The sequence below is a fragment of the Pseudomonas sp. S60 genome (genome assembly GCF_016647865.1).
Lineage (GTDB): Bacteria > Pseudomonadota > Gammaproteobacteria > Pseudomonadales > Pseudomonadaceae > Aquipseudomonas > Aquipseudomonas parafulva.
This window is the reverse complement of the sequence record NZ_JACVVH010000024.1, coordinates 1-89,525: the sequence shown is the minus strand read 5'-3', so window position 1 is coordinate 89,525 and position 89,525 is coordinate 1. Positions and strand designations below refer to the sequence as shown.

Below are 89,525 nucleotides of genomic sequence, written 5' to 3'. Positions count from 1 at the left end.
TGGCCACCACAGCCAAGCGGGTTGCGCTCACGCGCAACGCGCCATGCCTGGCGCACAACAAAAGCCCCCACAAGCACTGCTTGCGGGGGCTTTCGCCTACACCAGCCGGTAGTGCCCTCAGCTAACCAGGAAACCACCATCGACAGCCAGGAGTTGCCCGGTAACATAACGCGACGCCGGACTGGCGAAGAACAACGCGGCGTTGGCGATATCCTCCATCTCGCCCATCCCGCCCAGCGGCACGCGGCCCGGGCCGAGGATGGGACCTTTCAACTCGATCGCCGCCGAGGCCGCACGTGCCCCCGGCGTCGGGATGCCGCCCGGCAGCACGGCATTCACCCGCACACCCTCGGGACCGAACTCCAGGGCCGCCGTGCGGGTCAGGCTGTTCACCGCGGCCTTGGTGGCGTTGTAGGTGACGTTGTGATGCACCACCGCCTGCAGGGACGATACCGACGAGATGTTCACGATGGCCCCGCCACCGGCAGCCTTCATATGGGCAATCGCCTCGCGCATGCACAGGAAGGTGCCGCGCAGGTTCACCGCCTGCAACTTGTCCCAGAAGGCCACATCCACTTCCAGGAACGGCCGTTTCGGAAAGATCGCCGCGTTGTTGACCAGCACATCGACCCGGCCGAAGGTGGCGAGGGTGGCATCGAACAACACGCTGACATCCGCTTCGCTGGACACATCGACCTTGATCGCCAGCGCCTGGCCACCGCCCGCCTTGATCGAGGCGGCCACCGCCTGGGCGGCTTCGATATCCAGGTCAGCGATCACCACGCTTGCTCCTGCAGTTGCATAGGTTTCGGCAATGCAGCGGCCAATGCCTGCCGCAGCCCCGGTCACGACCGCGACCTTGTCATCCAGACGGAAGACATCCAGCGTGCTCATACTCGGTTCCTCTTGTAGAAATGCTATGGGTCAGCGAGGCAAGCGCCGGCATACTCAGGGTTCGTCGATCCAGCGGCATAGGCCCGTGGCCAGCTCCGGGGTCGTCAGTTCCACGAAGTAGCCGAGGGCCTGCAGGGTATCCAGGTGAAGGATGCTCGAAGGAGCATCCGGCGCGGCGTCGAGCAGGGGGTGAAAGCACACCTCGCTGCCCGCCGGACGCTGGTTCATGTCATCGGTGATGTAGCCCAGGTGGAAGATGCCTTCGCCGCGCTGCTCGAGCCATTCCCGGGCGGTGCTGTCGCCGGTGCCCGGCGCGACCATCTCCAGGTACAGGTCGCCCCAGCGCGCGAACGCGTTGGCGTTGGCGACGTGCACCGTGCGACCGCGGTACCAGGCGTGGTAATCGGTATCCAGGCGCTTGAAGGGCCCCAGGCCGAGCATGTCGCGGTAATGCTGCATGCCGGCCTCGATGTCGCGCACCACCACGCCGATCTGGTAAAGCCGCCCTTGCACGCCCATGTCAGGCTTGCGCTTGGCGGGTGCCGGTCCGGGATGGCGCTTCACCCCTTGCCACTTCGTCGCCATCCTGCGGATAGCGCCCCATCAGCAGGTAAGCGAAGGCTGCGGTGACGAACAGGCCTGCAGCCACCGCGAGGGCGCCATCATAGTTACCGGCATGGTCGAACGCCTGGCCGATCAGCGAGCCGCAGACGGCCACGCTTGTGGCGATGAAGAACACGCTCAGCCCGTAGATCGAGGCGTAGGAGCGCATGCCGAAATAGCGGGCGATCATGAAGGCGACGATGTCGATCTCGGCGCCCTGCCCCAGGCCCAGGAGGATCAGGGCAAGGATGGCCAGGCCCGGGCTGATCTCGCCTTGCATCAGCACCAGGCATCCCAGCGCCGGCCCGAGGGTGAAGATGCAGGCCACCAGCGGCGCCCAGAAACGATCGACGAGAAAACCGCTGACCAGGGCGCCGGCCAGCGCCGACAGGCCGACCAGACCGATGGCGGCCGCCGCGTCGACTGCCGTCAGGCCCTTGCCCACCAGCAACGGCTGGAGCTGGCTGAGCAAGGCGACGATGGGCGCATAGTGCAGGGCCGAGGCCACGCAGATCAGCAGCACTTTCCAGTTGCGCAGCAACGCGAACAGCGACGGCCGGGCAGCGGCATCGCCGGGCTGGCGGGAGACGGGCTGCAGGCTCTCGCCCCGCAGCCAGATCCACGCGCTGGGCAGCGCCAGCAGCACGATCAGCACCGCCAGGGCAACATAGCCCATGCGCCAGCCGTAGCCGCTGATGATGGCGAAGACCACCGACGGCAGGATCGCCCCCGACAACGCCAGGCCCGAGCGCGTGAGTGCCAGGGCAAGACCGCGGGACTGCTTGAAGGCGCCGCTGACCACCCGGGTGAAGCTCAGCCCGGTGGTGGTGACGCCAACGACACTGAGGAAGGCATACAGCAGGTAGTACAGGGGCAGCGAGCCTTGCAGCAGAGCCAGCAGGCAATAGGCAAGCGCGGTCAGGCACAATCCGCCCAGAAGGACCGGGCGGACCCCGCGCTGGTCGATCAGGCGGCCCAGCGCCGGCGAGACCAAGGCCGCGAGCAGGCTGGCGTTCTGGGCCAGGGCGATGTCCCCGCGGCTCCAGCCGAAGGCCTCCTGCATGGGCGCGACGAACAGGCTGGAGAGTGAAGGCCAGACCGAAAAGGACACGGCGGTGCCGATCAATGCCGCGGTGCCGATCCGCCAGTGCTGCCGGATCTCGCTCATTCGCGAGCGGTGTTCGCCGTGCTCGTTAGCCTGTGTCATGGTCATTTCCTTCCTGTTCCCAAGTGCAGCCGCGGCCACGCGTGGCGTTCACCGACGGCTTGTTATTGTTATCAACGCACCCGCAAGGCAGCGCATATTAATGAACGACGTTCACGAAGATAAACATCCGACATAGCCATTGTCAACGCGGACGCAGGCGAAAGCCCGCCGCGATCCAGGCAGCGCAAGGCAGGAACAAGAGTCGACAGGGTGAGATGGTGTGACGCCGTGCGCTCGATAGCCTCGCGCGCCAAGCCGGTCAGGGCGGGGAAAGCGTCATGTCAGACGGCGCAGGTCAGCGTGTTGCCGGCGTACTCGCGCTCGATGGCTTCCAGGTAGGCGGTCAGGGCACGGGGTGCCTCTTCGGTGAAGACGCCCCAGGAGCTCTGGTCGTCGCCAGGCACTTCCCAGAGCAGGAAGCCCATCGGCAAGCGATACAGGGCCTGGGCCGATTGCCGGAGCTGGGCTTTGCTCGCCTGGGGCATGCGCAAGGTCAGGACCTTCTCGTACAGCGCCAGCAAACCCAGGTTCACCACCGAACCGTTGCGGGTATTGAACCGGGCTTCATTCCAGAGGATGCGGACCTCGGGGTTCTGCTGCACATACTCGATGTTCAGCGAATGCAGTTCGAGCATGACCGTGCGCGGCGGCCACTCGATCCACTGGCTGTCCGGTACCGACTCGAGCTTCTCGAGGATCTTCCCGCCGCCTTCGACATGGCGCACCACCAGCGCGTCGATGACCGCCTGCTTGTCAGCGAAGAAATGGTAGAGCGAGCCGATCGAAGTCTTCGCCTCCTGCGCCAGGCCGTGCATGGTGAAATTGGTGCTGGAGTTTTTCACCAGCAACCGGGCACAGGCATCAAGGATGATCGACACGCGCAACTCGCCGCGGCTCTGGGCCGGCGTGCGCTTGCGCGTTCTCGAATTGGGCATGCTCATTGGTTCACTGCTGGCCTTGGCGGCTGATCGACGCGTGCTTATAGCATTCCCGGCGGATTCAACTCAAATCCTGCACACCGGCGGCCTGGCGCCCGGGCACCAGGTCCACGGGCGGCATCCGCTCACAACGCCAGTGCCTGGCGCACCGCCTGGGCGATCGGCAACAGCGGATCCTCCTCGACAGAAGTGGGGTTGAACAGGCGGTTATGGCAGATGGCGACCGCCAGGTTCAGGTCCGGATCGGCCCAGCCGATGGAGTTGCCCTGGCCAGGATGGCAGATCGCCCTGGGGTTGCCGACGCAACTGACCGGCGGGTGCGCGCCGCCGAACCAGAAGCCGCCCTGGGTGATGGGAATGGGGAAGCCGAACATGACCGGGTCGGGCTCCTCGCTGTTGGCCCGCGGCTGGCCCAGCATGGCGACTCGCTCGGCGCTCAGCAGGCGCACGCCGTCCAGCTCGCCGCCGTTGGCCAGGAAGGCCCAGAAGCGCGCCTCGGAGCGCGCATTGAAGATGCCCCCTACCCCGGCGACCTCGGCCCGGCGCACATCGGCCCGCTCGAACACCTCCGGCACCAGCGCCACCTGCTCGGGCATCGAGGCCAGGAACAGCGGCGGCAGGTACTCTGGGGCAACCGCGACCATGGCATTGACCTGGCGCGCGATACGGGACTCCACCGCGTCGGGGATGCCGATCCACAGGTCGTCGATGCCCAGGGGTACGGCGATCTCCTCGCGGACGAAGCGCCCCAGCGAACGCTGTCGGGGGTCTGCACGGCGGACCAGTTCGCCGACGATCCAGCCAAAGGTCATGGACAGGTACAGGGTCTGGCTGCCGGGCTCGGCCAACGGCTCGAGGTTGGCGATGGCCTGGGTCATCCACGTCCAGTCGCACAGGCGCTCGGGGGTGACATCGGCCGGCATCTGCGGCACGCCGGCACGGTGGGTCAGGACATGGCGCACCGTGGTCGCCGCCTTGCCGTTGGCAGCGTACTCGGGCCAGTAGCGGCTCACCGGCGCGTCGTAGTCGATATACCCGCGCTCGGCCAGGACATGCAGGGCCGTGGCCGCCACCGCCTTGGTCACCGAATAGACGTTGAACAGGGTATCGCCGTCGACCGGGCGACCGCTGGCCGGATCGGCGCTGCCGCTCCAGGCATCGACCACCAGCTTGCCGTCCAGGTAGGCGGCCACCTGGACGCCGACTTCGCCGCCGGCGCCGGTGGCTTCGTCCAGGGCCTTCTGCACGATGACCTGGACGCGGGGATCTAGATTCGTTTGCATGCTGCGCACGCTCCTTGAATGGGTCAGTGACTCATGGCGATGGTGGCCAGGCCTTCGAGCGCCAGGCCGTGGCCCAGTTCGTCGAGCAACCGGCGCTTGATGGGCTGGGTGAACAGGGTGCGGGTGTAGCGCGCGGTCAGCGCCGGTTGCCGGGCGATGCCTTGCGCCAGTTCCCAGGCCCGCGGCAGCAACTGCCCGGCCGGCAGGACCTCGGCGACCACGCCCAGGGCCTGCGCCTCGCTAGCCGACAGACGCTGTCCGGTCAGCAGGAAGTAGCGCCCACGATTGGGGCCCAGCAGCATCGGCCAGACCACCTGCACGCCATCGCCCGGCACCACGCCGTGGATGAAGTGGGCCATGTCGGCCAGTTCGGCATGCTCGCTGGCCAGGACGATGTCCGAGAGCACCGGGATTTCCGCGTGGATCCAGGCCGGGCCGTTGATCGCACCGATCACCGGCACTTCGATGTCGAGCAGCTTGTGCAGCAGGTCCTTGCCTTCGCGCAGCAGGCGATGCCAGCCCTGGGCCATGGGCTCCCGGGGGATTTCCCCGGGGTTCATGGCGGCGCAGAAGGCGTCGCCCTTGCCGGTGATGATCAGCACCCGGACCGCCGGATCCCGGGCGATTTCGCCAAAGCACTCGCCGAGCTGGGTATGGATGCTGCCGTCGAGGGCGCCCCATTGCAGCGATCCACCGTCCGAATGCAAGCTCATCTGCAGGATGCCCTCGCGCAGGAGCAGCTCGATATTGGCGAAACGCCGGGCATAGTTGTCGAAGTGGCTCATCGGGCATCCTCCAGGATCAGTTCTGCGGCGCGCCAGGCCATGGCCATCATCGGCCCGTTGGTGTTGCCGGAAATCATCGTCGGGATCACCGACAGGTCCATCACCCGCAAGCCCTGTACGCCCCTGACCCGCAGTCGCGGATCGAGCACCGCGTCGTCCGCCGCGCCCATGGCACAGGTGCCACAGGCGTGGTAGCCGGACTGGCCGCGCCGGCGAAACTCGTCGAGGATTTCGTCGTCGGTCTGGACCTGGGTTCCGGGGTGGGTCTCTTCCATGACCAGGTGGCTCATGGGCGCGCTGTGGATCACCTTGCGCATGAAGCGAAACGCACCAATCGACACCTCGCGGTCGTAGTCGTCGGCCAGGTAGTTGGCGACGATGCGCGCCGGTTGCGCCGGGTCCGCCGACTGCAGGCTGACGCTGCCCAGGCTGCGCGGGCGCAGCGGGTAGGTGAAGAGCTGCAGGCCGGGGAAGGACTCGAAGCGATAGGTCGGCGAGGAAAAGTCCATCGAGTACGGCGCCATCATCAACTGGGCATCCGGGCGCGCCAGCTCGGGCCGGGTCTTGAAGAAGCCGCCGACCTGGTAGGAGCCCAGGGCCATGACGCCGCGGCGGCTGAGCAGGTACTGCACGACGTTCTTCAGCAGCCGCGGACCGGCGAACTCGCGGTTCTGGCTGTCACGCCAATGGCGCAGGCGCACCTGCAGGAAATACAGCAGGTGCTCGCGCATGTTGCGCCCGACATTGGGGCTATGGCTCACGACCGCGATGCCCAGCCTGGCCAGCTCGTCGCGATCGCCGATCCCGGAAAGCTGCAGCAGACGCGGCGACTCCAGCGCCCCGGCACTGAGGATGACCTCGCGAGCGGCGCGGTAGGCCACCGGCTCGCCGTTGCCCCGCAGCGCCTCGACACCGATCGCCCGCGTCCCGTCGAATAGCAGGCGCTGGACCCGGGTTTCGGTCAGTACTTCGAGGTTGCGCCGCTTGCGGGCCGGCTTGAGAAAGGCCTGGGCCGCGCTTTGCCGGACCCCACCAGAGATGGTGTAGGTCAGGTAGGCGATGCCTTCGTGGTCGAGCTCGTTGATATCTTCCTTGCGCGACAGACCGAGGCTCTCGCAGGCCTTGATCACCGCCTCGCCGATAGCGTTGCGCTGGGCATACGGCGCCACCTTCAGCGGACCGTCCGCACCGCGCAGCGCGCTGCCGCCCAGGGCGTGGTTCTCGATGCTGCGAAAGGCCCTGGCCATGGTGTTCCAGCCCCAGCCAGTCGCGCCATGGGCTTCCCACTCGTCGTAGTCCTCGGGGTGGCCACGCATGTAGACCATGCCGTTGACCGCGCTGGAGCCGCCGAGGAGTTTGCCCCGGGCCCAGATTTCCTGGGTGCGGCCGCTGTCCGGATCCACGCTGACCGGCAGGTGCCAGGCATGCCGGGGGTCGGCCAGCAGCTTGCCGAAGCCCTTGGGCATGTGCACCAGCGGGCTGCGGTCTTCCGGGCCGGCCTCGATCAGCAGGACACGGTGCTGGCCGTTTCGCGAAAGCCGGTCGGCCAGCACGCAGCCTGCCGAACCTGCTCCGACGATGATGTAGTCGAATTCCTTCATTGCTTGATGACTCGCTGATCCGCCCGCCACCACGCAGCGGCGGGCAGGAAAATCCAAGGGAGGGGCGTCAACCGAACTTCACGTGGATCGAATGCGGCACGCGCATCATCGTCCCGCGGATTTGCGCAGCCGGTTTGTCCGGGTCCAGGCGCAGGTTGGGCAGCCTGTCGAGGATGGCCGTCAGCGCCCGGGTCATCTCCACCCGCGCCAGGTGCTGGCCGATGCACACGTGGGGGCCGAAGGCAAAGGCGAAATGCCGGTGCTGCGGCTTGCGGAAGATGTCGAAACGGTCGGGATCGGCGAACTTGCGCTCGTCGCGGTTGGCCGAACCGGCGACCACGTCGATGAACGCGCCCTGCGGGATCTCGACGCCGCCCAGGGTGGTGGCCTTGCTGGTGAACCGCGACTGCATCAGCACCGGGCCATCCCAGCGCACCGCTTCCTCGATGGCCTGGGGGATCAGCGAGCGATCCCGGCGGATGGCCTCCAGTTGCTCGGGGTGGCGCAGCAGCGCGGTGAGCAGGACGCTGGTCGCGCGGTACGTGGTGTCCCCCGCCGCGTTGACCAATTGCCGCAGGAACGAGATCAGGACTTCCTCGGGCAGTTGCTCACCGTCCACCTCGGCCAGGGCCAGGGCGCTGATCAGGTCGTCGCCGGGATTCGCCCGGCGCTCGGCCACCAGGCGCTTGAAATAGCTGCCCAGCTTGCGCGATGCCTCGGTGCCGTGCTCGATGTCCACGGCCACCACCGTCTGCGCGATGGCCAGCTTGTGGAAGGTGCCGACGTCCTCCGGCGGCAAGGCCAGCTGGCGATAGATGATGTGGAAGGGATAATGCAGGGTGAACTCCTGCACCAGGTCGGCGCTGCCTCGCCCCTCGAACCTGGCAATCAGGTCATGGACCACCGGGTCGACCAGTTCGTCGCCCCACGCCGCCACGGTCTGGGGCAGGAAGGCTTTCTGGAAGATGCGCCGGTAACGCGGGTGCTCGGGCGCATCCATGGTGGAGATACTGCGGCCGAAGCTGATACCCAGGTTGTAGGAATAGGCATGGTTGGTGAAGGTCTGGGGATCCCCCAGCACCTGGGCCACTTCGTCGTAGCCGAAGACGGAAAAGTGCGGCGCCTTGTCCGGGTGGGTGATATCCGGGAAGAGTCCCATCATCACGCGGTATTCGCCCGGCACCACGGAGGCCGAATGCCTCAGCTGGGCGATGGCCGGGTAAGGGTCAAGATGGTCGCCGAATACCAGCGCATCTTCCATGAACGGGTTGAAGGAAGGATCGTCGAAATCCTCGATAGACTGCACAGCATTCATTGTTGTTATTCTCCGACTGCGGCCAAGGGTCGAATGCACTACCTTGCGAGCGCATTCATTTATTCGAACGGCATTCAATCTAAATCAGCCACTTTGGCTTGACAAGACTGCCGCCATCACTCCCTCCTCCCGCCCCATACCACTGCCCTCCACTTCGCCGCGATGAGCAATTGACAGCGCGCCGATCATGCGTTCAGTATCCGCAACGACGTTCCAATAAATACAAAGCTGCCCGGTGCAGCACCGTCCTACAGGTGTCGAATGATCGAATCCACCTCGCTCACGGCCATCATCGTCGGCGCGGGTCACGCTGCCGGTGAACTGGCGACCAGCCTTCGCGACCAGGGCTGGCAAGGCCGTATCGTCCTCATTGGCGAAGAACCCCATCTGCCCTACCACCGTCCGCCCTTGTCCAAGGCCTACCTGTGCGGCGCCGTCACGGCGCAAAGCCTGCTGATCAAGCCGCGCGCCACCTATGACAAGGCCAATGTCGAGATCATCAGCGGCGTGCGGGTCACCCGCATCGACCGGGACGCTTCCCTTGTCCATCTGGCCGATGGCCGTACCGCGCACTACGACCGGCTGATCCTGGCCACCGGCGGGCGACCGCGGCCGCTGCCGATCCCGCGGATCGAGCAGGCCGAGGCCTCGGGCAACTTCCATTACCTGCGCACCCTGGCGGACGTGGACCGGATCCGCCAGCAGTTCGAACCGGGCCTGCGCCTGGTGATCGTCGGCGGCGGCTACATCGGTCTGGAAGTCGCGGCCGTGGCGATCGAGCGCGGCCTGAAGGTCACCGTGCTCGAAGCGCTGCCCCGCGTCCTGGCCCGGGTCACTGCCCCTGAACTGTCAGCCTTTTATGAGGCCCGGCATCGCCAGGCCGGCGTGGTCATCCGCACCGACACCCAGGTCCGCGATGTGCAGCTGGACCCGTCGGGGGATGCCGTCTGCGCGGTACAGTGCGCAGATGGCAGTTCGGTCGCCGCCGACCTGGTGGTGGTTGGCATCGGCCTGCTGCCCAACGTCGAACTGGCGGCGGAGGCAGGCCTGGAGGTCGACAACGGCATCCTGGTCGACGAATTCGGTCAGACCAGCGACCCGCGCATCCATGCCGCAGGCGACTGCACCAACCATCCCAACCCCTTGCTCGGCCGGCGCCTGCGACTGGAATCGGTGCCCAATGCCCTGGAGCAGGCCCGCTGCGTGGCAGCCACGCTGTGCGGCAAACCCAAGGCCCATGCCAGCATCCCCTGGTTCTGGTCCGACCAGTACGCGCTCAAGCTGAAAATGGTCGGCCTGTCCCAGGGCTACGACCAGCTGGTGATCCGCGGCACGCCGCAGGACGACTCGTTCTGCGCCTTCTACCTGAAGGAGGGCGTCATCCTCGCCGCCGACACCGTCAACCGGCCGCCGGAATTCATGCTGGCCAAGCGCTTTATCGCCGAGCGGATCAAGGTCGATGCCGCGCGCCTGGCAGACGACACCCGTCCCCTCAAGGACCTGCTGCCGGTCACCTGACCCCTTTTCCCTTTTTCCAGGAATCCAAGCATGCCAACCCTCATCTTCGTGCAACACGACGGCAGCGAGCAGCAGGTGCAAGCGGACGTCGGCCAGTCCGTCATGCAGGTCGCGGTCAATCATCAGGTGCCGGGCATCCTCGGCGACTGCGGCGGCAGTTGCAGTTGCGCCACCTGCCACGGCTACGTCGACCCGGACTGGGCGCAGCACATGCCGGCCGCGGAGTCCTACGAGAACGACATGCTCACCTGCGCGATGGACGTCACCGACGCCAGTCGCCTGACCTGCCAGATCATCGTCACCCCGGAGCTGGATGGCCTGGTGGTCAGGCTCCCGGCCTCGCAGACCTGAGCCCGGATCCAGCCGATTACCCACGACAACAATAAAAAGCAGGAGGCAAGACCGATGAATGCAGTGGACTTCAAGGACCGCGTCGCCATCGTGACCGGCGCCGGTGGCGGGCTGGGTCGCACCTACGCGCTGGAACTGGCCAGCCGCGGCGCGGCCGTGGTGGTCAACGACCTGGGTGGCAGCTTCGACGGCCAGGGCAGCTCGCAGCGCATGGCCGACCAGGTCGTCGAGGAGATCCGTAGCACGGGCGGCCGGGCCGCAGCCAACTACGACTCCGTGGCCACCCGCGCCGGCGGCCAGGCCATCGTGCAAACCGCCCTCGACCACTTCGGTCGGGTCGACGTGGTGATCAACAATGCCGGCCACCTGCGCAACGCCCTGTTCGAAGACATCGACGACGCGATTCTCGACTCGATCATCGATGTCCACCTCAAGGGTGCCATCTACGTGACCCAGGCGGCCTACAAGGTCATGAAGCAGCAAGGCTATGGCCGGGTGGTCTTCGCCTCGTCGGCGGCCGGCGCATTCGGCAACCCGCAGCAGGCCGCCTACGCGGCGGCCAAAGCCGGGCTGCTCGGGGTGATGAACGTGCTGTCCCTGGAGGGACGCGAGCACGGCGTGCTGTGCAACGCCCTGCTGCCCACGGCCAACAGCCGGATGGCGGCGGCCATGGACCCACGGCAGCTGGAAGCCTTCGGCGCGCAATACGCGGCCTTCGGCGAACAGCTTGGCAACGCCTACCTGCCGGAGTTCGTGACACCGCTGGTGGTCTATCTGGCCAGCGAGGCGTGCAGCAGCACCCACGGCATCTACTCGGCCTCGGTCGGCCATTACGCCCGCGCCTTCCTCGCGGTCAACCAGGGCTGGACCGGGCCACGCCAGGCTCCTGCCTCGGCGGATGAACTGGCGCGCCACTTCCAGCAGATCCACGAAGTCGGCGACTACAGCATCCCCGAGTCGCTATCCGACGAGTTCGCCATCATCCAGCGCAACCTCGGCAAACAGCACTGAAACCCCTGGTGCAGTGCCAGCGGCACTGCACCAGGATTTTTCAACCCGCCATCGCCAGCAGGTTCTGTGCCCTGAGCAGGACCGGCAGGTCGACCATGGCGCCATCCACCGACACCGCCGCGCCCGCCGAACGCTCGCAGGCCGCCACCACTCGGGCGGCCCACTCCAGTTCCTCGCGGGTCGGGCTGAACGCGGCATTGACCACCGCGACCTGGCGCGGATGAATGCACAGCTTGCCGGCAAACCCCAGGGCCCGGCTGCGCCGTGACTCGGCGGCGATCACGGCTTCGTCATCCAGGGCCACCGAAACGCCGTCCACCGGGGCCTGCAGGCCCGCCACCCGGGACGCCAGGACGATCCGCGAACGGGCATGCAGCAGGGCTTCGTCGCTGCCATCGCAACCGAGGTCCACCTGGAAATCGATGGAGCCGAAGGCCAGGCGCTCCACCCCGGGCCCTCGCGCGACCGTCATCACCTCCCACAGGCCCAGCGCGCTTTCGATCAGCGGGATGACCGGTGCGTCGGTCACCTCGGCCAGTTCGCCCAGGGGGCCGACGGATTCGGCCTTGGGCAGCATCACCCCACGCAGCGGCAAGCCGTGCAGCAGCGCCAGGTCGTCGATGAAGTCCTGGCTGCCGGCGCCATTGATACGCAGCATGACCTGCGCGCCGTCATCGACCGCCCGGCGCACGTTGTCCCTGGCCTGGGCCTTGTTCGGCGCCGCCACGGCGTCCTCCAGGTCCAGGATCACCACATCGGCGCCGGCCGCCAGGGCCTTGCCGAAACGCTCCGGGCGATCGCCCGGCACGAACAGATAAGATCGCATCGTTACCTCGATTTCATGACAGCCAGAAACACACGATCAACCAGAGCATCACCCAGCCCAGGTTGCCCCACCAAGCGCTCAGCCGGTCCATCTCAGGCCAGCTCCGCACGGGCGTCCATGCACAGGAAGCCTTCGCCGTCCTGCACCCAAAGGCGGACGCCGCGGCCATCCGCCTCGGGCTCGGCACAGACCTGGAACGCCGTGGTGTCGAAGACCGGGCGCACTGCGCGAAACGAAAAGCCTGCAACCCGCGCCCGCGGGCATTCGTCGCGCAGCAGGTTCATCAGCAAGGTGGCCAGCAGCGGCCCATGCACCACCAGGCCGGGGTAGCCTTCCTCCTGCTGGGCGTAGGGGCGGTCGTAATGGATCCGGTGGCCGTTGAAGGTCAGCGCCGAGTAGCGGAACAGCAGCACCGGATCGGGCTGCACGGTGCGCGACCAGCGGGCCGTCGCGGGGGCGGCCTGGGGCGCTGGCTGCGGGTCACCGGGTCGTGGCGGATCGCGGTAGACGATGTCCTGTTCCTCGGTGATCCGCACCGCCCCGGACTGGATCAGCTCATGCCGCAGCTTGACGAACACCAGCTCACCGCTGCGGCCACTCTTGAGGGACACATCGAGGATGGTGGACAGGCGCTCGACCTCCACGCCCACTCGCAGATCGCCATGGAACTGCAGCCGCCCGCCCGCCCACATCCGCCGTGGCAAGCTCACCGGCGGCAGGAAGCCGCCGCGCTGCGGATGTCCATCGGTGTCGATCAACGATTGCCGGGCGGCGGGCAGGAAGTACAGCCAATGCCACAGCGGTGGAACCGTCACTCCGGCCGGGTAGCCGCCGTCCTCGCGGTCCAGGGTCGCGGCCAGGGCATCGAGGGGCGCCGGGGCCAGGAAATCGCGCTGTTGTTCCTGGCGTCCGGTCCAGGTCTTGAGGTACTGCTCGTCGATGCTCACGTGGGCCATTCCTTGTTGTTGTCAGATTCGACGGCCGGGGACGAATTGCCGGCCAGGAAGCGGTCTCGCCCCTGGACGATAGACTCGCCGGCCATCAGGGCGTCATAGAACTGCCGGGCGATGGCCAGCCCGCTGTCGAAGTCGGGGGCTCGCACGCCCGCTTCGATCGCCGCGAATGCGGTACGGGCCACGGCACAGTGCGGGCGCAGGTGCAGCCACAGTTCGGCATGGATCAGCGCTTGCTGCGGGTCAGCATCAGGCCAGGGGCGATGGCGGACCAGGCGGTGCGCGAGGGCGTCGGCGTCCAGGGGCCGCTCGATCAGCCTGGTGGCCAGCCGCAACGCCGCCTCCAGTCCGCCGCCGCTCTCCACCACGGCATCGAACAGCGGGCCGTCGGCCCATTGCGCGGCAGTGCCGGGCGTGCCCTCCACCATTATGCGCAATGCCGGCAGGATGCCGATCAGGCGAGGCAGGCGTTGCGTGGCCGACAGCGGCAAGGTGCCCAGGCCGACCTCGGGCAGGCCGAGGCGGGTATCGCTTTCCGCGATGCGGTAATGGCAGGCCAGCAGGGTTTCCAGGCCGCCACCCAGGGCGAAGCCGTGGGCCACGGCAATCACCGGTTTGCCCAGGTTCTCGATGGCTACATGGATATGGCTCGACAGGCCGGGTTCGGCGGCGGCATCGGGGGTGCCGAATTCGCGGATATCGCCGCCGGCGCTGAAGCCCCGTCCTGCCCCCGCCAGCACTACTGCGGCCACGGACTCATCGGCGCGGGCACGCTGCAGTGCCTCCAGCAGGCCGCGACGCAATGCCAAAGAGAACGCGTTCACCGGCGGCGCCATCATGTGCAGGACGGCAATGCGTTTTCCTGCGTGGCAACAGTAGTCGACCCTGTGCTCGTTCATCCGCGCGGCGATCCCCATCAAGCAATTGAACGTGGTGGAAATTCATATTTATGAATGGCGTTCAATTTATTGCAATTTGGGGGTGGATGGCAAGGGGGATGCCTGGGGTTTTGCAGCGCCCTCAAGATCGAGCGCGCTGCAAGGCTCAAGGCAAACACCTCGCAGCCGCACCGCAATCCCCCCGACCTACAACAACCCACTCTCCTCAGCCGACCGCATCCCCCCATCCAGCCCCCGCTCGCGCAGCACCTCGATCGCCACGCCCAAAGCACTGGACACCGCCGGGAAGCCGACATAAGGCAACGTCTGGATAATGATCTCCTGGATTTCCTCGACGCTCAGCCCATTGTTCAACCCGAACCGCAGGTGATTGCGCAACTCGTCCGGCTGCCGCGACGCGATCAGCGCGCCGATCACCACCGCGCTGCGGTGCTTGAGCTCGAGCCCCGGTCGCGACCAGACCGCACCGAAGGCAAACTCCACCGCCATTTTCCCCACATCGGCAGCGAAGCCCCCGGACCCCGCGTTCACTTCCATGGCCTTGGCGAATTCCGGCCCCATCATGCGCACCATGTGCGCGTAACCGGCGTCCCAATAGCTGTTGTCGCTCATCGTCGAATACTCCGTCTGCAGTGAAAGATCAGGTCAGGGATTTCAGGGAATCGTTGGAGAACGCCTCGAAGGGCTCGCCAAGCCGGGCCTTGCGCGCCCAGCCCGGGTCGTGCAGCAGGGAGCGGCCGACGCCCACCAGGTCAAACTCGCCACGGGCGAAGCGCGCCGTCAGCCGGTCGAGGTTGTCGCTGGCACTGGAGCCACCCTGCTTGTTGCTGTCGTACATGCCGTTGCTCAAGCCCACGCCGCCCACCGTCATGGCCAGCCGGCCGGTGATCTTGCGGGCCCAGCCCGCCAGGTTGAGCTGGGCGTCGGCACCACCCTGGTCGGGGAATTCGGCACGGTCGAAGTAGCGGACGCTGGCGTCGAAGACATCGACCCCGGCCTCGGCGATCGGCAGCAGGATCTCCTCCAGCTCGGCCGGGTTGAGCGCCAGCTTGGCGCGGAAGTCTTGCTGTTTCCATTGCGAGAAGCGGAACAGGATCGGCAGGTCCGGCCCGACGGCCAGGCGAATCGCCCGCACCAGTTCCGCCGCGAAACGGCTGCGTTCGCGGCGCCCGCCGCCCCAGGCATCAGTACGGCGGTTGGTCACCTCCCACAGGAAGGTGTCGATCAGGTAGCCGTGGGCACCGTGGATCGCCAGGCCATCGAAGCCGCAATGCTGCGCATGTACGGCGCTGCGCACGTAGCCGTCGATGACGTCCTGCAGGTCGCTTTCGCTCATCGGCGCGGTGACGGGCAGTTGCTGCGCCACGTATTCCGCCGACGAGGAGGTCAGGCCGCCAGCCGGCCCCCAGATGCCTGAAGGCCGCACGGAGGGCGACTCGGGGTGCGGGCCGGTGCCGGCGGCGCGCATCACGCCCTGGTGCCAGAGCTGTGGAAAGATCAGGCCACCTGCGGCGTGCACCTGCTCGACCACCCTGCGCCAGCCGGCCAGGGCGCTTTCGCCATAGAGGTGCGGCAGGTCGCTTTCGCCGATGCCCGCCTCGCCCAGCGCGGCAGGGTGGTCGACGCCGATCCCTTCGGTGATGACCAACCCGGTCTCACCCTCGGCCCGGCGCCGGTAGTAGCCAGCGACATCGGCGCCGGGCACCCCGCCCGGGCAGAAGTTGCGCGTCATGGGGGCCATGACGATGCGGTTTTTCAACAGGGCGGAGCCGATGCGCAACGGCTCGAACAAGGGGGCAAGCATGGCATTCATGTCGAAGGTTCCTGGGCCACACAGGGTTGCCGTGTGACCTGGCTGCTGGAGTCCCGCGCGGTGCGGGACCAGAATCCGTGCCAGCTCGGGAAGCTCGCTGGCAGGCGTGGCTGGTAACGCGCGCTGGTGTATTTGCCCGGCCAGTTCTGCCAGGCAGGCACGCCCGGGCGCTGCAACCAGTCGGTCGAATACCAGTGGCGCTCGTCGCGGCGGGCGAAATACCACTGGCCGTTGCGACGTTCGTACTGATCGAAGTAACAGATGGCCATCACCACCCAGTGCTCGCCGTCCTCATGTTCGGCACGGCAGTAGACGGTGCCGGTAGCGTGGTCGGCATCCTGGAAATCCAGCGTCTGGCCGCAGACCTGGTGCACGCTGCGGTAGAAGGCCTGGAGGATCGCTTCGGAGGCATAGAACGCCTGCAACGCCTCGCGCCCCCGGCCCCAGCGACCACAATCGACATCCTCGACGAACAGGCCGCCCAGTGCTTCCAGGTCCCGCGCATCCACCGCCAGGGCGTAGCGTGCCGGCAATTGGCCAATGGCCAGCTGGGCTTCGACGCGTTCCAGGCGGGCAAGCAGTGCTTCGTCGCTCATCGCGATCCCTCCCCGGCGGCGGCGCGCCCGCGCATCTCGTCGGCGTAATAGGGTTGGTGGGACAGCAGCCCGCCATCGACATTGATCACCTGCCCGGTGATGAACGCCGCCTCGTCGCTGGCCAGGAACAGCACCGCATGGGCGATGTCCTCGGCCGTGCCCAGGCGCGGCGTCAGGTGATGGGCGAGCATCATCTCGCCCGCGGGGCCGGCGAAGTTGTCGCGGGTGGCCGGGGTGACGATCAGCCCGGGGGCGATGGCGTTGCAGCGAATGCCCTGCTTGCCATGCTGCGCGGCGATGTAGCGGGTCAGGTTCTCGATGCCGGCCTTGGACACCCCGTAGGCGCTGTAGCCCAGCGCCCCGGCTTGCGCGGCCCCGGAACTGGTGTTGATGATGACGCCGCCGCCACGGGGCAGCATGGCCTCGACAGCGTATTTGCTCGCCAGCAGGGTGCCGCGCAGATTGATGCGCAGGGTGTCGTCCCATACCTGCGTGTCCATCGCCTGCACGGCGGCATCATGGTGAGTGGAAAGGTGCGTGGCGGCGGCGTTGTTGAACAGCACATCGAGCCCGCCAAAACGCTGCAGCGTCTGCTCGATCATGCCGGCGATGGAGGCCTCGTCCCCCAGGTCGACCCGTACCGCCGCGACCTGGCCGCCGGTGTCGGCCAGGTGCGACGCCTGCCGCTGCGCAGCGTCCAGGTCGATATCGGCGAGCACCACCCGGGCGCCCTCCCGGGCCAGCCGCGTGGCGCTGGCCAGGCCGATTCCGGAGGCCGCGCCGGTGACGATGACCACTTTGTCCTGCAAGCGATTCATGCTGTTCTCCTCCTACACGGCGGTATACAGGCCGCCATCGACCTGGATGATTTGCCCGGTGACATAGCCCATGCCCGGCCCGCACAAGCCGGCCACGGCACGCCCGACGTCGTCCCGTTCATGACCGATGCGCCCCAGCGGGAACTTGCCGAGGTAGTCCTGGTACAGCGCCGGGTTGCTGGCGAAGAACGCCTCGGCGGCCGACGTCAATGCCGCGGGAGAGATGGCATTGACGGTGATCCCGAACGGCCCCCACTCCCGCGCCAGCGCCTTGGTCAGGCCGCGAATCGCGCCCTTGATGGCGGCATAGGCCGGGTTCAGCGCCGCGCCATGCAGGCCGAACGCCGAACACAGGAACACCGCGCGTGCCGCGTCGCTGCCGCGCAGGGCCTCGAAGGCCGCCAGCGCGCAGTGATGGGCGCCCGCCAGGTCCACCGCGACCTGGTCGTCCCAGTCCTGGTCGTCGAAAGCCTCCAGTTGCTTGGGGTGCCCCGAGGCGCCGTGGGTGGCGTTGTGGACCAGGATGTCGAGGCCGCCGAAGCGCTCCAGCGCCGCGCCGACCGCAGCCTGCACCGAGGCCAGCACGGTCACGTCGACCTCCAGGGCCAGAGCCTCGCCGCCTTCGGCGCGGATCAGGGCGGCGGTTTCCTCGCCCGTCACGCCTCGGCGTGCCGCGATCACGACCTTGGCGCCCATTTCCGCCAGGGCCAGGGCGATACCCCGGCCCAGCCCGCCGCCTGCGCCGGTCACCAGCGCGACGCGCCCTTCCAGCGTTCGAATCTGTGCACTCTGCGTCATGGGACCATCCAGAAACCACCGTCGACAGGAAGGGAAGCCCCGGTGAAGGCATGGGCTCCGATGAGCAGGGCAAGGCTTTCGGCCACGCCCCAGGACAGGTCGGGCGTGCGCCCGAGGGCCGGTGCGGGATCGCCCATCTCCGGGCTGCGGGCCAACGCCTGGGCGTCCAGCTCGCTGGCGAAGACCCGGGCGTCGAGCCCCAGCCAGTTGAGCTGGATGCCCTGCCCGCCCCACTGCCGGGCGGCGGATTTCATCAATCCGCGCTGCCCTTCGCCGAGGGCGGAAAGGGCCGTCAGGCCACCCGCGCCTGTCAGCGCCAGGTTGGGGCCAACCAGCACGATCCGCGCGGCGCGGCCGGCCAGGGTGCGCCAGGCGGCTTGCAGGCACTGGCGCGTGGTGCGCAAGGGCACCAGACAGGCGTCCCGCCATTGCTCTGGGGAAAACCCTGTCAGCGGACGCGGCTCACGGCTCAGGGCACTGCCCACCGCGATGACCAGCGCATCCAGCCCGCCCAGCTCGGCCTCGGCGCGGGTGAAGGCCGCTTCGAGCGGCGCGAGCGCGGCGCAGTCCTCGGCCGCGAACACCTCCCGGCAGTCGGCCCCGAGTCCGCGCACTCCATCACCCAGCCCGGCCAGCGCCGGGCATCCCGGCGTGACCAGCAACACCCGGTGCCCCGCCAGCGGGCGTGCACCGCAATCCCTATCCTTCATTCGCTTGTCCTCTTGTTGTTATTGGCAGTCGTATCAGTCGATGGTGATCACCAGCTTGCCGAAGTGACGGGCGCTGCCCAGCGCCTGGAAGGCCGCATGCAGCTCGTCGAAACGGAATACCCGCTCGATGACCGGCCGCAGGCGATGGGCCGCGATGGCCGCGCACATCTGCTCGAACTGTTCGCGGCTGCCGACCCGGATGCTGTGCAGGGTCAAGCCGCGATAGAAGAAGGCCTCGCTGAGCTTGGGGCCGCCACTGAGCAGGCCGACGAGGCTCAGACGCCCACCGACGCGGGTGGCCTGCACCGAGCGCTCGACCGTGTCGCCGCCGCCGACCTCGACCGTCAGATCGACGCCCTCGCCACCGGTCATCTGCCGCACCAGCGCATGCCATTCCGGGTGCACGCGGTAGTCGATCGTGGCGTCAGCGCCCAGGACACGCAGGCGCTCCAGGCGCTGGGCGCTGGAAGACAGGGCGATCACCCGGGCACCGGCCAGCTTCGCCAGTTGCACGGCGAACACCGATACCCCGCCGCCGCCCTGGGTCAGCACGCTCTGGCCAGGCAACAGGCCGCGTCCGGCGTTGAGCGCCGCCCAGGCGGTGAGCGCGGCGCACGGCAGCGTGGCGGCTTCTTCGTAGGACAGGTGCTCGGGCACCCGCACCACCTCCTCCTGGCTGACGCAGGCGTATTCGCAGAGCGTGCCGTCGACCGAGCCGCCCCGGCCCAGCACGTCCCGGCCCTCCGGCATGCCACCGCTGATCCAGTGCGGATGGAAGGTCAGCATCACTCGCTCGCCGACGGTGGTCCGGGTCACGCCGCTGCCCACCGCGATCACCTCGCCGGCACCATCGGAACACGGGATCAGCGACGACTTGCACAGCGAGCGGTACTGTCCACCGGCGATGAGCAGGTCGCGGAAATTCAACGAGGCTGCGCGCAGGCGCACCAACACCTGGCCCGGTGCGGGTGGACAAGGGGTCGGTACATCACGCAGGACGAGGCCATCGACATCGCCGTAGCGATCGATCACATAAGCTTTCATCGAAGTGCTCCGGCGATCAGGGGCGACGTGCGCGCAGTGGCCGTTGGTAGGAGATGTCCTCGCGGTCGCGGCTGCTCTGGGCATTGCCCATCTGCACCGCGCGGAACGCCGCCGGCAGGTCCGGCGCGCCCAGCTCGTTGACCGATTCGGTGACGCACACCCGCTCGGCGATGGCCCAGCGCCCGGCGCGCTTCTCGAAGCGGTCGATGTAGCGGCCCACCGCCAGGGTGTCGGGCTTGCTGCGGTTTTCGCCGAAGAACAGCCAGTAGGTTTCGCTGTGTGCCTGGTCGCCGTCCAGCTCGACGCTGTGGTTGAAGATCATGTGATGGTGGGACAGCTGGTGCTGGCGATGGTAGCCCAGCGCCCAGTCGATGAAGCTGTCGCGGTCGCCGAGGAAGCTGCCATGGTCGTCGATGGCGTCCTCGTGGTAGACGCTGCGCAGCAGCTCGGTGTCGAAGCGGTCCACGGCGCGGCAGTAGCGCGTCAGGCAGTCGAGGATGTCCTGGCGGTCGAGCAAGGACTGGATGCGCTCCTGCGAAACATTGTTTTTGTTGTCGTTCATGCAAGGCTCCCTGCAATGGCCCGCACCGCCAGGCGATGCGGGCGCGTGGTCAATGGCGGGCGACGAAGCGCGCCAGATGGAAGTCGGTATCGCCGAACTGCTTTTCCAACAGGGTCATCAGGCGAAAGTAATGCCCTACCGGGTACTCCTCGGTGAGGCCGATGCCGCCGTGCAACTGCACCCCTTGCGCGCAGACGAAGCGCCCGGCCTTGCTCGCCGCCGCCTTGGCCGCGGACACCGCCTGGCGGCGTTCGGCGGCAGGCTTGTCGAGGTAGGCCATGCCCCGGTAGAGGATCGAACGGGCGTGCTGCGCCTCGATGAACATCTCCGCCATCCGGTGCTGCAGCGCCTGGAACTTGCCGATGGGCTGGCCGAACTGGTTGCGGGTCTTGATGTACTCGGCGGTCATGTCGATGACCCCGTGCATCACCCCAAGCATCTGCGCCACCACGGCCAGGGCGGCACGGTCGTTCGCCTCGTCGAGCACGGCCTGGCTCTTGCCCGGGCTGAGCAGCAGCGCCGAGTCGTCCAGCTCGACCTTGGCAAAGCGCACGTCGGCGGCCCGCGAGCCATCCACCAGCGGGTATTCGTTGAGCGTCACCCCGGGGGCCGTGCGGTCGACCACGAACACCGCCGGCTCGCTGGCGTCGTCCAGGCGCGCGGTCACCAGCAGCTTGTCGGCCGAGGGTGCGTTGAACACCAGGGTCTTGCTGCCCGTGAGCTGGTAGCCCTGGCCGGTCTTGTGGGCGATGGTGTCGTCGCAGCAGCCGGTGGCGAAGCGCGAACCACTTTCGCTGTCGGCAAGCGCCAGCAGCAGGCGGCCCTCGATCAGCGCCGGCAGCAGGTCGTTGCGGTGGTAGTCGCTGCCGCTGCGGTCGATGATCCGCGCGCACAGCACCGCGCTGCTGACGAAGGGTTCCAGGACCATGCCACGGCCGAACGATTCGAGCACTACCGACGCCTCGACGAACGAGCAGTCCAGGCCGCCGACATCCTCCGGCAGGGTCAGGGCCAGCCAGCCCAGCTCGGCGAACTGCTGCCAGTGCGCGCGGCTGAAGCCTTCGCCGCTGCCGGCCTGGTGCCGGCGCGCCTCGAAGCCGTAGTCGTCGCGGATATAGCGCTCGACGCCATCACGCAGCATCACCTGCTCTTCGGAAAGATTGAAATCCATGTGACCGCCCCTCAGAGTCCGAACGCCAGTTTGGCAATGATGTTTTTCTGCACTTCCCGGGCGCCGCCGTAGATCGTCGCGGCGCGCTGGAAGAAGTACATGTTGCTGCGCCCGGGCACGTAGGCCGGCCACAGGTCGTCCCATTCGCTGGACACGTGCTCGTGGCCGAGGCGCCCTGGCCCATGGTCGAAGAAGCGCAGCGCCCGCGGTCCGAGGGCATCGACCTGCAGCTCGGTGACGCGCTGCTGCAGCTCCGAGCCGCGGACCTTGAGGGTCGAGACGACCGCATCGAGGTTGTCGCGGAAGCTTTCCTGGGCGAGGACACGCAGCACCGACCATTCGAGGGCGAGGATGTCGGTCTCGATCTCGCCGACGCGCCGGGCGAAGGCCGGGGTTTCCAGGAGCGGCACGCCATCGACGGTCTCGTGGCGGGCAATCGCCTTGGCCTTCTCCAGTTCACGCTTGTTGAAGTAAATGAACGCGCTGGAAGTGCGCTCCTTCTCCAGCAGGTACTTGGCGTAGGTCCAGCCCATGCCGGGTTCGCCCACCAGGTTTTCCTTGGGTACCCGGACGTTTTCCAGGAACACTTCGGCCAGGCCGTCGCCGCCGTCGATGGAGACGATCGGACGCACGGTGATGCCCGGGGTCTTCATGTCGATGAGCAGGAAGGAAATGCCGCGCTGCGGCTTGACGGTCGCGTCGGTGCGCACCAGGAAGAAGCCCCAGTCGGCGATCTTCGCGTCACTGGTCCAGATCTTCTGCCCGTTGACGATGTAGTGGGTCCCCGCCTCGTCGAGTTCGGCGCGGGTCTTGAGGCTGGCCAGGTCGGACCCGGAGTTGGGCTCGGAGAAGCCCTGGCACCAGAACACGTCGCCGGCCAGCAACGGCGGCAGGAAGGTTTCCTGCTGCCACTGGTTGCCGAAGGCGATCACCACCGGCGCCATCATGTGGGTGCCTTGCCAGCCGTAGTCCAGGCCGTCGGCGTTGACCAGCTCTTCCAGGAAGATGTGCTTGCGGATCGCCGACCAGCCGGTCCCGCCGAACTCCTGGGGCCAGTGCGGTGCGCCCCAGCCACGCGCATGCAGGGTCTTCTGCCAGGTACGCAACACATCTCGGGGCACCGGGTGGGCGCCCTCGAAGCCGTAGTGGGCAACCTCGCGGCTGACGCTTTCCTGGAAGAACTGCCGGACTTCCTGGCGGAACGCCTCGTCTTCAGGACTGAACTCAAAATGCATGGTGGTAGCTCCTCATCTCGCCTCGAGGGGACCGCTGCACGAGCGGCCCCCGATCATTGACTTCAAAACCCGGATTCAAGCGACCCGTTCGCGCTCGCGCAGCGCCACCTTGTTGATCTTGCCGGTGGCCATGCGTGGCAGCTCACCGACGAACTCGATCACCTTCGGGCACTTGTAGCTGGCCAGCACCGACTTGCAGTGGACGATCAGGTCGGCCTCGCCCAGGCTGGTGCCGGGCACCAGCACCACCACCGCCTTGACCGACTCGCCCCATTTCGGATCGGCGATGCCGATGACCGCCGATTCCTTCACCTGCGGGTGCAGTTCCAGGGCGACCTCCACTTCGCGGCTGTAGATGTTCTCGCCGCCGGAAATGATCATGTCCTTCTTGCGATCGACCAGGTACAGGTAGCCCTCGGCGTCGCGATAGCCCATGTCGCCGGTGTGGTACCAGCCGTCGCGCAGGGCCTCCATGGTGGCCACCGAATTGTTCCAGTAGCCGCTGAGCTGGGTTTCGGACCGCAGGACCACCTCACCCGGCGCCCCCTCGGGGCACTCGTTGCCGTGGTCGTCGAGCACCCGCAGCTCGATGCCCGGGCACGGCACGCCGACCGACTCCAGGCGGTGGACCTGCTGCGGGCTGCCGAACGGATTGACCTCGTGCCGCGGCAGCACGCAGGCGTTGCTTTCGGTCATGCCGTACTGCACCGAGAAGATCGGGCCCAGCACGTCGAAGGCGCGCCTGAGCAGCGGCGCGGGAATCGGCGCCGCCGCCGTCACCACGTGCGCAAGGCTGTCCAGGCAGTAATCGCTGATATCGGGAACATCCAGCACCGCCTGGAGCATGGCGGCGACCATGAAGGTGAAGGTGACCTTCTCGTCCTGCACGGCCTGCAGGGTGGTGCGCGGATCGAAGCCCTGGTGGATGACGGTCGAGCCGCCGACCCAGGCCGCCGAGTTGACGAAGCCGATGCCACCGATGTGGAACGCCGGGGTGGTTTGCAGCACCCGCGTGGCCCCGCTGAAGTCACTCATCAGGGCGCAACTGTCGGCGGTGCGGCACATGGCGCGATGGGTACGTACCACGCCCTTGGGCTGGCCGGTGGTGCCGCTGGTGTACATCAGGTAGGCAAAGTCATCGGGCTGCGCGCGCATCGGCGGGCCGGACGGATCGCCGTCGGCCATGGCCTGCTCGAAGGGCACGGCCCAGTCCGGCGCCGGGCCGATGCACAGGTAGTGCTCGATGGTCGGCAACTCGGCGCGCAATTGCGCCACCACCGCGGTGTATTGCGCCTCGAACACCAAGGTCTTGGGCGCGGCGTCCTGCAGGATGTACAGCACTTCCCGCGGCGCCAGGCGGAAGTTCACCGTGGCGGCGATGAAGCCGGCCCACTCGCAGGCGCGGTAGGTCTCGTAGTACTCGACGCAGTTCATCGCCAGGATCGCGACCCGGTCCTGGCGACGCAGGCCCTGCTGGTAGAAGCTTGCCGCCAGCCGGCGCGCACGCTCGGCCAGCTCGGCGTTGCTCACCCGCCGGCTGACGGAGGTGAAGGCATTGCCCGCAGGGAAAAAACGAGCATTGCGCTCGATCATTTCACCGAGTGTATTCATTGCTGTTCCGTTACAGGTGTCGGTGTTGGGAAGGTCGGGTCCTGCTCCAGGGGGGCGACCTCGGCCAGCAACTGCGCCAGCCGGGCGGTGAAGCGCGCCGCGTCGGCACCGTTGATGACCCGGTGGTCGTAGCTCAGCGACAGCGGCAGCACCTGGCGCCACTCGACCTGGTCGTCGGTGCCCCGGCGCGGCTTCTCCTGGCTGCGGGTCACCCCGAGGATGGCCACTTCCGGCGCGTTGACGATGGGCGTGAAGCCGGTGCCGCCGAAGGCGCCCAGGGAGCTGATGGTGAAGCAGCCACCGGACATCTCGGCCATGCCCAGGCCTTTGTCACGAGCTTTCTCACTGATGGCCTGAAGCTCTGCCGCCAGTTGCGCAACGCTCTTGCGATCGCAATCGCGAATCACCGGGACCAGCAGGCCGAAGCGGGTGTCGACCGCCACGCCGATATGGAAGTACTTCTTCAGCACCAGTTGCTTGCCACTGCCGTCGAGCGAGGCGTTGAACTGGGGAAACGCCTTCAGCGCCTCCACCACCGCCTTGATCAGGTAGGGCAGCAGGGTCAGCTTGACCGGCTCGCCCGCCGCGTTGCGCGCCTTGCGCTGCTGCTCGAGCGCGGTGATATCGGCGTCATCGTGATGGGTGACATGGGGGATCATCAGCCAGTTGCGCGACATGTACCGCGCGGTGAGCGTCTGCACCCGCGACAGCGGACGCGCCTCCACTTCGCCGAACTCGCTGAAGTCCACCTGCGGCCAGGCTGGCAGGTCACTGCCGAAGGCCGCCGGTGCGTCGCGGCCGGTACTCGCTGAAACATCGGCGCTCATGGTCGTTCCTCTGTGGCGAAGGCTTAGATGATCTCGGCCAGCAAGGCGCCGACCTCGTAGGTTTCGCCCGCCGGGGCGACGATTTTCAGCGTGCCGCTGGCCGGGGCCTCGATCTCCTGGACCGACTTGTCGCTTTCCAGGGCGTAGAGCACCTCCCCTTCCTTGACCGTTGCGCCATCGGCCACCAGCCATTCGGCCAGGGTGCCTTCATTCATCGAGAAGCCCAGCTTGGGCAGCAGTACTTGAGTGCTCATCAGGTGTTCCTTGAACGGTGTTAACGGTTAAGGGTGGCGCGCACGGCGCTTTCGATCTGCTCGACACCCGGGACATGGGCGTCTTCCAGCGGCTTGGAGAACGGCACCGGCGCGTAGTTGGCACCGACCCGCTGCACCGGCGCCTTGAGCTGGCCATACAGGGATTCGTAGATCAGCGAGGCGATCTCGGCGCCGACGCCGAAAGGCTTCACCGCTTCGTGGACGATCACCGCGCGGCCGGTCCTGCCCACGGAGGCGAGGATGCAGTCGGTGTCCAGCGGCGAAATGGTGCGCAGGTCGATGAGTTCCACCGAGATGCCTTCCGCCGCCAGCTTCTCCGCCACCGCCGCGCATTCCTGCATGCGCCGGCTGTAGCTGATCAGGGTCACGTCGCTGCCCTCGCGGACCACCTTGGCCTTGCCCAGGGGGATCTTCACCCCGCGCTCCGGTGGCGCGCCCGGGTTCCAGTAGGTCGGCATGTTCTCGATGAACAGCACCGGGTCATCGTCCTCGATGGCCGACAGCATCAGGCCGTAGGCATCGGCTGGCGTGGACGGCGCCACCACCTTGATCCCGGCGGTGTGGGCGAACCAGGCCTCGAGGTAGTCGGCGTGCTGGCCGCCGGTGCCGAAACCGGCGCCGGTCATGGTGCGGATCACCATCGGCACGTGGGTCTGGCCGCCGGACATGAAGCGCAGCTTGGCGGCGTGGTTGATGATCATGTCCATCGCCACGGTGGTGAAGTTCATCAGCATGATCTCGGCGACCGGGCGCATGCCGACGATGGCGGCGCCGATCGCCGCGCCGATGATCGCCTGCTCGGAGATCGGCGTGGAACGCACCCGCGAGTCGCCGTAGGTATAGGACAGCCCGCGGGTCACCCCGACGATGCCGCCCTCTTCCTTGTCGCCGACGTCCTCGCCGAGGACGATGACGTTCGGGTCGGCGGCCATGGCGTCGTCGAGCGCCAGGTTGATCGCCTGGATGGTGTTGAACTTGGCTGGCTGGTTCATGCGGTCACCTCGTCCTTGAAGATGTCGCGCTTGAGCTCGGCGAGATCCGGATAGGGGCTGTTCAATGTGAATTCCACGGCTTCGTCGATCTCGCCGGCGATCAGGGCTTCCATGTCGGCCAGCTCGGTCTCGCTGGCATGCCCGGTGGCGATCAGCCAGGATCGGAACAGCGGCACCGGGTCCTTGGCCATCCAGGCGTCCTTCTCGCCCTTGTCCATGTAGGCGTCGGCATCGCCGAACACGTGGCCATGGAAGCGGAAGGTCTTGGCCTCGATCAGGGTCGGTCCCTGGCCGGCGCGGGCACGTTCGACGGCCTCGCGGGCGGCGTGGTACATGGCCACCGGGTCGTTGCCGTCGACGGTGACGCCGGGCATGGAATAGGCCACGGCGCGCTGGGCGATATTGGCCACCGAGGTGCCGTAGGCGTACTTGGTGTGCTCGGCGTAGCCATTGTTCTGGCAGACGAAGATCACCGGCAGCTTCCATACCGAAGCCATGTTCAGGGCCTCGTGGAAGGCCCCGATGTTGCTTGCGCCGTCACCGAAATAGGCCACGGCGACGCGCTTCTCGCCGCGAATCTGCGCGGCCAGGGCCAGGCCGTTGGCGATCGGCATGGAACTGCCGACGATGCCGGTGGTGACCATGACGCCGGTGGCCGGGTGGGTCACGTGCATCGGTCCACCCTTGCCCTTGCACGTGCCGGTCACCCGGCCACCGAACTCGGCCCAAAGGTCCTTGAGCGGGATACCCTTGGCAATCATGTCGTGCACCCCTCGATAGATGGTGCAGATGTAGTCTTCAGCGGTCAGGCAGGCCGACACGGCCGAAGGGATCACCTCCTGGCCACGGGGCGAGTAGTACGGCATGACCAGCTTCCCGGACTTGAGTACCGCGCGGAAACGCTCGTCGTTCTGCTTGATCCGGGTCATGCGCTGGTAGATGCCTACCAGGACGTCGCGGTCTGGAATTGCGGCTGTCATCGTGTTGTTCTCTCCGTCTGAACCAAAACGCCGGGCTGGCGTGCCCTACCAGATGTTGTCGTGCCCGGCCGAATGCTGGGCGGCGATGTAAGCGAAGATGAAGGACGCGGCGATGCTGGTGCCGGCGCCCGGGTAGCAGCGGCCGGTCACCCCCGCCGTGGCATTGCCGGTGGCATAGAGGCCGGCAATGCAGCTGCCGTCCTCGCGCAGGACCCGGGCGTACTGGTCGGTCACCAGGCCGCCAGCGGTCCCGACATCGCCGGGGTACATGCGCACGGCGTAGAACGGGCCCTGCTCGATGCTGCCCAGGTTCGGGTTGGGGGTGACCGACGGATCGCCATGGCAGCGGTCGAAGGCCCGCGAGCCGCGGCCAAAATCGGCGTCGACGCCCTTGGCGCAGAAGCCGTTGAAGCGCTGCACCGTGTCGAGCAGGCCGGCCGTGTCGATGGCGCATTTGCGCGCCAGCGCCTCCAGCGAATCCGCCTTGACCATGTAGCCGCTGTCGAGCCACTGCTTCGGCACCTGGCCGGGCATGGCCGTGCCCCAGGGGTAGAACTTGCGCTGCCGGCTGTCCATCACCACCCAGCTCGGCACGGCCTTGCCGGTTTCGGCCTGGCGCTTGTACATGCGCTGGCCGATTTCCATGTAGGAGCCGGCTTCGTCGCAGAATCGCCGGCCGTCCTGGTCGACCATGATCGAGTACGGCAGCGACAGGTCCAGGTGGTGCATGAACGGCAGCGGCTCGCCCTTGGCGGTGCGCGCACCCTCGGGCAGGCTTTCGTCGGGGCCCAGGGAGGTGACCACCCACCAGGCTTCGTCCATGCAGTCCACCGCGGCGCCCAGTTGCATGGCGGCCTCGATGACTTCGCCGGTATCACCAGGGTTGGCGTTGGTCCACTGCGCCGAGGACGGCTGCGGCTGAAAGCGCTTGCGCATGTCGGCGTTGCGCGAAAAACCGCCGGTGTTGATCAGCACGCCGTCCTTGGCCTGGACACGGACCTGGCGCCCTTCGCGCAGGGCGACCACGCCGGTCACCCGGCCATTTTCGACGATCAGCTCCTGGACCGGTGTCGAGGTCCAGATCGGCAAGCCTTCACGCAGGGCGATCTGCAGCATGCGGCCCTGGATCGCTGCGCCACCGCCGAGGATTTCCTTGCCGGTGAGTTTCTGCCGGACCATGCGCAGGCCCAGTTGCAGCGCCTTGAGCTTGCCGGCCCAGGTGCGCTTCATCAGGAACAGCGTAGGAAACTCGTTGGAGTTGGCCGGGATCGCCGCGCCCTGGTAGCGCGACAGGCGCCCTGCCCAGTCGCCCAGTTCGCGGATATCGAACAGCTTGGCCACCAGCGAGCGACCCCGTGGCTGGCCACCGGGACGGTCATCGTAGTAGTCGGCCCAGCCGTCGGCGTACTCGAAGGCCATGCCCGCGCGCTCGAGGAAATCCACCATCAGCGGGCCGGTGCGCAGAAAGGCCTCGCGCCGTTCCGGGCTGGTGGACGGCCCTTCGTAGGTCACGGTGCTGGCCAGGTACTGCTGTGCTTTCTCATAGGAGTCGGCGACGCCATGGCGTTTCATCACCGGGTTGTTCGGCACCCACCAGACCCCGCCGGAATAGCCGGTGGAGCCGCCGACCTTGTCGAGCTTCTCGATGATCAGGGCGCGCTTGCCCAGCTCCTTGGCCTTGAGTGCCGCACACATGGAGCCCCCGCCGCTGCCGACGATGAGCAGGTCGACGCTTTCGTCCCATTGGCTCATCACTTGGACTCCGCGGCGAAGAGGTACTCGCTCAGCTCACGATGGAAGTTGGAGATCGCCGACTCCTGCAGCGGGCTGGTCCTGGAACCGGTGAAGCCACGGGACTTCATGCCCTGCTGGACCTGGCCCATGTTGTTGAAGTCCTGGCTGAGGATCAGGCCGAAGTTCTCCACGGTGTTGTTTTTCCAGTCATCCACGCCGTGGTAGAACTCGCGCTTGAGCTTGGGCTCCTGGCCCGGGGCGTAGCGCTTGAGCGACCAGATGTCGTAGATGCACGAGTCCGGGTTGTCGCCGTCGGGACGGGCGCGGTAGAACAGCGCGCCATCCGGATACAGCAGGAACACCAGGTTCGGGAACACGTGCCAGTCGGTGCCGGCACGGCCCATCTGCTCCGGCGAGATGTTCGGCCAGCCAGCGCCTTCGGCGATGGCCGCCTCGGCCTGGAACTGCATGGCCTTGCCCAGCACCAGCATCTGGTCCTGGGTCGGCTCGACCTCGGTCAGCAGACGCTTGGTGGCTTCGTGGTCGCGGTCGGTGAAGATGGCTTTGAGCTGGTCTTCCATGAGCTGGTAGAACTTCACCAGGCCAGGACGGATGTCTTCGGGAATCGGCTTGCCGGTGCGCGGCGATGGCGTGCCCGGCAGGCGGGTGGCGGTCGAGTAGTCGAACATGCCGTGCTTGCCGAAGGCGAAGCTGCGGGTGACGTCGTCGCCCTGGGTATCGAGGATCTGCGGGTGGGTGGCAGCGACGTGGTAGCCCTCGTTGAAGGCCTCCAGCGCAACCTTCCAGTTGCATGGCAGGCGCACCGACTTGTACCAGCGGTAGCGCATCTTCTCGAATTCGTAGCAGTCGGTGATTTCCGGCACCGGATCCAGGTACTTGGCCAGCGGCTCGGCAGCGGGGTCCATGTTGATGAAGACGAAGCCGCCCCAGGTGTCGACCAGCACTTCCTTGAGCGCCAGCTCTTCGTGGGTCATGTTCGGGCAGCCGGCCCAATCATCTTCGTCGAGGATGCGCAGCAGGCTGCCATCAAGGTTCCATTGCCAGCCGTGGTAATTGCAGTGGAACTTGGTGGCGTGGCCGCAACCGCTGGTGAGGCGCCGTCCGCGGTGCTGGCAGACGTTGTAGTAGGCCTTGATCCGGTCACCGGTCAGGCGGGTGACGATGATCGACTCGTCGATCACGTCGAAGGTCACGTAGTCACCGACGTTGGGGATCTCTTCGAGACGGCAGGCGACTTGCCACACCTTCGGCCACATCCGCTCCTTTTCGAGTTGCACATAGTCCTTTGAGATGTAACCGTCGCGGGGGACGAAATCCGGCCGTACCGCCTGTGGTGCCGATTCTCGAGCAGTCATCTGGAACCTCCTGCATCGGCAGCCCACGGGGTCTGCCTGGCTTCTTATTGTTGTTGAAGGGCGGCGAACCGCCCTGCGATATTCTGAACGACGTTCAAGACTATAAACGCGGCTCGACATGACTGTCAACGCGCTTGCAAGTGCTTTGGCGCCGCGGGAAAAGCCTTTTTCAAATGCCTGGAAATCAGTCGCCGTAGCGCTGGCGCAGGGCGATCTTGTTGACCTTGCCACTGGCCAGGCGCGGCAGTTCATCGACGAACTCGACGCTGCTCGGGCGCTTGTAGCGGGCGATGCGGGTGGTGGAAAACTCGCTCAGCTCGTCGGCGCCCACGCTTGCCCCCGCCTTGAGCACCACCACCGCCTTGACCGTCTCGCCCCACTTCTCGTGCGGCACGCCGATCACCGCCACGTCCTGGACGCCCGGGTGGTGCATGAGGGCCTGCTCGACTTCCTGGCAATAGATGTTCTCGCCCCCGGAAATGATCATGTCCTTCTTGCGATCGACCAGGAACAGGAAGCCCTGGTCGTCGCGCCAGGCCATGTCGCCGGTGCGCAGCCAGCCGTCGCGCAGGGCCTCGATGGTCGCCACGCTGTTGTTCCAGTAGTAGGCGAGGTTGGCCGGCGAGCGTATCCAGATCTCCCCGGGCGTGCCGTCGGCGCAGTCCTCGCCCTGCTCGTCGACGATGCGGATATCGCAGAAGGTCATCGGCTGGCCGATGGAGCCCAGGCGCCGCACTTCGTCCTCGCTGCCCTGCAGCTTGTGTAGGTGCTTGGGCAGCACGGTGCCGGTGGTTTCGGTCATGCCCCAGGAGTTGACGAAGATCTGCCCGAGCAGCTGCACGCCCCGCTGCAGGACCGCCACCGGCATGGGCGCGGCAGCGTAGAGGATGGTCTCCAGGCTCGACAGGTCGTAGCGGCCGATGTCCGGCACGTCCAGCACCTGCTGGAGGATGGTCGGCGCCATGTGCACCGTGACGATGCGCTCGCGCTCGATGGTGCTCAGCACCTCGTGGGGATCGAACTTGCGGTGCAGCACCACGCAGCCGGCATGCCAGAACTCCGAGAGCATCATCGACAGCCCGCCGGCATGGAACATCGGCATCATCACCAGCACGCGGCCGTTGGTGCGCATGTCCATGGTCGCCGACTGGTTCTGCGCCAGCGCCAGGTCGCCCTTCTGCGTGCGCGCCGCGCCCTTGGGTCGGCCGGTGGTGCCGCTGGTATAGATCAGGTGCACGACATCGTCGGGCTGCGCCTGCATCGGCGCACCGGCCGGATCGCCGGCGGCCAGCAGGGCGTCGTAGGGTTCGGCCCAGTCGGGGCACTCGCCGATGCACAGGTAGTGCTCGATCGACGGCAGGCTGTCGCGCAGGGCCGCGATGGTGTCGCTGTATTGCGCTTCGAAGACCAGGGCGCGCGGTGCGCTGTCCTGAAGGATAAAGGCGATCTCGGCGCCGGCCAGGCGGAAATTCACCGTCGCGCAGATGAAGCCGGACACCTGGCAGGCGGCGTAGACGTCGAAGTATTCGTTGCAGTTCATCGCCAGGATCGCCACCCGGTCCTGATGGCGCATGCCGCGCTGGTGCAGGGCCGACGACAGGCGCCGGGCGCGCTCCAGCAACTGCCGGTAGGTGATGCGCACTTCATCGAAGACCACGGCCTGCTGGTCCGGGAACAGACGGGCGTTGCGCTCCAGCAACTCGCCAAGGGTTTTCATGCCACGGATTCTCCTGGTGATCAGAGGGCGTCGTTCAAACGACGGGAACAGGCAGGCACAGCACTTCGGACACACCGCCATCGACCATCAGCGAATGGCCGTTGACATAGCTGCTGGCATCGGATGCCAGGAACACGGCGGCGCCTTGCAGCTCCTCGGGGTTACCCCAGCGGCCCACGGAAATATGGCTACGCACGGTCTCCCAGAGCGCCGGGTTGGCACTCACCGGCTCGGCCATGTCGGTGTGGAAATAGCCCGGGCAGATGGCATTGCAGCGAATGCCACGGGGGCCGAGTTCGCCGGCCAGCGACTTGGTCAGGCCGACCACGCCGTGCTTGCTGGCCACATAGGCCTGCAGCTTCTCGCGGCCGACCCGGGCGACGTAGGAAGCGACGTTGATGATCGCCCCACTGCCCTGGGCAAGCATGGGCCGGGCGGCTTCGCGGGCCAGCAGGTAGTGGGCGGTCAGGTTGATGTCGAGGGTCCGGCGCCAATCGTCCAGGCTGGAATCGAGCAAGGGCTGCCAGAGGCAGATGCCGGCATTGTTAAGCAGCACGTCCAGCCGCCCGTGGCGCTGGACGATCGCCGGCACCGCCGCGACCACCGCCGCCTCGTCGGCCAGGTCGAAGGCCTGGATATCGGCCTGCCCGCCCTGCTGGCGAATGGCTTCGGCCACCTCCAGCAAACGCTCGCGGTCACGCGCCGCCAGCACCACCAGCGCCCCGGCTGCCGCCAGGCCCATCGCCATGGCCCGCCCCAGGCCGCGGGATGCCCCGGTGACCAGCGCGACCTTGCCCTGCAGGGAGAACAACTGCATAAGCCAAACACCTTCTCTTTATTATTGTGGTGCGTCGAATGTGCGGATGCGGGGTGCGTCGGCGTGCGGCGCACCCCGTGGCGTCTCAGCCGAGGTTGCCGCTGATCTGCGGCACCGCCTCGAACAGATCCGCCACCAGGCCGTAGTCGGCGACCTGGAAGATCGGCGCCTCCGGGTCCTTGTTGATCGCGACGATGACCTTGGAATCCTTCATCCCCGCCAGGTGCTGGATCGCCCCGGAGATACCCACCGCGATGTACAGTTCCGGCGCGACGATCTTGCCGGTCTGCCCCACCTGGTAATCGTTGGGCATGAACCCGGCGTCCACCGCCGCCCGCGACGCACCCACCGCACCGCCCAGCTGGTCGGCCAGGGTTTCGAGCAGGGCGAAGTTGCCGCCATTGCCCATGCCACGCCCGCCCGAGACCACCACCCGGGCGGCCGCCAGCTCGGGGCGCGAAGACAGCGTCACTTCCTGGCCAACGAAACGCACCCGGGCATCGCCCTGCACCGCCTCGATGGCTTCGACGCTGGCATTGCCGCCGTCGGGCGCGGGGTCGAAGCCGGTGGTGCGTACGGTCACCACCTTGACCGGATCGGGGCTCTGCACGGTCGCCAGGGCGTTACCGGCATAGATCGGCCGCACGAAGGTATCGGGCGTTTCCACCGCCAGCACGTCGGACACCTGGGCCGCGTCGAGCAGCGCGGCGACGCGCGGCATGAAGCCCTTGCCGGTGGCGCTGGCCGCGGCGACCAGGTGGGTGTACTGGCCGGCGAGCGCCAGGACCTGGGCCGCCAGGTTTTCCGCCGAGGCATGGGCATGGACGGCCGCGTCGGCCAGCAGCACCTTGCTCACCCCCTGCAGCCGGGCGCCCTGCTCCGCCACGGCGGCGCAGCCCTGCCCTGCCACCAGCAGGTGGACCTCCTGCGCCATCTCCCGGCCCGCGGTCACGGCGTGACGGGTCGCGACTTTCAGGGTTGCATTGTCGTGTTCGGCAATTACCAGTACGGCCATCTCAGATCACCTTCGCTTCATTACGCAGTTTGTCCACCAGGGTCGCCACGTCGGCGACGATCACACCACCGCCACGCTTGGGCGGCTCGACCACCTTGAGGGTCTTCAGGCGCGGCGCCAGGTCCACGCCCAGCTCGGCAGCAGTGAGAGTCTCCAGGGGCTTTTTCTTGGCTTTCATGATGTTGGGCAACGACGCATAGCGCGGCGTGTTCAGGCGCAGGTCGGTGGTGACGATGGCTGGCAGTGCCAGGTCGAGGGTTTCCAGCCCGCCATCGATCTCCCGCGTGACCTGCGCACGCCCTGCGGCGATTTCCACCCGCGAGGCGAAGGTCGCCTGGGGCCAGTCGAGCAAGGCGGCGGTCATTTGTCCGGTCTGGCAGGCATCGTCGTCGATTGCCTGCTTGCCGAGGATCAGCAGGTCGGGTTGTTCGCGCTTGCACAGCGCGGTGAGGGCCTTGGCCACGGCCAGGGGCTGTACTTCGGCGTCGTCCTGCAGCAGGATGGCGCGATCGCCGCCCAGTGCCAGTGCCGTGCGCAGGACTTCCTGGGCAGCCGCCGGTCCGATGGAAACCACCACGACCTCGCTGGCGATCCCGGCTTCCTTGAGGCGTACGGCTTCCTCGACGGCGATCTCGTCGAAAGGATTCATCGACATTTTCAGGTTGGTCAGATCGATGCCGGAACCGTCCGGCCTGACTCGCGGCTTGGCGTTGTAGTCGATGACCCGTTTGACAGCGACGAGAACTTTCATTGCAGCTCCACGATTATCTGAATGACGTTCACTATTCTGAACCTCGTTCAAATTAATTGTCAACGTGCGCGATGCACGCCTGATCCGCCCTTTCCCTTCTTGACCTTCTTATCACCGTGCCGACTACACCATCCGTCGTCGCGTACTGGCATGAACGATGACCGGTGCTATTTATATTTATAAACGCTGTTCAACTCTATTGATGGTGTGTCACTATCCGGCTCAGCGCTCCAGTGGCTCTTCCGGACCACGCATCCGGCCGGGCCGGAGCGCTAACCTTCCAATAACACTGCTCGAAAGCAGGTACCCCATGAAAAGAACGCTCATGCTGTCGCTTTTCGTCGTCACGCTGGTGGCCACCGCCGGTGTCGTCACTGAAGTCCGCCTGGAGGAAAAACGTGCGCAACTGCACGCTTGCCAGGTAAATCCCTACAATTGCTCCCATCCCGCCGTCAGTTTCGCCTCATTGCACTGAGCGCCTGGCATTTGCGCGACGCGTGCAGCAATGCCCGAGCCCCCGCAAGGAGGCCCGGTCATGCTCATTCCGCGAGGATTGCCCGCAGGGCAGCAACAAGCGCCAGGGGCTGGTCGACCATCAGGTGATGATGGCCACCCGGGATGACCACCGGCGGCCGCGCCGTGGGCAACAGGCGCAGGAGCTGGATCATGCGCCCCAGCCGCGCGGGGGTGACCACCGTACTGAGCTCGCCGGTGATCATCCGCAGCGGCACCCGCACCTGGGCCAGCAACGCGGCACCATCGGCTTCGATCTCCGGCGGCGGCAGCGCCGGGTCGAAGCACCAGGCCCAGCCCTCGTCCACCCGCCGGATCGAGGTCTGGGCGATGTGCCGGCGCACCCACTCCAGCGCAGGCTGTTCAGGCATCAGGCGAAAGCGTTGCAACGCCGCTTCGCGGTCCGGATAGACCTTCTCCCCATAGCGTCGCCCCGGTGAGCGTGCATTGACCTCGTCCCCCAGCCGCAACGGGCTGTCGACGATAATTGCCAGGCGCAGCAACTCGGGAATCAGCGTACAGGCTCGCAGCACTCGCGAACCGCCAAAGCTGTGGCCGACCAGCACCGCCGACTTGAGCCCGGCATGCCTGACCACCGCGGCGATGTCGCGGGCATAGAGCAGCGGCGTGTATTCCTTGCGCCAGCCGCTCTGCCCCATTCCACCCAGGTCCAGGGCATACACCCGGTAGTCCGCGGTGAACAAGGGCGCGATGTGGTCCCACCAGTGCGCATGACCACGAAAGCCATGGACGAAGACCAGCCCCGGCTTCTGCCGGTCGTCGGGATTCCAGACCAGGTAGTGGATCGGCACCTTGTCCGAGTCCGCGTAGCAGGAGGCCGGCCGGGCGCGCAGCGCGTCCCGCGCCCAGCCCGGGACATCCTCCGGCACGTCCGTCTCGGGCGGGCTCACATCAAGGCACCGTAGCGCTCGACATGGTGGTCGCTGTCGCCCCAGGACATGTCGATGGCCGTGAGGCGCTTGAAGTACCAGCCCACCGCCAGCTCGTCGGTCATGCCCATGCCGCCGTGCAGTTGCACGGCCTGCTGGCCGATGAAACGCCCGGCCTTGCCTACCAGGGCCTTGGCCGCCGACACCGCGCGGGCGCGGACGGCGGCATCCGGATCGTCCAGGTGAGCGGCGGCGTAGCAGGTGATGGAACGCACCTGCTCGACATAGCCGAGCATCTCCGCGACCCGGTGCTGCAACGCCTGGAAGCTGCCGATGGGCTTGCCGAACTGCTTGCGGGTGCGCAGGTAGTCGACGGTGAGTTCGGTCAGCCGCGCCATGCAGCCGAGCGCTTCGGCGCACAACGCAAAGCAGGCCCGGTCCACCGCCCATTCGAGGTCGGCGAAGGCTTCGTGCCGGGTGCCCAGCAGCGCCTCGGCCGGCAGCCGAACGTCATGCAACTCGACTTCCGCCACCCGTTGCCCGTCCAGCCCCGGGAAACCGCGCACGCTGACGCCCTCGGCCTGGGTGTCGACCAGGAACAGGCTGATGCCCTGGCGATCGCGGGGGTTTCCTGCGGTGCGTGCGGAGACGATCAGCCAGTGCGCCGAGTCGCCATGGGCGACGACGCTCTTGCGCCCGTTCAGGCAGAAGCCCGTCCCGCTTGCCTGCGCCTGGCAGGCCACGTCCTGAAGGTCGAAGCGCGCCTGCGGTTCCAGGGCTGCCAGGCCCAGGCGACATTCGCCACTGGCCACCTGGTCCAGCAGCCGCGACTTCAGCGCCGCGTCGCCGAGGCGCTGGAGCAACGGCGCCGCCACCAGCGCGCTGGACAGGTAGGGCTCCAGCACCAGGCCGCGACCAAACGCCTCCATCACCACCAGGGTGGCCTCGGCGCCAGCGCCAAGGCCGCCGTGTTCTTCATTCAGGGCCAGCGCCAGCAGGCCGGTTTCGGCCAGGGCCGCCCAGTTCTGCGCGGACCAGCCCTGCGAGGTGTCCGCCAGCTTGCGACGCGCCTCGAAGTCATACTGTCGCTCGACGAAACGCGCGACCAGATCGGCGAGCATCTGCTGCTCGTCGTTGAGAGAGAAGTCCATCGCATCGATCTCCACGGCTGCGCCAGGATGGCGCAGCGATTAAAGGCCAAGCACCTGCTTGGCGATGATGTTCTTTTGCACTTCGTTGGCGCCGCCGTAGATGGAGATCTTGCGCCAGTCCAGGTAGTGCGGGGCCAGGGCGTTGAGCAGTTCGCCGTTGGCGCTGTCGACACCGGCGTCGCCGTCCAGCGCGCCCGCCGCGAACGGCACCGCGTAGGGGCCGGCGCATTCCATGATCAGTTCGGTCAGGCGCTGCTGGATCTCCGAGCCGCGGATCTTCAGCAGCGAAGCCTCGAAGCCGCTGCCCTGGCCCTTGCCTTCCTGGTCGATCAGGCGCAGCAGCGACCACTCGTGGGCCAGCAGTTCCATCTCGACACTGACCACCTTGTCGCGAAAGCGCACGTCATCGAGCAACGGCCGGCCCTGCTTCAGGCTGCTGGCGGCAATCTCCTTGAGCCGGCGCATGAAGCGCTTGCAGTTGCCCAGCCCGGCGATGTTGGTGCGTTCGTGGCCGAGCAGGTACTTGGCGATCGACCAGCCCTTGTGCTCCTCGCCCACCAGGTTTTCCCGCGGTACCCAGACGTTGTCGAAGAACACCTCGTTGACGTCATGGCCGCCGTCGAGGGTCTTGATCGGGCGGACCTGGATGCCGGGCGTCGCCATGTCGATCAGCAGGAAGGAAATGCCTTCCTGCTGCCGGCCGTCGCTGTGGGTGCGGACCAGGCAGAAGATCCAGTTCGCCCATTGGGCGAACGAGGTCCAGATCTTCTGCCCGTTGACCCGGTAACCATCGCCATCCCGGTCGGCCCGGCAGCGCAAGGCTGACAGGTCGGAGCCGGCGCCGGGCTCTGAGTAGCCCTGGCACCACCAGTCGCTCATCTCGAGGATGCGCGGCAGGAAGCGCGCCTGCTGCTCGGCGCTGCCGAATTTCTGCAGCACCGGGGCGACCATCGACAGGCCGAACGGCATCTGCCGCGGCGCCCCGGCGGTGAAGCATTCCTCGTCGAAGATATTGCGCTGCGCCGAGGTCCAGCCGGTGCCGCCGAACGCCGTCGGCCAGCCGGGTGCGCCCCAACCGCGCTGGAACAGGATGCGCTGCCAGCGCACGTAGTCTTCCCGACCCAGGTGGCGGAAGCCCAGCACCCGTTCGCGAATGTCCGCCGGCAGGTGCTGCGCGACGAAATCGCGGACCTCCTGGCGGAAGGCCTTTTCTTCGCTACTGACGCGAAAATCCATCGGCTGCTCCTCAGGCGAGTTCGACCACACCGTTGTTGAGAACCGTCACGTCCCGGGCGTCGACCCGGGCCCGCAGGTGAATGCGCCCTTCTTCGCCGCTCCAGAACTGGAAGCGCAGCGTCTCCCCCGGGAACACCGGCGAGGTGAAGCGCGCCGCCAGGCGCTTGAGCCGGCTGGCGTCGCCATCGGCGCAGCGGCAGACCGCGGCGAAGGCGGCCATGCCATAGGTGGCCAGGCCGTGCAGGATCGGCTGCGGGAAGCCCGCCCGACTGGCGACCTCGGGGTCGGCGTGCAACGGGTTGCTGTCGCCGGAAAGGCGGTAGATCAGCGCGGCCTGGGGCGGCGAGAACAGTTCGTACTCGAAGTCCGGGGCACGCTCCGGCACCGCCGGCAGGCTTTGCGGCGGCGCGTCGCTGACGCCCGCTTCGGCGCTGTAGCCACCGTCACCGCGCAGGAACGAGACCTGCCGGGTCTGGGCGATGCGCTCGCCGGTCTCGACGTTGATGATGTCGCGCAGCAGTTCGACGATGGCGCCCTTGCCGGCGCCCTTGTCGCAGATGCGGTTGACCCGGGTCTGGCTGCGCACCGTGGCCTCGGCCGGCATCGGCCGGAACCACTCCGTGTCCTGTTCGCCATGGACCAGCTTGAGGTAGTCGACCCCGGTGTCCGGGTTGGTCATCCACGGTTTCGGCCAGGCGATCGCGGCGGCCAGGGTCGGGACGGCCTGCAGGTCCTTCTCGAAGGTGAAGCGCAGGTGCGCGGGGTCCATGGGATCACCGCCCACACCCAGGCCCAGGGCATAGAGGATGCTGTCGCGCTTGCTGTAGGACTGGGTGACCTCTTCGATGGGCCAGTGTTTGACGCGTTCGTAATTCAACATGCCGGGTTCACTCGCTGTCGTGGCGTAGGGTCGGCCTGCCGGCGCACCGGCCGGCAGGCGGGGGAATGCGGCTCAGACCGGTTCCCAGCTGTACACGTCGTGGGTCTGGTGCAGCGGCAGGAAGCTGGCACGCAACGCCGGGATAGCGTGTTCGGCGACTTCGGTGGGGGTCCAGCCGTTATCACGGTGCACCGAGCGGATGACCCGCGGCTGGTTGACCAGCATGATTTCGTTGGAGCGCACGTAGAAGATCTGCCCGGACACGTCCTTGGCCTGGTCCGACGCCAGGAACACCGCCAGCGGTGCCTGCTTGGACGGGTGCATCATCCGTTCCATGCGCTCGGCCTGAAGTTTCTTCTCCGGGGTGTCGGTCGGTACCGCACCGATCATGCGGCTCCAGGCCGCCGGGGAAATGCAGTTGGAGCGCACGCCGAACGCCGCCATGTCCAGGGCGATGGCCTTGGACATGCCGACGATGCCGAGCTTGGCCGCGGCATAGTTGACCTGGCCGACGTTGCCCACCAGGCCGGTGTTGGAGGTCATGTGGATGTACGAACCCGAGCCTTGGGCGCGGAAATGCGGAGCGGCCGCGCGGGCCATGAAGAACGAGCCGTTGAGGTGCACGTTCAGCACCGCCAGCCACTCCTGCTCGTCCATCTTGTGGAACATGCGGTCGCGCAGGATGCCGGCGTTGTTCACCACGCTGTCGATGCGGCCAAAGGTATCCAGGGCCGTCTGCACGATGCGGTGGGCCGAGTCCCAGCCGGCCACGCTGTCGGTGCTGGCCACGGCTTCACCGCCGGCTGCCTTGATCTCGTCGACCACGCGCTGCGCAGGGCCGGCATCCTGGCCATCGCCGTGGACCGAAGAGCCCAGGTCGTTGACCACCACCCGCGCGCCTTCGGCGGCCATCGCCAGCGCGATCGCACGGCCGATGCCGTTACCGGCGCCGGTGACCACCACTACCTTGCCTTCAACCATTGCACTCATCTTGCTTTCCTCTTGTTATCGGTGGACGAGCGGCCCTGGGCGCGCTCGGCGTCCAGTTCTCAGATGTCGTCGTCGGGGAATTGCGCCGGGCGCTTTTCCATGAAGCTGGCGATGCCTTCCTTGTAGTCGGGCCCCTGGTTGGCGATGGGCATGTCCAGCCCGGCGCTCATCACCGCTTCGTGGCAGGTCTGGAACGGCACCTCCCAGAGTTGCTGCTTCATGATCCGCATCGAGCGCGGCGAGCAGTTCTGTGCCAGGTCGCGGGCATAGGCATAGGTCTGCTCGACCAGTTGCTCGGCAGGAATGGCGCGGTTGACCAGGCCCATGCGCTGGGCCTCGATACCCTTGATCTTGCGCGCCGAGAGCAACAGGTCGAGGGCGTTGGCCTGGCCGACATGGTGTTCCAGGATCCAGGCCATGCCGTATTCGGCGGTCAACCCGCGGCGGGCGAAGGCCGTGGTGATGGTGGCGTCTTCCGCAGCGAAGCGGATGTCGCAGAACAGCGCGTGGATCAGCCCGATGCCCACGGTCGCGCCGTTGAGCATGGCGATCACCGGCTTGGGGATCGCCGGGTAGTAGGAGCAGCGGGTCTGCCAGTCGGGCCGCTTGCGCATGTCGAACGGGCGCGGCAGCTTGGTCATCAGCTGGTTCGGGTCGCCGCCGAAGCTGTTGATGTCTCCGCCGGCGCAGAACGCCTTGCCGGCACCGGTGAAGACGATCACCCGCACGCCCTTGTCGGCGCCGGCGACCTGCATGGCGTGGTACACCTCGGTGGCCACCTGGTCGTTCCAGCTGTTGAGCTGGTCGGGCCGGTTGATGGTGATGGTGGCGATACGGTCTTCCACCTGATAGAGAATGCTCTCGTAGTTCATCCCGTTACCTCGCTCAGAACGACCGCGGCAGGCCGAGGATGTGCTCGGCCACGTAGGACAGGATCAGGTTGGTGGAGATCGGCGCCACCTGGTACAGGCGGGTTTCACGGAACTTGCGCTCGACGTCGTATTCGCAGGCGAAACCGAAGCCGCCGTGGGTCTGCAGGCAGGCGTTGGCGGCCTTCCACGAGGCGGTGGCGGCCAGGTGCTTGGCCATGTTGGCCTCGGCCCCGCAGGCCTGGTGCGCGTCGAACAGTTCGCAGGCGCGATAGCGCATCAGGTCCGCGGCGCGCAGGTCGATATAGGACTCGGCGATCGGGAACTGGATGCCCTGGTTCTTGCCGATCGGCCGGTCGAACACCACGCGGTCGTTGGCGTAGCGCGAGGCGCGGTCGACGAACCAGTAGCCGTCGCCGATGCATTCGGCGGCGATCAGGGTGCGCTCGGCGTTCAGCCCGTCGAGGATGTACTTGAAGCCCTTGCCCTCCTCGCCGATCAGGTTTTCCTCGGGGATCTCCAGGTTGTCGAAGAACAGCTCGTTGGTCTCGTGGTTGACCATGTTGGGGATCGGCCGCACGTCGAGGCCCTTGCCGATGGCGTCGTGCAGGTCGACCAGGAAGCACGAGAGGCCCTCGGACTTCTTCTTCACATCGGCCAGCGGCGTGGTGCGCGCCAGCAGGATCATCATGTCCGAATGCTGGACCCGCGAGATCCATACCTTCTGGCCGTTGACCACGTAGCGGTCGCCCTTCTTCACCGCGTTGGTCTTGAGCTTGGTGGTGTCGGTGCCGGTGGTGGGCTCGGTCACCGCCATGGACTGCAGGCGCAGCTCGCCGCTGGCGATCTTCGGCAGGTACTTGCGCTTCTGCTCCGCGGAACCGTTACGCAGCAGGGTGTTCATGTTGTACATCTGCCCATGGCAGAAACCGGAGTTGCCGCCGTTGCGGTTGATCTCCTCCATGATCACCGAGGCTTCGGCCAGGCCCAGGCCGGACCCGCCATATTCCTCGGGGATCAGCGCAGCCATCCAGCCCGCCTTGGTCAGCGCATCGACGAAGGCCTCGGGGTAGACCCGCGCATGGTCGATCTTGCGCCAGTACTCATCGGGGTACTCGGCGCACAGGTCGCGCAGGGAGTCGCGCAGTTCGCGGTACGGATCATTGGCGTCATGCTTCATACGGGCTCTCTCGTCAGTCAGGCGTCGGCGTCAATCAGGCCGCCAGCGCGGGCCAGTTGGGCCAGATGGTGGTCGGCATCGCCGAACAGGATTTCGATCATCGACAGGCGGCGCATGTAGTGCCCCACCTGGCATTCCTCGGTCACGCCGATGCCGCCGTGCAGTTGCACCGCCTGCTGGGCGACGAAGCGCGCCGAGCGGTTGATCTGCACCTTGGCCGCGGCAATGGCGCGGCGCCGCTCGCGGGCGTCGTCGTCACTGGCCATCATGCTGGCGTACAGGGCCATGCTGCGGGCCTGCTCGATCATCACCAGCATGTCCACGGCACGGTGCTGCAGGGCCTGGAAGGAACCGATGGCGACACCGAACTGCTTGCGCACCTTGAGGTACTCGACGGTCATGTCGCAGGCCTGCTGCATGGCCCCGACGGCCTCGGCGCAGAGGGCCGCCAGCGCCGTGTCGACGGCCTTCTCGATCAGCGGCAGCGCCTGGCCGGCGACACCGAGCAAGGCGGCGTCGTCGACCCGCACGCCGTCGAGGGTGATGTCCGCCGCGCGTAGCCGGTCCTGGGTCTGGTAGCCGCGACGGCTGACGCCGGCGGCCTGGGCATCGACGAGGAACAGGGCCAGGCCCTCGGCATCGCGACGGCCACCGGAAACCCGTGCCGAGACGATCAACTGGTCGGCGCAGTCGCCGTGCAGCACATAGCGCTTGGCGCCATCGAGCACCCAGTCGTCGCCGTCGCGACGGGCACAGGTGGCCACGTCGGCCAGGTCATAGCGAGCCTGGGCCTCGCTGTGGGCGAAGGCCAGCAGGCGCTCGCCGGCGATCAGCGCCGGCAGCACATCGGCGCGTTGCGCCGCGTTGGCCGCGCTGGCGAACAGCCCGCCAGCCAGGACCACCGTGGCCAGGTAGGGCTCCAGCAGCAGGCCGCGACCGGCCGCCTCCATCACCGTCAGGGTGTCGGCCGGGCCGCCGTCGAAGCCGCCATCGGCTTCGGCGAACGGCAGGCCGAGCAGGCCCAGCTCGGCGTAATCGCGCCAGCGGTCACGGCTCCAGCCCTCGGCTTCGGCCAGGTAGCGGGTGCGCTGTTCGAAGCTGTAGCGGTCGGCCACCAGGCGATCGACCGCGTCCTTGAGCAAGCGTTGTTCTTCGTTCAGATCGAAATTCATGCTTAGAGTCCGAGCAGGGATTTGGCCAGGATGTTGTGCTGGATTTCGTTCGATCCACCGACGATGGAGACGTGACGCACCCAGTAGTAGTTGGGCGCGATGGTCCGCGCCCAGTCGTCCTCGCCCTCCACTTCACGCTCGCCGATGACGAACCCGTGGTCGTATTCCAGGGCGTTGTAGCCCGCCACTTCCATCAGCAGTTCGGTAGCGACCTGTTGCAGTTCCGAGCCCTTCATCTTCAGGATCGAGCTGCGCGGGTCCGGGGCATGGCCGTATTTCTCGCTGTCGGCGATGACGCGCATCTGGGTCATTTCCAGCGCCTTGAGCTCGACCTCCAGCGCGGCCACGCGCTCACGGAAGCGCGGCTCGTCCGCCAGCACGCCGTCGCCCACCACCACCTGGGCGGCCAGTTGCTTGGCGCGGCGCACGCGGAACTTCGACAGCCCGACCCGGGCGATACCGCCACGCTCGCTGCCGAGCAGGAACTTGGCGACATCCCAGCCACGGTTTTCCTCGCCGACCAGGTTGGCCACCGGGACCCGCACGTTGTCCAGGAACATCTCGTTGGTTTCATGGTGGCCATCGAGGGTGACGATCGGCCGGATGGAAATGCCCGGGGTCTTCATGTCCATCAGCAGGAAGCTGATGCCCTGCTGCTTCTTGGCGCTGGCATCGGTGCGCGCCAGGACGAAACACCAGTCGGCATGGTGGGCGGTGGACGTCCACAGCTTCTGGCCGTTGAGCACGTAGTGATCGCCATCGCGCACGGCACTGGTGCGCAGCGACGCCAGGTCCGAACCCGAGCCGGGCTCGGAGAAGCCCTGGCAGAACCAGTAGTCCATGTTGGCCACCCGCGGCAGGAAGTGCTCCTTCTGCGCCTGGGTGCCGAAGGCGGTCAGCACCGGGCCGATCATGTTCATGTTGAACGAGATCGGCTCGGGCGCCGGAGCCATGTGCAGCTCTTCCTTGAAGATGTAGTGCTGGGTGGCGCTCCAGGCCTGGCCGCCCCACTCCGGCGCCCAGGCCGGGCAGGACCAGCCCTTGGCATGCAGGATCTTCACCCAGCCGACCATTTCTTCCTTGGACAGCCGTTGGCCGAACTCGACCTTGCGCCGGATCGCAGGCGGTACCGCGTGTTTCAGGAACGCCCGGACCTCATCGCGAAAGGCCAGTTCCTCGGGGGTAAATCGCAATTCCATGGTGTTGTCCTCAGTCGATGACGCCCTGGCTGTGCAGGGCGGCGATCCGGGCGGGGTCGAACCAGGCGGCCAGGGCCGCATCGGTGTTCTGCGCGGTGATCGGTTGCGGGGCGAACGGGGTCGGCGGCACGCTGCGCGAGAAACGCGGCGCCGGTGCCGGCTGGGTGACCCCGTCGACCTCGATGAAGGTGCCGCGGGCACGCAGGTGCGGGTGCTGCGGTGCCTCGGTGAAACTCAGCACGCCGGCGGCGCAGGCATCGCTCGATTCGAGCAGCGCCGCCCATTCGTCACGGGTGCGACTGCGGAAACGCTCGGCGATCCGTTCCTTGGCGCCGGCCCAGGCCGAGCGGTCCATCTGCTCGCCGAGCAGCGCCGGGTCGAGGTCGATGAGCTGCAGCAGTTGCGCGTAGAACTTGCTCTCGATGGGGCCGATGCTCAGGTAGTTGCCATCGCTGCATTCGTAGCAGTCATAGAACGGCGAACCGCTGTCGGTGATGTTGGTGCCCCGCCCTTCCTTCCAGATGCCCGCGGCGAGCATGCCGAAGAAGGTGGTCGCCAGGTGCGCCGAGCCGTCGACGATGGCCGCGTCGACCACCTGGCCCTGCCCGGAGCCCTTGGCTTCGAGAATCCCGGCCAGCAGGCCGAGGGCCAGGTACAGCGAGCCGCCGGCGTAGTCGCCCAGCAGGTTCAGGGGGATGCTCGGCGGCTGGCCCTCGCGGCCGATGGCATCGAGGATGCCGGTCAGCGCCAGGTAGTTCAGGTCATGGCCGGCGTATTGCGCCAGCGGGCCGTCCTGCCCCCAGCCGGTCATGCGCCCGTAGACCAGGCGCGGGTTGCGCGCCAGGCAGTCGTCCGGGCCCAGGCCGAGGCGCTCGGTGACCCCGGGCCGGAAGCCTTCGATCAGCGCGTCGGCCTGCTCGACCAGTTGCAGCACGGTCTCGACGCCGGCCGGGTCCTTCAGGTCGACCGCGATGGCGTAGCGATTGCGCAGCAGGGTGTTGTATTGCAGCGGACGTTCGATCCCCAGCTTCACCGGCGCCTTGCGGTCGACGCGGATCACCGTTGCGCCGAGGTCGGCCAGGAGCATGGCGCACATCGGCCCGGGGCCGATTCCCGCCAGCTCGACCACCTTGATGCCGCTCAACGGGCCGGCCATTACTTGCGGCCCTCGCCGCGCATGGCCTGCCACTGCTCGTCGTTCCAGTCCTGCATGGCGCGGAAGGTCGGCCCGCCGACGCCCTGCATCCAGCGGCCGCCGTCGATAACCACCATGTCACCGGTGATGTAGCCGGAGCCGTCGCTGGCCAGGTAGCTGTACAGGTTGGCCAGTTCCTGGTGATCGCCGAAGCGGCGCAGCGGCACGCCCTTTTCCTGTGGCTCGACCTGCGAGCCCGCCGGGTACAGTTGCTCCCAGGCCCCGGGGGTGGGGAACAGGCCGGGGGCGACGCAGTTCAGGCGGATGCCCTTGGGCCCCCACTCCACCGCCAGGCTGCGGGTCATGGCCAGCACCCCGGCCTTGGCCGCGGCGCTGGGCGCGGTGAAGGCCGAACCGGTCATGGTCGGGGTGGACACGGTGCTGATCACGTTGCCCGGACGCCCCTCGGCGATCCAGCGCTTGCCGGCGGCGATGGTGCAATAGAAGCTGCCGTGCAGGACGATATCGAGTACCGCGTCCACCGCCCGCGGCGAGAGGGTTTCGGTGCGCGAGATGAAGTTCGCCGCGGCGTTGCACAGCAACACGTCCAGGGGACCGCTGCGCCAGATCTCTTCCATCATCGCCTCGACGGACTCGGCATCGCGCACGTCGGCCTGCACGGTGGCGACCTTCGCGCCAGGGAGGGCGTCGCGGAACTCCGCGGCCGTGGCCTCGAGCACGTCCTTGCGGCGACCGGCGATGACCAGCTCGGCCCCCAGTTCCAGGTAACGCTTGCCGATGCTTTTGCCAAGGCCGGTGCCGCCACCGGTGATGAGGATCTTTTTGCCTGCCAGAAGATTGCGCTCGAACATGGATTCAATTTCCGCTGAAAGTCGGTTTGCGTTTTTCCATGAAGGCCGCGACGGCCTCCTGGTGGTCCTGGGTCTGCCGGGTCAGCGGGTTGAGATCGACCTCGCGTCGCCAGGCGGCGTCGATGCTGTTGCCGCCCTGCACCAGCGATGCCTTGAGCAGGGCCAGGGTGACCGGCGGCAGCCGCGCCAGTCGCGCGGCCCGCTCGATGGCGGCCGGCAGCGCCTGGCCCGGGGCCACCACCTGGTTGAACAGGCCGATGCGCCCGGCCTCGACGCCATCGAACGCGGTGCCAGCGAGCATCAGTTCGCGGGCCTTGCCGGCGCCGACCTTCTGCGCCAGGGTCCACAGCAGCCCGGTGTCGGGCAGCAGGCCGACCTTGACGAAGGCGCAGGAAAGCTTCGCCGCCTCGCTGCCGACGGCCAGGTCGCAGGCCGCCGCCAGGGAAATGCCGGCGCCCATGCAGTTGCCCTCGACCGCCGCGACGATCGGCTTGTCGCCGGTGTACAGCAGGCGGAACAGGCGGGTGCCCACGGCGATGCGCTCGCGCATGGCGAGCAGGGACGGTGACACCTCGGTCATCTCGGACAGGTCGCCACCGGCGCAGAAGTGTCCGCCGGCGCCGGTCAGCACGATGGCCCGGCTGTCGGCATCCTCGTGCAACAGGTGCTGGAAGGTGTCCAGCAGTGCCAGGCGCATCTTCATCGAGAAGGCGTTGCGGCGTTCCGGGTAGTTCAGGGTGACGATGGCCACCTCGCCCTGGCGCTCGACCTGGACGATATCGGTGTGTTCGCTCATTTCAGACTCCTCACTGACCGGTGAAGACCGGCGTACGCTTCTCCAGGAAAGCGTGGGCCGCTTCCAGGTGGTCCTTGGACTGCCGCAGCAGGGGCTGGTAATCGATTTCGGCGCGCAGCGACGCATCCATGTCGTCGGCAGCGAAGGTCAGCGCGGACTTGATCAGGGCCATGGCCAGCGGTGGCTGCTGGGCCAGTTCGCGGGCATAGGCGATGGCCGCCGGCAGCGCCTGCCCCGGCTCGACCACGCGGTTGGCGAGGCCGATGCGCAGGGCTTCGGTCGCATCGATCTCGCGCGCCAGCGACAGCAGTTCGCGGGCCTTGGCCGGGCCGATCTTCTTCGGTAGGGTCCAGAGGATCCCGGTGTCGGGGATCAGCCCGATGCGCATGAAGGCTGCGCAGAAGCGCGCATCGGCGGCCGCCACCAGGTAATCGGTGGCCACCGCCAGCGACAGCCCCGCGCCGAAGGCAACGCCCTCGACCGCGCAGACCACCGGTTTCGGCCCGCCCAGCATGGTGCGCACGACCTCGCAGGACTCGGCGAGGATCTCGCGGCTCTGCAGGACGGTGCGCTTGGTCATCTCGCTGATGTCGGCACCGGCGCTGAAATGGCTGCCGGCCCCCGTCAGCACGATCGCCCTGGACTCGGGGTCCGCGGTCATCAATTGCTGCAGGGTGTTGCGCAGGGCCAGGCGCATCTGCCGGCCCATCGCGTTGCGTCGCAGCGGGTTGTTGATGGTCACGATGGCGACCTCGCCCTCGCGGCTGACCTGGATGCGCTCGTCGGTATGTTCGGTCACGTGGTATTCCTTCTCAGTTACCGACGAACACGGCCGGACGCTTTTCCATGAAGGCCGCGGCGGCCTCCTGGTGGTCCTGGCTGCGCCGCAGGATCGGCTGCAGGTTGACTTCGGTCTCGATGGCTTCGTCCAGCGAGGCGATGCCCCCGGCGAGCGCCGCCTTCAAATGGGCCACCGCCAACGGCGGCATGCGGGCGTACTGGCGGGCCACGACCAGCGCCGCGGCCAGCGTCTCGCCCGGCGCCGTCAACTGGTTGGCAAAGCCCATCTGCAGGGCCTGTTCGCCGTTGAACTCGTCCGCGCCGAGCATCAGTTCGCGGGCCTTGCCACCCCCGACGCGCTGGGCCAGCGACCAGAACAGGCCGGTATCGGGCATCAGCCCGACCTTGACGAAGGCGCAGGCGTAACGGGTGTCGCTGGCGCTGACCACATAGTCGCTGGCCGCCGCCAGGGACACCCCGGCGCCCATGGCGAAACCTTCGACGGCAGCCACCACCGCCTTGGGCCCCTCGACCATGAGGCGGAAGATGTTCAGCGGCAGCAGGTTGCGCTCGCGGTATTCGAGCACGGTGCGCTCCTTCATCTCGGAGATGTCGCCACCGGCACAGAACACCTGGCCGTGGCCGGTGAGCACGATGGCCCGGCACGTGGCGTCGTGGTGCATGAGGCGGTACAGGGTGTCGTACAGCGCCTGGCGGATCTTCAACGAGAAGGCGTTGCGCCGCTGCGGATAACTGAGGGTGACGATCGCCACGTCGCCGTCATGCTCGACCAGGACGTCCTGCGTGGTGTTGTCGGGGGCCTGGCTCATAGCGTTTCCTCCGTGCCGAGGATCACCGTCGCCTGGCTCGACAGCACGCCGCCGTTGCCGTGGGCGATGGCCAGGCGGGCGGCGTCCACCTGCCGGGCACCGCACTGGCCCATCAGTTGCTGGGTCGCCTCGACCATGGTGAACAGGCCATACATCCCCGGATGCACGCAGGACAGCCCGCCACCATTGGTATTCACCGCCAGCCTGCCGCCGGGGGCGATACCGCCATCGGCAACGAAGCGGCCACCCTCGCCCTTGGGGCAGAAACCAAGGTCTTCGAGGAACAGGATGGTGTTGATGGTGAAGGCGTCGTAGAGCATCACCACGTCGATATCCGCTGCGCCGACACCGGCCATGGCATAGGCGCGCTGCGCCGATTCCCGGGCGGCGGTGACGGTGAGGTCCTTCATCGAGGCGATTTCACGGTGCGAGGTGGCGGAGCCGGCACCCAGCAGGTAGGCCGGCCGGGCCACCAGGTCACGGGCGCGGTCGGCGCGCATCATCACCACGGCGGCCGCGCCGTCGGTCACCAGGCAGCAATCGCGCACGGTGAGCGGGTCGGACACCATGCGCGCGGCCAGCACGTCGTCGATGCCGAGGTCGTCGCGCATGTAGGCGTCAGGGTTGAGCTGCGCCCACTTACGCGCGGCGACCGCGACTTCGGCGAGCTGTTCGCGGGTGGTGCCGTACTGGTGCATGTGCCGGGCCGCGGCCAGGGCGTAGGACGACACCGGGTTCATCGGCCGGTAGGGCGTTTCCCAGGGAGACGGCCGGGACGACTGCACCAGCTTGCCGGAAGCGCTTTTCTGGTTGCTGCCGTAGGCGATCAGGGCCACGTCGATCTGGCCGCTGGCCAGGGCCATCGCGGCGGTGTGGGCATAGATCTGGAAGGCCGAACCGCCGGTGCGGTTGTTGTCGGTGAAGCGCGGGTGGATCCCCAGGTACTCGGAGAAGGTCAGCCCGGAAAGCATGTCGTCCGGCACGCTGACGAACAGCCCGTCGACATCGCCGGGGGTCAGCCCGACCTGGGCCAGGGCCCGCACACTGGCGGCCGCGGCGAGGTCCATGGAGGACTGGCCGGGGGCTTCGCCCATCCCGTAGGTGGCGGCAGACACGATTGCGGTCTGTCCACGCAAGCTCTGATACATATCGACTCCTGCCTTGTTCTTGTCGGTGCAGGTTGAAGAAGCGTTCGATGGCGCAGGCCGGCTCAGGCCGGCTCGAACACGAGAACGGCGGCCGCGGGATCGTCGCGGAGGATCTTTGCCTTGACCGCCATGCCGATCCGCACCGCTTCGGCCTCGATGCCCTCGACGCGGCTCATCAGCCGCACGCCTTCCTCGAGGTCGATCAAGGCAACGTTGTAGTGGGGGGTCGGCGGGCGCTGGCGCACCACGGTGGTGGAATAGACGGTGCCGCGGCCGCTGGCCTCGACCCACTCCAGATCGGTGTTGCCGGTCACGGGTTCCGCGACACGCGGGTAGAAGACATAGCCGCCACTCTGGCGACTGCGCTGAAGCATGAAACGCCCCTCACCCAGGAAGCGCTGATAGTCGAGTTCCGGTTTCAGGCTGTGCATGGCGCCCTCCCTTGAGTGGCCGATAGCGCTTTTATTGAACGACGTTCGGAATGATAAACGCCGTTCAAAGAATGCGTCAAGCCATCGGCCGGATCGGCCCTGCATCTTTATGCATCATTCCAAACAACGTTTCCATAACTCCGTGAAAGAAGCGACCTACCTTCTATCGGTCCGCCTGCCAGGGAACCGCCGGCAATCCCTGGGGATCGGGCAAAGCCAGGGATGGCGCGGGGTGTACGTCGGTCGAGCATTCACCGGGTTACTTGACACATTTCATGAACGTCGTTTACGTTTACGAACATCGTTCAGAAATACATCATCCTGGACCATGCCCGCCCCGCCGCAGCAAGCCCATGAGGGAGTCAGCGAAACCGTGAATTACGAATTGACCGAAGAACAGCGCCAGATCCAGGACCTGATTCGCCGGGTTGCCCGCGAGAAGGTGGCCCCGCGGGCCGACGAGATCGACCGCAGCGCGGAGTACCCGCACGACATGTTCGCCCTGCTCAAGGAACTGGGCCTGTTCGCCCTGCCCTTCCCCACCGAATACGGCGGCACCAACAGCCTGTTGTCGGCCTGCATCGCCGTCGAGGAGCTGGGTCGCGTCTGCTACAACACCGGCTACCTGCTGGTGGTGCAGTGGACGCCGTTCGGCGCGATCCTGGCCGGCGGCACCGAGGAGCAGAAGCAGCGCCTGCTGCCGGGCCTGGCCAGTGGCGACCTGCGCGGGGCGCTCTCGCTGACCGAACCGCAAAGCGGCTCGGACGTGTCGGGCATCAAGACCACCGCACGCCGGGTCGAGGGCGGCTACCAGCTCAATGGTTCGAAGATCTGGTGCACCAACTCGCACATTGCCGACTTCATCCTGGTCGCTGCGCGCACCGTCGACGAAAGCGGTGCGCCGCTGGGCATCAACCTGTTCATCGTCGACCGCGCGACCCCGGGCCTGAGCATCGGCGCCCACGAAAGCAAGATGGGCGCGCGCGGCGTGCCGGCCTGCCCGCTGTTCTTCGACGAAGCCTTCGTGCCCGTGGCCAACCGGGTCGGTCCGGAAGGCGGCGAAGGCTTCAAGGTGGCCATGGAAGCCCTCAACACCAGCCGCCCGTTGATCGCCGCGCGGGCCGTCGGCCTGGCCCAGGGCGCCATCGACCACTCGGTCGACTACGTCAAGGAGCGGGTCGCCTTCAAGCAGAAGATCAGCGACTTCCAAGGCGTGCGCTGGATGATCGCCGACATGGTCACCCAGACCGAAGCGGCTCGCCAGCTGGTGTACCGCGCCGCCTCGATGGTCGATGCCGGCATCACCGGGCGCGCCCTCGCGCCGATGGCCGCCATGGCCAAGATGTTCGCCTCCGATGTCGCGATGAAGGTCGCCACCGACGCCGTGCAGCTGTTCGGCGCCGCCGGCATCTCCAACGAGTACCCGATCAATCGCTATTTCAGGGACGCCAAGGTGGTCCAGATCATCGAGGGCACCAACCAGATCCAGCGCAACATCGTTGCCGACAGCGTGCTCGGCCGCACCAACCGTGGCGAGGCCAAGCCCCGCTAAGGGCCTTGCGATCCACCCCCAAACCCCGCAATCAACAACAAGACAGGGAACAGATATGGAGCAGTTCGAAACCGTAGGCCTGGGCATCCATTGGGAAGACCTCCCGGTAGGGCGCCGTTTCAAAACCGTCGGGCGCACCGTGACCGAAGCCGACGTGGTCAATTTCGTCTCGGTGACCGGCATGCTGGAAGTGCTCTTCACCAACGTCGAGTTCCTCAAGGAACAGTCGGCCATCAAGGGCCGGGTCGCCCCCGGGGCCCTGGTCTTCACCTTCGCCGAGGGCCTGTTGACCCAGGCCACCATGCAGGGCGTGGGCTTCGCCTTCCTGAACATGGAACTGGACATCAAGGGGCCGGTGTTCGTCGGCGACACCATCCACGTCGAATGCGAAGTGATCGAGTGCCGCGAAAGCAAGAACCGCCCGGGCCTGGGCCTGGTGCGCACGCGCAACCGCATCTACAAGCAGGACGGTACGCTGGTGCAGGAGTACACCCCCCTGCGCCTTGTCAAGGGCAAGGACTACAGGGCTGACTGATCATGGCGCAACGGGCATTGGAGCAAGCGACCGGCCCGCTCACGGGGCTGCGGGTCATCGACCTGACCATCAACGTGCTGGGCCCCGTCGCCACCCAGATTCTTGGCGACATGGGTGCCGACGTGATCAAGGTGGAGCCGCCCAGCGGCGACCAGAACCGCCAGAACGGCCCCGGGCGCAACCCGGGAATGTCGGTCTTCTACCTCATCATGAACCGCAACAAGCGCAGCATCGTCCTGGACCTCAAGCAGCCGGACTGCATGGAAGCGCTGATGAAGCTGGTGGAAACCGCCGACGTCATCGTCCACAGCATGCGCCCCAGCGCCGCCAAGCGCCTGGGCATCTGCTACGAGAAGATCCGCGAGCGCAACCCGCGGATCATCTACGCCTTCGCCCCGGGCTACCGGGGCGACGGCCCGTACAAGGACATGCCGGCCTTCGATGACGTGATCCAGGGCGAAAGCGGCCTGGCCGCGATCAACCGCGATGCGGACGGTCGTCCGCGCTATTTCCCCACGGTGATCGTCGACAAGTTCTGCGGCTACGTCCTGGCGTCCTCGATCAGCATGGCGCTCTATCACCGCGAGCGTACCGGCCAAGGCCAGGAAGTGCTGGTGCCGATGCTCGAGACCATGCTGCAGTTCAACCTGTTCGAGCACCTCTGGGAAGGCGCCCTGGGCGAGTCCGACGGCCAGGGCCTTGGCTACACGCGGATGTTCTCCCCGCACCGCCGGCCCTACGCCACCCAGGATGGCTACATCTGCCTGCTGGCGGTCAACGACGAGCAGTGGCGCCGCGTACTGACGGCCATCGGCCGCCCGGAACTGCTGGAAGACCCGCGCTTCTGCCGCATGACCGAGCGCATGCGCAACATCAACGAGCTCTACGGCATCCTCGGCGACGCCATTTCCAGGCAGCCCTCGGCCTACTGGGAAAAGACCTTCGCCGAGGCGGATGTGCCCCACGGCCAGGTCCGCGAGCTCAACGAGCTGATGCAGGACGAATACCTGCGCACGACCGGTTTCTTCCGCAAGGTGGAGCACCCGACCGAGGGCAACCTGGTGATGACCTCGATCCCCGTGCAGTTCTCCGCCTCGCCCGGCAACGTGCGCTACCTGCCGCCCAACCTCGGCGAGCACAGCCAGGAAGTGCTGGGTGCGCTGGGCTACAGCGCCGAGCAGGTCGAGCGCCTCAGTGCCACGCGCACCGGCGCCCCGCAGTCACCTCCCGTTTCCCATGCCGCTGGCAGCGAGGGCATGTCCATTGAAATCGCGGCGCAGCCGCGTTCCTAGCCGTTCATCCAGGGGTACCGAGCATGAAAGGATTGCAAGACAAAGTGGTAGTGGTCACCGGCGGCGCCGGCGGCATCGGCAGCGCCATCTGCCAGCGCTTCGCCGAAGCGGGTTCGCGGGTGGCGGTGTTCGACCTGAACGCCGAGGCCGCCAGCCGCCTGGTCGGCGAGATCGAAAGCAGCGGCGGCCGCGCGCGCGCCTACAGCGTCGACATCACCGACCATGAAGGCGTGCACGCCGCGGTGGCGCAGGTCGAAGAGGAGCTGGGGCCGATCGATGTGCTGGTCAACAACGCCGGCTGGGACACCGGTGCCTTCTTCCTGCAGACCGAAAAACCGTTCTGGGACAAGGTGGTCGCCATCAACCTCTACGGCCCGCTGAACATGCACCACGCGGTGCTGCGCCGGATGAGCGAGCGCGGCCGCGGGCGGGTGGTGAACATCGCCTCCGACGCCGGCCGTGTCGGCTCCTCGATGGAGGCCGTGTACTCCTTCTGCAAGGGCGGTCTGATCGCCTTCACCAAGACCATGGCGCGGGAAATGGCCCGCCAGCAGATTCCGGTCAACGTCGTCTGCCCAGGTCCTACCGCCACCGCGCTGCTGGACAACCTGGCCCAGGGCGAAAAAGGCGAGCGGATCAAGGCTGGCCTGGTCAAGGCCGTGCCGTTCGGACGCATGGGCCAGCCCGAAGACATCGCCGGCAGCGTGCTGTTCCTCGCCAGCGACGACGCCGCGTTCATCACCGGCCAGGTGATCAGCGTTTCCGGCGGCCTGACCATGGTCGGCTGAACCCGACCTTTCCCCCTATCCAGGAGCAGCACATGGAATTTCGCGACATTCTCTACACCGAAGACAACGGCATCGCCACCATCACCATCAACCGCCCGCAGGTGTACAACGCGTTCACCGCCAACACCTGCGAGGAACTGATCCAGGCCTTCAGCCAGGCTGGCTACAACAAGGACATCGGCGTCGTGGTGCTGACCGGTGCCGGCGACAAGGCCTTCTGCACCGGCAGCGACCAGTCCGGCGGCCGCCATCAGGGCCGCGGTGTGGTCGGCCTGCCGATCGAGGAACTGCAAAGCATCATCCGCGACATCCCCAAGCCGGTGATCGCCCGGGTCAATGGCTACGCCATCGGCGGCGGCAACGTGCTGGTCACCCTGTGCGACCTGGCCATCGCCGCGGACACCGCCCAGCTCGGCCAGGTCGGGCCGAAGGTCGGCTCGGTCGACCCGGGTTTCGGCACCGCCCTGCTCGCCCGCCTTGCCGGTGACAAGCGCGCCCGCGAGATCTGGTACCTGTGCCGCCGCTACAGCGCCAAGCAGGCGCTGGACTGGGGCCTGGTCAACGCCGTGGTGCCGGCCGACCAGCTGGACGCCGAGGTCAAGCAATGGTGCGACGACATCCTGCAGATGAGCCCGACCGCCATCGCCCTGGCCAAGCGCTCGTTCAACATGGACAACGAGAACATCCGCGGCATCGGCGCCTTCGCCATGCAGGCGCTGGCCATGTACTACGACACCGACGAGTCCCGCGAGGGCGGCAATGCCTTCCGCGAGAAGCGCAAGCCGGAGTTCCGCAAGTACGTGAAGTGATCCAGGGGCGGCCGCAAGGCCGCCTTCCACCCTTCAAGCCACCTGCCCTCGCACCACAGGAATAACAACAATGACGGCTTCTGTCAGTGCAATCCCCACCTCGCGCCCCTGGCCCCTGGTCTTCTGGGCGGTCCTGGGCAGCGCGTTCCTCGCGCTCCAGCTGAATGTTTATGCGGCCTGGATCGGCTCCGACGACTTCAGGCCGAGCGAGCGCGGCAGCGACCCGATTCCCGATTACTCGCGCTGGGCCATGACGATCTACGAAGTGCTGAGCCTGGCGACCCTGGCCATCGCGCTGGTCTGGTTCGTGCGTGGCTGGCGCCGCAGCGGCCACCTCGACAGCACCCGGCTGATGATGATCGGCTGGCTCTCGGCCTACTGGCTGGACCCGTTCCTGAACTTCCTGCGACCGATGTTCACCTACAACGCCTACGCCTTCAATTACGGCTGCTGGTGTGAATTCATCCCTGGCTGGCAGACGCCCAACGGCTCGCGCATCGCCGAACCGCTGTTGATCGATGGTCCGGCGTACTTCTACTCCTTCGCCGGCACTGCGCTGATCGGCCTGGCCTTCATGCGCAAGGCGCAGGCACGCTTCCCGCGGCTGGGCATCGCCGGGCTGACCCTGGCCGGGTTCAGCGGGGTCTGGCTGTCCATGGGCCTGCTGGACATCGTCGCCACCCGCACTTCGACGCCTGGCCGGGGGCCTTCCACGCCTGGTCGTTCTGGGGGGGTGATTTCTACCAGTTCCCCATCTACGAATTCATTCTCTTCCCGTCGACCTTCATCGCCTGCGCCTTCCTGCTGATGCATGCCGACGCCCGCGGCCATACCGCGATCGAGCGCGGCATCGAGCACTTCGCCTCCTCGCCGCGGCTGGCCACGGTCATGCGTGTCCTGGCGTTCATCGCCTTCTGCAATGTGCTCAATCTCGCCTACACCACGGCCATGGGCGTCCATGCGCTGTATGTCGATCCCTGGCCGGGCAACATGCCCAGCTGGTTGAGCAACGAGCAGGTGCCGATCGGCGCACACTGATCCACGAGCATGCTTGGTCACCTTTCGGGGTGATGCGTTTGCCGCCTGGTACCAGCCAGGCGGCTTTTTTTTGCCCGTCAGTGTGTGGCGCGAGCATCCGCCTCGATCAGCGCATGACCCGCCATAGGCCCGATTTCACTGACACCACCATCCACCGGCAGATGCACCCCGGTCACGAAACGCGCCTCGTCACTGGCCAGGAAGCGCACCGCATGGGCGATATCCCAGGCGTCACCCTCCAGCCCCAGCGGGCCGACATTACGCCGCTTGGCCCTCATCTCCTCCGGCAGCAGCGACTGCGCCAGGGGCGTCAGCACATGCCCGGGGGCGACCGTGTTGGCGCGGATGCCCTGGCGTCCGTAAAGCACCGTCAATTCCCGGGCCAGCGCAGCCATCGCCGCCTTCGACGGGCCGTAGGCCAGGCTGCCATGGGCACGGATGCCGGCGATGGAGGAAATGTTGATGATCGACCCTGCGCCATTGCGGATCATGGCCGCCACCGCGTAGCGACTCATGAGCATGGCGCTGGTCAGGTTCAGGTCGAGCACCCGCGACCAGGCAGACTCGTCCTCGGCGTCCAGCGCCACCGGCGTTGCCACGCCGACGTTGTTGACCAGGATATCGAGGCGACCATAGCGGCCCAGGGTTTCTTCGACGAAACGCGAGCAATCGGCCCGGGCCGTGACATCACCGGCCGCGACGAAGGCTTCCCCGCCCATGTCCTGGATGGTTGCGCAGGTCTGCTCGGCGCGCTCGGCATCGCGGTCGACCAGGCAGACCCTGGCACCCTCGCCGGCAAGCACGATGGCGATCGCCTTGCCGATGCCGATGCCGTCACCGTCGGTGCCGGCGCCCGTGACGAGGGCGACCTTGCCGGCCAGGGTGGCGTTGTACTGTGTGGGTTGTGGCATTGCTTCGCTTCTCCGGATTTGGGAAAGATCGACGGACAGCACGAACCCCGGCCGCTTCGATCAAAGAGGCCGGGGTCGCTGTCCTGCACGTGCATCGATGTGCCGCGTCAGTGGATGGAGCGCACCAGCGTGGCGCCGCGGCCGTCCCGGGAGTTGACGATCACCTGCTCGCCGGCCTGGAAGGTCGCCGGGATCTGCGCGCCTTCGCGCTTCTTGCCGTCGGTGCCACGGACGTAGGTACCGGCATCGACGACAAAGGATTCCTGCGCCCCGGTGCGGTCATTGCGCAGGGTGACCTGGTTTTCATCGATGCTGACCAGCTGACCGATCGACGGGACCTTGCCCGATGCCTCGGTGACACGGATATCCATCGACAGGCGGAAGCGATCCCTGGACAGGTTGGTCAGGCCGCTGTGCGGCAGGTTGAGGTCGAACAGGACGATGTCGCCCGGCGCGAAATCGGCGCGCTTCCAGCCGTCCAGCGACACCACTTCCGGCGGGATCGGGAACAGCGGCGGCTTGCTCAGGTCATGCAGGATCGGCCCGCGGTGCGCGCCTTCGATCCAGGCGCAGCCACCGGTCTGCTCGTCGATATGGTCCAGTGGCACCCAGCAGATCTTCATCGGCATGTCGCGGCTGTAGAAGCCGTCCTGATGCGGATAGATGAAGCGGCTCGCGGCCGGGTCGTCGACCGGCGGGTTGGCCCGGTACTCGGCAATCGGCAGCCAGAAGGGATCGTCGCCGAGAATGGCTTTCAAGGTGGCGACGATGCGCGGGTTTTCGGTGAGCATGGTATGGATGTTGCGCGTGTTGAATTCACCCACGCGGGACAACTCGGCCGGGGTCACGGTCTTGTCGGCGAAACCGGAACCGTTGTAGCGGTTCTCGGTGACGCCGGGGTCGATCAGGCCGTTGCGCTGCAGGTAGTCGATCCATAGCCCGCGCATCTCGGTGATGACGTCCTGGTCGAGCACGCCCTTGAAGTACCAGTAGCCGTCCCGCTCCCAGGCCTGGTCGAGGGCCTGGCGGTCGCCAAGCAGGTGATTGGCGGTTTTCAACTGGCCCATGCGCGGCTGGTCGGGCGATACAGGCTGTGCGTTGTTATTGTTCATACACCCTCTCTTTCGGTTCTTGTCGTGGTGCAACTGACCACGGTTTTCCGGATTCATGCTGACACCGGTGCGCAGGCCCACACAGGGGCCTGCGCGACATAAACGGTGGGTGGATTCAACACCCGGCGATGGCGCGCAAGCGTTGCTCGATCACCGCATGGGCGTCGCTCATGATCGTCTGCACCAGGTCGCGGCAGTCGGGAACATCGTGGATCAGCCCGATGCCGACGCCTGCCGCATAGGCACCATCGTCCGGATCGCCCCGCTCGGCGGCATTGACCCAGCGCTGGCTGCTGGCCATGGACAGGACTTCGTCGTGGAACGCAGGCCCCAAGCGCTCCAGTTCGAGGATGTGATCGGTAAAGGCGTTCTTCAGGACCCGGGTCGAGTCGCCGAGGGAGCGGCAGATCAGCGTCGTATCGCGCTCGGAGGCTTCCAGGTAGCGGCGCTTGACCGCCTCGGCCATCGGCGACTCCTTGACCATCAGGAACCGCGTGCCCATCGATATGCCCTCGGCACCGAGGGCAAGCGCGGCCACCAGTCCGCGGCCATCGGCGAAGCCGCCGTTGGCCACCACCGGGATCTTCAAGCGCTCGACCGCCGCAGGGATCAGGACCATGTTCGGTACCTGGTCTTCCCCCGGATGGCCGGCGGCCTCGAAGCCGGTCAGGCTGACCGCGTCGGCCCCCAGTTGCTCGGCCTTCAGGGCGAAACGGACCGAGGTGCACTTGTGCAGCACCTTGATCCCGGCTTCCTTGAAGGCAGCGATGAAGGTGGCCGGATTGCCCCCGGCGGTCTCGACGCAGGACACCCCGGCATCGAGGATCACCCGCGCGCTGTCCTCCGGCTTGACGCTCAGCTTGGGCAGGATGGTGAGGTTGACGCCGAACGGCTTGTCGGTCAGCGCGCGGACTTTCTCGATCTCCGCGCGCAGCGCGGCGGGCGAGGCGAAACTGTGCGCCGACAGGAACCCGAGCCCACCGGCATCGGACACCGCCGCCACCAACTCGGCTCGCGAGACGTGGCGCATGCCGCCCTGGATCAATGGGTACTGGATACCGAAGAGCTCGGTGATTCTGGTCTTGAACATGACGGGTCCGCGTTGGTTGGATTGGCGAGCGGCATGCAACGTCGAGGCGGGTTTTGCCTGGCAGAACTACACACCTATATGTGAACGATATTCAAAATATAGCCATAGTGTTGGCAGGTCAATCCGATGGGTGAACGCGCCAGCGCGGCGACCCGGGGCAGGCTTGATCGCCAGCCAGCACTGGACTATGTTGAAACCCCATTCATATAGCAGAACAAGCCAGACGAACCCAGGGCATACCGGCTGTTCTCCCGAGCCGGCTCGCGTAGGACCTTCCGGCCAAGGAGAGAGAAAGATGGCGGGCTTCGCGGTCATCGGCCTGGCCGATGCCTATATCTCCAGCCTGGGGATATTCCTCGACACCTTCGAACTCATCCGCCGCCAGGTCACCCAGCTGTATCGGACCCGTGAGCCCGTGGCGATGCAGAGCCAGGTCCACCTGCTCAGCCCCGCCGGGCGGACGGTGCGCATGGCCGGGGGGCGCACGCTGAAGGCCGATGGCGGCCTGGACAACCCAGTGCAATACGACCTGGTCTACCTGCCCGGCTTCCTGGTCGGCGACGCCGCCGCACTGGACGCCCGGCTCGCCGGCGAGGCCGCGCTATGCCGCTGGCTGGTCCGCCAGCATGCCGGCGGGGCACGTATCGCCGCCAGCGGGGCCGCGGTGTTCCTGCTCGCCGAGGCCGGGTTGCTGGAGGATGGCAGCGTGGCCGTCGGCAAGGCCCTGGTGCCCTGGTTTCGCCGACGCTACCCGCGGATCACGGTCGATCGCCGGGCCGCCGTGGTCGAGCACCAGCGCGTGGTCAGCGCCGTCGGCCTGGCCGCCGACGCGCAGCTGCTGGCACGCCTGACGGAGCTGGTCACCACGCCAGAACTGGGCGGCTGGCTACGCGATGTCACCAGCCTCGACCCGGCCGCGGACGAGCGCCTGTCCGACGACCCGCTGACCGCCAACGCCCAGCGTTGGCTGGAGGAGCGCTTCGCCCAGGACGTGCGCATCAGCGACCTGGCGAGTGCCATGTCGGTCAGCCAGCAGACCTTGCTGCGCCACTTCCAGCGCCACCTCAAGCAAACCCCCCAGGAATACGTGCGCCACACGCGGATACGCTCGGCGCAGGAGATGCTCCTGCGCACCAGCCGCAACATTGGCCAGATCGCCACATTGGTTGGCTACAACGACATTCCGAGCTTTCGCAAGGTCTTCCGCGAGCTGACCGGGAGCAGCCCCAGCCAGTACCGCGCCCGCGCCGGCAGCCCCCCGGAATCGCCCCCGACACGCGCTTGACCAAAGGAGCGCAGCGTTTATATTATCGACCGTCGTTCACAAAAATGCATGGAGATAATATGAACAAGCACCTCCGCAGCTCGGAATACCTGCTGTTCAGCGTCGAGAACCGCATCGCCCGGATCACCCTGAACCGCCCCGACAAACGCAACGCCCTGCACCCTGCCCTGCTCGCCGAGTTGCGTGACGCGCTGCTGGAGGCCGATGACCGCAACGACGTCAACGTGGTCATCCTCGAAGGCGCCGGCAAGGACTTCTGCGCCGGCTACGACCTGGCAGGCGCCTACGCCGGCTTCAAGGACGGCACCCCGCCGTGGGACGAAACCCGCTACCGCACCATCAACAAGACCGTCGACGACGACTGCTGGAACATGGAGCAGACCCAGAAGCTGAACATGGTGCTGTTCGACATGCACAAGCCGGTGATCGCCAGGGTCCAGGGCAACTGCCTGGCCGGCGGCACCGACCTGGCGCTGATGTGCGACTTCGTCATCTGCGCCGAAAACGCCAAGATCGGCTTCCCCGCCGCCCGCGCCAATGGCACGCCGCCGATCCAGATGTGGGTCTACCACGTCGGCCCGCAGTGGGCCAAGCGCATGATGATGACCGGCGACAATCTCTGGGGCCGCGAAGCCGCACGCATCGGCCTGGTGCTCGATGCGGTGCCGGTGGAACAACTGGATGACGCGGTCAACGAACTGGCACGCCGGATCAGCTTCGTCGACGCCGAGCTGCTGTCCTCGCACAAGCGCATCATCAATGCCGCGCTGGAACTGCAGGGCGCCCGCACCCTGCAACGCTTCGCCGTCGAAATGGACGCCCGCGCGCACCTCAGCCAGGGGCCGCGCCGCACCCAGTTCAAGGCCGACATGGCCGAGTACGGCCTCAAGGACGCCCTGAAGAAACGCGACGAGCCGTACGGCGACAACATGGTCAAGGCCCATTGGCTCAACGGCGAGCAAGGAGCGTAATGATGAGCGAGAACTTCCTGGTCGACGAACCGCTCGAAGGCGTCAAGCGCATCACCATCAACCGCCCCGAGTCCACCAACACCTTCCAGTTCGAGATGTACACGGAGCTGGCCGAGCTGTTCAAGCAGATCAAGTACGACCCGCGCACCCGGGTGGTGATCCTGACCGCGGCCGGCAACCGGCACTTCTGCACCGGCCACGACCTGAAGAACCCCGGCACCGCCGACTGGGTGCCGGACGGCGTCGGCAAGCCGTTCTTCTCGCGCTACACCATCGACGTCATCGCCTCGCTGCCGGTGCTGATGCGCAACCTGCCGCAGCCGGTGATCTGCGCGGTCAACGGCACGGTGGCCGGCATGGCGCTGGCCTTCCCGCTGGCGGCGGACATCACCCTCGCGGCGAAATCGGCGAAGTTCGTCAACGCCATCCATAACGCCGGCTCCGGCGCCGAGCTGGGCATCAGCTACCTGCTGCCGCGCGCCGTGGGCGCCCAGCGCGCCGCCGAGTTCCTCTACACCTCGCGCCCGGTCCTGGCCGACGAAGCCGAGCGCATCGGCCTGGTGCTCAAGGCCGTGCCGGACGAAGAACTGCAGGACGCCTGCCTGGAGATCGCCAGGAACATCGTCGCCAATGTGCCGATGGGTATCTGGGTCACCAAGCAATCGCTGTGGCAGAACATGAATGCCGGCAGCCTCGAACAGGCCATCGAGCTGGAAAGCCGCGGCGTGTATGTCGCCCAGTCCACCGAGGACAAGGTCGAGAAGCAGAGGGCGTTCTTCGAGAAACGCGCGCCGCAGTTCAGCTTCAAGTAATCCGCCAGCGCCAGGGCCGTCCTGACGGCCCTTTTTCCAGCAGCCAGTGGCGGCCCGTGCCGCCACCGAGGAGATAACCCGTGAATTTCCAGACCATTCGCTACGAGGTCAGCGACCGCATCGCGACGGTGACCCTCAACCGTCCTGAAGTCTTCAACGCCATGAACCCGCTGATGATGAACGAGCTCATCGCGGTCTTCGACGAAACCGACCGCGACGACGCGGTCCGCGCCGTGGTGATCACCGGCGAGGGCAAGGGCTTCTGCGGCGGCGCCGACCTGTCCAAGGGTGCCGACATCTTCGACAAGGACAAGAACGGCAGCGCCGAGAAGGAAAGCCCGTTCCGCGCCGACGGCAGCTTCGACTACAGCAAGGAGTCGGCCCGCGACGGTGGCGGCAAGCTCGCCCTGCGCATTTTCAACAGCCTCAAGCCGGTGATCGGCGCGATCAATGGCGCAGGCGTCGGCATCGGCGCCTCGATGCTGCTGCCGATGGACATCCGCATCGCCAGTGAAAAGGCCCGCCTGGGCTTCGTCTACGCGCGCCGCGGCATCGTCTACGAGTGCTGCTCGTCCTGGTTCCTGCCGCGCATCGTCGGCATCACCAAGGCCCTGGAGTGGAGCTTCAGCGGCCGCGTCATGCCGGCCGAGGAGCTCAAGGCCGGCGGCCTGGTCAGCGAAGTGGTGGCCCACGAGCAACTGCTGCCGCGTGCCTACGAAATCGCCCGGGAAATCGCCGACAACACGGCGCCGGTCTCGGTCGCGCTGATGCGCCAGATGGCCTGGCGCAGCCTGGGCATGTCGCACCCGATGGAAGCGCACCGCATCGAAAGCCGCGGCATCTGCACCCGGGGCCGCAGCCCCGATGCAAAGGAAGGCGTGCAGTCCTTCGTCGAAAAGCGCCTGCCGGACTTCGCCTGCAGTGTCTCACAGGACATGCCCGACTACTTCCCGTGGTGGGAAGAGCCTGCGTATTCCTAACCCAAACGAACGGGAACCGCAGCCTTCCCGGCGCTTCAGGACCAGACCATGAAAACAACAATCACAGAACTGTTTGGCATCGACTACCCGATCCTCAACGCGGGCATGGGGCGGGTCGCCTTCCCCAACATGGTGGCCGCCGTGTCCAACGCCGGCGGCCTGGGCGTCTACGGGGCGGGTTCCAATCCCCCCGAGGTCACCCGCGCGGCGATCCGCGAGATCCGTTCGCTGACCGACAAACCGTTCGGCGCCAATGCCCCGCTGGCCTTGCCCAACGGCATGGCCAACGCCAAGGTGCTGCTGGAAGAGAAGGTCCCGGTGATCAACTACTCCATGGGCAAGGGCGACTGGATCGTCAAGGCCGCCCACGCCTACGGTGGCAAGGTGGTCGCGTCGGTGAGCGACGTGCGCCTGGCCCAGCGAGCCGAAGCGCATGGCTGTGACGCAGTGATCGCCGCCGGGTTCGAAGCCGCCGGCCACGCCGGGGAAATCGGCACCTTCGTGCTGGTCCCGCGCCTGGCCGAACTGCTGAAGATCCCGGTGATCGCCGCCGGTGGCGTGGCCAACGGCGCCGGGCTGGTCGCCGCGCTCGCCCTGGGCGCCGGCGGGGTCTCGATGGGTACCCGCTTCTGGACCACCCAGGAAGGCCCGATGCACGCCAACTTCAAGAACAAGGCCGTGGAACTCGACGTCCAGGACACCGTGTTCTCCGACCGTTTCGACGGCATTCCCTGCCGGCAGATGAAGACCGCCGCCGCCGAGCGCATGGTCAACGCCAAGATGCTCAACGTCTGGGAGATCTTCCTGAACTCCTTCACCATCGCCAGGGAGCTGAACATTCCCTGGTTCAAGCTGGCCAAGTCGACGCTGTCGCTGGGGCCGCGCCAGGTCGAATCGATGATGCGCATGTCGCAGATGCTCAAGATGCACGGGCTGACCATGTCGACCGGAGACCTGGACAAGGGCATGACCGCCTCCGGGCAGTCGGTGGGCCTGGTGCACGACCTGCCGACCATCGCAGTGCTGATGAAGGCCATCGTCGACGAAGCCGAAGCCGTGCAACGACGCCTGGCAGGCCAGGTGCCCACGCAGGAAGCCTGGAAGGACAAGGTCGGCTAGCCGGCCCGGGTTCCTTCCCATCATCGATTTCCAGGGAGCTCCACATGAGCGACGACTACAGCGAAAAATACAACCGCATCCAGCATTCCAGTTCCGGCATTACCCTGCAGGACGAAGGAACGCACTTCGAGGCCCTGGCCCTGCCCTCCAGCCAGACCGACCTGTGGGAGGAGACCGCGCTGGGCGTGGTCGCCGAAGCGGGTGACTACGACGTCCTGCTCTGGGCTGCCGGCTACGCCCTGTTCGGCAATGGCAAGGGCATCTGGGGGCCGGGCGCGTCCGCCGAACGGGAAATCCAGCTGATCGCCGTGCCCAAATCGTCACGCGGGCGCATGAGCGACAACCACTTCGTCCGGGTTGGCTGGACACCCGGCGAACGACTGCAGGGCGAGCGGTTCTCGGTCAGCAGCAGCGACGACGCCGTGACCTGGGACTTCGACGGGCTGAAGTTCATTGCCAGCCCGCCACAATGGCAGCTCCAGGGCAAGGCCGGCGACGCCGAGTTCGATCTGCTCTACACCCAGAAAGGCAGCCCCCTGTGGAACTGGGGGCCGTTCGCCAAGGCGCATGAGAGTGACCGTGCCGGCTACGATGCCTTCGTCGACGTCCAGGGACGCATCCAGACCAGCGCCTACACGCTCGATATCACCAAGGGCTACGGGGTGCGCGAGCACATCCTCACCGGCCAGTCCAATGACCCGGTGCGCAACCTGCCCGCCCCGAACTGGATGTGGTGGCTTTACTCGATCAAGGACGACGTCAAGATCAACTTCTTCCAGCCGCGGGACGGGATGCTGCTGGGCTTCGTCAAATATGGCGAGGACCAGCAGGTCAACATCAACCCCGCAACCGGCAACGGGACCCTGCGTTTCGAGGTCACGCAGAAGTGGGAAGACCCGCGCACGGGCATGAACATGCCGGTCAAATGGCACCTGAGCATGGCCAACGGCGACACCTGCGTGGACGTGAAGGTCGCGGCCCATGGCCGGGCCTACAGTTTCTGGCCCACCTCGACCGGCACGCGCATGTACTGCTACCTGCTGTCGACGATGAGCGGAACGGTGAAACTGCCCGACGGTCGCACGCTGGAGCTGGATAACCACCTGACCGTGAACTCGTTCTGCCGCACCGTGCTTACGGCCAATGAGACCAGTATGGGGCCGGTATTCAGCCGGGACTGATACGGGGTTGAAATACAGCGGTGACGCAAAGCCCTCCATCTGGAGGGCTTTTTTTGTGGCTCTTGTTCGCGTCAAGGGGGCCGGGGGCCCACCTCACCGCTCACTGCGCTGCCTGACATCGATACCCAGCGCCGCAAGCTCCCCGGCCGTCAGCTCGGCCTGGGCCTGAACATGCGAAGTGGCCATGGCCGCCACACGCCTGCCGGCCTTCGCAGGCACTGCCGTCCTGCCCTTGCCCTTGCCAGCCCCACCAAGATCGCGCAGGAGGAAATGGGACAAGGCGGGAATCAGGATCAGCGCACCGACCATGTTGCCCAGGAACATGAAGGTCAGCAGGATGCCCATGTCGGCCTGGAACTTGATGGGCGACCAGACCCAGGTGACCACGCCGGCCGCCAAAGTCATGCCCACCAGGGCCACCACCCGCCCGGTAAAGCGCAAGGCGTAGCGGTAGGCGTCGGCCAGGCTGTGACCGGCCTTCTGTTGCTGCAACTGCACGCTCACCAGGTACAGGGCGTAGTCCACGCCGATGCCCACGCCCAGGGTGATGGCCGGCAGGGTCGCGACCTTCATTCCGATGCCCAGCGCCACCATCAGCGCCTCGCACAACACGGTGCTGATGAACAGCGGCAGCACCGCGATGAAGGTCGCCCGCCAGTTGCGGAAGGCCACGAAGCAGAGCAGCGTCACGGCGCCGTAGAGGGCCAGGAGCATCTTGCCGTTGGCGGTCTTGACGACGATGTTGGTGACCGCCTCGATCCCGGCGCTGCCCGCCGCCAGGAGGAAGTGGCGGTTGTCGTCGTCATGGGCGCGGGCGAAGGCCTCGGCGGCCGCCACCACCCGCTCCAGGGTGTCGGCCTTGTGGTCCTGCAGGTAGGCGACCACCGGCGTCACCGAACAGGTGCGGTCCACCAGTTCCGCCTTGTCGACCTGCACCTGTTCGATCGCCGAGTTGAGGTTGCTGGCATTCCTGGGGATCGACATCCATTTCGGGCTGCCTTCGTTCTGCCCGGCGAACACCATGCGCACCGAGTCGGCGGCCGAGACCGTCATCTGCACCCCCGGCACCTGGCGCAGCAGGTTGCTCAGGCGATCGGCCTCGACCAGGGAGGGATAGGCCAGGCAGCCGCCCTCGCGGGTCTTCATCATCACCACGAACAGGTCGCTGGACAGCGCGTAGTGACCGGTGAGGTAGGCAACATCGCGGTTGTAGCGCGAGTCGCTGCGCAGCTCCGGGGCGCCGGCATCTAGATCGCCGATCTTCACATGGGTGCTGGCCACAACGCCGCCCAGGGTGAAGACGGCTGCCACCAGCAGCGCCGCAGTGGCCCGGCCGCGACCGGTGAAGCTGGCGAAGAAGGCCCAGAGCGGCCCGGCCGCCTCGCCCCGTTCCTCGGCGATGCTGCGCCGGGCGGCCCGGGCACTGACGCCGACGTAGGACAGCGAGACCGGTACCAGCACCAGGATGGTGAAGATCAGGATGCCGACGCCGATGGACATGCTCACGGCCATTTCCTTGATGACCGGGATGTCGATGATGATCAGCACCGCGAAGCCCACCACGTTGGCCAGCAAGGCGGTGATGCCGGCGCGGAACAGACGGCGGAAGGTGTAGCGGGCAGCGACGTACTTGTGCGTGCCGCGCCCGACGTCCTGCATGATCCCGTTCATCTTCTGCGCGCCGTGGGACAGGCCGATGGCGAAGATCAGGAACGGCACCAGGATCAGGTAAGGGTCCAGAACGTAGCCGATCAGGCGCAGGATGCCCAGCAGCCAGATCACCCCGAGGGTCGCGTAGAACACCAGCAGCAGCGTGCTGCGCAGGCAACGGGTGTAGAGGAAGACGAACAGCGCGGCGATGACGGCCGCGATGGCGAAGAACTCGGCGACCTGCCACAGGCCGTCGATCAGGTCGCCCACCAGCTTGGCGAAGCCGACGATATGGATCTTGATCTTCGGCGTTTCCAGGGCGCGGATGGTGCTTTCCAGTTGATGGGAGAAGGCCTGGTAGTCCAGGGGCTCCCCGGTGTCCTGGTTGCTGTCCATCAGTGGCACGACGATCAGGCTGGACTTGAAGTCCGAGGCGACGAAGTTGCCGACGATGCCGGCCTGGAGAATGTTGTTGCGCAGCGCCTCCATCGCCGCCGGCGAGCCATCGAACGGATCGGGCATCACCGGCCCGCCGCGATAGCCCTCCTCGGTGACCTCGGTCCAGCGCAGGCTGGAGGTCCACAGGCTGCGCAGCGCCGAGCGGTCGACGCCGGGCATGAGGAACAGGGCGTCGTTGGCCTTCTGCAGCACCTCCAGCGCGTCCTTGTCGAAGATGCTGCCCTGGGTGTTTTCCACCACCACCCGCACCGCGTTGCCCATGCCGCGCAGGGCGTCCTTGTTGGCGAAGTAGTTCTGAATGTAGGGATGGGACTGCGGGATCATCTTCTCGAAGCTGGCGTTGACCGGCAGCCTGGCGGCCTGCCAGGCCCAGAAGAAGGTGCTCGCCAGGCAGACGAGGAGGATCGCCAGGCGATGGTTGAAGATAAAGCGCTCGAGCCAGATGCCGCTGTTTCGATCAAAGTCCCTGGGATCGCGAATGACCTGCATGTCACGCTGTTCACCGGCTGGAATAGCCATAAATGTCTTCTCGATTATTGTTGTTCAGCCGACATCGCGCGGCGCCGCCGCGCTCGCTGCCGTTACCGCGCCGGGGCGACCTGCACGCCTGCCATGCCGACGATCGCCACCCGCGTGCCCGCCACCGGGCTGAGGCCGGCGAACAGGTACGGGGTCACCGCGCCGAGGGGCGTGAAGCTCCTGCCCTGGTCTGCGCTGCGCAGCACGGCTCCGGCCTGGCTGGCCAGCAGTACGTCACCGTTGTCCTCCATTACCCCGGCGACCAGTCCGGCGCCATGCCCGGTGTCGACCCGCGCCCACGACTGGCCACCATCGGTGGAGCGGTAGGCCGTGCCCCTGAGCCCATGGGCCAGGAGAAACCGGGCGTTGCCGACCAGGCCGAAGAAGCTCCCGGTGTAGCCGGTGGCGAGGGCCACGAAACGCTGCTGCGCGCGGTCCAGCTTGAACACCGTGCCTTGCTCGCTGGCGATGTACAGCTCGCCACCGATACCGATGACCGCGTTGAGATGGAAACTGTTGGGGTTGTCGATCTTCTCGATCCAGGACACCCAGCTCTTGCCGCCGTCGGTGGTCGCCAGCAGGGTGCCGAACGCCCCGACGGCATAGCCGTCCCGTTCGTTGTCGAACCAGACGCCGAGGAAAGGCAGCTCGGGACCGTTGCCGAAATTCAGGTTGACCAGTTCCAGGTACTGACTGGCGCGCTCGTCGCCGGCGTCCGCCAGCGCCTGGAAGTGCGCGGTCAGCTGGCCCAGCAACTGGCGGCCGTCGAGTTGCTTGCTCCAGCTTTCGCCACCATCGGCGCTGTGCAGGATCACCCCGTCATGGCCTGCGGCCCAGCCCTGCAACGCGGACGGAAACTGCACGCTGACCAGGTCGGAACTGACCGGCACCCTGGCCTGGCGCCACTGCTGCCCAGCGTCGTCGGAGAGCAGGATGACGCCGCGGGCGCCCACGGCCACCAGCCGGTCGCCCGCCTGGGTGATGGCGGTCAGTTGCGAACGGGCCGCGAGCGGGGATGCTTCGGCGGGGGCGTCGATCGGATCGACATAGGGTTGCGCCACGGCCGTCGCCAGCGGCAGCAGGACCGCCAGCGCCATGGCGGTCAGGGTAATACGCGACATGTACACCTCCTCACCTGTGGAGCGAAGGGGCAGGCGCCCGCGAGCCTCCAGGCGGAGACCCGGCGGGCCCCGCCATGCCTTAGCGAATGCCCGAGCCGGCCATCGCCGACGGCGACAGGAGGTTCGGCGAGAACGGCGGGACCGCGAACCATCCGCTGCGGGTTTCGAACGGCAGCGAGGCCAGCGCGTAGCTGCGCTTGGAGTGGTCGTACACCAGCACGCCTTCGCTGCGCATCATCGGCACGTCGTCATAGCCGACGAACAGCACGAAGTTCTGCGAATGGTGCAGCTTGCCGGCGGCGTCGTACGAGTTGTACATCGTCATGTTCCAGCTGTCTTCGTCGAAGTAGAAGCGCTTGGTCGGGTTGGTATGGCGCTGCCCGACCTTGAGCTTGGCTTCCACCACCCAGACCCGGTGCAGTTCCCAGCGCACATGATCGGGGTTGACGAAGCCCGGCTTCACCAGCTCGTCCAGCTTCGCCGAGGCGGTGCGCCAGGTGTTGTAGGGCACGAACATTTCCTGCTTGCCGACCAGCTTGAAATCGAAGCGGTCCTGCTTGCCATCGAAGCCGGTGATCTCGTCGAAGGTGATGAGCCCGCCGTATTGCGCCGACACCGTGTCGTACTTGAACTCCGGTGCCAGGCGCACGCGCCGCTGGCCGGGCGAATAGGACCAGGCGCTGTCGCTCTTGCTGTCCAGGCGCAGGGGGGTGTAGCGCAGGTCCTTGGAACCGGACTTGGCGGCCGGGGCCTTGTTGTTGTTGAGCAGGCGGTTGGCGTATTCGGAGCTGGTCTTCGAGGAATCCCAGTACTCGTGCTCGTAGTACACGGTCGAATCGGTGACCAGGGTCTTCTCGCCGGCGCTGTCGATCAGGTAGGTGGCGAAGTTGCCGGATTCATAGGGCCTGAAGAAGCGCACGACGAAGTTCCACATGGCTTCGTTGCCGGTCTTGGGAATGGGAAACGGCACTTGCGCATGGGCATCGGCCAGCCCGGTGCCCTCGCCTTCGAGGCGCGGCTTGCCGATGTTGTTGACGGTGTTGTCGTGGGCGAACCGGGGCAGTGGCGGTGCGCTGCGGTGCGTGGGGTAGATGTCCAGCCGGTAGTCCGGGTACTGGCTCAGGAGCGCCTTGTTGCCGTCGTCCAGCTTGTCGGCGTATTGCGCCATGTTCTTCGCGGTGATGGAAAACAGCGGCTTGTCGGCGGCATACGGATCGACGTAGGGGAAGCCGCCGCCCGCCTGCCTGGGCGAGTAGCCGGCCGGCGGCTTGGTCAGCGCCTTGGCCGGGTCATAGGCCGGAATGCTGCCATCGGCGTTGCCGGCGATGGTCGCGCCGAACTCGGTCAGCGTGCTGCCGATCTGCCGGGCATCGTCGGCGCTGGCGGCAAAACCCTGTGCCGCCATGGCATAGGAAACGGCAATGGAAAGCAGGTATTTCTTGTAGTTCATTGTTTTCACCCTGGCATTCATGCGATTTGGGATAACTCAGAAGGCGGTCTTCAGGCTCAACGACAACCAACCGTGGTCGTTCTGCCACCAGGTGCCACCGCCGGTGACCCCCTGGCCGCCGGTCGCGCCGGTGGTGTTGTGGTTCGGCGACCAGCTGTCGTTCCAGGCCAGCTTCACGGTGTGGGTCTGGTAGATGTCCGCCTGCACGCCGAACGAATAGCTGACCTGCCCTTCGGCACCGATCAGGCCGCCGGTGGCGGCGTTGCCCTGTACGCCCCATGAGAGGAACACTGGCGCGCTGAAGTCGACGCCCGGCAGGACCTGGAGCCAGCGCGGCGTGAAGTTGGTGGAGAGGACCGTGGAATTGCGCGTCGCACACCCCCAGGACCCGTCGCCCGAGCCCGGCACGCCGCTGCTGTCGGCGCACAGCGGCGAGTTGCCGTTCTTGATGGGGAAGTTGTTGCCGCCCAGGGGCGTGAAGGTGCCGCCCATGCTCGTGCCGAACGCCGGATCGTAGGTGACCTTGTCCAGATGCTGGAAGGCCAGTTCCGCAGCGATCTCGCCTGCGTCCCAGAATGCCGTCTGCGGCAGCAGCTTCACCGCATTGAGGACGATGCCGTAGACATCGCCACGGGGTGCGTTTTGCGAGTCGAAACCGATCACCGCCGGCCCGGCCTGCTGCAGGCGCCCGGTGATGGTGGTGTAGAGCTGGGCATTCTTGCGGTAGGTCAGTTCCAGGCCCCAGTTGACGCTGGCGATGTTCTGCTCCATGGCGAAGCCGAACAGCTGGTTCCTGCGCGGGTTGTAGACACGGTCGAGCAGGCCGTCCTCGGCCACGGCGAAGGGGTTGGGGGTTTTCTCGCGGAACTCGCGGTACACCAGGCTCATGTTGCCGCCGTCCATGAAATCGGGTTGCCATTTGGCCATGACGCCCCAGTCATGCTGCCCGCTGCCGGGCTTGTTGCGGGTCTGGCCGATGGCCGGGCCATCCGCGCCGTAGAAGGCTGGCGCGGCATATTCGAAGAAGGTGCCGCCTTCGGGGTAGCGATCGCGGCGCCATTCCAGGGAGTACTGCCAGGCCAGGGAGAACTGCGGATTGAGCTGCACGGTGCCGGTGAACTGGGTCTGCGGCAGGAACAGTTCCTTGGCTTCGAGGCCCGGGCTGTAGGCGGCCTTCTGCAGGTCCAGGGCGGCCTGGCTGTAGGCGATGGAAGCTTGCTTGGACTGCGGGAACAGCGAGTTGCCCCAGTAGATGTTGTGCCGCCCGAACTTCAGCGAGGTGGTCGTGGCGCCGACATCGAAGGTACCGAAGACGAAGGCGTCGAGCAGCTCGGCGTAGGGTCCGCTGGTGTAGTTGCGGGTGTAGTCGGAGAACTTGCCGTTCTTGAAGAACGTCTGGGAGATGGCGTTGCCCGTGGTCGGATCGTCCACGCCACCATCGTAGGTGGGGTCGTACCAGGCCGCGGCGCTGGCGCGCAAACCGTAGTTGTCGTGGAAGATAAGGTCGAACTCGGACAGCACGTCGAGCCGGTTGACCACCACGTCGCCCTTGTCGAAGCGGTTGTTGCCCAGCGCCACGCTGTTGTTGTTCGGATCGGCCGTGCCCCCCGGGCCCATCTTCAGGCGAGCGTCGGTGTGCTCCCCGCGGATGCCCATGTTGTAGCGCACGGTGGTGTCCAGGCGACTCTGGATATCGGGGTTGCCGAAGTCCAGGTTGACTGCCTGGGCGTTGCCCGCGACGGCGGCGACCGCAACGGCCAGCAAGGAAGCCTGGACGTGCAAGCGCCCGGGCGAGGTGAAACGAGGCTGAGGAAAGCGATGCATCATTATTGTTGTTCTCCATCTCTTGAGCCAGGCCGGTCAAAGCCCTGCAGCGCCTCACGGCAGCAGCTGCGCAGGTCTTGCCGGGCGTTGCGAACACCAGGTTCGAACCTCAGTCGCTCAGCACAAATGAACGACGTTCACATATTTGTACACGATACAAATCTTGTCAATCACCGATCACGCCGCAGGGCTGCTGCTAGCGCTCGTACAGAATGCTTTCACTGACCTCGCGCCAGTCGTCCAGCTGTTCGCTGGTGGTCTGCAGTACCGACTTGAAGGCATTCCAGGCGCTGGGGTGGATCGGCAGGTGCAAGGGCGCGCGCTCGGCATCGACGGCGGCGATGATCGCCAGCGCAGCCTTGTCCGGATCGCCATCCTGGCGCCCGTCCATCTTCGCCAGGCCGCCGCGCACGGCGCCGGCGGTCTGCTGGTAATCCTCGATGACCCGGGCGGAGCGGACGATGGCATTGCCCGAAGCCCAGCGCGTGCGCAGCGCGCCCGGTTCGACGTTGGTAACGCGGATGCCCAGCTCGCCCGCCTCGGCCGCCAGCGCCGCGCCCAGGCCTTCGAGGGCGAACTTCGAGGCGCTGTAGATCGGCATGCCGGGAATGCCCATGAACCCGGCCATCGAGGTGATGTTCACCACATGGCCCCAGCGCTGGGCACGCATGCCCGGCAACACCGCCTGGGTTGCCGCCAGGGCGCCGAAGAAGTTGGTTTCCATCTGCTCGCGCGCCTCGTGCTCGCTGACTTCCTCCAGCGCCCCCGCAAGCCCGTATCCGGCGTTGTTCACCAGCACATCGATGCCACCCAGGCGTCGCGCGGCCTCGCCGACCTTTTCCAGGACACCGGCGAAATCGCGCAGGTCCAGCACCAGGGCGTGCGCACGACCTGGCGCCAGGGCCTCGAAATCAGCGGTCTGCTCAGGCTTGCGCAACGTGCCGACGACAGTGTCGCCACGGGCCAGGACGGCCTTGGCAAGCGCCTCGCCCAGACCGCTGGACACACCGGTGATCAACCATTTCCGCAGCGCAGCAGGCATCGGGTAGCTCCTTTTTCTTGTAGGGGATGAACGCGCGTTAGCGGCCGCCAACATACACATAAAGGAACGACATTCACAATACCACCAATCAAAAGCATGGACACATAAAGAAACGTCGTTCAATAATCCGCACCCAATAACAACAATGCGCACGCCGTCCCGACGCCAGGACCGATGCGCGCGGACCCTCGAACACAGGCATCCACACCATGCGTTCTCTCTCGATCAGAACCAAACTCGCCATTACCGCCCTCTTCTCCTCGCTGATGCTGTTGCTGGTGGGGGCAAGCGGCTGGCATGGCGTCCAGCAACTGGGCCGGCAGCTGGACCTGCTCGGCAACCAGCGCGCCCCGGCGGTGGAACACTTGCTGAGCCTGCGCCTGGGCCAGCTGACCACGGTGAACGCCACCCGCGAGATGATTTCCTGGAACCTCGATCCGTTCGAGAACATCGTCGACAAGACGCCCATTCTCGAAGAGGCGCGGGACTTCTACACCTCGGTCGGCGAGGACAAGCAGCGCTCCGAAGCCCGCACCCAAGCAGCCTTCGACGCCTACTCGGCGCTACCCAAGAGCGCCGAGGAAGACGCCGCCTGGCAGGAGTTGCAGCAGGAATGGTCGAACTTCCTCGACACCAACAGCCAGATCAACGCGGTGCTCGAACAACTGCGCGAGACCCACGACTGGGGGCGCCTGCGCCAGGGCATGAGCCAGATCATCGGCCTTGACCGCACGTCCCAGGGGGCGCTCAACACCCTCGGCGGGCAGCTCGATCGGCTGATCGAGATGAACAAGGTCGCCGCCGCGCAGGCAAGGCTGCAAGGCATCGAGCAGCAGCAACGCGCGCAATGGCTGATCGCAAGCATCTTCGGCCTGGCCCTGGCCGGCCTGCTGGTGTCGGCCTGGCTGATCGCCCGGGGCATCGTCGGGGCACTCCAGGAAATGCGCCAGACCATCGTCGCCGTCGCCCGCGACAACGACTTCACCCTGCGCGCCGGGGTGCGCGGCCACGACGAGGTCGGCCAGACCACTGCGGCCTTCAACAGCCTGCTGGACAAACTCCAGCAGGCCCTGGGCAGCGTCCTGGGCAATGCCGAACAGCTCGGTGAAATGGCCGAGCACGCCCGCCAGGCGTCGCAGCGGGTCCACGACTCGTCGATCAACCAGAACGAAGCGGCCACGGTCATCGCCGCCGCGATCGAGCAGATGAGCGCCAGCATCGGTCATATCAGCAGCAACACCGAGGATGCCCGGGAGCGCGCGCACGACGCCGGCGACAGCGCCGCCCAGGGCACCCGGATCATTGCCCGCAACAACGATGAAATGGATGCGATTTCCACCACCGTGGAAAGCGCCCAGGCCTTGATCGAGGCCTTGGGCGAGCACTCCAACCGCATCTCCCTGGTCATGCAGGTGATCAAGGAAGTGGCCGATCAAACCAACCTGCTGGCGCTCAATGCCGCCATCGAGGCCGCCCGTGCCGGCGACCTGGGGCGCGGTTTCGCGGTGGTGGCCGACGAAGTCCGGCAACTGGCCGCCCGCACCAGCGGTTCCTCGGAAGAAATCGCCGGCCGGGTCACGGCCATGCAGACCGCCGCCGCCGATGCCATGGCCGGCATGCACCGCGTCAGCGCCCAGGTCGGCAACGGCAAGGCCCTTTCCGGGCAGGCCTCCGAGCGCATGGACACGATCCGCAGCACCTCGTTGCAGGTGGCAGAGGCCGTCGGCCTGATCGCCACGGCGATCAGCCAGCAGAATGCGGCGGCGCAGGACATGGCGCAGCGCATCGAGACCGTGGCGAACATGAGCGAAACCAACCGCGCGGCCGCAGAGCAGACGTCGGGTGTCTCCACCGACCTGAGCTCGCTCGCGCAACGCCTGCGGGAAGAAGTCGGGCAGTTCCGGATCTGACCCCAGGCCACAGGACCCAAGAACGGCGGGAGCAGCACATGATCGACTCCGACGAGTTTCCCCAGGTGGCACCGAACGCGGCCTATGGCGCCGGCTGCTTCCGCCGGCGCATTCGCCTGCAGGGCAGCCCGGGTGCGGTCGAGGTGGAAATGGAGGATGACTACCATGCCTTTCGCCTGCGCATCGGGCATGACGGCCAGCACTTGCAGGCCGTCAGCGCCCGCAGCCTGCGGGTGCCCACCGACGCCTGCCCGGAAGCCCCGGCGCTGCTGCAGGCCTTCCTCGGGATCGGGATCGGCTGCGATCGCCGGCGCTTTCGCGGCCACGCCAATCCGCGCCTGCACTGCACGCACCTGCATGACCTGCTCTGGCTGGCCCTGAACCATGCCTGTCGCGGCACGACCACGCGGCAATACGATGTCGAGATCGGCGATGCCCAGGGCGGCGTCAGCCAGCTCGTCGTCCGGCTCGATGGCCAGCCGCTGCTGCACTGGGCGGGACGCGACGCGGTGCTGGTCGCTCCGGCCGAATATCAGGGGCACCCGCTTGGCGAGGGATTCTCCCGCTGGGTGGCCGAGGCCCTGGTGGGGGATGCCCTGGAGGGCGCCTATGTCCTGCAAATCTGTGCGCTGATCGCGACCGCGCGGCGCTTCGATGTCGATCAGTTGCGCAGCCTGCGCCGCGATCCGGTCAAGGCATTGCGCGGCGCCTGCCATGCCTTCCAGCCGGAAGCGGCCGCCCGCGCCATACCGCGGATCGGCAACACCCGGGACTTCAGCCAGGTGCCGGAAGAGCTGTTGCTGTTCCGTCAATGACAGCGCCGGGGCAGCGAGCCGCCCCGGCACCGGGTTCAGACGATGCCGCGCTCGCGCAGGGCCTGGATGCGCAGGCTATCCATCCCCAGCAACTCGCCCAGCACGCTCTCGGTATGCGCGCCCTGGACCGGCGGCGCGTCGTAGCGGTCGATGGGCGTGGCCGAGAACTTCACCGGGTTGGCCACCAGCTTGACCTTACCGTCGGCGGCCAGCGGATGACGGCTTTCCACGCACATGCCGCGGGCCTGGACGTGCGGGTCGGCGAACACCTGCTGCATGTCGTTGATCGGCCCCGCCGGAACCCCTGCCGCATCCAGCGCCGCGAGCAGGTCATGGAGTTTCCAGGCCGCCACCAGCGGCTCGAAGACCTCACCCAGGACCCGCCGGTTGACCACCCGCAGGGCAATCTCGGCAAAGCGCTCGTCGGTGGCCAGCTCGGGGTGACCCAGCACCGCGCAGAAGCGTGCGTACTGCTCGTTGTTGCCGGCGACGATCATGATGCCGCCGTCGGCGCACTGGAACATCCGCGACGGCATGCCGCCGTTGCCCTCGGTGCCACGGCGCACCGGAACGTCCCCGGACACCAGGTACTGGCTGGCGTAGTGCGAAGTCGAGGCGATCAGCGCGTCGAGCAGGGCCACGTCGATATGCTGGCCCGGCGCGCCATTGACGTCACGGGCGTACAGCGCCGCCTGGATGGCATAGGCGGCGTACTGGCCGGCGAGGATATCGGCCAGGCTCGGCCCGGTCTTCATCGGACCACCGCCGGCGACATCGTCGGGCAGGCCGGTGATGCTCATCAGGCCGCCCATGGCCTGGAAGATCGAGTCATAGCCGGGACGCGGCGCATAGGGCCCGGTCTGGCCGAAACCGGTCAGCGAGCAGTAGACCAGGCGCGGGTTGACCTCGCGCAGGCTGGCGTAATCCAGGCCATAGCGCTGCAGGTCGCCGACCTTGTAGTTCTCCAGCAGCACGTCGCACTGCGCCACCAGATCGCGGATCAGCGCCTGGCCCTCGGGCTTGGCGATGTCGCAGGTGATCGACTTCTTGTTGCGGTTGGTACTGATATAGAAGGACGACTCGCGGGTGTCGCGGCCCTCCTCATCCTTGAGGAAGGGCGGACCGAACTGACGGGAATCGTCGCCCTTGCCCGGGCGCTCGACCTTGATCACTTCGGCGCCCAGGTCGGCGAGCATTTGCGCGGCCCAGGGGCCGGCGAGGATGCGGCTCATGTCGAGCACGCGGATGTTATGCAGGGGGCCTTTAGCCATCTTGTTATCTGCTCCTGGACTCAACGGCCGACGAAGCGCGCGGTGCGCTTCTCGATGAAGGATTGCACCCCTTCCTTGGCGTCCTCGGTGTTGTAGAGGAATTTCTGCGTCGACTGGATCTTCGAATACGCCGTCAGCCAGCCCTGCCCCAAGGACAGGCGAGCGTTCTCGCGGGTCGCCTGGACCGCCAGCGGCGCCTGGGCGGCGATCTTCAGCGCGTACTCCATGGCCTTGTCGAATTCGGTGCCGGCGGGTACGACTTCCTGAACGAAGTTCAGACGATACGCTTCTTCGGCGCTGAATTCATCGCCCGTCAGCAGGATCTTCATGGCGTTGCCCCACCCGGCGCGCTCGACCATGCGGATGGTCGCCCCGCAACCGGCCATGATCCCGCGCTTGACCTCCAGCTGGGAGAACCGGCAGTTGTCGGCGGCCACCGCGATGTCCGAAGCCAGCATCAGCTCGACGGCGACGGTGAAGCAGATGCCCTGCAGGGCGATCACCACGGGCTTCTTGCGCAGCGGCTCGCGCAGGTTGAACGGGTCGGCTTCGTTGGCGGGGAACAGCGGCTTGCCGGCCTGGCGCAGCGGCACGATCTTCGGCATGTCCAGCCCGGCGGTGAAGTGATCCCCGGCCGCGTAGAGCAGGCCGCAGAACAGCTCCGGCGACTCTTCCAGGCGGGTGAAGGCCTTGGCCAGTTCCTCGAACATCTTCGGCGTGAAGCCATTGCGCTTTTCCGGCCGGTCGACGCAGATCAGCAGGATCTGCCCTTCCTGGCGCGTGGTGACTTGTCCATCCGGATCACGGGTTTCACTCATTCTGAAAGCTCCCTTGGCATCGAGCCAATCGCATATCGGTGGCCCCGTCACCTGGTGCGCAGGTGCAAGAAGCCGATTGACAGCCCAACAGGGCGTATTCAGAATGCTAAACGTCGTTCAAGATATTAACAATAGGCGAAAACGCCAAGGGGTCCACTGAATGCCGTCCAGCGCACAGACTACCTCGCTCCTGCAGGCGACCTCCAGCCGTCCACCGTTGAGCTATCCGTTGTTCCGGGCGGTGTGGTGTGCCGCGCTGACTGCCAATGTGTGCGTGTGGATGCAGAACGTCGCGGCGGCCTGGTTGATGGTCGCGTTCGACCCGGCACCGCTGATGGTGGCCCTGGTGCAGACCGCCATCGCCCTGCCCGCCTTCCTCTTCGGGCTCCCGGCCGGCGTCTACGCCGACCTGCTCGACCGGCGGCGCATGCTGGTCCTGACCCACGCCTGGATGCTGGCGGCCACGGTGGCGCTCTACCTGCTGCAGTTGAGCGACAACCTGGGCCCCCTGAGCCTGCTGGCGCTGACCTTCCTGCTGGGGACTGGCAGCGCGGTCAGCGTGCCGGCGTGGCAAGCCTCGACCTCCGATGCGGTGCCGCGCGAAGTCCTCGGCGCGGCGATCAATCTCAACGCCATCGCCTACAACGCCGCCCGTGCGGTTGGCCCGGCCCTGGCCGGGGCCGTCATCGCCACCCTCGGGGTCAACTGGGTGTTCGCCCTGAACATCGCCCTTTTGCTGCTGGTGCTGCTGATCTTCATCGTGCTCTATCGCCCCGAGGCCCTGCCGCCGGCCCCGCCCGAACCCTTGCTGTCGGCCATGCGCAGCGGCGTTCGCTATGTCCGCCATGCGCGCCAGTTGCACGCGCAGATGCTCCGGACCCTGGCGTTCATCAGCTGTGCCAGCGGCCTCTGGGCCCTGCTGCCCCTGGTCGGCCACGACGGCATGGCCGGTGGCTACGGCCTGCTGCTCGGCAGCCTGGGCGCGGGTGCCGTGGCCGGTGGCCTGCTGCTCAACCGCCTGCGCCCCTACATCCGTGACTACGGTCACCTGGCGACCGGCGCCACCCTGGTGTTCGTCGCCGGCATGCTGATCGCCGCCTGGGTGCCCAGCGCCTACCTGGTCAGCCCGGCCCTGGTCCTCGCCGGCGCCGCCTGGATCAGCTTCAACTCCACCACCAGCGCCGCGTTCCAGACCGCCCTGCCGGCCTGGGTCCGGGCGCGGGCGCTGGCCATCTTCATGCTCAGCTTCCAGGGCTCGATGGCCGTGGGTGGCGTGCTCTGGGGCTTTATCGCCAACGGGCTGGGGGTGTCCTGGACCCTGACGCTGGCCGCGGGACTGATCGTCTTCGGCCTGTTCTGCACCCGCCACCACGCCCTGCGCATGGGCAATGAAGCCGAGGTCACGCCGTCGGCGCAGCAGTGGGACCTGGATCTGTCCGCCGGCCACGAGCCCGACGCCAAGGACGGGCCGATCGCCGTGCAGATCATCTACCAGGTCGCCGACGAGCACCGCGACGCGTTCTGCGGCGCACTGCAACGCCTGGGCAGCACCCGCCGCCGGGATGGCGCCAGCCATTGGCTGCTGTACCGCGACCTGTCCCGCCCCGACCAGTTCAGCGAACGCTTCATCGTCGCCTCCTGGGGCGAATTCCTGCGCCAGCGCGAACGCAGCACCCTCGCCGACCGCGACCAAGAAGACCACATAAGGCAGTTCCTCAAGGCCGATTCGAGCCCCGCGATCTCGCACTTCCTGGTGATCGCGCAAACCGCCTCCACACCGTGATGAATGCCGCCCCTGAAGTGGCAAAGGAGTCCCTAGTTGTCTGATCGTGAGTACATGGAATTCGACGTCGTCATCGTCGGCGCCGGCCCTGCCGGCCTGTCCGCCGCCTGCCGGCTCAAGCAGAAGGCCGCCGAGGACGGGCGGGAAATCAGCGTATGCGTGGTCGAGAAGGGCTCCGAAGTGGGCGCCCATATCCTGTCCGGCGCGGTGTTCGAGCCGCGCGCGCTGAACGAACTGTTTCCCGACTGGAAGGCCCTCGGCGCCCCGCTGAACACGCCGGTGACCGGGGATGACATCTATTTCCTCAAGGACCAGGAACGGGCCGTCAAGGTCCCGGGGTTCCTGGTGCCCAGGACCATGCACAACGAGGGCAACTACATCATTTCCCTGGGCAACCTGTGCCGCTGGCTGGCGCAGCAGGCCGAGGCCCTGGGCGTCGAGATCTACCCGGGGTTCGCCGCGCAGGAGGCGCTGATCGACGAGCGAGGGGCGGTCTGCGGGATTCTCACCGGCGACCTCGGCGTCGACCGCGACGGCCAGCCGAAGGACGGCTACTACACCCCCGGCATGGAACTGCGGGCCCGCTACACCCTGTTCGCCGAGGGCTGCCGCGGCCATATCGGCAAGCAGCTGATTGCCCACTACCAGCTCGACCGTGACGCGGACGCCCAGCACTACGGCATCGGCATCAAGGAAATCTGGGACATCGAACCTTCCCGCCATCGCCCCGGGCTGGTGGTGCACACCGCCGGCTGGCCGCTATCGACCCTGGGCAACGAGAACACCGGGGGCTCGTTCCTCTATCACCTGGAGAACAACCAGGTGGTGGTCGGCCTGATCGTCGACCTGTCGTACCGCAACCCGCACCTGTCGCCGTTCGACGAGTTCCAGCGCTACAAGCACCACCCGCAGGTCAGCCAGTACCTGGCAGGCGGCAAGCGCGTGGCCTACGGTGCCCGCGCCATCTGCAAGGGCGGCTACAACGCGCTGCCGAAGATGGTGTTCCCCGGCGGGGCGTTGATCGGCTGCGACCTGGGCACGCTGAATTTCGCCAAGATCAAGGGCAGCCACACCGCCATGAAGTCCGGCATGCTGGCGGCCGAGGCCGTCGCCCAGGCCCTGGCCGCCGGGCGCGAGGGTGGCGACGAGCTCGACGGCTATGTCGAGGCCTTCAAGGCCAGTTGGCTGCACGACGAACTATTCCGCAGTCGCAACTTCGGCGCGGCGATCCACAAGTTCGGCGCGGTGATCGGTGGCGGCCTCAACTGGCTCGACCAGAACGTCTTCGCCGGCAAGGCGCCGTTCACCCTGCGCGACAACACCCCCGACCACGCCAGCCTGAAGAAGGCCAGCGACGCCGCGCGCATCGACTACCCCAAGCCCGACGGCAAGCTCAGCTTCGACAAGCTGTCCTCGGTGTTCCTCTCCAGTACCAACCACGAGGAGGACCAGCCGGTCCACCTCCGGCTCCGCGACCCGGACCTGCCGATCAGCCACAACCTGCCGCTGTACGACGAACCCGCGCAGCGCTACTGCCCCGCCGGTGTGTACGAGGTGGTGGGCGACGCGGGTTCGGGCCAGCGCCTGCAGATCAATGCGCAGAACTGCGTGCACTGCAAGACCTGCGACATCAAGGATCCGGCGCAGAACATCACCTGGGTCGCCCCTGAAGGCAGCGGCGGCCCGAACTATCCCAACATGTAATCGACCGGGGCGCCTTTTGGCGCCCGACGAGGAGCGCGGCACATGACCTTCGACACCCTGATCCTGGAAAGACACGACAACGTTGCCCTGGTCCGGCTCAACCGGCCGGAAGCCTACAACGCCCTCAACGACCGCCTGATGGACGAGCTGACCACGGTGCTGGACCAGCTCGAGGCGGACGATGGCATCGGCGCCATCGTGCTGGCGGGCAGCGACAAGGCCTTCGCGGCCGGCGCCGACATCAAGATGATGCGCGAGTGGGACATGATGGACGTCTTCAAGCGCCAGTTCATCACCGCCAACTGGGAGCGCACCGCGCGCTGCCGCAAGCCGGTGATCGCCGCGGTCAGCGGCCTGGCGCTGGGCGGTGGCTGCGAGCTGGCGCTGATGTGCGACCTGATCATCGCCGCCGACAACGCCCGTTTCGCCCTGCCGGAAATCACCCTGGCGACCATTCCAGGTGCCGGCGGCACCCAGCGCCTGACCCGGGCGGTGGGCAAGTCCAAGGCCATGGAAATGATCCTCGGCGCACGCCCCATGCTGGCCGAGGAAGCCGAGCGCTGCGGGCTGGCCAGCCGCGTCGTGCCCCTGGCCGAGCTGGTGCCGCAAGCCCTGGAGCTGGCCAGCCAGATCGCCGGCTTCTCCCAACCCGTGGTGGCCCTGGCCAAGGAATGCGTGAACCGTGCCTTCGAGAGCAGCCTGAGCGAAGGCATCCTTTACGAACGCCGCATGGCCTACGTCACCTTCGGCACCGAGGACCAGAGCGAAGGGCTGGCGGCCTTCGTGGAAAAACGCGCGCCCCAGTTCAAGCATCGCTGACAGCCGACGGAGCCTGCCATGTCGAACCACGATCCGGCCCCGATCAAGGCCATTCGCTACGCGGACTATCGCTTCGAAGTCCCCTTCCTCGACCACCTGGATGTCCTGGTGGAGGTGCACCCGGAAACACCGACCCTGGTGGTCGACCTGCAGCGTCATCACCTCAATGGCGGTGGCCAGGCCCACGGCGGCCTGATGATGACCTTGCTGGACATGGCCATGGCCGCGGCGACCCGGCCCCTGTGCAAGGAACCGGGCTTTTACGTCACCGTTGAAATGAAGAGCAACTTCCTGCGCCCCGGGGGCGGCACCGGTGGCCACCTGCGCGCGCGGGGCACGTTGCGCCACGCCAGCCGGACCCTGGCGTTCTGCGACGGCGAACTGCTCGACCAGGACGGACGGCTGATCGCCACCGCCAGCGGCACCTTCAAGTTCGTCCCGCGTGCCATGGGCGCCGATGCACCGGCTGGCGCCGCCCCCGGCGAGTCCCATCGATGACCGCGCACGCGCCCTCGCCACTGACCCCCGCGCAACTGCGCACCGTGGTCCTGGCCAACCCGTTCAATCGCTGGCTCGGGCTGGACGTGCAGCGGCTGGACGAGCGCGAGATCGAGCTGCGCGTGCCTGGCCGCGCCGAGTTCATCGGCACCCAGGCCCTGCAACGCGTGCACGGCGGGATCCTCGGCAGCCTGGTGGACACCGGCTGCGGCTATGCGGTGATGGCCGCTACCGGCCAGGGCGTGAGCACCGTCAACCTGCAGGTGGATTTCCACCGCGCCGCCAGCCTCGGCGAGCTGCGCGTGACCGGCCGCCTCCTGCACCGGGGCAGCCGGATCTGCAGCGCCGAAGCCTTCATCCATGACGCCGAGGGCCTGCTGGTCGCCAGCGGCCGCGGCACCTTGTACATCACCCGACACCGCCATCCGGCCCTGGCCGGTACCGACCAGCACCTGGAGACTCCCGATGCGTGACGCCTTGTTCAAGACCCGAATCACCGAAATGCTCGGGATTCGCCATCCCATCCTCTGCGGCGGCATGGGCCCGCGGGTATCCGAGGCCGAGTATGTCGCGGCGGTGGTCAATGCCGGCGGCATGGGTTTCATCGTCGCCGCCGGTTTTCCCGACCCGGACGAATTCCGCGAGCAGTTGCGCCGCTGCCGCCAGCTAACCGCCGGCAAGGGCTTCGGCGTCAACCTGTACATCTCCCGGCAGGCCGGCGGGGTCGAGCGGCTCAAGCAGCAGCTGGCGATCGTCGCCGAAGAAGGCGTGCTGTGCGTCGAGACCGCGGGGGCCAGCCCCGAGGCCGTGCTGCCGGTCCTGCGCGACGCCGGGATCAAGGTCCTGCACAAGGTGCCGGCGGTGCGCTATGCGCATACCGCGGCGCGACTGGGGGTCGACGCGGTCATCGTCGTCGGCAACGACTGCGGCGGCCACCCCGGCATCTACGGGATCGGCAGCATGGTCCAGGCCGCCCGGGCCCCGGAAGAGATCGCCCTGCCCATCGTCATCGGCGGCGGCATCGGCAGCGGGCGGCAACTGGCCGCGACCCTGGCGATGGGCGCGGACGCGGTGCTGATGGGCTCGCGCATGCTGGTTTCCCGCGAGCTGCAGATCCACCCGGACTACAAGGCACAGGTGGTGCGCGGCGACGGCAGCGAAAGCATCATCGTCAAGACCGGGCTGCGCGATCACCACCGGGTCCTCAACAACGACAGCGCCAAGGCGGTCGCGGCCCTCGATGCCGCCGGCGCCAGCGACTTCGAGCTCTATCGCCCGCACGTGGGCGGAGCGCTGGCGACCCAGGCCTACGCGAGCGGCGACAGCGCGCTGGGCATGCTCGACTACGGGCCTGCGGTGGTGTTCGCCGACGCCGTCAAGCCTGTGGAAGCGATCTTCGACGAAATGCTCGACGATGCCCGCCAGGCGCTGCAGCGCCTTGGCCAACTGAGCGGCCAGGCCTAGGTGCGCCGCCCATGAAGCTCTCGGGGATAGAGGTGCTGGACTTCTCCCAGTTCATGCCCGGGCCGACCCTGAGCGCAACCCTCGCGGACCACGGCGCGCGGGTCATCAAGGTCGAACCGCCGGCCGGCGATCCCGTGCGGCACGATCCTGCGGGGCCGGGGGATTTCCTCGCCGCCTGCAACCGCGGCAAGCAGAGCCTCTGCCTGGACCTCAAGCATCCGCAAGGACTGCGCGTGGCCCTGGCCCTGGCCGCTCGCGCCGACGTGGTCGTGGAATCGTTCCGCCCCGGGGTAGCCGAGCGACTTGGCCTGGGCTACGCAGCGCTGGCCGCGCTCAATCCACGCCTGGTGTACTGCTCGCTGACGGCCTTCGGCCAGACCGGTCCGCTGCGCGACCTTGGCGGGCATGACAGCGTGGTCCAGGCGCTGGGCGGTTCGCTGCCAAGGGCCGCCGATGGCACCCCGATCACCGGGGGCGTGCCCGTCTCGGCGCTGGTCGGCTCGCTGACGGGCCTCGCGGCGATCCTCATGGCCCTGTTGCGCGCAAGGGACAGCGGGGTCGGCGACTACCTCGATATCGCCCTGCACGACAGCCTGCTCAATGCCCGGCCCTATGCCCTGCGCCGGGCGCTTGGCCAGACGCACGACACCGCGATGCCTGCCCAGGAAGACCTGGCCATGCTCGGCGCCTATCGCTGCGCCGATGGCCAATGGCTCTGCCTGGGCGGTCGCGAGCTGCATTTCTGCCGTCGACTGTTCACGCCACTGGAACGGGCCGACCTGATTCCCTGCGCCGTGGGACCTGCAGGCCGAGGCCAGCAGGTCGTACGCGATTTCCTCGAGCGCACCTTTGCCAGCGACAGCCGCGAACACTGGTTGGGCTGGCTAGATGCTCACCAGGTCAGTGCGGCGCCGGTACTGGATCTGGGCCAGGCGCTGCGACACCCGCACGTGCAGGCCCGGGCGATGTTGCTCGAGGACGAGCAAGGCGCCACGCATTACGCCGGCGCCCTCAGGTTCCGCAACGAACCCTGCATCCCCGATCTCCATGTTCCGCGCCTGGGAGAGCACAACGACCTGCTCCTCGCGGAACTGGGCCTGGACGCGGACGCCCGTGACGCCCTGTACCAGTCAGGCGCGCTGGTCCGTGCCCCTGAAGAGGACGACGTGCGCGGCCACCCGCCCCTCGGGCGGTGACGGCATCGCCTCGACGAAACGAACATCGCCCCCACTGAAGAACGCACCCATGACCATGCTCCTGACTCAAAGCAACCTGGACCTGAGCGCCCTGATCCGCCCGGGCGACACCGTGATGTGGGGACAGGCCAACGCCGAACCGCTGCCGCTGACCCAGGCACTGGTGGAGCAGCGCCATGCCCTGGGTCGCCTGCGCCTCATGCTGGGCATCCCGAACAGCGACAGTTGCCGCCCGGAATACGCCGACAGCCTGGATTTCATCTCCTACTGCGGCAGCGGCGCCAACCGCCAGCTGGCCAAGGCCGGTGTATTGGAGATCCTGCCCTGCCACTACTCCGAGCTGCCGCGCATGATCCGCAGCGGCGCCCTGCGCATCGACGTACTGATGCTCCAGCTCGCCCCGGACGACGAACACGGCCGCTACAGCCTCGGCCTGGCCCACGAATACCTGCTACCCGCCTTGGAAACCGCGCGGGTGGTCATCGCCGAGGTCAACCAGGCCTGCCCCTGGACCTTCGGCGAGCGCTACCTCTACGAGGAAGACCTCGACGCGATCCTGCATACCGAGCGGGCGCCGCTACAAACCCCGGCGGTCGATCCCGGCCCGGTGGAACGCAGCATCGCCGAGCGGGTGGCCGGCCTGGTCGAGGACGGCTCGACACTGCAACTGGGCATTGGCGCGATCCCCGAGGCGGTGGTCCAGGCACTGGCCGACCACCGCGACCTGGGGGTGCATTCCGGCACCATCGGCGATGGCGTTGCCGCGCTGATCGAACGGGGCGTCATCACCAACTCGCGCAAGACCCAGGACGCCGGGGTGACGGTCGCCGGGGTGCTCATGGGCAGCAGCTCGCTGCACCGCTTCGCCCACCGCAACTGGCTGATCCAGATGCGCTCCACCGACTACACCCATCACCCGCAGGTGCTCGCGGCCCACGACCGCCTGGTGGCGATCAATTCGGCCATCGAAGTGGACCTCACCGGCCAGATCAACGCCGAAAGCGTCGCGGGCAACTATGTCGGCGCCCTGGGCGGTGCGGTGGACTTCCTGCGCGGCGCGCACCGCTCGCGGGGCGGCCTGCCGATCATCGCCCTGCCCTCCAGCGCCGGCCAGAACAGCCGGATCGTCAGCCACCTGAACGGCCCGGTCAGCACGCCCCGGTGCGATGCCGGGCTGATCGTCACCGAATTCGGCGTCGCCGACCTGCGTGGCCTGAGTCTCAGGCAGCGGGCCCGCCGCATGATCGAAATCGCCCACCCCCAGTTCCGCGAACAGCTGGAACAAGCAGCCGCCGGCCTTTGAGCCGGCCCGTTGGAGAGACACCATGAGAAGAGCAGCAATAGTCGCCCCCCTGCGCACCCCGGTCGGTACCTTTGGCGGCAGCCTGCGCAGCATCGCCGTCGAGGACCTCGGCGCCCAGGTCGTCAATGCGGTGCTGCAACGCAGCGGCCTCGATCCTGCGCGCATCGACGACATCGTCTTCGCCCAGTCCTATGCCAACAGCGAAACCCCCTGCGTGGGCCGCTGGATCGGCATGCAGGCCGGGCTTCCGGTCACGGTCCCCGGCATGCAGCTGGACCGCCGCTGCGGCGGTGGCCTGCAAGCGGTGCTCAGCGCAGCGATGATGGTGCAGACCGGCGCCGCCGACGTGGTCGTCGCCGGCGGCGTGGAAAGCATGAGCAACATCGAGTACTACACCACCGACATGCGCTGGGGCTCGCGCTCCGGCAGCGTCACCCTGCACGACCGCCTGGAACGTGGCCGCGAACGCTCCCAGCCCGAAGCTCGCTTCGGCCACATCTCCGGCATGATCGAGACCGCGGAGAACCTGGCGCAGGACCATGGGATCTCCCGGGCCGACGCCGACGCCTTCGCCCTGCGCAGTCACCAGCGCGCGGCCCAGGCCTGGGCCGACGGTCGTTTCGACGCCGAGGTGGTACCGGTCAGCGTGCCGCAGCGCAAGGGCGAGCCGCTGCTGTTCAGCCGTGACGAAGGCATTCGTGCCGATGCCAGCCTGGAAAGCCTGGGCAAGTTGCGCTCGCTGCTGCCGGGCGGCACCGTCACCGCCGGCAACGCCAGCCAGCAGAACGATGCCGCGGCCGCCTGCCTGATCGTCGCCGAGGACAAGCTGGCCGAACTGGGCCTGGAGCCCATGGGCTTCCTGGTCGGCTGGGCGGCGGCCGGCTGCGAGCCATCGCGGATGGGCATCGGCCCGGTGCCCGCCGTGCAGCGGCTGCTGGCCAGGACCGGGTTGAAGCTTGAGCAGATGGACCTGATGGAAATCAACGAGGCGTTCGCCTGCCAGGTGCTGGCGGTGTTGAAGGGGCTGGAATGGCAGGACACCGAGCGGCTCAATGTCAACGGGTCCGGCATTTCCCTCGGCCACCCGATCGGCACCACCGGCGTGCGCATGCTGACCACGATGCTGCATGAGTTGCAGCGACGCCAGGGGCGCTATGGTTTGGAAACCATGTGCATTGGGGGTGGACAGGGCCTGGCTGCGATCTTCGAGCGCGGTTGAGACGAGGCCCGGTGCGCCGGGCTTTTTTTGGGTGCGCCAGGCATGGCGCGTTGCGCGCAAGCGCAACCCGCTTGGCTGTGGTGGCCG

At 66.9% G+C, this 89,525-nt stretch carries 86 protein-coding genes; 28 read left to right on the top strand and 58 right to left on the bottom strand.

What is annotated here, in order from left to right; all coding sequences use genetic code 11:
- Positions 1 to 117: 117 nt before the first annotated feature.
- The 8 genes from IAE33_RS14140 to IAE33_RS14105 form a co-directional block, all read right to left on the bottom strand.
- A complete protein-coding gene (locus tag IAE33_RS14140; protein WP_201163954.1) occupies positions 118 to 894 on the bottom strand; it encodes an SDR family NAD(P)-dependent oxidoreductase in 777 nt (258 codons plus the stop codon).
- Between the two features lie 54 nt (positions 895 to 948).
- A complete protein-coding gene (locus IAE33_RS14135; RefSeq protein ID WP_201163953.1) occupies positions 949 to 1,458 on the bottom strand; it encodes a VOC family protein in 510 nt (169 codons plus the stop codon).
- Entirely contained in the window at positions 1,415 to 2,704 is a 1,290-nt protein-coding gene (locus tag IAE33_RS14130) for an MFS transporter (protein ID WP_201163952.1), read from the bottom strand. Before IAE33_RS14130 ends, IAE33_RS14135 begins: the two co-directional genes overlap by 44 nt.
- 281 nt (positions 2,705 to 2,985) lie before the next feature.
- On the bottom strand, positions 2,986 to 3,639 hold the full coding sequence (locus IAE33_RS14125) for a TetR/AcrR family transcriptional regulator (RefSeq protein WP_201163951.1): 654 nt from the start codon (positions 3,637 to 3,639) through the stop codon (positions 2,986 to 2,988).
- 128 nt (positions 3,640 to 3,767) lie between these two features.
- On the bottom strand, positions 3,768 to 4,925 hold the full coding sequence (locus IAE33_RS14120; protein ID WP_201163950.1) for a serine hydrolase domain-containing protein: 1,158 nt from the start codon (positions 4,923 to 4,925) through the stop codon (positions 3,768 to 3,770).
- A 23-nt stretch (positions 4,926 to 4,948) separates the two neighbouring features.
- Complete coding sequence (locus tag IAE33_RS14115; RefSeq protein ID WP_201163949.1) at positions 4,949 to 5,710, bottom strand: enoyl-CoA hydratase/isomerase family protein; 762 nt, start codon at positions 5,708 to 5,710, stop codon at positions 4,949 to 4,951.
- Positions 5,707 to 7,368 carry a GMC family oxidoreductase gene (locus IAE33_RS14110; RefSeq protein ID WP_236406503.1) on the bottom strand — a complete coding sequence of 554 codons (1,662 nt, stop codon included), beginning with the start codon at positions 7,366 to 7,368 and terminating at the stop codon, positions 5,707 to 5,709. The genes IAE33_RS14115 and IAE33_RS14110 overlap by 4 nt, the downstream gene beginning before the upstream one ends.
- A gap of 10 nt (positions 7,369 to 7,378) precedes the next feature.
- Positions 7,379 to 8,626 (bottom strand): cytochrome P450, encoded by a 1,248-nt coding sequence (locus IAE33_RS14105; RefSeq protein WP_201163948.1) that lies wholly within the window; start codon positions 8,624 to 8,626, stop codon positions 7,379 to 7,381.
- Positions 8,627 to 8,887: 261 nt separating this feature from the next.
- Here IAE33_RS14105 and IAE33_RS14100 point away from each other — a divergent pair, with 261 nt between their 5' ends.
- From IAE33_RS14100 to IAE33_RS14090, 3 genes are read left to right on the top strand one after another with little or no spacing between them, the layout of a single operon-like run.
- On the top strand, positions 8,888 to 10,144 hold the full coding sequence (locus tag IAE33_RS14100; RefSeq protein WP_201163947.1) for an NAD(P)/FAD-dependent oxidoreductase: 1,257 nt from the start codon (positions 8,888 to 8,890) through the stop codon (positions 10,142 to 10,144).
- 30 nt (positions 10,145 to 10,174) lie between these two features.
- Positions 10,175 to 10,495 carry a 2Fe-2S iron-sulfur cluster-binding protein gene (locus tag IAE33_RS14095; RefSeq protein WP_201163946.1) on the top strand — a complete coding sequence of 107 codons (321 nt, stop codon included), beginning with the start codon at positions 10,175 to 10,177 and terminating at the stop codon, positions 10,493 to 10,495.
- 54 nt (positions 10,496 to 10,549) lie between these two features.
- Positions 10,550 to 11,506 (top strand): SDR family NAD(P)-dependent oxidoreductase, encoded by a 957-nt coding sequence (locus IAE33_RS14090; protein ID WP_201163945.1) that lies wholly within the window; start codon positions 10,550 to 10,552, stop codon positions 11,504 to 11,506.
- A gap of 40 nt (positions 11,507 to 11,546) precedes the next feature.
- Here the strand turns inward: IAE33_RS14090 and IAE33_RS14085 are convergent, their stop codons facing one another.
- From IAE33_RS14085 to IAE33_RS13970, 24 genes are all read right to left on the bottom strand, one after another.
- Complete coding sequence (locus tag IAE33_RS14085; RefSeq protein ID WP_201163944.1) at positions 11,547 to 12,332, bottom strand: HpcH/HpaI aldolase/citrate lyase family protein; 786 nt, start codon at positions 12,330 to 12,332, stop codon at positions 11,547 to 11,549.
- Positions 12,333 to 12,424: 92 nt separating this feature from the next.
- A complete protein-coding gene (locus IAE33_RS14080) occupies positions 12,425 to 13,279 on the bottom strand; it encodes an FAS1-like dehydratase domain-containing protein (RefSeq protein WP_201163943.1) in 855 nt (284 codons plus the stop codon).
- Positions 13,276 to 14,184 carry an enoyl-CoA hydratase/isomerase family protein gene (locus IAE33_RS14075; RefSeq protein ID WP_201163942.1) on the bottom strand — a complete coding sequence of 303 codons (909 nt, stop codon included), beginning with the start codon at positions 14,182 to 14,184 and terminating at the stop codon, positions 13,276 to 13,278. The genes IAE33_RS14080 and IAE33_RS14075 overlap by 4 nt, the downstream gene beginning before the upstream one ends.
- Before the next feature lie 186 nt (positions 14,185 to 14,370).
- Positions 14,371 to 14,796: a carboxymuconolactone decarboxylase family protein gene (locus tag IAE33_RS14070; protein WP_064301342.1), complete on the bottom strand. Its 426-nt coding sequence runs from the start codon at positions 14,794 to 14,796 to the stop codon at positions 14,371 to 14,373.
- A 28-nt stretch (positions 14,797 to 14,824) separates the two neighbouring features.
- Positions 14,825 to 15,997: an NADH:flavin oxidoreductase gene (locus tag IAE33_RS14065; RefSeq protein ID WP_201163941.1), complete on the bottom strand. Its 1,173-nt coding sequence runs from the start codon at positions 15,995 to 15,997 to the stop codon at positions 14,825 to 14,827.
- Entirely contained in the window at positions 15,994 to 16,593 is a 600-nt protein-coding gene (locus IAE33_RS14060) for a nuclear transport factor 2 family protein (protein ID WP_201163940.1), read from the bottom strand. The genes IAE33_RS14065 and IAE33_RS14060 overlap by 4 nt, the downstream gene beginning before the upstream one ends.
- Positions 16,590 to 17,411, bottom strand: a complete 822-nt coding sequence (locus IAE33_RS14055) for an SDR family NAD(P)-dependent oxidoreductase (RefSeq protein ID WP_201163939.1) — start codon at positions 17,409 to 17,411, stop codon at positions 16,590 to 16,592. The genes IAE33_RS14060 and IAE33_RS14055 overlap by 4 nt, the downstream gene beginning before the upstream one ends.
- A gap of 12 nt (positions 17,412 to 17,423) precedes the next feature.
- A complete protein-coding gene (locus IAE33_RS14050; protein WP_201163938.1) occupies positions 17,424 to 18,209 on the bottom strand; it encodes an SDR family NAD(P)-dependent oxidoreductase in 786 nt (261 codons plus the stop codon).
- Positions 18,206 to 18,919, bottom strand: coding sequence for an SDR family NAD(P)-dependent oxidoreductase (locus IAE33_RS14045; protein WP_201163937.1), 714 nt, complete (start codon positions 18,917 to 18,919; stop codon positions 18,206 to 18,208). The genes IAE33_RS14050 and IAE33_RS14045 overlap by 4 nt, the downstream gene beginning before the upstream one ends.
- 33 nt (positions 18,920 to 18,952) lie before the next feature.
- Positions 18,953 to 19,963: a zinc-dependent alcohol dehydrogenase family protein gene (locus IAE33_RS14040; RefSeq protein WP_201163936.1), complete on the bottom strand. Its 1,011-nt coding sequence runs from the start codon at positions 19,961 to 19,963 to the stop codon at positions 18,953 to 18,955.
- Between the two features lie 16 nt (positions 19,964 to 19,979).
- The gene (locus tag IAE33_RS14035) at positions 19,980 to 20,525 is read right to left on the bottom strand and encodes a nuclear transport factor 2 family protein (RefSeq protein WP_201163935.1); all 546 of its coding nucleotides are present in this window, start codon (positions 20,523 to 20,525) and stop codon (positions 19,980 to 19,982) included.
- A gap of 49 nt (positions 20,526 to 20,574) precedes the next feature.
- Positions 20,575 to 21,696, bottom strand: coding sequence for an acyl-CoA dehydrogenase family protein (locus tag IAE33_RS14030; RefSeq protein WP_201163934.1), 1,122 nt, complete (start codon positions 21,694 to 21,696; stop codon positions 20,575 to 20,577).
- Between the two features lie 11 nt (positions 21,697 to 21,707).
- The gene (locus tag IAE33_RS14025) at positions 21,708 to 22,931 is read right to left on the bottom strand and encodes an acyl-CoA dehydrogenase family protein (protein ID WP_064301350.1); all 1,224 of its coding nucleotides are present in this window, start codon (positions 22,929 to 22,931) and stop codon (positions 21,708 to 21,710) included.
- Between the two features lie 75 nt (positions 22,932 to 23,006).
- Positions 23,007 to 24,542, bottom strand: a complete 1,536-nt coding sequence (locus tag IAE33_RS14020; RefSeq protein WP_201163933.1) for a class I adenylate-forming enzyme family protein — start codon at positions 24,540 to 24,542, stop codon at positions 23,007 to 23,009.
- Entirely contained in the window at positions 24,539 to 25,369 is an 831-nt protein-coding gene (locus tag IAE33_RS14015) for a 2-oxo acid dehydrogenase subunit E2 (protein ID WP_201163932.1), read from the bottom strand. Before IAE33_RS14015 ends, IAE33_RS14020 begins: the two co-directional genes overlap by 4 nt.
- Positions 25,370 to 25,392: 23 nt before the next feature.
- Positions 25,393 to 25,623: a biotin/lipoyl-containing protein gene (locus IAE33_RS14010; protein WP_064301353.1), complete on the bottom strand. Its 231-nt coding sequence runs from the start codon at positions 25,621 to 25,623 to the stop codon at positions 25,393 to 25,395.
- A 20-nt stretch (positions 25,624 to 25,643) separates the two neighbouring features.
- Positions 25,644 to 26,636: an alpha-ketoacid dehydrogenase subunit beta gene (locus tag IAE33_RS14005; RefSeq protein WP_201163931.1), complete on the bottom strand. Its 993-nt coding sequence runs from the start codon at positions 26,634 to 26,636 to the stop codon at positions 25,644 to 25,646.
- Entirely contained in the window at positions 26,633 to 27,616 is a 984-nt protein-coding gene (locus tag IAE33_RS14000; protein ID WP_201163930.1) for a thiamine pyrophosphate-dependent dehydrogenase E1 component subunit alpha, read from the bottom strand. Before IAE33_RS14000 ends, IAE33_RS14005 begins: the two co-directional genes overlap by 4 nt.
- Before the next feature lie 45 nt (positions 27,617 to 27,661).
- Positions 27,662 to 29,368 (bottom strand): FAD-binding protein, encoded by a 1,707-nt coding sequence (locus tag IAE33_RS13995; RefSeq protein ID WP_201163929.1) that lies wholly within the window; start codon positions 29,366 to 29,368, stop codon positions 27,662 to 27,664.
- Positions 29,368 to 30,726: an aromatic ring-hydroxylating oxygenase subunit alpha gene (locus IAE33_RS13990; RefSeq protein WP_201163928.1), complete on the bottom strand. Its 1,359-nt coding sequence runs from the start codon at positions 30,724 to 30,726 to the stop codon at positions 29,368 to 29,370. Before IAE33_RS13990 ends, IAE33_RS13995 begins: the two co-directional genes overlap by 1 nt.
- A 184-nt stretch (positions 30,727 to 30,910) precedes the next feature.
- Positions 30,911 to 32,443 (bottom strand): class I adenylate-forming enzyme family protein, encoded by a 1,533-nt coding sequence (locus IAE33_RS13985; protein WP_201163927.1) that lies wholly within the window; start codon positions 32,441 to 32,443, stop codon positions 30,911 to 30,913.
- Between the two features lie 34 nt (positions 32,444 to 32,477).
- Complete coding sequence (locus IAE33_RS13980) at positions 32,478 to 33,260, bottom strand: glucose 1-dehydrogenase (protein WP_201163926.1); 783 nt, start codon at positions 33,258 to 33,260, stop codon at positions 32,478 to 32,480.
- Between the two features lie 85 nt (positions 33,261 to 33,345).
- Positions 33,346 to 34,275, bottom strand: coding sequence for an electron transfer flavoprotein subunit alpha/FixB family protein (locus IAE33_RS13975; RefSeq protein WP_201163925.1), 930 nt, complete (start codon positions 34,273 to 34,275; stop codon positions 33,346 to 33,348).
- A 1-nt stretch (position 34,276) separates the two neighbouring features.
- Positions 34,277 to 35,026: an electron transfer flavoprotein subunit beta/FixA family protein gene (locus tag IAE33_RS13970; RefSeq protein ID WP_201163924.1), complete on the bottom strand. Its 750-nt coding sequence runs from the start codon at positions 35,024 to 35,026 to the stop codon at positions 34,277 to 34,279.
- A 310-nt stretch (positions 35,027 to 35,336) separates the two neighbouring features.
- Here IAE33_RS13970 and IAE33_RS13965 point away from each other — a divergent pair, with 310 nt between their 5' ends.
- Positions 35,337 to 35,501 carry a hypothetical protein gene (locus IAE33_RS13965; RefSeq protein WP_201163923.1) on the top strand — a complete coding sequence of 55 codons (165 nt, stop codon included), beginning with the start codon at positions 35,337 to 35,339 and terminating at the stop codon, positions 35,499 to 35,501.
- Positions 35,502 to 35,565: 64 nt separating this feature from the next.
- Here the strand turns inward: IAE33_RS13965 and IAE33_RS13960 are convergent, their stop codons facing one another.
- The 16 genes from IAE33_RS13960 to IAE33_RS13885 all read right to left on the bottom strand — a co-directional run bounded on the left by IAE33_RS13960 (position 35,566) and on the right by IAE33_RS13885 (position 51,098).
- The gene (locus IAE33_RS13960; protein WP_201163922.1) at positions 35,566 to 36,450 is read right to left on the bottom strand and encodes an alpha/beta fold hydrolase; all 885 of its coding nucleotides are present in this window, start codon (positions 36,448 to 36,450) and stop codon (positions 35,566 to 35,568) included.
- Positions 36,447 to 37,580 (bottom strand): acyl-CoA dehydrogenase family protein, encoded by a 1,134-nt coding sequence (locus IAE33_RS13955; RefSeq protein ID WP_201163921.1) that lies wholly within the window; start codon positions 37,578 to 37,580, stop codon positions 36,447 to 36,449. Before IAE33_RS13955 ends, IAE33_RS13960 begins: the two co-directional genes overlap by 4 nt.
- Positions 37,581 to 37,619: 39 nt before the next feature.
- Positions 37,620 to 38,816, bottom strand: a complete 1,197-nt coding sequence (locus tag IAE33_RS13950; RefSeq protein ID WP_201163920.1) for an acyl-CoA dehydrogenase family protein — start codon at positions 38,814 to 38,816, stop codon at positions 37,620 to 37,622.
- Positions 38,817 to 38,826: 10 nt separating this feature from the next.
- On the bottom strand, positions 38,827 to 39,696 hold the full coding sequence (locus IAE33_RS13945; protein ID WP_201163919.1) for a MaoC/PaaZ C-terminal domain-containing protein: 870 nt from the start codon (positions 39,694 to 39,696) through the stop codon (positions 38,827 to 38,829).
- A 72-nt stretch (positions 39,697 to 39,768) separates the two neighbouring features.
- On the bottom strand, positions 39,769 to 40,686 hold the full coding sequence (locus tag IAE33_RS13940; protein ID WP_201163918.1) for an SDR family NAD(P)-dependent oxidoreductase: 918 nt from the start codon (positions 40,684 to 40,686) through the stop codon (positions 39,769 to 39,771).
- Between the two features lie 59 nt (positions 40,687 to 40,745).
- Complete coding sequence (locus IAE33_RS13935) at positions 40,746 to 41,558, bottom strand: enoyl-CoA hydratase (protein WP_201163917.1); 813 nt, start codon at positions 41,556 to 41,558, stop codon at positions 40,746 to 40,748.
- Positions 41,559 to 41,571: 13 nt separating this feature from the next.
- The gene (locus tag IAE33_RS13930) at positions 41,572 to 42,735 is read right to left on the bottom strand and encodes an acyl-CoA dehydrogenase family protein (RefSeq protein ID WP_064301366.1); all 1,164 of its coding nucleotides are present in this window, start codon (positions 42,733 to 42,735) and stop codon (positions 41,572 to 41,574) included.
- A 17-nt stretch (positions 42,736 to 42,752) separates the two neighbouring features.
- Entirely contained in the window at positions 42,753 to 43,907 is a 1,155-nt protein-coding gene (locus IAE33_RS13925) for an acyl-CoA dehydrogenase family protein (RefSeq protein ID WP_201163916.1), read from the bottom strand.
- Between the two features lie 2 nt (positions 43,908 to 43,909).
- Positions 43,910 to 45,106, bottom strand: a complete 1,197-nt coding sequence (locus IAE33_RS13920) for an acyl-CoA dehydrogenase family protein (protein ID WP_064301368.1) — start codon at positions 45,104 to 45,106, stop codon at positions 43,910 to 43,912.
- 10 nt (positions 45,107 to 45,116) lie between these two features.
- Entirely contained in the window at positions 45,117 to 46,262 is a 1,146-nt protein-coding gene (locus IAE33_RS13915; RefSeq protein WP_201163956.1) for a CaiB/BaiF CoA transferase family protein, read from the bottom strand.
- Entirely contained in the window at positions 46,262 to 47,113 is an 852-nt protein-coding gene (locus IAE33_RS13910; protein ID WP_201163915.1) for an SDR family oxidoreductase, read from the bottom strand. The genes IAE33_RS13915 and IAE33_RS13910 overlap by 1 nt, the downstream gene beginning before the upstream one ends.
- 4 nt (positions 47,114 to 47,117) lie before the next feature.
- Positions 47,118 to 47,909: an enoyl-CoA hydratase/isomerase family protein gene (locus IAE33_RS13905; RefSeq protein ID WP_064301370.1), complete on the bottom strand. Its 792-nt coding sequence runs from the start codon at positions 47,907 to 47,909 to the stop codon at positions 47,118 to 47,120.
- 10 nt (positions 47,910 to 47,919) lie between these two features.
- On the bottom strand, positions 47,920 to 48,708 hold the full coding sequence (locus tag IAE33_RS13900) for an enoyl-CoA hydratase/isomerase family protein (protein ID WP_201163914.1): 789 nt from the start codon (positions 48,706 to 48,708) through the stop codon (positions 47,920 to 47,922).
- Between the two features lie 13 nt (positions 48,709 to 48,721).
- A complete protein-coding gene (locus IAE33_RS13895; RefSeq protein ID WP_064301372.1) occupies positions 48,722 to 49,519 on the bottom strand; it encodes an enoyl-CoA hydratase/isomerase family protein in 798 nt (265 codons plus the stop codon).
- Positions 49,516 to 50,667 (bottom strand): thiolase, encoded by a 1,152-nt coding sequence (locus IAE33_RS13890; protein ID WP_064301373.1) that lies wholly within the window; start codon positions 50,665 to 50,667, stop codon positions 49,516 to 49,518. Before IAE33_RS13890 ends, IAE33_RS13895 begins: the two co-directional genes overlap by 4 nt.
- A 62-nt stretch (positions 50,668 to 50,729) precedes the next feature.
- Complete coding sequence (locus tag IAE33_RS13885) at positions 50,730 to 51,098, bottom strand: Zn-ribbon domain-containing OB-fold protein (RefSeq protein ID WP_064301374.1); 369 nt, start codon at positions 51,096 to 51,098, stop codon at positions 50,730 to 50,732.
- Positions 51,099 to 51,471: 373 nt separating this feature from the next.
- On the opposite strand from IAE33_RS13885, the gene IAE33_RS13880 reads away from it, so the two are divergent.
- The 7 genes from IAE33_RS13880 (at position 51,472) to IAE33_RS24735 (ending at position 57,112) form a co-directional block, all read left to right on the top strand.
- On the top strand, positions 51,472 to 52,650 hold the full coding sequence (locus IAE33_RS13880) for an acyl-CoA dehydrogenase family protein (protein WP_201163913.1): 1,179 nt from the start codon (positions 51,472 to 51,474) through the stop codon (positions 52,648 to 52,650).
- Positions 52,651 to 52,705: 55 nt separating this feature from the next.
- The gene (locus tag IAE33_RS13875) at positions 52,706 to 53,185 is read left to right on the top strand and encodes a MaoC family dehydratase (protein WP_201163912.1); all 480 of its coding nucleotides are present in this window, start codon (positions 52,706 to 52,708) and stop codon (positions 53,183 to 53,185) included.
- A gap of 2 nt (positions 53,186 to 53,187) precedes the next feature.
- A complete protein-coding gene (locus IAE33_RS13870; protein ID WP_201163911.1) occupies positions 53,188 to 54,477 on the top strand; it encodes a CaiB/BaiF CoA transferase family protein in 1,290 nt (429 codons plus the stop codon).
- Positions 54,478 to 54,500: 23 nt separating this feature from the next.
- Entirely contained in the window at positions 54,501 to 55,265 is a 765-nt protein-coding gene (locus IAE33_RS13865) for a glucose 1-dehydrogenase (RefSeq protein WP_201163910.1), read from the top strand.
- 32 nt (positions 55,266 to 55,297) lie between these two features.
- The gene (locus IAE33_RS13860; protein WP_064301378.1) at positions 55,298 to 56,074 is read left to right on the top strand and encodes an enoyl-CoA hydratase-related protein; all 777 of its coding nucleotides are present in this window, start codon (positions 55,298 to 55,300) and stop codon (positions 56,072 to 56,074) included.
- Between the two features lie 70 nt (positions 56,075 to 56,144).
- Entirely contained in the window at positions 56,145 to 56,882 is a 738-nt protein-coding gene (locus IAE33_RS24740) for a spirocyclase AveC family protein (protein WP_201163909.1), read from the top strand.
- Entirely contained in the window at positions 56,828 to 57,112 is a 285-nt protein-coding gene (locus IAE33_RS24735; RefSeq protein ID WP_442967377.1) for a spirocyclase AveC family protein, read from the top strand. The genes IAE33_RS24740 and IAE33_RS24735 overlap by 55 nt, the downstream gene beginning before the upstream one ends.
- Before the next feature lie 77 nt (positions 57,113 to 57,189).
- Here IAE33_RS24735 and IAE33_RS13845 read toward each other — a convergent pair whose 3' ends face one another.
- The 3 genes from IAE33_RS13845 to IAE33_RS13835 form a co-directional block, all read right to left on the bottom strand.
- On the bottom strand, positions 57,190 to 58,023 hold the full coding sequence (locus IAE33_RS13845) for an SDR family NAD(P)-dependent oxidoreductase (protein WP_201163907.1): 834 nt from the start codon (positions 58,021 to 58,023) through the stop codon (positions 57,190 to 57,192).
- Between the two features lie 107 nt (positions 58,024 to 58,130).
- Positions 58,131 to 59,135, bottom strand: a complete 1,005-nt coding sequence (locus tag IAE33_RS13840) for a phytanoyl-CoA dioxygenase family protein (RefSeq protein WP_201163906.1) — start codon at positions 59,133 to 59,135, stop codon at positions 58,131 to 58,133.
- A 115-nt stretch (positions 59,136 to 59,250) separates the two neighbouring features.
- Positions 59,251 to 60,225 carry an NAD(P)H-dependent flavin oxidoreductase gene (locus IAE33_RS13835; RefSeq protein WP_201163905.1) on the bottom strand — a complete coding sequence of 325 codons (975 nt, stop codon included), beginning with the start codon at positions 60,223 to 60,225 and terminating at the stop codon, positions 59,251 to 59,253.
- A 295-nt stretch (positions 60,226 to 60,520) separates the two neighbouring features.
- On the opposite strand from IAE33_RS13835, the gene IAE33_RS13830 reads away from it, so the two are divergent.
- The 6 genes from IAE33_RS13830 (at position 60,521) to IAE33_RS13805 (ending at position 66,573) form a co-directional block, all read left to right on the top strand.
- Positions 60,521 to 61,510, top strand: coding sequence for a GlxA family transcriptional regulator (locus IAE33_RS13830; protein WP_201163904.1), 990 nt, complete (start codon positions 60,521 to 60,523; stop codon positions 61,508 to 61,510).
- 59 nt (positions 61,511 to 61,569) lie between these two features.
- Positions 61,570 to 62,481, top strand: coding sequence for a crotonase/enoyl-CoA hydratase family protein (locus IAE33_RS13825; RefSeq protein WP_064301383.1), 912 nt, complete (start codon positions 61,570 to 61,572; stop codon positions 62,479 to 62,481).
- Between the two features lie 2 nt (positions 62,482 to 62,483).
- Positions 62,484 to 63,293 carry an enoyl-CoA hydratase-related protein gene (locus tag IAE33_RS13820; protein ID WP_201163903.1) on the top strand — a complete coding sequence of 270 codons (810 nt, stop codon included), beginning with the start codon at positions 62,484 to 62,486 and terminating at the stop codon, positions 63,291 to 63,293.
- A gap of 80 nt (positions 63,294 to 63,373) precedes the next feature.
- Positions 63,374 to 64,273: a crotonase/enoyl-CoA hydratase family protein gene (locus IAE33_RS13815; RefSeq protein WP_201163902.1), complete on the top strand. Its 900-nt coding sequence runs from the start codon at positions 63,374 to 63,376 to the stop codon at positions 64,271 to 64,273.
- Between the two features lie 48 nt (positions 64,274 to 64,321).
- On the top strand, positions 64,322 to 65,392 hold the full coding sequence (locus IAE33_RS13810; protein ID WP_201163901.1) for an NAD(P)H-dependent flavin oxidoreductase: 1,071 nt from the start codon (positions 64,322 to 64,324) through the stop codon (positions 65,390 to 65,392).
- A gap of 44 nt (positions 65,393 to 65,436) precedes the next feature.
- A complete protein-coding gene (locus IAE33_RS13805) occupies positions 65,437 to 66,573 on the top strand; it encodes a hypothetical protein (RefSeq protein WP_201163900.1) in 1,137 nt (378 codons plus the stop codon).
- A 93-nt stretch (positions 66,574 to 66,666) separates the two neighbouring features.
- Here the strand turns inward: IAE33_RS13805 and IAE33_RS13800 are convergent, their stop codons facing one another.
- The 5 genes from IAE33_RS13800 to IAE33_RS13780 form a co-directional block, all read right to left on the bottom strand.
- Positions 66,667 to 69,201 carry an efflux RND transporter permease subunit gene (locus IAE33_RS13800; RefSeq protein ID WP_201163899.1) on the bottom strand — a complete coding sequence of 845 codons (2,535 nt, stop codon included), beginning with the start codon at positions 69,199 to 69,201 and terminating at the stop codon, positions 66,667 to 66,669.
- Between the two features lie 62 nt (positions 69,202 to 69,263).
- A complete protein-coding gene (locus IAE33_RS13795; protein ID WP_201163898.1) occupies positions 69,264 to 70,322 on the bottom strand; it encodes a WD40/YVTN/BNR-like repeat-containing protein in 1,059 nt (352 codons plus the stop codon).
- 79 nt (positions 70,323 to 70,401) lie between these two features.
- Complete coding sequence (locus IAE33_RS13790; RefSeq protein ID WP_201163897.1) at positions 70,402 to 71,772, bottom strand: DUF1329 domain-containing protein; 1,371 nt, start codon at positions 71,770 to 71,772, stop codon at positions 70,402 to 70,404.
- A 36-nt stretch (positions 71,773 to 71,808) separates the two neighbouring features.
- On the bottom strand, positions 71,809 to 73,599 hold the full coding sequence (locus tag IAE33_RS13785) for a DUF1302 domain-containing protein (protein ID WP_201163896.1): 1,791 nt from the start codon (positions 73,597 to 73,599) through the stop codon (positions 71,809 to 71,811).
- Between the two features lie 193 nt (positions 73,600 to 73,792).
- Positions 73,793 to 74,638: an oxidoreductase gene (locus IAE33_RS13780; protein WP_201163895.1), complete on the bottom strand. Its 846-nt coding sequence runs from the start codon at positions 74,636 to 74,638 to the stop codon at positions 73,793 to 73,795.
- A 209-nt stretch (positions 74,639 to 74,847) separates the two neighbouring features.
- On the opposite strand from IAE33_RS13780, the gene IAE33_RS13775 reads away from it, so the two are divergent.
- Entirely contained in the window at positions 74,848 to 76,548 is a 1,701-nt protein-coding gene (locus tag IAE33_RS13775) for a HAMP domain-containing methyl-accepting chemotaxis protein (RefSeq protein WP_201163894.1), read from the top strand.
- 38 nt (positions 76,549 to 76,586) lie between these two features.
- The gene (locus tag IAE33_RS13770; protein ID WP_201163893.1) at positions 76,587 to 77,363 is read left to right on the top strand and encodes a DUF2889 domain-containing protein; all 777 of its coding nucleotides are present in this window, start codon (positions 76,587 to 76,589) and stop codon (positions 77,361 to 77,363) included.
- Positions 77,364 to 77,398: 35 nt separating this feature from the next.
- Here IAE33_RS13770 and IAE33_RS13765 read toward each other — a convergent pair whose 3' ends face one another.
- Both IAE33_RS13765 and IAE33_RS13760 read right to left on the bottom strand, forming a co-directional pair.
- The gene (locus tag IAE33_RS13765; protein ID WP_201163892.1) at positions 77,399 to 78,634 is read right to left on the bottom strand and encodes a CaiB/BaiF CoA transferase family protein; all 1,236 of its coding nucleotides are present in this window, start codon (positions 78,632 to 78,634) and stop codon (positions 77,399 to 77,401) included.
- Between the two features lie 20 nt (positions 78,635 to 78,654).
- Positions 78,655 to 79,452: a crotonase/enoyl-CoA hydratase family protein gene (locus IAE33_RS13760; RefSeq protein ID WP_201163891.1), complete on the bottom strand. Its 798-nt coding sequence runs from the start codon at positions 79,450 to 79,452 to the stop codon at positions 78,655 to 78,657.
- 160 nt (positions 79,453 to 79,612) lie between these two features.
- Here IAE33_RS13760 and IAE33_RS13755 point away from each other — a divergent pair, with 160 nt between their 5' ends.
- The 9 genes from IAE33_RS13755 to IAE33_RS13715 are packed head-to-tail and all read left to right on the top strand — an operon-like array spanning position 79,613 to position 89,438.
- Entirely contained in the window at positions 79,613 to 81,235 is a 1,623-nt protein-coding gene (locus tag IAE33_RS13755) for an MFS transporter (protein ID WP_236406492.1), read from the top strand.
- A 54-nt stretch (positions 81,236 to 81,289) separates the two neighbouring features.
- On the top strand, positions 81,290 to 82,939 hold the full coding sequence (locus IAE33_RS13750) for an electron transfer flavoprotein-ubiquinone oxidoreductase (RefSeq protein WP_201163889.1): 1,650 nt from the start codon (positions 81,290 to 81,292) through the stop codon (positions 82,937 to 82,939).
- Between the two features lie 42 nt (positions 82,940 to 82,981).
- The gene (locus IAE33_RS13745; protein WP_201163888.1) at positions 82,982 to 83,758 is read left to right on the top strand and encodes an enoyl-CoA hydratase; all 777 of its coding nucleotides are present in this window, start codon (positions 82,982 to 82,984) and stop codon (positions 83,756 to 83,758) included.
- 18 nt (positions 83,759 to 83,776) lie between these two features.
- Entirely contained in the window at positions 83,777 to 84,256 is a 480-nt protein-coding gene (locus IAE33_RS13740) for a PaaI family thioesterase (RefSeq protein WP_201163887.1), read from the top strand.
- Positions 84,253 to 84,729: a PaaI family thioesterase gene (locus IAE33_RS13735; RefSeq protein WP_201163886.1), complete on the top strand. Its 477-nt coding sequence runs from the start codon at positions 84,253 to 84,255 to the stop codon at positions 84,727 to 84,729. Before IAE33_RS13740 ends, IAE33_RS13735 begins: the two co-directional genes overlap by 4 nt.
- Positions 84,722 to 85,720, top strand: a complete 999-nt coding sequence (locus IAE33_RS13730; RefSeq protein ID WP_201163885.1) for an NAD(P)H-dependent flavin oxidoreductase — start codon at positions 84,722 to 84,724, stop codon at positions 85,718 to 85,720. The genes IAE33_RS13735 and IAE33_RS13730 overlap by 8 nt, the downstream gene beginning before the upstream one ends.
- 11 nt (positions 85,721 to 85,731) lie before the next feature.
- On the top strand, positions 85,732 to 86,916 hold the full coding sequence (locus IAE33_RS13725) for a CaiB/BaiF CoA transferase family protein (protein ID WP_201163884.1): 1,185 nt from the start codon (positions 85,732 to 85,734) through the stop codon (positions 86,914 to 86,916).
- Between the two features lie 49 nt (positions 86,917 to 86,965).
- Entirely contained in the window at positions 86,966 to 88,219 is a 1,254-nt protein-coding gene (locus tag IAE33_RS13720; RefSeq protein ID WP_236406490.1) for an acetyl-CoA hydrolase/transferase family protein, read from the top strand.
- A 22-nt stretch (positions 88,220 to 88,241) separates the two neighbouring features.
- Positions 88,242 to 89,438, top strand: coding sequence for an acetyl-CoA C-acetyltransferase (locus IAE33_RS13715; RefSeq protein WP_201163883.1), 1,197 nt, complete (start codon positions 88,242 to 88,244; stop codon positions 89,436 to 89,438).
- The last annotated feature ends 87 nt before the right edge of the window (positions 89,439 to 89,525 follow it).

What these genes read in the sequence shown, in the direction of transcription:
- IAE33_RS14140 (WP_201163954.1), bottom strand. Translation starts at nt 894, where the DNA reads ATGAGCACGCTGGATGTCTTCCGTCTGGATGACAAGGTCGCGGTCGTG.
- IAE33_RS14130 (WP_201163952.1), bottom strand. Translation starts at nt 2,704, where the DNA reads ATGACACAGGCTAACGAGCACGGCGAACACCGCTCGCGAATGAGCGAG.
- IAE33_RS14125 (WP_201163951.1), bottom strand. Translation starts at nt 3,639, where the DNA reads ATGCCCAATTCGAGAACGCGCAAGCGCACGCCGGCCCAGAGCCGCGGC.
- IAE33_RS14120 (WP_201163950.1), bottom strand. Translation starts at nt 4,925, where the DNA reads ATGCAAACGAATCTAGATCCCCGCGTCCAGGTCATCGTGCAGAAGGCC.
- IAE33_RS14115 (WP_201163949.1), bottom strand. Translation starts at nt 5,710, where the DNA reads ATGAGCCACTTCGACAACTATGCCCGGCGTTTCGCCAATATCGAGCTG.
- IAE33_RS14105 (WP_201163948.1), bottom strand. Translation starts at nt 8,626, where the DNA reads ATGAATGCTGTGCAGTCTATCGAGGATTTCGACGATCCTTCCTTCAAC.
- IAE33_RS14100 (WP_201163947.1), top strand. Translation starts at nt 8,888, where the DNA reads ATGATCGAATCCACCTCGCTCACGGCCATCATCGTCGGCGCGGGTCAC.
- IAE33_RS14095 (WP_201163946.1), top strand. Translation starts at nt 10,175, where the DNA reads ATGCCAACCCTCATCTTCGTGCAACACGACGGCAGCGAGCAGCAGGTG.
- IAE33_RS14090 (WP_201163945.1), top strand. Translation starts at nt 10,550, where the DNA reads ATGAATGCAGTGGACTTCAAGGACCGCGTCGCCATCGTGACCGGCGCC.
- IAE33_RS14085 (WP_201163944.1), bottom strand. Translation starts at nt 12,332, where the DNA reads ATGCGATCTTATCTGTTCGTGCCGGGCGATCGCCCGGAGCGTTTCGGC.
- IAE33_RS14075 (WP_201163942.1), bottom strand. Translation starts at nt 14,184, where the DNA reads ATGAACGAGCACAGGGTCGACTACTGTTGCCACGCAGGAAAACGCATT.
- IAE33_RS14070 (WP_064301342.1), bottom strand. Translation starts at nt 14,796, where the DNA reads ATGAGCGACAACAGCTATTGGGACGCCGGTTACGCGCACATGGTGCGC.
- IAE33_RS14065 (WP_201163941.1), bottom strand. Translation starts at nt 15,997, where the DNA reads ATGAATGCCATGCTTGCCCCCTTGTTCGAGCCGTTGCGCATCGGCTCC.
- IAE33_RS14060 (WP_201163940.1), bottom strand. Translation starts at nt 16,593, where the DNA reads ATGAGCGACGAAGCACTGCTTGCCCGCCTGGAACGCGTCGAAGCCCAG.
- IAE33_RS14055 (WP_201163939.1), bottom strand. Translation starts at nt 17,411, where the DNA reads ATGAATCGCTTGCAGGACAAAGTGGTCATCGTCACCGGCGCGGCCTCC.
- IAE33_RS14050 (WP_201163938.1), bottom strand. Translation starts at nt 18,209, where the DNA reads ATGACGCAGAGTGCACAGATTCGAACGCTGGAAGGGCGCGTCGCGCTG.
- IAE33_RS14045 (WP_201163937.1), bottom strand. Translation starts at nt 18,919, where the DNA reads ATGAAGGATAGGGATTGCGGTGCACGCCCGCTGGCGGGGCACCGGGTG.
- IAE33_RS14040 (WP_201163936.1), bottom strand. Translation starts at nt 19,963, where the DNA reads ATGAAAGCTTATGTGATCGATCGCTACGGCGATGTCGATGGCCTCGTC.
- IAE33_RS14035 (WP_201163935.1), bottom strand. Translation starts at nt 20,525, where the DNA reads ATGAACGACAACAAAAACAATGTTTCGCAGGAGCGCATCCAGTCCTTG.
- IAE33_RS14030 (WP_201163934.1), bottom strand. Translation starts at nt 21,696, where the DNA reads ATGGATTTCAATCTTTCCGAAGAGCAGGTGATGCTGCGTGATGGCGTC.
- IAE33_RS14025 (WP_064301350.1), bottom strand. Translation starts at nt 22,931, where the DNA reads ATGCATTTTGAGTTCAGTCCTGAAGACGAGGCGTTCCGCCAGGAAGTC.
- IAE33_RS14020 (WP_201163933.1), bottom strand. Translation starts at nt 24,542, where the DNA reads ATGAATACACTCGGTGAAATGATCGAGCGCAATGCTCGTTTTTTCCCT.
- IAE33_RS14015 (WP_201163932.1), bottom strand. Translation starts at nt 25,369, where the DNA reads ATGAGCGCCGATGTTTCAGCGAGTACCGGCCGCGACGCACCGGCGGCC.
- IAE33_RS14010 (WP_064301353.1), bottom strand. Translation starts at nt 25,623, where the DNA reads ATGAGCACTCAAGTACTGCTGCCCAAGCTGGGCTTCTCGATGAATGAA.
- IAE33_RS14005 (WP_201163931.1), bottom strand. Translation starts at nt 26,636, where the DNA reads ATGAACCAGCCAGCCAAGTTCAACACCATCCAGGCGATCAACCTGGCG.
- IAE33_RS14000 (WP_201163930.1), bottom strand. Translation starts at nt 27,616, where the DNA reads ATGACAGCCGCAATTCCAGACCGCGACGTCCTGGTAGGCATCTACCAG.
- IAE33_RS13995 (WP_201163929.1), bottom strand. Translation starts at nt 29,368, where the DNA reads ATGAGCCAATGGGACGAAAGCGTCGACCTGCTCATCGTCGGCAGCGGC.
- IAE33_RS13990 (WP_201163928.1), bottom strand. Translation starts at nt 30,726, where the DNA reads ATGACTGCTCGAGAATCGGCACCACAGGCGGTACGGCCGGATTTCGTC.
- IAE33_RS13985 (WP_201163927.1), bottom strand. Translation starts at nt 32,443, where the DNA reads ATGAAAACCCTTGGCGAGTTGCTGGAGCGCAACGCCCGTCTGTTCCCG.
- IAE33_RS13980 (WP_201163926.1), bottom strand. Translation starts at nt 33,260, where the DNA reads ATGCAGTTGTTCTCCCTGCAGGGCAAGGTCGCGCTGGTCACCGGGGCA.
- IAE33_RS13975 (WP_201163925.1), bottom strand. Translation starts at nt 34,275, where the DNA reads ATGGCCGTACTGGTAATTGCCGAACACGACAATGCAACCCTGAAAGTC.
- IAE33_RS13970 (WP_201163924.1), bottom strand. Translation starts at nt 35,026, where the DNA reads ATGAAAGTTCTCGTCGCTGTCAAACGGGTCATCGACTACAACGCCAAG.
- IAE33_RS13965 (WP_201163923.1), top strand. Translation starts at nt 35,337, where the DNA reads ATGAAAAGAACGCTCATGCTGTCGCTTTTCGTCGTCACGCTGGTGGCC.
- IAE33_RS13955 (WP_201163921.1), bottom strand. Translation starts at nt 37,580, where the DNA reads ATGGACTTCTCTCTCAACGACGAGCAGCAGATGCTCGCCGATCTGGTC.
- IAE33_RS13950 (WP_201163920.1), bottom strand. Translation starts at nt 38,816, where the DNA reads ATGGATTTTCGCGTCAGTAGCGAAGAAAAGGCCTTCCGCCAGGAGGTC.
- IAE33_RS13945 (WP_201163919.1), bottom strand. Translation starts at nt 39,696, where the DNA reads ATGTTGAATTACGAACGCGTCAAACACTGGCCCATCGAAGAGGTCACC.
- IAE33_RS13940 (WP_201163918.1), bottom strand. Translation starts at nt 40,686, where the DNA reads ATGAGTGCAATGGTTGAAGGCAAGGTAGTGGTGGTCACCGGCGCCGGT.
- IAE33_RS13935 (WP_201163917.1), bottom strand. Translation starts at nt 41,558, where the DNA reads ATGAACTACGAGAGCATTCTCTATCAGGTGGAAGACCGTATCGCCACC.
- IAE33_RS13930 (WP_064301366.1), bottom strand. Translation starts at nt 42,735, where the DNA reads ATGAAGCATGACGCCAATGATCCGTACCGCGAACTGCGCGACTCCCTG.
- IAE33_RS13925 (WP_201163916.1), bottom strand. Translation starts at nt 43,907, where the DNA reads ATGAATTTCGATCTGAACGAAGAACAACGCTTGCTCAAGGACGCGGTC.
- IAE33_RS13920 (WP_064301368.1), bottom strand. Translation starts at nt 45,106, where the DNA reads ATGGAATTGCGATTTACCCCCGAGGAACTGGCCTTTCGCGATGAGGTC.
- IAE33_RS13915 (WP_201163956.1), bottom strand. Translation starts at nt 46,262, where the DNA reads ATGGCCGGCCCGTTGAGCGGCATCAAGGTGGTCGAGCTGGCGGGAATC.
- IAE33_RS13910 (WP_201163915.1), bottom strand. Translation starts at nt 47,113, where the DNA reads ATGTTCGAGCGCAATCTTCTGGCAGGCAAAAAGATCCTCATCACCGGT.
- IAE33_RS13905 (WP_064301370.1), bottom strand. Translation starts at nt 47,909, where the DNA reads ATGAGCGAACACACCGATATCGTCCAGGTCGAGCGCCAGGGCGAGGTG.
- IAE33_RS13895 (WP_064301372.1), bottom strand. Translation starts at nt 49,519, where the DNA reads ATGAGCCAGGCCCCCGACAACACCACGCAGGACGTCCTGGTCGAGCAT.
- IAE33_RS13890 (WP_064301373.1), bottom strand. Translation starts at nt 50,667, where the DNA reads ATGTATCAGAGCTTGCGTGGACAGACCGCAATCGTGTCTGCCGCCACC.
- IAE33_RS13885 (WP_064301374.1), bottom strand. Translation starts at nt 51,098, where the DNA reads ATGCACAGCCTGAAACCGGAACTCGACTATCAGCGCTTCCTGGGTGAG.
- IAE33_RS13875 (WP_201163912.1), top strand. Translation starts at nt 52,706, where the DNA reads ATGGAGCAGTTCGAAACCGTAGGCCTGGGCATCCATTGGGAAGACCTC.
- IAE33_RS13870 (WP_201163911.1), top strand. Translation starts at nt 53,188, where the DNA reads ATGGCGCAACGGGCATTGGAGCAAGCGACCGGCCCGCTCACGGGGCTG.
- IAE33_RS13865 (WP_201163910.1), top strand. Translation starts at nt 54,501, where the DNA reads ATGAAAGGATTGCAAGACAAAGTGGTAGTGGTCACCGGCGGCGCCGGC.
- IAE33_RS13860 (WP_064301378.1), top strand. Translation starts at nt 55,298, where the DNA reads ATGGAATTTCGCGACATTCTCTACACCGAAGACAACGGCATCGCCACC.
- IAE33_RS24740 (WP_201163909.1), top strand. Translation starts at nt 56,145, where the DNA reads ATGACGGCTTCTGTCAGTGCAATCCCCACCTCGCGCCCCTGGCCCCTG.
- IAE33_RS13845 (WP_201163907.1), bottom strand. Translation starts at nt 58,023, where the DNA reads ATGCCACAACCCACACAGTACAACGCCACCCTGGCCGGCAAGGTCGCC.
- IAE33_RS13840 (WP_201163906.1), bottom strand. Translation starts at nt 59,135, where the DNA reads ATGAACAATAACAACGCACAGCCTGTATCGCCCGACCAGCCGCGCATG.
- IAE33_RS13835 (WP_201163905.1), bottom strand. Translation starts at nt 60,225, where the DNA reads ATGTTCAAGACCAGAATCACCGAGCTCTTCGGTATCCAGTACCCATTG.
- IAE33_RS13830 (WP_201163904.1), top strand. Translation starts at nt 60,521, where the DNA reads ATGGCGGGCTTCGCGGTCATCGGCCTGGCCGATGCCTATATCTCCAGC.
- IAE33_RS13825 (WP_064301383.1), top strand. Translation starts at nt 61,570, where the DNA reads ATGAACAAGCACCTCCGCAGCTCGGAATACCTGCTGTTCAGCGTCGAG.
- IAE33_RS13820 (WP_201163903.1), top strand. Translation starts at nt 62,484, where the DNA reads ATGAGCGAGAACTTCCTGGTCGACGAACCGCTCGAAGGCGTCAAGCGC.
- IAE33_RS13810 (WP_201163901.1), top strand. Translation starts at nt 64,322, where the DNA reads ATGAAAACAACAATCACAGAACTGTTTGGCATCGACTACCCGATCCTC.
- IAE33_RS13805 (WP_201163900.1), top strand. Translation starts at nt 65,437, where the DNA reads ATGAGCGACGACTACAGCGAAAAATACAACCGCATCCAGCATTCCAGT.
- IAE33_RS13800 (WP_201163899.1), bottom strand. Translation starts at nt 69,201, where the DNA reads ATGGCTATTCCAGCCGGTGAACAGCGTGACATGCAGGTCATTCGCGAT.
- IAE33_RS13795 (WP_201163898.1), bottom strand. Translation starts at nt 70,322, where the DNA reads ATGTCGCGTATTACCCTGACCGCCATGGCGCTGGCGGTCCTGCTGCCG.
- IAE33_RS13790 (WP_201163897.1), bottom strand. Translation starts at nt 71,772, where the DNA reads ATGAACTACAAGAAATACCTGCTTTCCATTGCCGTTTCCTATGCCATG.
- IAE33_RS13785 (WP_201163896.1), bottom strand. Translation starts at nt 73,599, where the DNA reads ATGATGCATCGCTTTCCTCAGCCTCGTTTCACCTCGCCCGGGCGCTTG.
- IAE33_RS13780 (WP_201163895.1), bottom strand. Translation starts at nt 74,638, where the DNA reads ATGCCTGCTGCGCTGCGGAAATGGTTGATCACCGGTGTGTCCAGCGGT.
- IAE33_RS13775 (WP_201163894.1), top strand. Translation starts at nt 74,848, where the DNA reads ATGCGTTCTCTCTCGATCAGAACCAAACTCGCCATTACCGCCCTCTTC.
- IAE33_RS13770 (WP_201163893.1), top strand. Translation starts at nt 76,587, where the DNA reads ATGATCGACTCCGACGAGTTTCCCCAGGTGGCACCGAACGCGGCCTAT.
- IAE33_RS13765 (WP_201163892.1), bottom strand. Translation starts at nt 78,634, where the DNA reads ATGGCTAAAGGCCCCCTGCATAACATCCGCGTGCTCGACATGAGCCGC.
- IAE33_RS13760 (WP_201163891.1), bottom strand. Translation starts at nt 79,452, where the DNA reads ATGAGTGAAACCCGTGATCCGGATGGACAAGTCACCACGCGCCAGGAA.
- IAE33_RS13755 (WP_236406492.1), top strand. Translation starts at nt 79,613, where the DNA reads ATGCCGTCCAGCGCACAGACTACCTCGCTCCTGCAGGCGACCTCCAGC.
- IAE33_RS13750 (WP_201163889.1), top strand. Translation starts at nt 81,290, where the DNA reads ATGGAATTCGACGTCGTCATCGTCGGCGCCGGCCCTGCCGGCCTGTCC.
- IAE33_RS13745 (WP_201163888.1), top strand. Translation starts at nt 82,982, where the DNA reads ATGACCTTCGACACCCTGATCCTGGAAAGACACGACAACGTTGCCCTG.
- IAE33_RS13740 (WP_201163887.1), top strand. Translation starts at nt 83,777, where the DNA reads ATGTCGAACCACGATCCGGCCCCGATCAAGGCCATTCGCTACGCGGAC.
- IAE33_RS13735 (WP_201163886.1), top strand. Translation starts at nt 84,253, where the DNA reads ATGACCGCGCACGCGCCCTCGCCACTGACCCCCGCGCAACTGCGCACC.
- IAE33_RS13730 (WP_201163885.1), top strand. Translation starts at nt 84,722, where the DNA reads ATGCGTGACGCCTTGTTCAAGACCCGAATCACCGAAATGCTCGGGATT.
- IAE33_RS13725 (WP_201163884.1), top strand. Translation starts at nt 85,732, where the DNA reads ATGAAGCTCTCGGGGATAGAGGTGCTGGACTTCTCCCAGTTCATGCCC.
- IAE33_RS13720 (WP_236406490.1), top strand. Translation starts at nt 86,966, where the DNA reads ATGACCATGCTCCTGACTCAAAGCAACCTGGACCTGAGCGCCCTGATC.
- IAE33_RS13715 (WP_201163883.1), top strand. Translation starts at nt 88,242, where the DNA reads ATGAGAAGAGCAGCAATAGTCGCCCCCCTGCGCACCCCGGTCGGTACC.